We start from the raw sequence: 115,343 nt of genomic DNA on the forward strand, positions 1-115,343 counted from the left end.
TAGAGCAAATGTTGCTGAACAGCTTAAATCTGCCATTATTAACGGTGATCTCGCTCCAGGTACAAAATTAGTCGAATCACAACTTTCTGATCTACTTGGTGTAAGTCGTGGACCATTGAGAGAAGCAATTCGTCAACTGGTTGATCAGGGGCTGATTGAGAGCATTCCTTACACAGGAACTTATGTAGCAGGTGTAACCGTTAAGGCAATTCAAGAACTTTATTCTTTTCGAACTGAGTTAGAGCAGTTTGCTTTCAAGCTTATCTGGGACCGCCGTGACGAAAATTTCAAGAATGAGATAAAAAGCCAATTGGCTAAACTTACACAAGCCATTCAAAACAATGATTGCGAAGGGACTATTTTTGAAGAGTTAGAGCTCCATAACCTAGCCTACAAATACAGCGACCACGAAATACTACAAGACTCTTGGTTACGTTTACGTGGCCGCCTGCATTTATATTTCTCACTTCATCAAAAAGCCCATAATCGAGCTGGCCCTAAAATAGATGCTCATGATAAATACGTAACGCTAGCATTAGGTGATGACTTACAAGCCATGCTTGATCATATTGTTGAACATATGCAACAAGGGTATAAACGGGTTGAGATGCTAGTTTCAGACATCGAAAATAATACTTTAACTTAAAGGCCTGCATTTAGTGTTACGAACAAACACTCGTTAGTTGATGGAAACACTCTCAATATCGCCCCCATGGACTACGAAAAAGTATGAGAGAAAATATATATTGTTAAAGCCAGTTATGAGCATGTAACTGACCACATTAAGAATACTTACATACGAGCAGGGTACGAGGCCATGTTATTGAAAATGCCAAACCTAGTTCAGCGATTGAAATAACTCTGCTAACGAGTATTGACTGTTTCTTCATATCTCCCTCAACTCACTTCCTTATTTTGTGCACATTGAAACAAAGTAAGCCTAAGTATAATGCGCGACATAAACGGGATCCGATTTTGCTCGGCATCCTTCACAAGGCTCATTCTAGTTTGGATATCATATGGAAAATGCTCACAACGACACGACTTCTTCTGGAATATCACCGACTGAGTTCACTATCCTAGTCGCATCACTAATGTCGATTGTTGCGATTTCGATTGATGCGCTTCTGCCAGCTTTAGGTATCATTGGTTCTGACCTGAATGCCGCAACAGCAAATCAGCCGCAGCTGCTCATTAGTATGCTGTTTCTTGGCATGGCATTAGGGCAATTAATTTGTGGGCCATTATCTGACGCATTAGGACGACGTCCAATATTATTTGGTGGTTTTGCTCTGTATATTGTTGGCACCGTCATTTGCTACAAAGCAAACTCCTTGGAAGTCTTAATGTTTGGCCGTTTTATTCAAGGGTTAGGCGTCGCAGGTCCTTATATTTCCGCTATTTCATTAGTTCGAGACTTATTTCATGGCGCTCAAATGGCGCGCATCATGTCGTTAGTTATGATGATATTTGTCCTCGTACCGGCTTTTGCACCGACCATTGGCCAAGGTATTTTATTCATTGCTGACTGGCGCAGTATTTTTGAATTCTACATGCTTTATGCCATTTTGATTGTTGTCTGGGTTGCCTTCCGATTAAAAGAAACCTTGCCTAAATCAAACCGAATTCCTTTTTCCAAAAAAGGCTTTTTAGATGGTTTTAAAGAAGTTCTAACCAATCGAATCACCGCCAGCTACACCGTTTGCATGGGCTTATTCTTTGGTAGCTTTATTGGCTATTTGAACTCTTCACAGCAAATCTTTCAGGTGCAATTTAAAACTGGCAATATGTTCTCCGTCTACTTTGGTTTATTAGCTTTAGTACTCGGCTTTTCCTCTTTAATGAACTCAAGAATTGTTGAAAAACATGGGGCGAAAATCATCGCTTTCAAAGCCATGACGGTCACTGTTTTAGCGTCTCTGGCTTTCTTAATTCTGCATGCTTTTGTAGACATCAACTTATGGATGTTCTTGATTTATGCGGCGGTGATTTTTTTCTGCTTTGGCCTGCTGTTCGGCAATGTAAACTCATTAGCCATGGAACCAATGGGACACGTTGCAGGCATTGCTTCTGCAGTTATCGGTTCTATATCTTCTCTTATGTCTATGGGCATAGGCACGCTTGTTGGTCAAATGTACAACAACACATTAGTCCCCATTTCAGGAAACTTTGTTCTGATGGGAGGCATTGCGCTAGGCATAATGTACTGGGCTGAAAAAGGACGCTTAAATGAAAGTTCTGACGGAACGTCTCATGAAACCCCAGCAACATAAGTAAATAAAAATGGCGAAGCAGGCACACAACTGCTTCGCCATTTTTATTTCACAGAAGTCTCATCTTAGGTAATTGTCATTCAACATATGGAATCAAACGTCCAAAGACAATCACAGCAACCCAAAGAACAAGCGAGAACCCCGCAGCGAATTTCATATCTACTGAGAACTTTTCAGTGTCGCTTCGCTTCTTCATTCGCCATAAAAAATACAAGGCTAATAGAATACACAGTATTAAACAAAAAAAGCGCACTTTTATAAACAAACTGGTTCATATCTATCCCTTTAAACACCGGAGGTTAACGTGGTCAGAATTTTATAGGAGAGGAAAAGTAAGCAATAAGAAAACAGAGGGTAAAGCTAGGTAAAATAAATGTGTGCAGAATATGGATGAATGAAAATAACAAAGCGTCAAACCTCATTCTCTTACTGGCAAATCAAAGTCCGCAATATTTCGCTCTAACCTATTGTAATAAAACCTGATATATTCCCAAACGAATTATGCATTTATCATTAGCTAATCATCTGATTATGGATGCTTTTTCTGAGTTCAACACCCCAAACTTTAATGTAATAGGAGTTCTATAATGCTTCACTCTAGTTTACGTACTTTGGCTTTATCTGCTGTATTTCTAGCTGGTAGTTTTTCGTTATCGGTACAGGCTCATGATGCCGAGTATTCTCAGAAAGACTTAAATGAGCAGTCTGTGTTGGCGGCAACTTGGATGCAATCATCTGGCGAATTTAAAGCCTTGTCATACCAAGCGTTTAACCTTGCAAAAATGCAATTCGACACCTTCTCTGATTCTTACACTGGCAGCAAAAAAATTGCCGTTGTGGTTGACGCTGATGAAGCCGTTATCGACAACAGCGCTTACCAAACTTGGCTAATCGGTAAAGACTTCGGCTATTCAAGCAAAACATGGGCGAAGTGGATGGAAGCCAGCGAAGCCAAAGCCATGCCGGGCGCAAAAGATTTCCTAAATTACGTAGCAAAAAACGGTGCTGAAGTTTTCTATGTAACGAACCGCAAGATTGTTGGTTTAGAGGGCACGCGCAAAAATCTAATTGAACTTGGTTTTCCGAATGTTGACGACGCACATTTGATGCTAAGAACCTCTACAAGTAACAAAGAACCTCGTCGTGAAATCATTGCGGAGAACTACGACATCGCACTTTTCATGGGTGACAACCTAAACGACTTCTCAAGCGACTTCCGTGTAGAAACAATCGAAGAAAGCCACGCAGCTGTTGAGAAAAACAAAGACTTGTTTGGTACAAAATTCATCGTACTACCAAACCCATCTTACGGTGATTGGGAAGGCAAAGTATACAAAGGCAACTGGGGCGCATCACCAGCTGAGAAATCTCAAATGCGTAAAGATGCCTTGAATACTTGGGAACCAAAAAATTAATAGAAATAACGATTTATTACTTGAAAGTATATCCTCAGATACCTAGGATTCACTCATCTCATCTGCCATGCGTAGAAGGAGTTACGACACCGTCCTCTTCAGAGGGCGAGGTCTGCCTTTCTTTGTTACTGTTTTTTTAAGATATATGACCATAGGTAAAGGTTATTGAAGACTCGACTGTCTAGGATGCCTAAGTCGTAGTTATTCAGCTTCCAATACAAAAAATGGCCTAAGTATCTAGGTTAATGCTTGACTCATTACTGGTACCAACTTTAGTATTGATCTCAATACGGCCCCTGCCTCTTGTCTCTTTGAGATTACGCGGGGGTTTTTATTGCTTGCTTTCCCCCACATCAGACCACCAAACACTCCAACCCTCAACAACACCAATATCAGCAATGGTTCGCTTATTGTCTGACTGTATTATTGGAAAATCATCTAAAAGCAAGGCTAATCGCTGATGCCACTGAGTATTTGGGCAAATTTCTCGTACAATATGACGCAATATAGCAAACAGAAGAAAAGGCTTAGCAATTAAGTCTGGCTTACCGATAAAATCATCACACCACCTTATCTCGCCCAATTCGGGTAACTTTGGTTGATCAACGATATTACGATTCCATAAACGACTGTGATGTGCCGCTATATTACGTAAATGGTTCAATGAGCGAAGCCAGCTAGCAAAAACCTTAAAATCCTTTACCCCATACTTAGCAGCAATCTTCTCCTGATCTGGCACCTTCATCATCGCAAACAACTGAGACAGTGCACCAAAATCCCATACTTCTATGGCCACCCAAATGGGTAAATTTTCGCCATGGGTACTGAGGTAATGTTTTACAAAATCCTCTTTCTTTTTTGAGCGATTAACCAACCCTAAATATTTTGTTTGCCACGCTACAAATGCAGGCTCACCATTGAACTTTCGATTGGAAAATTTTGGGTGGAATTCGCTTTGATCTAGATAAGCAAATGTGTTTCGTTTTCCCAATAGGTAAGCAATATCAACACGCAATGCCACCTCCACTCTTTCTAAGGCATCCAATACAAGCAAGCGCAGTTTTTTATCGAATAAATACAGTTCAACCGCATCAGAAAAATGCGTATTCAAATGAAACTGGTCGCTGACATTAGTCTGCAAGACTTTGGTTTTCGGGTCTTGATGAATGGAGAACTGTCGAAAAGGGTACCAATAACCACTGAGTCGATAATAGCCAACACGTTCTAAATAGTTTTTAGCGGCGACTTCATCTGTAACGGACATGCCTCGTTGTTTGAGCAAGCTAAGTTGCTCATCAAACGACTTCCATGGGCGATCATAAGCCATAATTCACCATCCTTGGCTATGTTGTTTACAACACTTGTTCGACTAACGCATCAGCCAGTTCTGAGTTGGCTCATGATGTGCAATTCTGTTCCTGAAATCATGCCTCTCTCGTACGGTCTTCTGAAATGCTTTACAGGTTGGACTCTTAGCATTAAATAATAATGTTCTCATTTTGGTTTGCCAGAAACGGCGATCGTACTCAGGTCGAAATAAGTTAGATCAAAAATCAAAGGTTACGGTCTCTGTGGTTGATATCAACCAAGCATCACCAACAATCTACACAGAGCCCCGAGACAGATTGTTTTACATCCCTCTCGAGGGGTTATTTTATAGTAGATAATAAAATATCTGCCTCTAAACTACTCCAAAAAGGTTCAAATGGATTACTTTACTTACAATCCTAATAATTTAATAATTTAATAAATATTATTAAATATTATTAAATATAATTAAATAAGTTTTGACCTAATCATAGCTAAGAAAACAACCAAATTTACTGAAAGTTTTACTATTCAACTCTTAGCTTTTCTTTATATCATCTTCACTTAATACTGATTTATGGATTACCTTTATGCAGGATTTAGACATTATTCAACAACGCATGCGTGAGTTTGCCAAGGCTCGCGATTGGGATCAGTTCCACTCCCCTAAAAATCTATCTATGGCATTAAGCGTCGAAGCCAGTGAATTGTTGGAGTGCTTTCAGTGGCTTACTGAAGAAGAATCGTCTTCGCTCAATGAAGATCAACTTGCTGCGGTAATCGATGAGATTGCTGATGTCCAACTTTATCTTGTTCGCCTAGCCGATAAAGTTGGCATAAATATCCAAGATGCTGTTGAGCAGAAAATGAAAAAGAACGAAATGAAATATCCTGCTGATAAAGTACGAGGCAGTGCGAAAAAATACAATAAATACGAATAAGGAAAATACCAGTGATTGTATATTCAGCGACAAAGAGAGAATTTATTGATGATGTTCGTTCCAATCAAATTGCTGAAATTATAGAAAATGAAGTATTGAGAAAGCTAAACCGCAATTCTCCTCGCAGTGAAACCTTATCTTGGGAAAACTCATTACAATATATGTCTCAGGTGCTTTGGGATGAGGACATTCCAGCATCGGCGGGTGTCTCCATAGAATACAATCTTCCAATGACAAATCGACGGGTAGATTTTATCCTGACAGGTAAAGATCATAATCGTAATGATTCAGCCGTTATTATTGAGCTGAAACAATGGCAAGAAGCGAAGAAAACCGATAAAGATGCCATTGTAAAAACTCGATTTCAACACGGTGAAAAAGAAACCAATCACCCATCATATCAAGCTTGGTCTTATTCAGCTTTAATCGAAGATTACAACGAAACCGTACGCAAGGAATCCATACGACTACAACCCTGCGCCTATCTTCATAATATGAAATCTGGTGATGTACTAAATGACCCTTTTTATTCTCACCACACAGGAAAAGCACCTGTTTTCATCTCGCAAGATGCATTAAAGCTTTCTGAGTTCTTGAAGCGTCACGTCAAGTTTGGTGACAGCGATAATATTATGTATCGCATCGAGCATGGGGTGATTAAACCTTCCAAAAATTTAGCGGATGCCTTGGCTTCCATGCTAAATGGTAATTCAGAATTCTTAATGATTGATGAGCAAAAACTCGTTTATGAAACGGCAATTAGCCTCGCTCATATCGCTCAGAAAGGAAAGAAACAAACTTTGATTGTTAAAGGTGGTCCGGGAACAGGAAAATCAGTAGTAGCCATTAACCTGCTCTCAGAGCTCACCAAGCGTGACATGCTAGTGCAGTATGTTTCTAAAAATGCCGCCCCTCGCGAAGTGTTTAAAAAGAAGCTCACTGGCAGTAAGAAGAAAACTCATATCGACCAAATGTTTAAAGGTTCAGGGGCTTATACAGAAGTGGAAGCCAATCAATTTGGCGCTTTGCTTATCGATGAAGCTCATCGGCTCAATGAAAAATCCAGTTTATACGGTAACTTAGGCGAAAACCAAATCAAAGAGCTTATTTTGGGTTCAAGATTTAATGTCTTTTTTATTGATGAAGCTCAACGCGTTACGCTGCAAGACATAGGCAATGTAGAGACAATTAAAAGCTGGGCCCAGGAATTAGAGTCCGAAGTCACCGAGTTAAGTCTGGTGTCACAATTTCGCTGTAATGGTTCGGATGGTTATCTATCTTGGGTCGATAATTGTCTGCAAATCAGAGAAACCGCCAATCCAACCTTGGATGACATTGATTATGATGTGCAAGTCTTTGATGACCCGAACGTGCTTCGTGCAGCCATCGTTGATAAAAATCGTCTTACAAATAAGGCTCGACTCGTCGCAGGTTATTGCTGGGATTGGAATAGCAAAAAGGATAAATCAGCTTCAGATATTGTTATCCCTGAATATAGTTTCGAAGCACAATGGAATTTAACCGAGGACGGCAGTTTATGGATGATTGCAGAAAAATCAGTTGAGCAAGTTGGCTGCATTCACACCTGCCAAGGATTAGAGCTTGATTATATTGGTGTCATCATAGGAGACGATTTCGTCATTCGAGATGGAATCGCTGTTACAAACGCAAACAACAGATCGTCTAATGACCGCTCTATTCGAGGTTTTAAAAAGCTTTTAAAAGAAGCACCAGAGAAAGCAAGAAAAGTAACAGACGAAATCATAAAAAATACATACCGAACCCTCATGACTCGTGGACAAAAAGGCTGCTATCTATTTTGTACAGACCCTGAGACACGAAACTATTTCCTACAATTAGCCGCAAGAAAAGAAGAAACTGAAACTACCTCAGAACCCTATCAGGACTTAGAATTACCTATCGCCTCATTCGATAACGCCATGCCGTACAAAACACACGTTCCCATTTATGATTTATACGCCGCTGCTGGAGGCTTTAGCGAGCAGCAGAACCTAGAAGAGTGTTCTTGGATTGAACTCCCTGATCATATAAATATCAAAGATGACATGTTTGTTATGCGTGTGGTGGGTGAATCTATGAATCGTCGAATCGCCAATGGTTCTTGGTGTCTATTTAGAGCAAACCCCGCTGGCACTCGAAACGGAAAAATAGTACTGGTTCAACATCGTGAAATAGAAGACCCAGATCACGGCGGGAGCTATACCATTAAACTTTACCACAGTGAAAAAACAGCGATCGATAGTGAACAAATCAACACCCGAATAACCCTAAAGCCCGATACCAATGCCTTTGGCTATTCGCCAATAATCTTAGACAACCCCGAAGAAGATTTAACAGTTATTGGTGAATATTTAGGTGTTATTGGATAAATTTAATAAGTAAATGAGCCACATAAAAGTGGCTTGGAATCTTTCACCTCTACCCTAATCAAAGAAAACTATTTCCCCCTTCTATCACACCTATCTTCATTTAAAAGCATGATGAAAAGCGAGAATAGTTTCTATTGTTAGTACAGCATTAGCTTGATAAAAAATCTATTCGAATAAATACCGCTTGAAACAATAAAACACTCACTTTTGCTGAAATTATCGCTCAAGTCGGTGAAGTAGCATGCAGGTGCAAATCAAAAACACAGAAGAAATCGAATTAATGCGAGAGTCTGGAAAGCTTTTAGCACAGGTTTTTCATATGCTTGACGATTTCGTTAAAGAAGGCGTCTCCACCTTAGAAATCAACGATAAAGTAGAAGGTTACACTCGAAATACACTGCATTCTCGCCCTGCGAGTTTAGGTCAATATGGTTATGAGTTTGCGCTGAATGCTTCGATCAATGATGTGGTGTGCCATGGCATACCAAAGGCGACTCAGGTTCTCAAGGCAAAAGACATCGTCAGAGAATATTGTGGCCATGGCGTTGGCCGCGAAATGCACGAAGAACCACAAGTCCTTCATTATGGTAAAGCGGGAACGGGTCTCGTTTTAGTAGAAGGCATGACCTTTGCCATTGAGCCGATGATCAACCAAGAAAAGGCCAAAACAAAAACCCAAAAAGACGGTTGGACTGTGGTTACCGCGGATAAAAAGTTATCAGCACAATGGGAACACACGATTCTGGTCACACAAACTGGCTACGAAGTGCTGACTCTAAGACAAGAAGAGCAAGCTACCGAGCATGCCAACGCGCCATCATAAAATCAATAAACACGCGCAGTTTATTGGGCATAAAACGCATGGCGGGAAATTGCATGTAAACGCCGCCTTGGAAATCACTTTTCAGTTGCCAGTCTTTTAATACTTCAATCACTTCGCCTGTTTCCAGCGCTTCGTTTACGACAAAGTCTGGAAACAAGGCGATACCAAAACCTTGTTTCACGCCTTTTAAGCGCATATCGGCATCGTTAATAATGTAGCGTCCGTCTACGGTTATTTGAGTTTTTTTGTCTCCTTGAGTAAAGCTCCAAACATTATCACCATCGAAAAAACCAAGCGGTAAACAGTCATGTGTCACTAAGTCGTCAGGTGATTTTGGCGTACCACGCCCTGCTAAATACTCGGCGCTGGCACATAAAATAGAGCGGACTTTTCCTAAGCGCTTACAGACCAAATGTTCATGGGGCTGTTCGGCAATATGAAAGACCAAATCGACATTTTGATACGCTGGATCAAGGCGTAAATCCGTTACTTGAACATGCAAGGATATAGCGGGATAAAGCGTCATAAATTCTAATAACAAAGGCTCCAAAACTTGTTTGGCAAACGCATCTGGCACAGCAATACGTAAACGCCCTTTGGCTTCTGTCGTATTACTTTCAGAGGCCACAACCGCTTCTTTAGCACTATCAAGCATATTACGACACTGTTCGTACACCGCCATACCTACGGCCGTAATGGTTTGTCGTCGTGTGGTGCGTTCTACCAATACCGCTGATAACACACTTTCCATACGAGACACTTGTCGGCTTACACCCGATGGCGTAATGCCTAATTGCTGTGCGGCTTTGGTGAAGCTCCCCGTCTCAACAACTGAAACAAATGCCGCCATATCGGGTAGCAATGCAATAAGTTTATTTGTGTCCATGAGTCATAAGTCTTTTTCTATTTGATCGTATTATCACAACTTAAAACACAAGTTAGCATACAACCTTTCTTAACTCCTAAACGAATTTTTTATTCATCTATCAATCTATACGCCATTATTTAAAATGTGAGGAAACATGAATACCCAAACATTAACTTCTCCTTCTCTGTTCAGTCGTCTACCGATTGCAGAACTTTCCTTATTGCTCACAGCCATCTTTTGGGGAACCAGTTATGGCATAACAAAAGAAGCATTAGTCTATACCAGCGTGTTGGCTTTCATCGTGATTCGCTTTGGATTGACGTCCTTGTTATTGATGCCAAATTATTGGCGAGACACTCGTAAAGGGTTAACAAAAGATTGGAAACACGCGCTTCCAACGGGTGTTGTTTTGCTTTCTATTTTCCTTGCAGAAACCTATGGAATATTTCACACCACGGCTTCGAAAGCGGCATTTCTGATTAGCCTTTGTGTTTTGATGACTCCTTTTGTAGAAGCGATTTTTAATAAACAATGGCCTCACAAGAGTGTGTTTGGGTTTGCTTTGTTATCTGTGGTTGGCGTGCTGTTGTTAACTCAGAATGAACTTGGCTGGGAATCTCTTACTCTTAATATTGGGGATTATTGTATTTTACTGGCGGCCTTATTACGCGCTTGTATGGTGGTTTCTACACAGGTGCTGTTAAAGAACAAACGTCTTTCAGCGTTAAACATTACCAGCATTCAAGCCAATGTTGTGACGGTAGGTGCTTTGATTGTTTTTTTCATGAGCGATAACGCCATGACACATTTAGTACCAATCGAAGGAAATTTTTGGTTTTTAGCTTTTTACTTAGTTATCTTTTGTACTATTTTCGCTTTGTTCGCACAAAACTATGGCGTCAAACACACAACGCCTTCAAGAGTCGCTTTACTGACTGGCTCGGAACCCGCATTTGGTGCATTGTTCGCTTTTATTTGGCTAGGTGAAAGCTTTTCCACTATGCAATTAATCGGTGGTGCTTGTATTTTAGCGGCTACGTTAATGGCCACGTTACAAGGAAAAATGGCGTCTTCTCGATGAAGTCGCCATTTGGCTTGATAAATTTGGTGCATTAAGCAGGACGGAAAACCAAAGAGACACCGTTCAAACAATGACGCTTGCCCGTCGGCTGTGGGCCATCATTAAAAATATGGCCTAAATGACTACCACAACGACGACAGTGCACTTCCGTTCGGCTCATAAAAAAGCTGTTATCGGCTTTTGTTTCCACGGCGTTTGGTAGGCTTTGATAAAAGCTTGGCCAACCTGTTCGGCTGTCGTATTTAGTGCTTGAATCATAAAGTGGTAAATCACAGCCTTTGCAATCATAAACACCCACTCGTTTTTCATCCAGTAAATCACTGCTGCCCGGACGCTCCGTGCCTTCTTCTCGCATAACTTTGTATTCGAAATTGGTTAGTTTGGCTTGCCATTCTTCTTTGGTATAAACCACCTCAAATGTTGAACCTGCTTCTTGAGCAATCAATGATGGAGAAAAGTATTTTGCAGCGGCTGCGGCGCAAGCTGCGGTCACAAGGAAATGTCGACGATTCATAATATTCACCCTACTTTATATTCTGTAATTTGCTTTTCGTGGCAAAACAATGGCCACTTAAGGAAGGTACGAATAAGTCCACTGGCTTCAGCGTGTGGATAAACCTTTATTATTCGAGGCAAGCTTCGCAGTCCAATATGAACATATTGGCAAGAAGCTTAACAAAGAATAAAAAGTGTTTAGCCCACGCCCTTCGGGTCTTTCAGAGAAACGACCTCTCTGCGTTAAGAGTGATTGAAAGGTATTAACATTCCTGCTCACTCTTGCCTTGATAGACCGTTTCTCTGATAAGATTGAAGTTCAGAAGACTTATTCGCACCTTCCTTAAGTTCTCTTCTCCTTTTTTGAAGGCAAAAAAAAGAGTAAGTTCCAAAGGAACTTACTCTTTCTTAATATATGCTTACTTACGAATTAGATCGCAGTAATACTTTCCGCTTGAGGGCCTTTTTGGCCGTCAGTTACAACGAATTCTACTTGTTGGCCTTCAGCCAAAGTTTTGAATCCATCGCTTACAATAGCGCTGAAGTGTGCAAAAACATCTGGACCGTTCTCTTGTTCGATGAAACCGAAACCTTTAGTTTCGTTGAACCATTTAACAGTACCTTTAACTTTATTAGACATAAATAATCACCTGATTTTTAAATATAAGTAGCCTTAAAAAGGCTGAAAATGCAAAAAAATAGACTGGTAGTTAGAAACTTCAGAACGAAGATTTATGAATAAAACAACGTATTACAGAGTTTTTAATTTAGAGACTTCTTTCTAGCTTGCGACTGCATAATATAGCCATTTAGACTATATAGATAGCTTTATTTAGATTTGTCTCTTTTTCTACCAACTTTTTAAAGCAACCTGAGACACCTTATTATTCTTTAATACATTTTTAAACAGGTAATCTTTAGATGACTTCTCATTTAACTATTAAATACAGTTTTCTCATCATCAGTTGCTTCGCAATGAGTTTAGCCCATGGCAACAATTTAATTCACTTTGGAAACCAGTGTTTGGTGCAGGAAGCACAGCTTAACAAGGCGAAGCTGAGATTAGACCAGCTTGCACAAACCAAGAACCTGAACCGCATCAAAGCCAATCAAGCACAAGAAAATCTGGGCTATTATCAGGATAAAAAAGCACACTTAGAAATGGCCATAACAGAATGTGCAGAGACCACACCGAACAGCGCTTATTGCCATCAAACACGCAGACAATACAATGAATTAAATAGGCTTATAAAAGAGCAAGATAATACAACCGACATTGCACTAAACAGAGATAAATCCAATCTCACGTATGAAATCAATCAAGCCAACTTCCATACAAGACAAGCGAACTTTCTTGCTCTTTGCCGAGACTCCGACACTCACTATGCTTTCATTCAGAATTCCGAAGCATACAGCGCTGTGTGTCTCAAAGGAGAAAACAAGGAAACCATCACTTGTTCTCTTTTTTAAATGATGACATCGTCAGTGGTTATATAAGATTTACGTGTTGTCCTGATCTACAAGGACAAGCTTATCCATGTGAAACCCCAAAGACTCCGCTTTGTTGAGCAATCGATTCCTTATGGACTCTGGCATCGTTGGTGTTCTTGATAATAACCAGAAAAACTCGCGACTTGGGCCGACTACCATGGCGTATTGGTAATTCTCTTTATCCAACTCAAAGATCACATAAGCCCCATAAAAAGGCCCAAAGAAAGACACTTTTAAATGCCCAATATCAGATGAGTTAACAAAATAGGCTCTGCCTTTTGCCTCACGCCATTCTTTATCTTCGGCAGAATAGCCTCGGTTTAAAACCATTATTCCACCATCATCCTGTTTTGAATATGTCGCCGTCACATTCGACAAACCTTCTTCAAAAGCATGATCTTGACGAACAATCTCATACCAAGTTCCTAAATAGCGTTCCACCTGAAACTCAGTCACTGGAGCGATATCTTTAGGTGCGCTGGTACAACCAATCAGCAACACCGACATAAGCAAAACTATGTATTTCATACGAATACCTTCCATTGTTTAAGTTCAATCTAGTCTAACCACTTTAGAAAAGCGACAAGAAGCTGCAACACCAATGTCACATTTATGATGCAAGCTTTTAATACCTTTAACTTGAGAATACGCGCCTTGTTTAGTTATAGATTAGTCCGACCGTGGAATAGAAGAAACCAACAAAGACAACATAAAACGGTTTCCATTAGCCTAAACAAGGCTTCTCCTATTGCAAAAGTCGATGCTCGGTTCCTTTCCTTCTCCATTGATATTTCCGTGTTGGCTGGCGGTTTTTGGTGGGAAGGCAGCAAAGGGACTCAGCACGGATTAGGTACGCAACGAGTTAAACCGTTAGACCTCAGTCAGCCAGCATTAGATAATCTCGTCAATGCTCTTGGCCCTGCTTATGTGCGTGTTGGCGGCTCGGAAGCCGACAAAATTCATTACTTTACCAGTGCAGCACCTGCATCAGCGGATAGCTTAGAGCTCACACAAGACATGTGGAATCAGCTTCACAGCTTTTGCCAGCGGAATGATTTAGCATTAATGTTCACCATGAAATACGGCCTCTTTGAGCGTCGTAAACAAGGTGGTTGGCAAACCAATGAAGTCGAATCCTTATTACAATATTGCCAAGATAATCAGCAAAAAATCGACATTTTTGAGCTCGGAAATGAACTCAACGCCTATTGGGCTTTCCACGGTTTTACCTCACAGCCCAGCGCTAAAAATCTCGCAAAAGATTACGACACTTTCATTCGTTGCGTCCGCCGATACAGTCCAAACAGTTTAGTTGCAGGCCCTGGCAGTGCTTTCTGGCCAAGAATTGGAGAAGCCGTTAAGCCTATTAGTAATATTTCTGCACCTTTCTTGGAGCACTTAACAGAAGAAATCGACATTATTGATTGGCATTATTATCCTTTTCAAAGTAGCCGCTCTCCTGTTCGCACCCGTGCGGCGACACTCAACAATATCCTTTCACCAAACTCTCTCAAATCTTATGAGAAATACGCCTTGCAACTTAGAAAACTACGCGACCAACATCAGCCCAAAGCTCAGCTCTGGACAGGCGAAACAGGCTCTGCACAATGCGGAGGGCAAGCCAAACTCTCAGATCGATTCGTTTCCTGCTTTTGGTGGGCAGATCAATTAGGGCGAGGGGCAAAATCTGGTCAAAAAGTCATGGTGAGACAAAGCCTTATTGGCGGAGATTACGCACTCATTAATCGACAAACACTCAAACCGAATCCAGATTATTGGGTCAGCTGGTTGTGGGGGAAATTAATGGGAGAAAACGTATTCGAAGTTCAAAGCAATGATCCATTCGTACAAACCTATTGCCACAGCGCGAAGAAAGAAGGCAAATGTACTTTATTAATTATCAACATGTCCTCCAGCCCTAAAATCATAAATTGTCAGGAGTTTGGTCTAAAGAAAAGGCGTTTTGAAATCACTGCAGATTCCCTCACTTCTAAGAAGATCCGAATCAACAGTGTTCGCCCCAAACTCAAACAGGGAAAAGTAAAACTAAAAGACTTCCCCAAACTTTCAAAACTCAACATTGTGAGCCCATACAGCATCAACTTCTGGTGCTTTGAAATATAAATACATCCTCCAATTAAATGAAAACAATTATCAAGAGTATAAAACAACTCATCTCCTATATATAATAGTGCGCTCATTTATTTGTATTTAAGGTCTTCAATATGATCCGCCGTTACGCCTATTTTGGTCGAGTCTTCCTAATTTTTATGGCTGTACTCGCCTTAGCAAGCTGTGACAAAGCGCCAGAAGAGACTCAACCTCCGACGGACAATACCTCTTCAAATAACATTCTGGCCATCGATCAAGTCGAAAAAGCCTCTGAAGGTTGGCCAAGAAGCATCATGACAAGCCAAGGCTTATTAACGCTTGAACAAGCCCCAAGCCGAATTGTTTCCACCAGCGTGACACTTTCTGGCACTTTACTCGCAATCGACGCGCCATTAGTCGCTTCCGGCGCCACTATGCCAAATACAAGCGTGGCATCAGGACAAGGCTTTATGCGCCAATGGGCTTCCATCGCGGAAGCGCGAGGCGTCATTCCGCTTTACCAAACCGAACCAAACGCCGAAGCAATTATTAAAGCCAACCCAGAATTGATCATTATTTCTGCGACAGGCGGCGATTCTGCCATGAAGCTGTACGATCAACTAAAAGACATCGCACCAACCTTGGTAATAGGCTATGACAACAAAAGTTGGATGCAATTAGCTCAAATCTTTGGGGATTTATTGGGCTTAGAAAAACAAGCAAAAAGCGTGATTCAAGACTTTGAGCAAAAAGTCGCAGATACGAAAAGTAAGATTACTCTGCCACCTCAACCGACCACAGCCATGGTTTATTATCGAGACGATACAGGCGGGAATATTTGGACAGCCAAATCGGCTCAAGGCCGCTTATTAAAAGAGCTCGGATTCACTCTGGCTGAAGTGCCAGAATCAATAAAAGGCAACATCAGCATGGGATTACGTGACGATATTATTATCGCTACAGGTGAACGCTTCCCAGACGCAGTGAATGGCAACTCAGTTTTACTCTTCTCGGCTTCTCAGGAAAGAGAGCAAGCACTCAAAAACAATAACTATTTACAGTCATCAAGCGCGATTCAAAACAACCAAGTTTTTGCCGTGGGTAACGATACATTCCGACTAGATTATTACAGCGCTAGTAATTTACTAACACGATTACAGAATCTCTTTGGACGCTCCGAAAATGGCCAATAGCGAATACGCTTCTGCTAAAAAAAAATACATCTGGCTATTGGTTTCTATTAGTCTGCTATTACTGATCATGATCGCCAGTTTATGCATTGGCGCAAAACCACTGTCAACTCAAGTTCTGTGGAATGTGCTGATAGGCAAAGAGCATGGTCTGGCGGAAACCATCATTCTTGAAGGTCGCCTGCCTCGAACCTTAAATGGTTTATTTGTTGGAATGGCATTGGGAACCTCTGGCGCTCTTATTCAAGCTATTACTCGAAATCCTCTTGCGGACCCTGGAATATTAGGTGTGAATTTGGGTGCCAGCTTAGCGGTCTCTATTGCGATTGTATTTTTAGGTGCGACACAACTTTCTGAATTTTTCGTTTATGCCGTGTTCGGCGCCCTGCTCGCTAGTTTATTAGTTTACTTTGTTGGCAGCATTGGCGGAGGAAAAACCGACCCGCTGAAACTTACACTGGCAGGAATTGCCATTGGCGCAGTCTTCGGCGGTTTAAGCTCGGCCATTACTTTGTTTAACCCTAACGCCTTTGATCAAATCCGTTTTTGGGTGGTTGGCAGCTTAGACATTCGAACATTATCCGTCCCATTATTCATTGCTCCTGTCGTGCTTTTTGGTTCTTTATTAGCTGTCGCCATCACACCGGCATTGAACGCATTTAGCTTGGGAGATTCCTTAGCGTCTGCGCTTGGCAGTAATCCTGCTCGCGTACAGTTACTGGGATTATTGGCAATTACCCTACTGTGTGGCGCCGCCACCGCAGCGGCTGGCCCCATTGCTTTTGTCAGTTTAATGATGCCGCACATTGCCCGCTGGATGGTAGGCCCAGACCAACGCTGGATCATTCCATTTAGTTTTATTCTCACTCCTTGTCTTTTGCTGGTTGCCGATATTATCGGGCGAGTTGTGATTGCCGGAGAACTCCGAGTCTCCATTGTGACTGCTTTTATTGGCGCACCTATCTTGATTTATCTCGTGCGTAGGAAAGGGGCCACCAGCTTATGAAAAACACACTTCCCCATGCGCCTATCAAGCACCAGGCAGTCAAAAACACGATTATCAAACCATCTAAAATCATCCTGTTATTGCTAACTTTGTTATTGGTTTTCGCCACACTTTTCATTGATGGCCACCTTTTTAAAAATCAGCAAGATATATGGCTTTTACTGACGGGCGAAGCTGATCGCTATCAATCTATTGTAGTGTGGCAATGGCGGGCCTCTCGCTTATTTGCGGCGTTAATCATTGGCGCTGGGCTTGGTGTGAGCGGTGCGGTTTTTCAATCCTTAGTTCGTAATCCATTAGGTAGCCCAGATATCACTGGCTTTAATGTAGGCGCTTTTACGGGCGTTCTCATATCAATCGCGGTTTTTGGCAACCTATATTGGATGAGTGTTTTGGGAGCAATTTTAGGTGGGCTTTTTTCTGCCATTCTTGTGTATATTTTCGCGTACCGAGATAGTCATTCTGGCTTCCGTCTTATCATAGTTGGCATTGCTATCAGCGCGACTTTGACTGCATTCAATCAGTGGTTGTCTCTCACTGTTTCATTGGAAACTGCCATGACGGCTGCTTTATGGAGTGCGGGGACGTTAAACGGTATGACTTGGTCTCGCGTGTTGCCCGCAGCGGCCTTAATCAGTGCTTTTATAGTCTGTGCTTTTCTCATGAACACACGAATGAGATTACTCGAAATGGGCGATGATACAGCCGCCGCATTGGGTGTATCAGTCAATCGATCTCGCCTTGTGTTGATGTTTGTCGGTGTCGCTTTAACCGCAGTCGCAACGGCCGTAACAGGTCCAATCGCTTTTATCTCTTTGGCTGCACCACAAATTGCTCGCCGATTAGAAAAGAGCGCCAATGTTTCTTTGGGTTCTTCCGCACTTGTCGGTGCTCTCTTATTGCTCTGTGCAGACTTTATCGCACAACATGGCTGGGAAGGTTCCACTTTGCCTGTCGGCTTAGTCACCATCAGTTTAGGTGGCATTTATTTGGTTTATTTAATTATGCGAGAAGGTAAGTTATGACATCAAAATCGGCCATTTCACTCGCCACAGAATCCGTCACTCTAAGTTATGATCAAAATGTCATCGCCAAAGATCTTTCCGTTCAAATTCCTGAAGGAAAATTTAGTGTCATTGTTGGCCCAAATGGTTGTGGTAAGTCGACTTTATTGCGTGCTATGAGCCGACTGCTTGCACCTCAATCTGGTCGAGTATTACTAAACGGAGAAGACATTCATGATCTCGCCACTCGTGAGGTTGCCAAAAAATTAGGACTTCTACCTCAAAGCGCCATTGCACCCGATGGCATTAAAGTGGTCGACTTGGTTTCTCGTGGTCGCTTCCCTCACCAAAAATGGTTTCAACCTTGGCGAGAAGAAGATCAAAATGCTGTGAATGCCGCGATGAAATCCACAAACGTAGAAGAGTTCGCTTTCCATAATGTTGATCAGCTTTCAGGTGGACAAAGACAACGAGTTTGGGTGGCGATGGCACTTGCTCAGAAAACACCGTTACTCTTGTTAGATGAGCCAACAACTTATTTAGACATCGCTCACCAAATTGAATTATTGGACTTATTTCAAGATTTGAACCGCCAACAAGGTCACACGCTCGTCGCGGTACTTCACGACTTGAACCATGCTTGCCGTTATGCTGACAACCTAATTGTCATGAAAGCAGGACAAATTATTGCCACAGGCACACCAAATGACATCGTAAATGAGGAACTCATCGAAAGCGTATTTGGCTTACCTTGCTTGATTATAAATGACCCTATTTCCAACACACCTTTAATTATCCCTAAAGGGAGAAAGTAAGGTTACTTGATTGCATTTACCATCAGAACGGTTTGGATATCGACTTAAAAAGTCGAACTTTAGTTTTTATTTGATTCAATCTTTGCTGAACAAATACTCGTGTCCGTTAGGCTCGCTTTTCTGAGAGTCCTTGCTGCTTTGCTGATGAGTAAACTGGTTGCAGCACAACCTAAACCAAGTGTGACCAAGCCTAATACAGGTGACAACACTTTAACGATTAGGCCGATACCAAGTGCTCCAGCGGTGTCACCCACTACACTTTGTGCTGTCCAGAAGCTCCCCATACGCCCTAACATATTGTCTGGCGTATGGCCTTGCACAATCGAATACTGCAACAAACCGCCGATAGAACCAAAGTAGCCAAATACAGCTAGGGCAAACAGCATAATAAATAAATGGCCTATTACACCTAGTGCAGCGACGCACAAGAAAGACATAAAGGCGGTTATCAGCATCATCATACCAGGGCGTTCTAGCTGACGAATCCAACCACTGGTCAAGGCGCCAATAACAGAACCAACAGGCACCGCTGCATACATCAAACCCACTTCAAAAGCACCGCCACCAAACGCCGTTGCCGCCAAAGCTGGGAATAAGATACGAATCGATTTAGTCATGGCTTCCAAGGTACCAAGCGCCACTACCGCTCGGATCACCTTATGAGTAAACACAAACGAAAAGCCATCAAATAAAGATCTCAAAGGGCGTTCTTCTGGGCCACTGCCTTGAGGTTTCATATTTGGCAAGGTTACTAACGTGATAAGCGTACAAAGGGTACCAATGGCCGCTAAGGTGTAGTTCCATGTCACGCCATAGGCCACAATAATGACACCCGCTACCGCTGGAGAAATAACAGAACCGATTCGTACAATCAGCATGCTTAATGCGCCTGCTGTTGGTAGGTTTTCTCGTCCAACTAAATTCGGAATAGACGCCATGAGTGCCGTCATACCAATAGCACTAAAGAATCCATCCCATAGGGAAATAGCGTAGACCGCAAAAAGGCTCGGTTCAGACAGGTACGTATTGCCTGCCAATAACACAAAGCCAACACCACAGATGAATCGTGAAAATAAGATCAGATACTTACGGTCCATGCGATCGGCCAGTATTCCGCCTAACATAAGACCAATGAACATTCCTATGCCATCAAGCGCTACCGCATAGCCGACTTGTAAACTCGACCCCGTTAATTCATAAATTTGTACAGGCACCGCCACATTCAACATACCAATGCCCAAAACAGACATTAAGCGTGCAATGAAAATAGCGCGAAAGTGAGTGTTGGTTTTTAATAAAGTAAAATCCAACAGGATATTTTTTTTAGACATATGATAGTTGGATTATTTTTTAGGAAGTAAGTGCATCAGGCCATTCATCAAACCAGATCGCCATGAAAGCCAATCATGCCCACCATAAACAATATCAAGCGATACTTTTCCACCTTGCCGTTTTATTGCTTCATAGGTCATCCGATTGTACAAACACATGTCTTGCTCACCATGACCAACCGTTAGAAAAGCTTCTAGATGTTTAACCGAAGACTTACCTGTTTGAATCAGCTCTGCCAAACTGTTCTCTGGAGGAGCTAGAGAAGAGAAGGAATCCAACTCTTGTTCGGCTTTAGGGGAAAGCATTCGACTCTTCTCTGGCCACCAAAAAGAACCCGAAAGACTGATAATTTTAGAAAAATATTCAGGAAACTGAAGCCCTGCATACAGAGAAGAAAGCCCACCTAAACTCTGACCAGCAACAATATAATCAGAAATGCTAGAGCCTACTTTTGCTAATTCAGATTCTACATCTGGCAAAAACTCATCAACCAACGCTTGCCAAAAAGGCTTATGACAACTCAGCTCTTTCCAACGGGTTTGACCATCAATGGAAGGCACTAAAAGATAATGAGCTGGTGCGATAAGTTTCTGTTCTGTTAAATATTGCAATACGGCTAAAGCGCCACTTTCTTCCCCCCATTTTTGACCGTCAAGTAAAATAACTAATGGTGCATCCCCCTTAGCTATTGAGAAAAGCTGACAATCACGTTGATTACCAAGAATCTGACTTTTCCATTTAATGGATAAGATTTTATCCGTCGAAACAGTAGCAAGCTGCCCTTTATCTCTCTCCTCCCAACCAAGTTCTGCTGGCGCGTTTGGTAAATGGAGTGGCGAACTCCGTCCCCAACCCGTTAACTGCACTGGCAAAGGATTAAGCGCATCATGCACTTGCTGTTGAGCAACATCGACCCACCAAGATCGTTGGGCTTCTCGTGAGCCGTCGTTTTGCTCTTTTATGATTTCTGGAAGCTGATGAGCCTGAAGAGGAATAAAAGAATAACTACCGCGCCACTTTGAATTTACGGTTAACTGACCAAACCAGACATCTGTGCCAACCACTCGATTTAAACATTCAGGCTCCCAGCTGTGATGATCTGTTATTGAATTTACATCAAGCAAAACACTGCCAGTTGTGGATGTGTTTTCATTTCCTTCTGGATCTTGCCAAATCAATGTAACCAAACACTGGTTCGCATCTTGATGCTGAATAATCGGCATCCCTATGGAATAAAGCTCTTTCCACCAAATCTGACTACCAACATCATGCTGTATTCCAATGTTTAAAAGCATTTTACTGGCCAAAATTCACTCTCATCTCTTTATCTGCACTATCAATCAATTGCAGAAAATATAAATAGATCAACCTAAAAAAGGGGCTCGAAAGCCCCAAAATATAAAAGGAAATATTTAACTCTACATACGGTAAGTTGCGCTCACACCGATTGTGCGGCTTTGACCAATCGCTACACGTGAACCACCGTTTACAAGGTAAGTTACATCTTCACCTGTTAAGTTTTTGATATAACCACTAATTAGAAAGTCTCCTACTTCATAGTCGACATTAGCATCGACTATAGCGTAATTACCCGCTTTGTAATCATCTGTATTATCTAAGTCTGAGTAATACTCACCAACATAAGTAAGGTCTGCACCAAAATTCAAACTGTCGCCAATATATTGAGTGAAGCCAAGAGAGAGGTTAAGTTCAGGGGCATTTGATAGCTCATTCCCTTCGTAACTACTATTTTCATCAATTTTAGAGGTCAGGTAACCAACTGATTGTCGGGTCTCTAGGTTGTCTGTTAACCACTGCGTAACTTCAATCTCGACGCCTGCAGTATGAGCTTCTGTTACATTTCTAATTCTATTATCCGAAGCGGCCTGATACCCATCGTATGCGTTATAGAATAATGCAGCATTTATAGTTGAGCCATTATGGAACTTAGTTTTAGAGCTGAACTCATATCCGTATACTGTTTCTGAGTCATATGAATAAGCTTCTGCTGTTTTGTTTTCTGCTACAGAGTAACCATCGTCATACCCGATGCCTCCAGAGTTATAGCCTTTACGAACAGATAGACCCACGGTTGTTGATTCTGTGGCCGCATAAGTCACTGCAAGCTGAGGTAATAAATTTGTTTCAGTAATAGAGTTGTCAATTAATGCTGCATCGCTTTTTTCATAGTAGCGATCTTGTTCTTCTCTCTGCAATCTGCCACCAAAGATAAGCGTCATTTTATCCGTTACTTGATAATCTGCAGAGCCAAATAGACCAATTCGCGTTTCATCAATCTCACCAATAGTCGACCCACTATCAATATCATATGAGCCTTCTCTATCAGCAAGCATAACACCTACAAAGCCATTTACAGGGGAATTCGATGGAGCAAATGATAGTCTGCTTTCAACTGTGTTAGTGGCATCTTTGAATTCATAGTATTCAAGGTCTGGATAAGATGCGAACTGGTTCGTTTGGCTACTCGATGAAAGTATAGTGGTACTTTTCATACCATTACTGAATAGGTAGTTAACCTCTGCAGATAGGTTATTTACCTGTGAATCATGAATACGAACGTTATTACGATCAGCTGTACTCAGCGTATAAGTTTCATCTTCATACCCTGTACCATCGCTCCAGTTAGCCCAGTTTAGATAGTTACCATCCGCTTCTCTACGATTACCTGTTAGCTTAATAGTGAAATCATCGCTTGACGTGGGCTTCCATAACAATTTACCGCGAAAGTTAAGGTTTGTAGATTCTTCTGGATCGACAGGGACACTGTCTGTTTCACCGTCATAGGTCATAAAACCTTTGCCATCTGCGCCATCAGCAGCAATTCTATAGGCTAAATCATCCGTGATTGCACCAGATGACATGATGGCTAAGTTTTTCATCACATTGCCATTTTCATAAGTTTCCAAACCAAGTCGGACAGCAGCTTCAGGGGTGAAGGTCGGGTCATTTGTATTAATCGTAATCGCTCCACCAATGGAGTTTTCTCCCTGAGCTGTGGACTGTGAGCCTCGGAAGATCTCAATTTGATCAACATCCCATACACCTGAAGGGCTAAAGTTATACCCTGTGTATGCATCGGCAACACCATCAATAGACGTATTGATACGCTGTCTACTACCACTATGGGTTGCATACCAACCAGTTGTTGCCCCACTGCCATTGATGCCTCGAATATTGATGGTACCAAAGCCTGCACTGATGACATTGGGTGCTGACGTTGCGACATCATTTACCTTTTGTGCAGCACCATTAGAAAAGTCTTCTCCACTAATAACAGTAACCGCTGCTGTCGTATCTTTAATGTCTTTATTTACTTTCTCACCCGTGACAATCAAGACTTCCAACTGAGCTGAGCCATTATTCGAAGCACTACTGGTACGAGGTACTAAGCTATATGTACCGTTTGCATTCGCAACCATCATGAGATCAGTCGATGACAAAAGCTGTGCTATTAGCTCCATGGGAGACATATTCCCTGATACTGCAGGGTTTTTGACACCTTGAGTCAAAGCAGGGTCAAATGAGAGAGCGATATTATGTTGAGCCGTGAAAGTAATTAATGATTTTCCAAGGTCTCCTGCTTCAATACTTAGTACCTGAGTAGCTTCTTGCGCTAAGCTCTCTTGAGCCATAGCAGAAGAATGGAAACTTGATAGCATCAGCAAACTACTGCACGTTAATGTAGTTGCCATTACTTGTTGTAAGCGATTTTTTAAAAACACATTATTTCGGGTAGACACAGCCACTTCCTTTCGATGAGTTATCAGAGTTATCTAACTAATAAGCCACTTGAGAAGAAAAAAAGTGTCAAAAAAATAAAAATATTTTCATTTAGTTTTTAATGACACAAATTAGGTGAGGAACTTAAACCGCCTCTAGGGTGACCCAATAACGGCTTAGGTTCTGTTTGATATTAATTGGATAGGTGTTGGAAAGCATATTGAATACAATATTGATGTCTTTAACAGGGAAAGCCCCTGAGACTTCGATATTTTGAATATCAGGGGATACCCTAAATAAACCAGTATGGTAACGGGAGAGTTCTTCGATAAAGGTATTGAGCGGCATATTATGAACAGCCAGCATATTAGCCAGCCATGAAGTTGTCCCCGCTAGTAACGGCTTCTTTGATAAAACACCATCGTTTGATACATCTACCTGCAACCCTGCTTCCAACCTACTATCGCTAACATTATTAGTGACTATAGGACTAATCAAAGCCTGACCTTCAATGACGCCTACACGTGTAAAATCACGATATTTCCGAACGGTAAGGTTTGTATCGAGCAGTGATAAAACCGCTTCTTTTGTCTTCACAGTAAATGACGCAACACCGTTATAATGAGTAGATGGCGCATTCACTTCTATTTCACCTTCCCGTAGCGATAATAAACGCCTATTTTGATCGAAAGAAGCATCAAACGCTGTCGCCGTATTAAGGGTTACTATGGTTCCATCCGGTAGAGTAACCTGCTTTTTTTGGCCTTTCGCTGTACGGTAATCTGCACTCCAATGCTGACTTTCTACTACTTTGTAACTTCCCCACAAGAACGGCCCTGACACTAAAAGTAATGCCAATTTCCTCATATGAAAACGTCTAGACTCATCATCTGGGCGATTTAAAACAGCACCTGCAATATCCTTAGGCAAACTGTCCACTCGACTTATAAAAGATTGTGCGCGTTGCCAAGCCAATCGATTACTATCACAAGAGTGTTGCCAGAGTTCAAATTCCCTTCCCTCAGCTTTTGTCAGCTCCTTTTCTTGTTGCCTAACAAGCCAGTCCGCAGCCTCATGCATGCTTTTTTTAGATACTTTACTCAAAGAGATCACTCTCCATTAACATAAGACACTGCACATAAGCTTGCTTCATATATCGTTTAACTGTAGCCAATGATATGCCGACTTCATCTGCTATTTGTTGATATTTTTTGCCATCTATTTGCGACATTAGGAATACACTTTTAATGTTCTTGGGCATCTCATTTAACAGTGCATCAATCTCTTCTAATGTTTGTAATATGATCAGCTGGCTTTCTGCAGAAGAAGTAACAAACTCAGGCTGTTTTTCTAAGTACTCGTAATAGGATTCTTCAAGCGATTTCCGCCTGTAAAAATGACTGACCAGACCTTTAGCAACCACAGCCAAATAAGCACGTGGCTCCTCAATCTTATCAACATCGTTTCTGGAGTGAATTCGCAAAAAAGTATCTTGCGCTAAATCTGCGGCATCAAATTGATTATCTAAGCGTTTTCGAATCCATGAATATAACCAGCTATGGTTGTCTTTGTATAAAGAATGCATCGCGTCCTGCTGCATTTTTAGGGTTGAACTATGAGACATGCAATAACTTCTTCATGGCAAAACAAAGATGAGAATAAGTATCATTAGACGTCTGTTTTACTTTTCTGTCAACACAAAGTATCTGGAGTTACTAGTGAGCTGACTTAGGAGCCCTAGACAAATGGCGGCAGTATAAGAAATGCATGCATTCCTTATAAAGACAAAAACCACCTACAAGAGTTATTTATACAAGTGTAACTTATACGGTCAACTAAAAAGGTGTTTAGCGAACTAGTTGCGATTCACTCCTTAACTTATAACGACACTGGGCATCATCAATTCGAAACAGCCGTCCCTTCTATTTCCAGTACTGTTTTAGCGTCTGTACGTTCCATGATTTTCACTAACGCAGATTGAATTACTTCGTCTTCACGTACATTTTCTTGGCTAGAAAATCGCTGCTCTTGTGGTTCTGCACCTTCCTCTAAAACAAATGTCACAACCACTTCTGTCGCTTTCTCTGTGGTTTCACCAAAGTAAGAAAATGTTACTTGTGGATAGCCTTTGAAACCCATTTTTACTTTCTTTGCGATACGCTTTTTAGATTTATCTAAATTCATGCTGTTTGCCTTAATAGAGGTGATATCACGAAAAATATGATGAGATTAAAGCACAAAACGGGTCAGTTTAAGTCGATAACATGTCAGTAAATTTGAGCGATTTTTCCATATATCTCTTCTATAAAGAAAAGTAATCTTTTTACGTCAAGATAAGAAGGAAGAACCATGCTAAACATTATTCAAATCAAAGTCCGAGGCTATCATTTAGATGTCTTTCAACACATTAACAATGCTTGCTATTTAGAGTTTTTAGAAGAATGTCATTAGGTATTTTTTGATAAATTTAGTGCTGGTACAGATTTGATGAAGCAAGATTTAGCTTGAGCAGCCGTCAATATAAATATCAACTTCAAGACAGAAGGCTATTTTGCTGTTGTTCTCGAAGTGCACACTCAATTTGGAAGATTGAGGAATCGCAGCATCAATATGAAGCAACGAACTCTAAATACGATGTGTTTGTTTTTCAAAAGAGAAAAAGACCGCTATTCCTCTGCATGAAGAGTACAAAATAAAAAATCAAGCCGCTCTTGCAGAATCGTCTTAAACACGAGCCACAGTTACTTTTTTGACACGCTTTAAAACACGAAATAAATACCCAGCAATAACCAGGTTTATCAACAATGCCGACACGCTAAAAACATTAAGATCTTGATAGATGGCATACAACTCAAAAGGTATATAAAGTGACGCGGTAATAAAAGCGAACCATTCAATCCAAATGAGCTGATTCCAAAGCCCATACGCCAATATAAAACGGAAAATGCCATAGGTAAGCGCCACGACAGTGACAAGAATCAAACTATTACTAGACACTTTCTCTGCCATCATCAAAATGATTTTAGAGTAATGATTTGCAGGAGAAATCCCCCACTCATTCATCAGTTCCAAAACAAGTTGATTAAGGTCTTCTCCAACGAGTGCGTTCACACTAACCGCAACAAACAGCGCCAGTATCCCTTTGAAACCTTCTAGCAATGCAATAGCATTTAATCCTTGAAACTTCATAATTCCAGCTTTTCTTAAAACGTTTAGAGCGCGCAGATAAGGTACAAGCTCATTTCATTTGAATGATTAATAGTCACCTTTCGAGTTCAGATGACGCATTTTTCTCACTTCCTATAAGCTTAAATCATCCTAAAACAATTACTTGTCATAATTTGTAAGTGATACTTTCTTATTCTTAAAAAATACTATAATTATGTGCTTGCTAAATATGATTTAAATACCAAAGAATAAGTATTAAGGGTATTATTTATCTTTGTATTTTGGAGTATTCCTTATGTTTCGTTCACTAAAAGCTCAAATATACATGTTTGCTTTCGCCCCATTTCTCTTAGTAGCAACAGTGGGTGTATTTATGCAAATAAAGACATTAGATGGCATTCAACAAGATGTCTCAAATATTTCAGAAGAATCCATTATTGAAGTAGAAAAACGCCGACTTGTAACCGTTATAGATTCATCTTTAAGCATTGTAAAGCCTTACATAGACATGCCAGGCAAAGAAGGCATGAAAGCAGGCTTAGACCTTTTGCACCGTTACAGTTATGACAACGGTATTGGTTACATATTTGCTTATGATGAAGAAGGCACCCTTGTGATGAGTGGTTCTAACAAAGGAATCGGTCAAAACTTCATCAACAACAAAGATAAAGCTGGCAATTATTTAGTTCAAAATATTATAGCCGCGGCAAAATCTGGCGAAGGTTTTACCACGTATTTCTTCCCTAAGAAAGGCGAAACGGAAGCATCTGAAAAATACAGTTATGCTGTTTGGGTTCCTAAATGGGGAGTGGCTATTGCGACAGGCTTTTTCATTGATGGTACAGAAGTTGTACTCGATAAGATCGATACATCATTAAGCCAATCCAAGCAAAATGGCCTAATGCAAAACTTCCTCGTAATATTAGTTTTATCCGCTCTTGTTGCAGGCGTCGTCTATTTCTCTATTCGAGCCATGTTAAAAGCATTGCATTCTTTACGTAACGCAGTAGAAGACTTAGCAGATGGTGAAGGTGATTTAACGACGAAACTACCAAACAGTTCATTAGACATCTTAGATGATATCTCTCAGAACTTTAATCGCTTCATTGGCTCTATGGCTAACGATATCATTCTCTTAAAAAGTGCTTGTGATCAACTTAATGAGGTGGCGAAAGTATCTCGTGAACAACATGAGATACTTGCTGTGTCATCCGATAAACAAGTGCAAGAAACCACTAGTACCGCAGCCGCCATTGAAGAAATGTCAACGACAGCAATGGAAATTGCTGACAACGCAGAAAAAACACGAACCTCTGCCGAAAATACCGATGCTGAAGTGCAGAATGTACTTAAACAAGTACAAGTGTCTGGTAATGAGCTAAATGCCTTAAACAGCGTTTTAGGTGAAGTAGAAACTTCTATTCAAGAACTTGGCGGCAATGTTGAGGAAATCAACTCCGTTCTAGGCGTTATCCAAGGCATTTCAGAGCAAACGAACTTACTTGCGTTGAATGCTGCTATTGAAGCCGCGCGTGCTGGTGAACTTGGTCGTGGTTTTGCAGTGGTTGCAGACGAGGTACGCAACCTTGCTCAGCGTAGCCAAGAAAGTACAGTTCAAATTCAAACCATATTAGACAAGCTGCAAACCAGTGCGGAAAAGACCATTCAGGATATGGCAAATACAACAGAGCAAAGAAGCACTGTTATTGAAGCAATGGACGCAATCACGGAGATTATTCATTCAAGCTCCGAGTCAATTAAGCATCTGACCAATATGAATATTGATGTATCTACTGCAGCAAACCAGCAATCTACTGTCGTTAATGATATGGCAAAAAATATTAGCGGTATTGCGGACATCGCAGAATCCATTGGACGTAGCTCTGAAGAAACCAATCAACAATTCACTCGTTTGGAAGAGCAATCAAAACTGATTCAAGACGTAACAAATAAGTTCAAAACCTAGAATAGTAAAAAGCTTTCATCGGGGTACCAAGACCACAGCTTGAATGAGCTGTGGTTTTTTTATGGGTATTGAAAACGGCTTTATACATTAAAAGGTAATAAAAAGCCCCACAACCTTTGCAGCTGTGAGGCTTTAGAGTTGTTGGCAACTCTAGGAGATTAAGCTAGATCGAAACGATCCAACTCCATTACTTTCGTCCATACTGCAACAAAATCTTGCACAAAACGATCTTGCGAGTCATTACAAGCATACACTTCAGCAATAGCGCGAAGCTGTGAGTTTGATCCGAAAATCAAGTCTGCGCGAGTGGCTGTCCATCTCACTTCACCCGTTTTACGGTCTCGGCCTTCAAACTCTTCCTCTTCTTCAGATACAGCTGCCCATTTGGTCGCCATATCCAGTAAGTTAACAAAGAAATCATTTGTTAATGTCTCAGGTGTTTGTGTGAAAACACCGTGAGCAGATTGCTCTGTATTCGCACCTAATACACGTAAACCACCAACCAATACTGTCATTTCAGGAGCAGACAAAGTTAACAACTGCGCCTTATCTAACAGCAATTCTTCTGTGGATACTGTGTATTTATTTTTTTGGTAATTACGGAAGCCATCCGCAATTGGCTCAAGCACAGAAAATGACTCTACATCTGTTTGTTCTTGAGAAGCATCAGTACGACCTGGTGTGAAAGGCACAGTAATGTCTTTACCTGCTGCTTTCGCCGCTTTTTCAACACCGACAGAACCCGCTAGAACAATTAAATCAGCAAGCGAAATCTGTTTAGCAGAATTATCTCGGTAAAATTCAGCTCGAACCGCTTCAAGCGTTTTCAATACCGTCGCCAATTTCTCTGGCTGATTCACTTCCCAATCTTTTTGTGGAGCAAGACGGATACGAGCACCATTTGCACCACCACGCTTGTCTGAACCACGGAATGTAGAAGCAGATGCCCAAGCTGTTGATACCAAGTCAGATACAGATAAACCAGAAGCCAATATTTTCACTTTAAGATCCGCAACATCTACTTCATCAACTAACTCATGAGTAACTGCAGGAACTGGGTCTTGCCAGACAAGCTCTTCTTTTGGCACCAAAGGCCCAAGGTGACAAGCAACTGGTCCCATATCACGGTGTGTTAATTTATACCAAGCACGGGCGAATGCATCTGCGAACTCTTCTGGATTTTTATGAAAACGACGAGAAATTTTGCCGTATTCAGGGTCCATACGTAACGCTAAATCACTTGTAAACATAATTGGTAGATGCTTCTTACTGCCATCATGAGCATCAGGAACATTGGCCGCTGACTCATCAGTAGGCACCCATTGAATAGCACCAGATGGACTTCTTACAATATCCCAATCATAACCAAGAAGAATATCAAAGAATGAGTTATCCCATTGAGTTGGCGTATTCGTCCAAGCACCTTCAAGGCCACTACTAATAGTGTCAGCACCGTTACCGGTACCTTGTGAGTTGCTCCAACCAAAACCCTGCTCTGTAATGCCTGCCCCTTCTGGATCATCACCCACTTGTGCGGCATCACCTGCACCGTGAGCTTTACCAAATGTATGACCACCAGCAATAAGAGCGACGGTTTCTTCATCGTTCATGGCCATGCGGCCAAATGTATCACGAATATCACGAGCTGATGCTAGCACGCTTGGCTCACCATTCGGGCCTTCTGGGTTAACATAAATAAGACCCATTTGAACCGCTGCTAAAGGTTTTTCTAGGTTACGATCTTCTGCGTAACGTCCTTCTTCAAGCCATTCTTTTTCAGAACCCCAATATACGTCTTCTTCTGGTTGCCAAATATCAACTCGACCACCAGAAAAACCAAAGGTTTTTAATCCCATTGACTCTAAGGCACAGTTGCCTGCAAGAATCATCAGATCGGCCCAAGAGATTTTACGTCCATATTTTTGCTTGATTGGCCAGACCAAACGACGTGCTTTGTCTAAGTTAACATTATCAGGCCAACTGTTTAATGGTGCAAAACGTTGAGTGCCTGACGCTGAGCCACCGCGCCCATCAGAGGTACGGTAAGTTCCTGCACTATGCCAGGCCATACGAATAAAAAATGGCCCATAGTGCCCGTAATCTGCCGGCCACCAGTCTTGTGAATCTTTCATTAACGCATATAAATCTTGACGTACAGCTTCAAGATCTAATGTTTTAAACTCTTCTGCATAATCAAAGTCTTCACCCATTGGGTTAGATTTTTGAGAGTGCTGGTGTAAAAGGTTTACATTCAATTGGTTTGGCCACCAATCTTTATTTGATGTACCGCGAGCGGCAGACTGAGGTGCTGGTGCAGTGGCACCATGATTAAATGGACACTTGCCTTCATTAGACATAAGGGACTCTCCTGCTTGCTTTAGTTATTTGTTTCATTTGACTGCATATAGTTATAACCTTTAGCAACCCATCTAACTAATAAATAAAAACTAACATTCCGATAGCCTGAATAACTCCTCACAGATTACGGCCATTCATTACTGCTTACTTAGTGCCACTTATTAGCGCACGCTATCAATACAAAATATCCCTATAGCGAATCATTAAAACTCCATTCTTGTATAAAGCGCCTAATCATTTCCAATATTGTTTCGTTATCTCGCCACAAAAGATTTTGCTCCCCTTATGTGACATAAAATTGGTTCATTAGTTGCTTACAAGTACGGGGAAGTACAAATCCGCATTTTACACACCTAACCTAAAGGCTATGTTGGCCTATTTATTATAGGAGATGAGCATGACGCAATCCGATTATCCATTAACTGAGGTACCGCAAAACAAACGCAGTGGTTTATTACCAATGGCGTTCATTTTGCTCGGCTTTACCTTTTTCACTGCCACCATGTGGGCGGGTGGAACATTAGGCACAGCTTTTTCTTTTTCTGAGTTACTCCTAGTAATTTTTGTTGGTAATTTATTACTAGGCACTTATGCTGCTGCTTTAGCTTTTATAGCTTATAAAAGTGGTTTGAACAGCGTTTTGATGGGACGTTTTTGCTTTGGTGAGATCGGCAGCAAGTTATCCGACTTTGTGCTTGGTTTCACTCAAATTGGTTGGTACGCATGGGGAACCGCAACACTTGCCATTGTCTTGGTCAAAATCACCAGCATTCCAGAAGCATGGCAAACACCTTTAATGATTTTATTCGGTATGGCTTTCTGTGTTACAGCGATGATCGGTATTAAAGGCATGGACATCCTATCTCGTATTGCTGTTCCACTGATGTTGATTTTTATTTTGATTAGCCTATACACAGGTCTAGTTGATATAGGCGGCATGTCTGCTTTATTAAGTATTGAGCCCATAGAAAGCTTAAGCTTCACGGCCGCTGTTACTATTGTGATTGGTACATTTATCAGTGGTGGTACACAAGCAACCAACTGGAGCCGTTTTGCCAGCAGCGGCAAAGTCGCTGTTTGGGCAACTCTAGCAGCGTTCTTCATCGGCAATGGCCTTATGGTTTTTACCGGCGCATTGGGCACACTCATCTATCAACAAGCAGACATTGTTGATGTTATGTTGGCACAAGGTTTCTTAGTGTTGGCGGTTCTAATGTTGTTTATGAATATTTGGACAACACAAGACAATACGATCTACAACTTCGCGGTAGCAGGTTGCAACCTAATTCGTACTGACAAACGAAGAACAGTCACTGTGATTGGTGCTGCCATTGGTACGATTATGGCTGTATTTGGTATGTATAATTTCTTAATTCCTTTCCTGATTTTATTAGGTACTTTTATTCCTCCAATCGGTGGCGTTATCATGGCGGACTTTTGGTTACGTCATAAAGGCCAGTACCCATTATTGAGCGAGTCAAAATTACCCAACTTTAATTGGCTGGGTCTTGGATCTTACGCAGTAGCTTCTTCAGCAGCTTACTTTTCGCCTGTTGTTCCTCCAATTGTGGGTGTGTTTGTTGCGATTATTGTCTACGGTGTTTTAACCTCTGTATTCCAATCTAAAACAGAAGCAGTATTAGGAAGTTAATGAGCATTTGCTGTGCAGATATCCCACGTTTACCGGGTCTTGAAAGCATTCGTTTTCGGGCCGGCTTAACTGGAGGGCAGCGTATTGTGCGTTGGCCTTACGTGGCAGAGAACGATACGATCCAACCTTGGGTGAGCGGCGGTGAGTTGGTGTTTGTTACTGGCATTAATCATCGACGCACGGAACGAAATCTTTGCCAACTGGTGGAAGAAGCTATACACAGCAACGTTGCAGGACTGGTCATTTTGACTGGTCCTGAATTTATACAACAAATTCCCAACAGCGTTCTAGAATTGGCAAATAAACACAAACTGCCTTTATTAGAGCAACCTTACAGCTTAAAAATGGTTCTCGTCACTGAAGTGATCAGTAACGCTATTGTACAAAGTAATTTATTAGGCAAATCTGTTCGCCTTTTTTTGACCAAACTGATTAATGGCTTTGATCAAGCACCTGAATTGATCCATTTACGAGCCGGTGATCTAGGTATTAGCGATACGAATCCCTTCTCCGTATTAGCACTTAGAATAAACCCTATCGACTCGGAAACAGTCACTACGCAACACCAGTTACTCCATGTGCGCCAAGAACTAGAAGAATACCTAGGTAGCATTCTCAAACGCAGAAACATAGATTGGCCAGTACTGAACTATGAAAAAGACCTGTTAGCCATTTGGCCAATTACAGACATAGGCTCAGACACAACAGAGCTTTATGACGAGCTCGCTCAAGTGCTCACCCTGTTGCAAAAGTGCTTTCCGCAATTGGTGTTATGTATCGGTGTCAGTGAACGAAAAACAGGCTTAGACAAACTAGCAGACGCAACTGAACAAGCGCGCCAAGCTTTGCAATTTGCTGTGAAGCACCAACATCAACGCATCTTCTTTTATGAACAACTGGGCATAGCCCGTTTGTACGCAGCCATTCCAAACCGTGGTTTATTGGCCGATTTCTGCAAACAACATTTAGGTTCTCTTTGCTTTGCTCGTGACAACGCAACTTTAGAAATGAAAGCCACTCTTGGCCATTACTTCAACCATTTTGGTCATCAACAACATACTGCGGATGCCATGGGTGTTCACAGAAATACCCTAAGCTACCGTCTTGGCAAAATAGAACAGCGTTTAGGGTACTCGCTGCAAGATCCTTTTTTACGGCTCAACTTGCAGAACGCTTTACTGATTGAACAAATATTATTCCATCATCACGATATTGCAGAACACACAGATCAACTTGATGATGACAAAGATTGAGGTTTCCTATGAAGATTATTAACGCCCGTTTACGCCAGCAACCAGAACTGTTTACCTTACATATTGAGAACGGCTGCTTTAGCAAAATAGAGAAACAAGATACATCCCTCCCTTCTGGTTCAGAACGAATAGCAGAAATAATAGACGCACAAAACAACCTCGTCTGCGCGCCTTTTGTGGAACCTCATATTCATCTTGATGCCGCACTAACCGCTGGCGAACCCGAATGGAACCACAGCGGTACGCTCTTTGAGGGAATTGAACGCTGGAGCCAGCGTAAGCCAATGTTGAACGAAGCGGATATTCGTCAACGCGCCCTTTCTACTATCGAGCTGTTGGTACAAAACGGTGTGCAAGCCATTCGTACTCATGCAGACACGACAGACCCAACTTTGGTTGGGGTTCGCACCTTGTGCGCACTGCGGGATGAGCTAAAAGACAAAATTGATTTACAAGTTGTGGCCTTCCCTCAAGATGGCATGCTGTCTTATCCAAACGGCTTAAAACTCATGGAAGAAGCGCTAGAAATAGGCGCGGATGTGGTCGGTGGCATTCCTCATTTTGAATACACGCGAGAACTAGGCGAAAAATCCGTCAAAAAGATCATTGAACTGGCTAAAAAATACGACCGACTAATTGATGTTCATTGTGACGAAATTGACGACCCAAACTCTCGCTTTCTAGAGTTTCTTGCTTGCGAAGCTTTGTTTCATGAAATGGGTCACAAAGTCACCGCGAGCCACACAACGGCCATGCATTCTTACGACAACGCCTATTGCTCGAAGCTTTTCCGCTTGCTAAAAAACTCAGGGATTAACTTCATTTCCTGCCCAACAGAAAGCATCCATCTTCAAGGCCGATTTGATACCTATCCTAAACGCCGTGGCGTGACACGAGTCAAAGAACTACGTGGCGCCAATATCAATGTGTGCCTAGGGCAGGACTCCATCTTTGACCCTTGGTATTCGCTAGGCAATGGCAAACTGCTGCGCACCTTAGACTTTGCCATGCACATCTGCCAAATGATGGGCTATAAAGACTACGAAAGCGCCCTTGATATGATCACCGATAACAGCGCAAAAACGTTATGTTTAGAAAACTACGGCATCAAAGTGGGCCATCCAGCTAACTTCATACTGTTGGAAGGATTTGACGATTACAGCGTACTGCGCAAACAAGGGGAAGTTCTATTGTCAGTACGTCATGGCGAGATCATCATGCAACGAAAGCCAGCTCAAGTGGTGAGCAAACCTTGGATTACAGCGATTTAGATTACAGCCGTTTCGTCTTCTCTTGCGGATAGCTTAATGTGCACCGCAAGCAGAGGATGGTCACCTATTAGCTCCGCGGTGTGACCATGAATGTCATCGTCAAAGATTTCATTGTCTTGCAGATAGTCTTGAGCAATAAACATGTCGCCAGCGGCAAAATCTCGATAATCGCCATTACGTAATGTGATTCGTAATGTGCCTGAACGAACAATAATCAAGGTAGGATCGCCCGCCACATGCCATGAACTGAAATAGCCGGGCTGGCTCATACGGTGACGAAAGTTCAGTGCATTTATTCTGTCTGTAATAAACAAGCCATTGTAGTCTTCTAAGGAATATCCTTTGTCAGTAAAAACAGAAGCGCCTGTTTTCGCGGTTTTTCCATCGAGGGGTGAAGATAAAACAGGCAAATGAATTTGATCATGAGCAACAGATGTTGGATTAGACGACATTCAGTTCATTCCTTTAAAGGTCGAATACAAGGTTTTGAGGCTCACCTTTAGCGAAAGCGACGACATTCTCAAAGGCGATATTAAAGTAAAGTTCATAACTGCTTTTCTCTACGTAACCAATATGTGGTGTACAAACTACATTTGGCAAAGACAATAAAGGCTCGTTTTGCGTATTGGCAGGCTCTGTTTCAAATACATCAACAGCAGCCTGTTTAGATGGATTCGCCGACATCACTCGGTACAAGGCGCCACTTTCCACTAACTCAGCACGGCTGCTATTAACAAACAAAGCGCCTTCTTTCATTTGCTCTAAATCCTCTTCCGTAACACAAGCTTTTGTGGCGTCGTTGAGTCTTAAATGCAGGGAAATGACATCGGCGGATTGGAAGAACTCGGCTTTAGATGAAGCGACTAAAAAGCCATGTTCCTGCGCTAACTGTCTGGACGCTTCTCTTCCCCAAACCGTCACCTTCATCCCAAAAGCTTTAGCATATTGAGCAATACGTTGACCGATTTTTCCATATCCCCAAACCCCAAGTACAGAACCGTTTAATACTCGACCTAAGCCAAGTGAGCCTGCTTGCTGCCATTGATTTTGTGTGAAATGGGAAACGTAAGAAGGAATATGTCTGCTGGCTGACATAATAAGCCCCCAGCAAAGTTCAGATGGCGCAACAGGCGAACCAACACCTTCAGCAACCGCCACGCCGTATTCTTTACAAAGCTTGGCATCAATATGATTGCTGACCTTTCCTGTTTGGCTAATCAGCTTTAAATTCGGTAAGCGAGATAATAATTCTGCGGTGATCACAGTACGTTCACGAATCAAGACAAGCACATCAAAACCCACAAGATGATCAACCAAATCATCCACAGTCAAAAAAGTTTCATTGAAAATGTGCACATCGTGATCTTTTAAACGCTCAAAGCACGACAAGTCTTTTACAGCATTTTGATAGTCATCCAGAATCGCCACTCTCATCTTATATCTCTCTCATTATTTTTCTTAGATGCGACAATAATCCATCAAGATAAAAGGAAATTCCACCTTAAACTGCTTGCCACCAAACAAAAAAGCCCCGCACTAATAAAGTACGAGGCTTTGCTTAACTATGGGATTTCTAGCGATTAAACCCGCTCAAATACCGTTGCGATACCTTGCCCCATACCAATACACATGGTCGCAAGTCCTAATGTGGCGCCTTTTTCTTGCATGATGTTCAACAAGGTCGTTGAAATACGCGTACCAGAACAACCTAACGGATGGCCAAGGGCTATCGCACCACCGTTTAAATTTACTTTCTGATCCACTAAATCAAGCAGTTTTAAGTCTTTCAATACTGGAATAGATTGCGCAGCAAAGGCTTCGTTCAACTCAACAATATCCATATCATCAATGGTTAAGCCTGCACGCTTTAGCGCTTTCTTCGTTGCAGGAACAGGTCCATAACCCATAATCGCTGGATCACAACCCGCCACGCCCATGCTGCGAACTTTCGCAATCGGCGTTAAGCCAAGATCTTGCGCTTTTTGTGCTGACATCATCAACATAGCAGACGCGCCATCGGACAAGGCAGACGATGTACCCGCTGTCACGGTTCCAACTTTTGGCATAAAGACAGGTTTCAAACCAGCAAGAGATTCCATAGATGTTTCTGGACGAATGACTTCATCCACTTCTACCAAAATCTTATTGCCTTCAGCATCATGACCTTCAAGAGCGACTATTTCATTATTGAAACGGCCTTGAATCGTTGCTTCATAGGCAAGACGATGGGAACGTACTGCAAACTCATCTTGTACTTCACGGCTTACACCGTGCATTTTACCGAGCATTTCAGCCGTTACGCCCATCATCATGGAAGCTTTTGCCATGTGCTTAGACAAAGCTGGATTCACATCTACGCCATGCATCATGCCAACGTGTCCCATGTGCTCAACACCACCCACAACAAACACATCGCCTTGGCCTGTCATAATGGCTTGCGCTGCCGTATGAATCGCAGACATAGACGAACCACATAAACGGTTCACCGTTTGGGCTCCACAAGTAAGAGGCAAGCCACCTAACAAGGACACCGCACGGGCCATATTAAAACCTTGCTCTAGGGTTTGGTTAACACAGCCCCAGATCAAATCTTCTACGTCTTTTGGGTCTACATTCGGGTTACGCTTAAACAAGGCTTTCACCAAGCCTGCAGATAAATTCTCTGCACGTACATTGCGAAATACACCGTTTTTCGTTTTACCCATCGGTGAGCGAATTGCATCGATAATCACGACATCATTTGGATTCAATTTCATGGTCATTCTCCTCTAGCCTATGGGAAATTATGCGCCGTAATAAGTTTCGTTGTTTTTCGCCATATCTCGCATTTTCGCGGTTGGCTCATACAACTTACCTAAGTGGCTGTATTTGTCTGCAAGGTCACAAAACGCCTGCAGTCCCATTTGGTCTAAGTAATGCAAAGCACCACCAAGGTATGGAGGGAAACCAATACCGTAGATCAATCCCATGTCCGCTTCGGCTGCTGATGCCACAATGTTTTCTTCCACACAACGAACCGTTTCGATACAAAGTGGAATCATCATACGAGAAATAATGTCTTCTTCTGTTAACTCAGATTGAGACAAAACAACAGGAGCAAGTAGATCGTTAATTTCATCATTGAAGATTTTCTTCGGCTTGCCTTTACGATCTGGCTCATAGGTATAAAAACCTTTGCCATTTTTCTGACCAAAACGCTCTAGCTCAAACAGACGATCTACAGCGTTTTTGCCTTCATGTTTCATTCGATCAGGGAAACCTTCTGCCATAACCTGGTCCGCATGAAAAGCCGTATCAACACCAACCACATCCAACAAATAAGCAGGACCCATTGGCCAACCGAATTTCTCCATGGTTTTATCAACCACTTGGAAGTCCGCCCCTTCCTGCATCATCAAGGAGAATCCAGCGAAGTAAGGGAACAATACACGGTTAACCAAGAAACCAGGGCAATCATTCACCACAACAGGTGTTTTCCCCATGGCTTGTGCATAGGCGACGGTTTTTGCAATCGCCGCATCGCTGGATTTTTCACCTCGGATAACTTCAACCAAAGGCATACGATGCACTGGATTAAAGAAATGCATACCACAGAAATTTTCTGGGCGTTTTAGGTTTTTTGCCAATTCTGTAATGGAAATAGTCGAGGTATTTGATGTCAAAATTGCATCATCTGCGATTTTCCCTTCCACTTCAGCAAGCACAAATTTTTTGATTTTGACGTTCTCAACAACCGCTTCAACAACAAGATCAACATGTTCAAACTCGCCATAGCTTAATGCTGGAACAATGCCATTCATTGCTTTAAAGGCTTTATCTGCGGTTAAACGACCACGTTCAACTTGACCATTAAAGAGCTTATTCGCTTCACTCAAACCAAGCTCTAAGGCTTCTGGTCGAATGTCTTTCATGATGATTGGCGTGCCTTTAGAGGCCGACTGATAAGCCACACCGCCTCCCATAATGCCCGCACCCAATACAGCCGCTTGTTTTACAGGCGTTGCGTTTTTCGCGTATTTGCTCGCAGTTTTCTTAATCTGCTGATCGCTTAGGAATAGATTAACCAAAGACTTGGCAACAGGCCCTTTGGCCAATTTAATAAACCCTTTGATTTCAGTATCGAGAGCTTTTTCCATATCTTGGCTGATGCCTTTCTCGATCGTTTTAATCGCCATCATTGGTGCAGGATAATGTTTACCCGCCTTTGCACCAACCACACCACGAACCGATTCAAATATCATCATTTTTTCGATTGGAGAAAACACCATTGGCGCACGCAGCTCTTCACGGCGAGCATGATAATCTAGCTTACCATCAAGCACTTGTTGAATAAGGTGACGAGCCGAATCATTCACTTTCGCAGCAGGAACAACCGCATCGACTGCACCATCTTTAAACGCATCTGCGCTGCGCTTTTGAGCACCGCCACAAATCCACTCACAGGCATTATCAGGGCCGATTAAACGAGGTAAACGTACACTGCCGCCCCAACCTGGATAAATACCAAGCTGTGTTTCAGGCAAGCCAATTTTCGCTGAATCTGCCATGACTCGATAATCACAAGCCAAGCACAATTCCATGCCACCACCCAAGGCGATGCCGTTAATAGCGGTAACCGTTGGGTAAGGCAAATCAGAAATCGTGTTAAAAATGACGTGTGCGTCTCGGAGCTTATCGGCAAGCTCTTCATCATCGAGCTTAAACCAAGTAGTAAATTCCGTAATGTCAGCACCTACAACAAAAACGTCTTTGGCGCTCGCAAAAATCACACCTTGAATGTCTGCCGTATGTTTAAGCGCATCAATGGCTTCGGCCAGCTCTTTCAGTGTCAGGCTATTAAATTTATTAACCGATTCGCCAACCAAATCCAGAGTGACAGTTGCCACACTTGCATCATCGACTGCAACCTTGACTGCTTGTCCTTCGAATATCATGCTGGTCTCCAATTATTTTTATTATGACAATGACGGTCATGTTTTCCGCCATTGTCTGGTATTTGAAAATTCCATTGTCTATTAGAAAGCGGTCTAAAACCTAAAGACTATTTTCTAGCTCTGGAACGGCTTCGAATAAATCCGCTACCAAACCATAATCTGCCACTTGAAAAATCGGGGCTTCTTCATCTTTGTTAATAGCGACAATGATTTTGGAATCTTTCATGCCAGCCAAATGCTGAATCGCACCGGAAATACCGACTGCGATATACAGATCAGGAGCAACCGTTTTACCTGTCTGGCCAACTTGTAAATCATTAGGCACAAAGCCTGCATCAACGGCTGCTCGGGAAGCACCAATCGCAGCACCAAGTTTATCTGCCACACCTTCCAATAATTTAAAGTTGTCGCCATTCCCCATACCGCGACCACCAGAAATAATAACGCCTGCAGCGGTTAATTCAGGTCGATCTGATTCAGCCAGTTGCTCTTTTACAAATCGACTACGGTCAGAAGCAATCACTTGAGAAAGCACTTCACGCTCTGCATTGCCACCTTGTGCAGACGAGGCATCAAACCCTGTTGCACGAATCGTCATGACTTTCACTGTGTCCGTGCTTTTCACTGTCGCAATAGCATTGCCCGCATAAATAGGTCGAACAAAAGTGTCTGGTGATTCCACTTTGATCACATCTGACAATTGAGCGACATCCAACAAAGCAGCCACGCGTGGTAAGGTATTCTTACCTGTTGTGGTTGCAGGCGCCAAAATGTGACCGTAATCACTGGCAATTTCGACCACTAATTTAGAAACGTTTTCTGCCAATTGGTGTTCATAGACGGCATTGTCAGCCACCATAACTTTCATGACACCTGACACCTGCGCAGCTTGTTCTACAACGGTTTGACATTCAAACCCTGCTACCAACAAATGCACTTCCGAATCAATTTTTGTTGCAGCCGTCACGACATTTAATGTCGCAGGCTTCAAAGACTTATTATCATGTTCTGCAATAATTAATACGCTCATGACACCACCTTCGCTTCATTTTTTAGTTTGTCCACTAACTCAGCAACCGAGCCTACTTTGATACCACCAATTCGCTGCGGCGGAGGCGTAACAGAAACTATGCTGACGTTAGAACCAATTTCGACACCAAGACCCGCAGGCGTTTTCACATCCAATGGCTTTTTCTTGGCTTTCATAATGTTTGGTAGAGACGCAAAGCGTGGCTCGTTTAAGCGTAAATCGGTTGTGACAACCGCAGGAAGAGTGATCGACAAGGTTTGTAGTCCACCATCGATTTCTCGGGTAACTTGCGCTTCACCATTTTCGATAACGACTTCGGAAGCAAAAGTGGCTTGTGGGTAATCCAACAAGGCTGCCACCATTTGACCGGTTTGATTATTGTCTGAATCAATTGCTTGTTTGCCCATAATGATCAAATCAGCCGATTCTTCTTGAGCTACTTTTGCTAGGAGTTTAGCGACAGAAAGAGAGTCTAAACCGTCTTCTGCATCCACTTGAATGGCACGGTCAGCTCCTAAAGCCAATGCTGTTCGTAATGTTTCATGGCATGTTTTAGAACCAACAGAAACCACAACCACTTCCGATGCCACGCCTTTTTCTTTTAGACGAATAGCTTCTTCTACTGCGATTTCACAAAAAGGGTTCATGGACATTTTTACGTTAGTAAGATCGACCGCTGTATGGTCTGCTTTGACACGAACCTTAACGTTGTAGTCAATGACTCGTTTTACGGATACTAGAATTTTCATAAGCCCCTCGTTTTTTATTATTTTCATACTATCTATAGTAGTTTGGGAATGATTTTCATCAATAACAAAAAAGCGCCAGTTAACTGACAAAAATATTCAACCTTTCATCAGAACAAACAAAAAACGGCTCCATTATTTAAATGGAGCCGTTCTGTGTTGTATCAATTTAAATAGATTATTTATTACGAGATAAGAAACCAGAAAAAGCCTGATGAGCTTCTGGCGAGCGTAAACGGTCTTTAAATATTCGCCCTTCACGCCTTAGCGTCATCTGCACATTATCTTGATCATGAAACTTCAATAAATCTTTGCTGAGAGCCACCGCCTCTGGAGGCAAAGCCGCTACTTTTTCCGCGTATAAAAAGGCCAGTTTATACGCTTCCCCTTCTTCACAAAGGTGGTTAATCAGTGACATTTCGTAGGCTTCTTGAGCATCAAACGTTTCCCCTAAAACCAAAAACTCAAAGGCTTTTTGATGGCCTACAAGTTTTGGCAAAAAGTAACTCGATGCAGCTTCAGGCACTAAGCCCAATTGCACAAAAGGAAATTGGAAACGCGCTTCACGGGAAGATAATACCAAATCACAGTGCAACAGCATGGTGGCGCCAACCCCAACGGCTCGACCTTCGACCGCAGCAATAAGCGGTTTTTTATAGGTTGCTATCGCCTGTAAAAAAGCCATAGCCGCTTCCATCTTCTCAGGTTTCTGGGCAATTTCGACAAACTCATTAATGTCATTGCCCGCAGAAAAGTGGTCTCCAGCACCTCTTATCAAAGTCGCTTTGATATCAGGATTTCTTTCTGCACTATGCAGTAAATCAGCCAAGGTTTGATACATATCTAACGTTATGGCGTTCCGTTTTTCTACTCTGTCAAAACATAGAAGCTGAATACCAGACTCAATATTTTCAGTAATAAACCGACTCATCCTTGCCTCCTGTGAAAATAACTAGGTTATCTCTCATGTAATGGTGATTCAGCTATTGTAATAGGCTGCAATAGCTTGCTCATTCACCTTATCCCTTACTTAGTCTGTTCTTCTTCCCTTAAGGCTCGACGTAGAACTTTACCTACATTGGTTTTCGGCAAGTCTGTTCTCACTTCAATATATTTAGGCACTTTATAAGCGGCTAAATTCTCTTTGCAATAAGCACGCAAAGTTTGAACATCTAACGTTTCTACGTCTCCTTTTAACACCAAAAACACTTTTACCGCTTCACCGGTTTTATCATCAGGAACACCAATCGCAGCAGATTCCAGTACATCAGGGTGCGACGACACACAATCTTCCACTTCTGTTGGGTACACATTAAAGCCAGAGACAATAATCATATCTTTAGAGCGATCAACGATTTGTAAATAACCATCCTCGTGCTGTACCGCAATGTCACCCGTGATTAAGAATCCGTCTTCCGTCATCACATCACGAGTCGCTGCTTCCTGTTTCCAATAACCTTTCATGACTTGAGGACCACACACGCACAACATGCCAGATTCACCTTGTGGCAAGGTTTGACCATCGCGATCTTGTATCTTTATCTCGGTTTCATCAACAGGCACACCGATCGTACCAATCTGTTCTTTACCGATTGGGTTAAATGCCACAACAGGCGATGTCTCAGTTAAGCCGTAACCTTCCACCACTTGGCAGCCGGTCACTTTTTTCCATTCATCAGCGGCAAAATGCGTCAATGGCATACCGCCAGAACAAGTTAGCTTAAGATGTGAGAAACCTAACTCACGAAACTCTGGATTATTACAAAGACCAACAAATAAGGTGTTTAGTCCCACAAAACCAGTGAAATCCCAATTCTTAAGCTCTTTAACAAAACCAGGTAAATCTCTTGGATTAGGGATCAAAACACTGTGGCCGCCCTGCTCTAAAAGGGTTAAGCCGTGAATCAAGAAGGCGTAAATATGATAAAGCGGTAAAGGCGCAATATAAGTTTCAGTACCTTCTTCTAGTATGCTGCGCAAACGGGAGCTCAACTGATTCATATTGGCAATCAAGTTGGCGTGAGTAAGCATCGCGCCTTTTGCTACACCCGTTGTACCACCTGTGTATTGCAATACAGCAATGCTTTCAGGTTTTGCTTCATAAACAGACACTTTCTTATCAGCACCTTTCGCCAGCACACTGTTCAAACTGACAGCATTAGGAAGGTTATAAGAAGGAACCATTTTCTTCACATACTTAACAACTGAGTTAATTAAGAGACGTTTGAATGGCGCATGAAAGTCTGCAATTTCAGTAACAATAACGTGCTTGATTGAGGTCTTAGCAATGATCTTTTCAACATTGCTGGCCATATTGGCGAATACAACCAGAGCCTTTACGTTTGCATCATTAAACTGATGCTCTAGCTCTTTTGGTGTGTATAAAGGATTTGTATTAACGACAATAAGCCCTGCTTTCATCGCGCCAAAAAGCACAACAGGGTATTGAATAACATTCGGTAATTGAATGGCGATTCGATCACCAGGAACCAAATCTGTTTCGTGCTGAAGATAGGCGGCAAACTGATTGGATTTTTCATTTAGTTCACGATACGTCAGTGTTCTTCCCACACTGGTAAAAGCTGGGAGATCTGCAAACCTGTCCGTTGCTACCGCAAAAATATCTGTCAGAGAACGGTAACTACGTGGATTTAACGAATCGGGTAAATAGCTGCCGGGCTCTGGTCTAGCGTCTAAACCATTATGAGGTGAAGTATCCACATTCATATAAAGCTCCATTTGTTGTTTTTATTGAGGAGAGCAAAACAAGTGCAAAAGCTCAGCCAAATATACCTTTGCTGAGCTTTTGCACTTGATCAAATTTCATTCACGAACCTATGAAGGGAAAATTTGCGTCAGTTTTGTCGCTAACATGATGTCTCCGTCTGCACGAATTTTACCTTGCATGAAAGCAGTCATGCCATCTAATTCTCCACTCATTACGTCTTTTAATGTATCTAAGTCCATACTTAACGTTACGGTTGGGTCGTCATGATCCCCTTCACCCATCTCACATTTCCCATCATTGATACTTAAGTGGTAGCTGTCAGCGTCGTCTAAGTCAAATTGGAACACTGCTTCCATATCATCCGCTTCATCCGCATCAAAACGACCAAACATAGATTCAAATACTGATTTTGCTTCGCTCATAATAGTTACCTCTTCAACCTTTTTAGAATTATTTTTATAAACAGTTAAAACATTAAGCATTCAAAAATAGAAAGTTTTCTTCATCCATTGCTAATAGGTTATCAACGCCTGACAACATAGCTTCGGCATGTGCTTTCGTGCGAGGCAACAGGCGCTCGTAATAGAAAGTGGCTGTTTGCAATTTCGCAGTATAGAAACCGACTTCATCTGTGCCCTCTTCTAGCTTTGTTTTGGCAACCACAGCCATACGAGCCCAGAAGTAAGCTAATACGACATAACCTGAGAACATAAGGTAATCAACTGACGCCGCGCCCACTTCGTCTTTATTACGCATGGCTTTCATGCCAACTTTCATGGTCAAATCGCCCCACTCGCCATTTAGCTTATCTAATGCACTAATGTAGGATTTGAAGCGTTTATCGCCTTTATGTTCCTTACAGAATTTATGAATAATTTTGGTGAAACGACGTAACGTCGCGCCTTGTGTCATTAGGACTTTACGACCCAATAAATCCAAAGCTTGAATCCCTGTTGTGCCTTCATACAACATGGAAATACGACAATCTCGTACGTTTTGTTCCATACCCCATTCTGCAATAAAGCCATGACCACCAAACACTTGTAGACCCTGGTTAGCCGCTTCAAAACCTGTTTCGGTTAAAAAGGCTTTTGCAATTGGCGTCAATAAAGACATCAATTCATCGGCTTCGGCTTTTTCGTCTTCTGTGCCATGCTTCGTGGTATCCACCAGCATTGAACAATAGTGAATAAGCGCTCGACCACCTTCAGAAAAGGCTTTCTGAGTCAGTAGCATACGGCGAACATCTGGGTGAACAATAATAGGATCCGCAGCTTTTTCTGGCACTTTCGGGCCAGACAAAGAACGCATTTGCAGGCGATCTTTGGCATAAGCCACTGAGTTTTGCAAAGCCCATTCAGCATGAGCAAGACCTTGCAAGGCTGTACCAATACGTGCCGTATTCATAAAGGTGAACATGCAGTTTAAGCCGCGATTCGGAAGCCCAATCAAAAAGCCTTTGGCTCCATCAAAGTTCATCACACAAGTGGCATTCCCATGAATCCCCATCTTGTGTTCAATCGAGCCACATGACACTTGGTTGCGGTCAGCTTTTTCACCTGACGCATCTACGCTGAATTTCGGCACAATAAAGAGCGAAATCCCTTTTGTTCCGGCAGGCGCATCGGGGAGTCGCGCTAACACGATATGAACAATGTTTTCAGCCATGTCATGCTCACCAGCTGAAATAAAGATTTTCGTGCCTGTAATGGCATAACTGCCGTCTTCCTGAGGTTCAGCTTTGGTTTTCAACATACCCAAATCTGTACCGCAATGAGGCTCAGTCAAACACATGGTGCCTGTCCATTCGCCAGAAACAAGTTTGGTTAAATAAATGTCTTTTTGCTCATCCGTACCATGAATTTCAATAGTATTCATCGCACCATGACTCAAGCCTGGGTACATGCCCCAGGACCAATTGGAAGTCGCAATCATCTCTGTCACCATCATCCCAAGGGAATCTGGTAAGCCTTGTCCACCAACACTTTCAGGATGAGATAACGACGGCCAGCCACCTTCAACGTATTGTTGATAAGCTTCTTTGAATCCGTCTGGCGTTGTTACAACGCCGTCTTTGAATTGACAACCCTGTTGATCACCAACACGGTTTAGAGGAGAAAGAACACGCTCAGCAAATTTAGCGCCTTCTTCAAGAATAGCAGATACCATATCTGGTGTGGCGTCTTCTGCACCTGGTAACTTCGCATAGTGCTCATTGAATTTAAGCACTTCTTCGGTAACAAATTTTATATCTCGTAATGGCGCTTTATATTCAGGCATAGCCTCAGACCTCTTTTTGTTATTGTTTTATGAGCCCAAAGAAGAACTCTTTCTATAGTAGAAAGCTTCCTCTATAAGCGTCATTCTCTCAATAACAAAAGGTGCCAAAGTTAATGACAAAATAAATCAATATAGCTTTTTAATTTTACAATCTAAGTCAGAAAATTGAATGTAAACCAGCTCTCAAAAACTCAACTAAAGAAAAAAGCCTTCCCTTCTTTCACCTTAACAGGCCAATTACTCTCTAGGTTTCCAATCACTTCCATTCGGCTTGTTTCCTGCCATGGGGTTTTAGTAAAACTCACTTCCCCACGGGAAACATTCACTAATAATGCTTCTGTTGAGTCAATTGAAAAAACACCTTTGATTCGGTAAACCCCTTCCAATATCGACATATCTTCAATCGTAGACTGTAAAGCCTTTTCATTAAAGCGCTGCTCTATCGGCCAACGCCAACCCAAAACCTGCATTGCATCCTGATGCTTTTGATAATGCCAAGGTGAGTTCAGTAAACAATCTTCGGAAGCGACGTGATGCTCATGTGAATGCGAGTGGGCATGAGAATACTCAGACGCTTTCTCCTCAACTAATACATCTTTTAGCCCGACATCTAAATCCGCAAGATCCAGCTTCATAGGATTAGACATAAAAAGCGCAGGTTGCGCTTTAGATTCATCACCGAAGTAACGATTTAAAAAGCTTATGTCAGCGTTTTTATATTTGTCAGAGTGACTCAAGACGATGCCATTAGCCGACTCAATTTGATCATTAAAAATTTCATGTTGGGTATAACGCTCATCTTGTAAATTACGAGCATCTAAAACGCAGAAAACGCCTGTGAGCAATAAAACATCTTGATACAAATCGCTGCGTAACTTTTGGACAATTTGTTTTGGATGACCAAGACCTGAAGGCTCAATGAGAATTCGATCCGGATTGTATTGTCGAATGAGTTGATTCAAGCCTTGCTGAAAAGCGGCCGAGGTGGTGCAACAAACGCAACCACCTGGTACTTCTTTAATGGCAACACCCGATTCAGAATAAAACGCGCTATCTAGCCCAATATCACCAAATTCATTTACCAGAACAGCCCATTTTTCATTTGCAGGGGCTTTTTCCAGTAACTGACGGATCAAAGTTGTTTTGCCTGCTCCTAAAAATCCGGTGATTAAAGTCACTTTTATTCCTTGATAACGCATAACCAAAATCTCAACTATTTCAATTAAAATGCACAGGCCAATGACACACTCGCCACTGTATCCGTGTTCTCTTTTGTACTCAGAAAGAGGTGTTTTCTGTATTACCTGACGTAGCGATAACTCCTAGCTCTAATTCAGCTTTGAATGGCTCTAGCTTTTTCGGTGGTTTTTCTACGTAAAGTCGGAATCGTTAAAGTCAAACCAGTGAACATCAATAACTTGAGTATTTTCATGAGAGGATCTTCGTTTTTTCTGTTTAAAAAAACGAAAAAGATATTCTTTCATTGATCTCTTTTTATCTCAGCCAACATAGAGTTAACTATTTGAAAAATAATCAATAAAACAAAGAAAGAGCTTGATTAAGAACGCACTTTTACATTGTTATTTACATCTTTACTCTGCTTAATCCAGTCATCTCCCGCATCGGCTCTAGCGGATTTTGCCAAACGATCATACAGCAGCACATTCACCGAAGCCGCCAAGTTCATACAACCAACCGTTGGAACAAACACTACATGATCGGCTCGATCGACAATCTTTTGAGAAATCGTGCCATCTTCTGGTCCAAAAATATATAACGCCTTTTCTGGGTGCTGAAAGCTCGGTAACGGAGTCGCACCTTGTATTAAATCAACACATATTATTTGAGTGTCAGGCTCAACAGCATCGATTAGAGTTTCAGCACTTAGGGTTTCTATATTGATTAAAGGAATAGTAGAACTGGCGTTTTTGGTATCTGTCGTCATTTTTGCTGCACGATCATAACGCTGACCAGAATACAAAACCTGATCTACTTGATAACACCCCGCCGCTCTCATTACTGAACCTACATTCTCAACCCCTTTAGGGTTTGTAAGACCAATAGAAACATATTCTTTTTTCATCGATAGACACTACACTGGCATTGAAAACGGCGGAGATAGTACCACTATTTAAAGAAACAGTGGCGACATCACCTATTCCAACAAACAAGTTTTATTCGAGGCAGACATGCATTTCTTAAAAAAAGTTGGCTTGACTCTTCTCGCCGCTGCCACACTTCAAACGCAAGCGGCTTCCGTCTGGAAGGTCTCATCAGAGACAAACACAGTTTACATTGGCGGCACTATTCATCTTTTAACACCGCAAGATTATCCTTTACCTAAAGCCTACGACATTGCTTACCAAGCATCCTCGAAGGTCATTTTTGAAACCAACATGGACACCATTAGCTCTGCTGCTTTTCAAAAAAATCTTCGAGATAAAATGCTTTATACCGACGGAATGACACTGGATAAGATACTGCCATCTGACACTTATCAATCCCTTGTCGATTATCTGAACAGCCGAAACATTCCCATCAATGCGGTACAAAACCTGAAACCAAGTGGTTTGGCAATGTCCTTGAATATGATTGAACTAAAACATCTGGGCTACACCAGTGAAGGTGTAGATATGTTTTATTCACGCAAAGCCACACAGGAAAACAAGCCAAAAGGTTGGCTAGAAGAACCAGAAGAACAAATCTCTGCTCTCAGTAGCTTTAATCAGGAAAACGAAAAGCAGATCATAGAATACGCTCTAGACGACATTAAAGAGATGCCGAGCACAATGGATAAGCTTCGCAACAGCTGGCGTCGTGGCGACATGGAAACCATGGCAAGTTTAGAAATTGTAGATCTAAAAAGAGACTACCCAGACGTGTACGATTCGCTTCTAATAAAGCGCAACAACCTATGGATGCCTCAAATCGAAACCATGCTAAATGACTCACAAGTTGAGTTTATTATGGTCGGTGCTATGCATCTCGCAGGACCAGACAGCATTTTGAAAAAACTTAAAAACAAAGGTTACGAGGTGAAACAACTGTAAAAACACCTAAATGGGCTCGAAAAAAGCCCACTTCCTTAAAATAGACAAACTCTTTTCCTAAACCTCAGCCTATTTTTTATACCAGCCACCTTTCATGTTGAGGCTGACTAAACGATCAACTTTAACGTTCCCTCACTAAAGGCAAAAAAGGCAATTTTCATGTTCGAACGTGCTGTCCAACTTAAAGTGCATAATACATCCATACGCAACGAGGCTGTTGGCGGTATTACAACTTTCCTAGCCATGGAATACATCATCTTTTTATGGCCCCAGTTTTCACGAGCTAAGTCACACTAATGGCAAGGTCACTTCAACTAACAAACCGCCCATTTTACTACGAGATGCAGACACAGAACCATTATGTTGGCGAATCGCACTTTCTGTAATGGCCAAACCTAAACCTGTTCCGCCACTATGACGGTCACGAGCCGTTGACACTCGATAAAAAGGTCTAAAGATAGACTCTAACTCTTCATCAGGAACTCCTTCACCGTTGTCCTCAATACGGATATGTAGCGCTTTCGGTTCCTCTCTCATATCAACACGGATTTCATCTTTACCATAAGAAATAGCATTACGAACAATATTCTCCAGCGCACTCATTAAAAGCTGCGGATAACAAACAATAGAGCGATTTGGAATCGCTGGCACGTGGAGTACTTTGCCCATATGTTCGGCTTCAAACTGACAATCTGTCAGTAGCTCTTCCCATAAACTAGAAAGAGGCTGTGCTTCTCTGTTTGTATGGTTGTCCACCTGCATGCTCGATAACTCAAGCAACTTGCCTATCATCTGCTCAAGTCGGTGCGCTTCCGTATCAATCCGAGTCAGTTCCGTACTTTCACCCTGCTTTCTTGTGGCCAACGCCTGCGCCATTCTCAATCGAGTTAATGGCGAACGTAATTCATGAGAAATATCCGACAACAATCGCTGTTGCCGACAAATCATGTTGTTCACCGCTTCCACCATTTGGTTGAAGCTTTCACCTGCTTGGCGAAATTCAGAGGTGCCTTTTTCCAAACTAGGGTCCGTTTCAAACACGCCTTGCGCCACTCTTTGCGCTGCTTTTTCCAATCGGCGAGCAGGTTGACTTAACGCCCAAGCAAGCCATAAAAGTAAAGGCGTACTCACCAACATAACCGCTAAAAGTAGACGAAATGGTTGATCAAAGAGTTGCAATAGGAAACTTGGAGGCTCACTCTTTTTTATTCCGATATAAAGAAGACGATCTTCATCACCAAGCTTAATCGGGAAGGGCCCTGACAACATGACTCTGCCATATAACTTTTGTTGAGGCTTAAGGGGGTCTTCTACTCGAGTGACGAAGTTTCGTAACATTCTCAATGTGAAATCAGACCGACGAGACCAAACCTGAATCTCACCATCAAGGTCCGTAATATACAAACGCAGTTTGCTGTCTTCATCGCCACGCTTCGAGCGACGCTCTATTTCATCTATGACGGAATAAAGCTGTTTGTGTTTGACAAACTCTTGCTCAACTCTGTCTCTCACTTGAAGCATGTCACTATAATGAGGAGGTGAAATATCTTTCGTTAATCGAGGATCTAAGCGCGGTAAAGCCAGTACAGCCAGAATCACTAAGAACATGGTGAACCAGAAAATAGCGAAAATGCGACCATATAAACTGGTAATTTTGGGTAACTTCATTATTCTCCCTCAGCCAATAAGTAGCCTCGGCCACGCAATGTTTTGACTCTCGGTTTGCCATTAGGCCAATCTGGTAATTTCTTCCTTAAGTTAGATACATGCATATCTACCGCTCGATCAAATGCTGCCAAGCGTTTTCCTAAAACCTCTAAGCTCAAGACTTCTTTCGTGAGTATTTGCCCAGGGTTAAGTAGGAAGTAATGCAATAAAGCAAACTCCGTACTGGTTAAATCCAAAAGATCGCCATTGCAATAAGCCTCTAATCGACCAGGATAAAGTTTAATGTCCCGATACATGACATAGTCATTTTGTGTTCCAGCCTTGGTGACTTGAGTTCTTCGTAATATGGCACGTATTCTTGCTAGCAATTCACGCTCACTAAATGGCTTAGGTAAATAGTCATCTGCGCCGAGTTCAAGCCCAACAACGCGGTCTATTTCATCACCTTTCGCGGTTAGCATTAACACTGGAACATCCCATTTTTCTCGCAACTGCTTTAAGGTTTCAAAGCCGTTTAGTTTAGGCATCATTACATCAAGTAAAACCAAATCCACACTTTCATCCATTGCATCTAATCCTTCCAACCCATCATAGGCGGTAGAGACTGCACAATTTTCAAATAACAACACCTCTTTAAGTAAATCACTTAACTCAATATCGTCATCAATGATTAATATATGTGGCATGTGCTTTTCCTGAAAAATGATTAAAGAGACAAGTCATTAAGTATATTTTACGTTGAAATAACAACAATGATCAGGCCTTTACGATACTTTACCTTAGCAATACGCCACTTTACCTAGCAAACTCTATTCTATCCCTATTCGCTGAACACGCAGCGCAATAACGAATACCACCCTACAATATAGAAGGAAATGAATATGAAAATGGCAAAAAAAATCATCTTAGCATCTGTTGTTCTTCCATTCGCATTAAGTGCTGGTAGCGCGTTGGCTTTTGGCGGAAAAGACCATAAAGGCGGAGACGGACAATGCTTCCCGGGTCTAGACCGCGGTATCTTGAAAAAATTAGAACTAACTGATGCCCAAAAAGACCAATTAAAAGAACTGCGCAAAGCGGGCAAAGAAGACCACAAAGCAGATAGAGAAAAGCGTAAAGAAAACGGCGTTTCCGAAAAGCGCAAAGAAGCTCAAGAACAAAAGCTTGAACAACTAAACGGCTTACTATTAGCAGACAAATTTGATCCAGCTGAAGCGACTAAAATCGCACAAGAAATGGCTCAAAAACACATCAAACGCCAAGTGAGTATGCTAAGCAAGCAATACCAAATGATCAGCATTTTGACACCTGAGCAAAAAGAAAAATTCGTTAAGCTTCAGGAAGAACGTTTAGACAATTGCGCTGAAAAAATGCACAAGGGTAAAGACCGTAAATAACTTCTCTAAATAGCCCAAACGCTTCCCCTAGTTAGCAAAAAGGCGACTCACTTTAAAAGTGAGTCGCCTTTTTTATATTTCTTTTTAAGCTATCGATTATATCAATGGCGCTTCCAAATCCTGGCAACAGCCTGATCACTGCCTAATAACCCAACAACTTCACATACGATGCCCGTTATACCAAAAACAGCAATTGGAATGACTCCTGCGAACTCACCTGTTTTCAATGTAAACACCAAGGATACCGTGGCAATAACAAAACACAGCAAACCTAATACCAGCAAAATCGTACGGTGAGATTTTTTATAATCGTATTCCCCTTCCCCAGACTCAAACATATTCAAAATCGGAAAGCAGAGTTTTTTCATGACACTTCTCATATAAACAAACCTTCATACACCTTAAGTACTTTTTTATACCATTAAACACTCACATCATGGCAATTTTTTAATACTAAATTAAAGTTTTCTAGCCTATTGCCGTTGAATATAAAGTAGGTAAAAACTAACCATATCACCCAACTTTTAAAATCAGTATTTAACGGAGTAAAGAATGAAAAAACTTATCCAAACAGGTTTAGCTGTCGCTATTACAGCGGCTTCCATCGGTGTAAATGCAGAACCTACGGTATCATATGTAGAATATGCAATAGGTGACATAGACTATGATTCTGGTGGTAGTGCTGACTATTCCTCTCTCGCCCTTACTTTTGAAACACCAATAGTGCCATTGCTTTCATTAGAATTGGCTGAGTATGGATCTCTTGAAGTTTCAAGAATAGGTGTGGGCGATTATATCGAAGTAGGCAGTGCAAGCTATCTTTATGGTCTTGTTCATTTTAATGATTATAATCTTGACCATATCGACTCAGATTTTAGCTTAACCGCTGGTGTTAATGCACAATTAACGGAACGCTTAGAACTTAGATTATCTCTATCTGAATTCACAGGTGATGATACTGACAGCCTAAGTAACACTAAAGTTGGCTTGGCTTATTACTTAGCAGAGAACGCTTCACTTTCTGCAAACTATGCCAGTCATGACGTCTTCAATGTTGTATCGTTTTCTGCAAGATTGAACTTCTAACAGAAGTAAAACAGGAAACTTAAAAGGGCTGAAATCTAATTTATTTCAGCCCTTTTAAGATCAACCAAATCATTTAAAAAAAATAAATCAGATTACTTTTGTCAACCAACTATGAGTATCTTCTGACTTACCCCACTGAATATCATTCAATGTCTGGCGAAGTTTATCGGCGATTGGTCCAGGTTCACCAGAGCCAACTTTGTATTCTTTCCCATTATGAATAAACGTACCTACAGAAGTTAATACCGCTGCTGTACCAGACAATACAGCTTCTACTTCTGGTTTCGCGGCACGCTCTAGTAATTCCGCAACAGTCAAATCACGTTCTGTTACCGTCATTCCCAAATCTGCTGCTAGCGTCAAAATAGAAGAGCGAGTCACACCGTGTAGGAAAGACGTGTCCAAGCCTTTGGTGATAATTTCGTTGCCGTCAATCAACAAGAAGTTCGCGGCTCCGGTTTCTTGTACATCACCATTTGGACAGAACAAAATCTGGTCCGCTTTTACTTCTTCATTGGCTTTCCTCATCGGACCTAATGCACTGGCGTAATTACCGCCACTTTTGATCATGCCCATATGAGGTGCGCAACGCATACCGGTTTCGTCCAACAAAAGGCGCAATGCTTTTGCGCCACCTGTGAAGTAATCTCCTACTGGAGACAATAGCACGTACAACATAGAAGCTGCTGTTGCCCCTGCTGCTTTGCCTACGTTTGCTTCTGTGCCTATGTGTGTTGGGCGAATATACATAGACTCTGGAGACTCAGGTACTTCACTCGCGAATTCAGCAACAACATCCAAAATCATTTTAGTCACTTGTGCTTCGTCAATTTCTGGCAAAGACAACAAACGGCTACTTTGCGCTAAGCGCTTAATGTTTTGATCCATACGAAACACATGGACACTACCATCAGCGTGGCGAAAAGCCTTCAACCCTTCAAAGCAGGTACTTGAGTAATGCAATACATGCGCGCCAGGATGCAATTGAATGCTATCTGAAGAGACTAGGTTTGCTTCACTCCATTGATTGTTTTCAAATGTTGCTAATGCCATTTTAGGCATAAACACGCTACCAAAAGCCGCCATTTTTGTTTCCTATATAAATAAATGATTACGAGTAACAGTAAATTCAAACCAAAGAAAGTAAGGCTCTAAAATTCCAAGTTACGACCCAATGACAAGATATTAAAGGGGAAAACAGATTGAGGAAAGTAAATCGTTTCATGCAGCCAGATAAAATCACACCTTTTTACATCTTAGGCGCGCTTTTTCATTCGTAACATCAGCAGCCTAAGCATTAGAGCCATAAAAACACTCTAAGACCAGCTTCTATAGATCAAGATAAAAAGCATCGAAATAAGAACATTGGCAACAAGAGTCAACCAAAACACCATTTGAAAACGGCGCTTTTTGGTTTTATGGCGGAACACACTTTGACCAAACATAGCGCCAAACCATCCACCCAAAAACGATAAAGTATGTAAGGTGCGTTCACTGACACGCTGACGGCCTCTTTTTGCGGCGTATTTATCAATACCGTAAATCAAAAAAGTCAGCACACTTAAAAAAGCAAAATAATAAACTAAAAATATCATCTAAAAACTTCTATCTAATTCCTATAAAATCTATCGCTCATCTACAGTCGAATAAAAACTCATCTCAAGTGTAAAGGCGGCTTTTGATATGTAAGAAAGGCTATACAAAGGCAAATGTTCTATTGTATACCTAAACAATCATTTTTATGTTGGTGATAAAAACAGGCAATGAAAGACCACTTAACCATTTCCATTTCTTCAGTTTATGGAAGCAAGCACTTTCGTTTTGGAAGGAGTTTTCGCCATACATTTAAAATCATTAGTTACGCCATCATTATTGCTCTAGTCGTCATGGCTAGCGTGATTTATTACCTAGTTAATGAAGCCGAATTTGCCAAGATCAAACAAAATGAGCTGGAAACAAGATCGTCTTCTTTAAGCCGTGAACTCACCGCCTTAACTGAGCTCAAAACCAATTTAGAAAGCGATCTACTAGAACGGGAAGAAAAGATGCAATTGGTCTCTGACCGGTTGGGCGATTTAGAAAACCTGTTGGGCATGGAAAACGATGCGACTGGCGAACTTAAATCACGCTTAGACACGGCCGCTATTAATTCGTCAGTACGCATTACCATGCTTACTCAGATTCCCAGTGGCGCTCCTGTAAAAAACGCAAGAACGTCTTCTGGTTACGGTGAACGAATACACCCTGTTACAGGTATCAAGAGATTTCACCGAGGACAGGATTTCGCAGTAAATACAGGGACTCCAGTATATGCGCCCGCTGATGGTATAATTGAAGTGACCCGACCAAGCAATGAAGGTTCTGGAAACTACCTGCGCATATTTCATTCTCATGGTTTTTCCAGTTCTTACTCTCATTTAAGTAAGTTCGCCGCTAATAAAGGCGACTTTGTAAAAAAAGGCGATCTCATTGCTTATTCAGGAAATAGTGGTTTATCTTCTGGGCCACACCTTCATTATGAAGTAAGGTTTATTGGGAGAGCGCTTAATCCAAAACCCTTTTTGGATTGGGATGTTGATAATTTTGATTCAATTTTCAAAAACGTAAGAGGAATAGGATGGGAATCTTTAGTGGGAACAATCGAGTTAAGAGTCAGTCATCAACTACAACTCTCATCGCAGAAGGTTGCTCAATCAACGGACACATTAAAGTAGAAAACCAAATGCAAATTGATGGCTACGTTGAAGGGAAAATTGAAGTAAACAACCTACTTAGAATCAGTGAAACAGGTAATGTGGTAGGAGAAATCCTTACCGAGCGCCTCATCATTAACGGCGCATTTGAAGGTGTTTGCCGAGCAACTTACATTGAAGTACTCAGCTCTGGCCGAGTCACAGGTACGGTTTACAGCGACAACCTGAGCATTGAAACTGGCGGCAAGTTTATGGGGGTTACCAAACCACCAGAAGAGCAAGCAAATGAACAAAACATCATTGAACACAATGAAGATGAGTACGAAACTAAAGACCTAAGTTATAGTCAAGCTACCTAAGAATATGAGAGAAAACACTTGATTAGACAAAAAATACTAACAATTCATCGAGTGTTTTCGTTTCTCTCTTGCTGGCAAATCTTCAGTTCAATCCATTTTTAACTTGTTATTAAAAAGCCTACATTCAGAATAAAAGCAATACATATCAATAGTAACCCCTTAATTTCAAAGAAGTTTGATGCCAATTAAAGCATCCCTAGACAAAACTCTCTACAGCTTTTTTACAACCGAAAGCAAGAGCAAGTATCAACATTGAAAATGAATACCAAGAAGCTGTATTAATTCATCCGCCCCACCTTGAACGATTGTTCACTTTATTTACTCACTCCCCTAGCCCAATACGTTTTATATTAATGTTATCTAGACTGTTTGAATCGTGAGTGGGTTTTATTATGAGTAAAGTAAAAATAGACATTGTGTCCGATGTGGTTTGTCCTTGGTGCATTATTGGTTACCGTAACTTGGAAAAAGCCATTGAAGAACTTGGTGTTCAGGATCAAGTTGAGATTGAATGGCAACCGTTTGAACTGAATCCAGACATGCCAGCAGAAGGCGAAGTATTAAGCGCACATTCCGCTCGTAAATATGGCTCAACCCCCGAAAGCAGCGCACAATTTCGCGTAGAGATGACAGCTCGTGGCAAAGAAGTTGGTTTCGACTTTGACTATTTCCCAGAGATGAAGATTGTAAACACTCGCGATGCGCATGTTTTGTTGGAATACGCGAAAGAGTGCGACTTACAAACAGAAATGAAATTACGCTTTTTCTCGGCCTTTTTCACCGAGCATAAAGACGTGTCAGATCGTGACGTTTTACTCAAAGAAGCCGAAGCCATTGGTTTAGATGTGAATGAAGCAAAAGCGCGACTCGAAAACACAAGCTCCGCTCGTCACATTCAACAAATCGAATCACAATGGCAACAAATGGGCATTTCATCCGTGCCAACTGTGGTTGTGAATCGCAGAAATGCCATTGCTGGCGCGCATCCAGTAGAATCATTTAAACAACTGTTAGAATCTGCATTGACGAGTTAAATGCCATTTATCTAGCAAGTTTGGCGTACGCAGAGCTAATAATAAGCATACGCCAATTCACTCGTTATCAGAGCAAGATCCTACTGACTTTAAGGCTGATAAGGCAATGAAGATTGGTGTAAGACAATACGCACTTTACCGTCATCACACTCTTTGAAAACAAAGCTTTTATTCACAAAAATGTGGCTATCGTCATCACCGATAAAGTGCACATTACATTGCACAATCGCTAAGTCGTTATGCAATATAAAGTCTTCCTTACTGTACCAAACTTTCATCCAAGGCTTGAGCTTAAAGCCTCTGTCATCTGGGTAGTCACTGTTGCCACCAACAAAATAAGACAACGCGCCTTCCTTCGTTGGGCGAAAGGTTTGCTGCCCAAATGTCTGAGTCGGTTTAAACAGAACCTTCCCATTATCGTAATCATAATTATCTGATAAAACTTGAAGAGAGAAGGCCTGTGTATCGCCCCCTTCCGTATGAACCTGACCAACTTTTACAACGTTGTCGCACCATGTTTGCAGTGCGGTATGAACCATTTCATTGGTAAACATAAAATGTATTTAACTCCTTGGTAGGTTTCATGGAACGGGCTCTGGCACACAAGAGCCACACTATAGAGCGGTTTTTATTGCGGGGATAAATGATAAGCAACTCTGCCCTGCGATGACACCAATAACAGAACGTAGAATTAGATTAAATTATGGAAGTATAAGAAGAAAACCTTTCACGAACCAAAAAGCGGTAAATGTTTACGCTGCTAGTAAGTTAAAGCTGCCTATTAGTAGTGATATCGACAAGAGAGAATCGTAATCGTCGTGTCTTCTACAGCGTAAACTAAACGATTGGTATCATTGATTCTACGAGACCAGAAACCTGATAGATTTTCCTTTAAGGCTTCTGGCTTTCCAATTCCTTCAAACGGAGAACGCTGAACATCTGTAATCAGTTTATTAATACGCTTTAAGGTTTTCTTATCTTGAGTCTGCCAATAAACGTAGCTACCCCAAGCTTCATCAGTCCATGATAAAAGTCTGTTACTCATTAATAAGCTCTCGCTGAGACGTTTTTCCAGCTTTAAACTGTTCAATAGAACGATTTAAATGCTCCGCATTGGCAGGCGAACGAAGTAAATGGACAGTTTCCATAAGGCTATTATAGTAATCCAATGACATGACCACAGCGTCGTCAGAATCACGGCGAGTAATCACAGTAGTATCTGCATCGTTTATAACGCCGTCTAAAACCGTTTTAAGACCATTTCGAGCTTCTGTAAAAGAGACAATTTTCATCTACAACCTCACTTGTACATTATATAGGACAAGTGTAGATAAAAAGCACAGACTTGTACAGGATGTTGTGCATAAGCTTCAGGGGTGATTAATGAACATATAACACGAAGCGAAACGAAAGCATACAGACCTTCGTCCCGCCAGCAGCTTCACTGCATACGAACAACAACCGTCTTGCCAATCAAATCATGAAGCGCTCGTCGTTTGTCATTAAACAACATGGTAACAAACTCGGAAATACCCCAAATTGACGATAGAACAGAAAAAATCAAAACAATATAAAGTAGGTTATAAGCACTCCCTAGTATTGGGATTTCTAGCACGAACAAAAGAAGAATGAATAGCCAAAAAATATTTAATGTTAAATTGACAGATTCCCTTCTCAGAGCTTGTTTAAGATTTATCCTAGTTTCAGTGCCATGATCTAACACTTTCACCTTCATTATCCTCTTCCCAAGAGTTTGACCAAAATAACCATGCATAAAAATGACATAGATAGAAAACTGAATGGCATTAAAAGTTTGAATAAATTGATTATGTACATTGAACTCAACACCCAACACAAAACATTCGATGTATAAGATGATCGCGAATAGTATCCCGTCGATTGTTGCAGCCCAAAAACGAGGCCAAAATGTTGAATATTTCAGATCTCGCTTTTTCTCTTTAGCTATTTTTTTCTCTTTTTCAAGCATGGCTTGAATCTCAGGCGCTTCCATTCTTTTAGCAAGAGCCGATGCTATCTCTTCAGCCTTTTCGGGATACTTCTCTTCATTAATATTTTTTCTCATATCCGAAAGTTGTTCGATAGTGTATTTACTGTAATCATGAGAAAAAGTCATTTTATTGAGTTTCCTTTAAGAGAATGGATCCTACTAAGATGGTGAACTGGATAATTGAGGCAAGAGTAAAGTTTCGGCATAGACTAAATTAGAGCCTTCCACAAATTCATTTTACGGTATGATTTGATTTCACTCTGCCCCTAATGATTACAGTTATAACGCCCAAAGCAGCGGCGGCGAAGCCGTCCAGCCCGCAGGGCGATGCTGCCTTTGCTTGTTATAGGGTTTTTATATCCAATCATGGGAAATAGCCATTGCACCTACAAACCAAATCATTACACCAGATAAACACGTACCCAAGTGTGACAAATGAACCCAGCGCTTGCCTGGAAATTCACGGATAGAATACACCGCAGAAGCCAGCGCCAAAAGTAACAAAATATTGAGCGGCCAATAGTACTCGGCCGATATTCCATAATCTGTGTGGCCGCTAACAATTGCCGCATATAAAAATGCCGCAATTATTAACATTCCATGTAAAGAGGCCAGAATGCTTTTGCTGGCATAGAAATAAGCGATTGAAATAAGTAATGCGAAGATTAGAAAAATTCTCACGTCATCAAGAAACAGAACACTTAGTTGGTATTCGCTCAGCATTTCCTTGCCCTATAACACTTTATTAATGCGCATGCGCGTTTACACATTTTAAAAACTATCTAAATATCTCTACAACTAACTGAATTTTCAGTGTTTTACAAAGCTATTCACAAAATTAAAAAGTAACAAAACGAGCGTGCGCGTTATTCCATCTTTTTATCAGGAATGCACAGCGCGTTATCTCAACACTCCGAATTATTAATCATTGATATTATGACGGTTTTTTATTTTCTGCCAGTGTAAACGCGCATCACTGAGTTATTTAAAATGTATAAATGAGCAAGGTATAGGAAATTTAAAAAATAATCCGTTGGTTAATATGGTTTTTCTATGATGATTCGTATGTGAGATACGGAAAGTGAAAACTGCGTGTTCATTGTCCGGTTGCGGTCGTGCTTCCCTTATCGTGACCTCCGAGGTGAGACGTTTGAAAAATGACATTCCGCTGAGGTAGGCGCCTCTTTAAGAAAGGAAAGTTTCGAGGAGGAATGCTATTTTCAAATATCCGAACGGTAGATAAGTCGGGTCAAAGCCCTTTTCAATTAGTTCTTTATTCCTTAAAGGTTTTGCGGATAGAAAAGGGGTTCGACCCTTGGCTATGTTTGTCGCACTGAAGTGCGACCTACTGAAGCGTTCCCACACTGGGGCGTGGGAACGCATATGATGATGAAGGGTTTATTCTCCGATGTGCCAGCCATTGGTAATTGGGTAACGTCGATCGCGGCCAAAGCCTCGGGCAGTGATGCGCACGCCGGTTGGTGCTTGGCGGCGTTTGTATTCGTTTAGGTCGACAAGGCGAAGGACGCGATACACGGTTTCTCGGTCGAATTTCTCCGTGGCGAGTATGGCTTCTGCGCTTTGGTCTTCTTCTATGTACATACGCAAGATTTCATCGAGGATGTCGTAGCTTGGCAAGGAGTCTTCATCTTTCTGATCTGGCGCTAGTTCAGCAGATGGCGGGCGAGTAATCACTCGCTCAGGGATCACGTAGCCAAGCGTATTGCGGTATCGGCACAGTCTGAATACGAGCATTTTGAACACGTCTTTTAGGACGGAATAACCGCCGACCATGTCGCCGTACAATGTGGCGTAACCCACGGCCATTTCACTCTTGTTGCCTGTGGTAAGCACCATGTAGCCTTTTTTGTTGGAGATCGCCATTAAGGTCACGCCGCGAGTTCGAGCTTGTAGATTTTCTTCTGTGGTGTCCTTTCCTAAGCCTTCAAACTCTGGTGCGAGCACGTCAGTAAACGCCGACACCATGGATTCAATCGGCAATACGCTGTATTTCACGCCAAGCAATTTTGCTTCTTCTTCCGCGTCGTGCAAGCTGATGGAAGAAGTATAAGTGTAAGGCATCATCACGGCTTGTACGCGATCTGCGCCAATGGCGTCTACTGCCACAGCAAGTGACAAAGCCGAGTCGATGCCGCCACTTAACCCTAACACGATGCCTTTAAAACGGTTCTTTTCAATGTAATCACGCAAGCCTAACACCATGGCTTGGTAAACGCTGGCTTCTTCACTGAGTGCTGGCGCAATATTGCCAGCAACAGGCTCAACTTTGTTCGGTTGATCGTCGTCGATGATAATGTCGACGCAATACAAGCCCGCTTCAAACCAAGGCGCTTGCATGACTTTATCGCCTTTGGCGTTCACTACAAACGAGCCACCTTCGTAGACCAATTCGTCTTGCGCGCCCATATTATTCACATAGACAATCGGCAAGCTGGTTTCCGCCGCACGTTGGTGTAAATGCTGTTCACGCTTGCCCATTTGTTCAATATGATAAGGCGACGCGCTGATATTAATGATCAATTCAGCGCCTGCGGCTTTGGCTTGCGCAATCGGCTCTGGATGCCAGATGTCTTCACAGACACTCAAGCCCACTTTCGCGCCTTTAATGTCAACAACAACAGCTTCTTGGCCTTCACGAAAATAGCGTTTGTCGTCAAAGACGAGGAAGTTTGGCAATTTCTGTTTGGCGTATTCGCCCAGTATTTTGCCTTGGTAAATCACGCCAGCGCAGTTGAAAAGCTCGCCATCAATACGGCGTGGATAGCCCACCACCAAATAAATGTCTTTTACTTCTTTTAATAAAGTGTCTAGCGCGGCTTCGATACGCGTATCTAAACTGGGTCTGAGCAGTAAATCTTCTGGTGGATAGCCTGTTAAAGTCAGTTCAGGAAAAACCACCACATCGGCTTTATCTTCGTCACGGGCTTTGTTTGCCGCTTCAATAACCGATTGAGTGTTTTTCGTAATGTCGCCGACCAGCATGTCTAGCTGGGCCATTGCAATTCGTAATGTCATACAGTTGCTATCTCGTTAACTCTGTTAGATTATGCTGCTTATTGTCTGGAATTACACAACTTAGGTAAAGTATATGATCGTACGTTTGATCGTTTTTATTGCGATTTTTTTCATCGCTTGGTGGTTGTACCGTAAATTTATCACGTTTAAAGGTGGGCAATCCCCTACCAAATCAGAAAAAGCCAAATCTTCCAAAAAAGAAGAGACACAAGAAAGCATGGTTCGTTGTACAGAATGCCAAACTTTCACACCTCGCTCCCATGCCATTCATGACCAAGAAGTACGTCCATTTTGCTCCGCAGAGCATTTAAAAGACTTCAATAAAAAGTCTGATTAATTCACGGCAACCCAACCGCTCGAAAGCAGTTTTCCGTCTCGCCACCACCAGCATAAATAGGCTTGCTGGTTTTGTGTGGCGCAAAGTCGGTAAGACGTTTGGGTGACTGATGTTGTTTCGGTTCCGCCTTCACTCTCTTCGTCATCTTCACTCAGATCATACCGAGACCATTGATACTGCAGTGTTTGCTCGCCTTTGCTCCAAGTGCTTTCTTCATCACTGCTTTGTTGTTCAGCCAGATCACAAAAGCCAACGCAGTCGCTTAGCGTCGCCAAATAAAAAGACGGAGAAGCGACATAGTCGTCTATAAAGTCTCGCCATATTTGCTGATCTTCTTCTAAATCGCTCAGCTGACCACGCCATTGATAAGACGCAATCATGGTGTTTTGAAAATGAGTCGACAAGCTGGATATCGCCAATAACAGCGCAATAATGGGCAATGAAACCCAACCTCTTTGAGTGTTTATAAAAGAACTTAAAAAAGAATTGGAAGAAGAAATAGACATCAAATACCTCCTTTTAAGACGATTATTTGATTGCCAATATTCTGACAGGGGGAAGTGTAAGTCCAAGTCTCGCCTCGCATTGAAAGGTAGCTTTGTTCTAACTGAGCGCCTCTTTCAGACTGACAATCATCCAAAGCATATTGATACTCTATCCATAATCCTCGCAGCGTTTTTAAGCTAAAATCGCCATAGTTTTTGACCAAGGTATCAACAGAGCCGTCGTTGTTTTCATCCAACAAAGGGAAAATTGCTAAGCGCTCTATTCCGTTTAATAACTCCAGTGAATTACCACTGTCTTCTGGCGTTCGCCAAAAAGCGGTTCCGCCATTTTTACCGGGCGATAAATACCAATAGAAACCGTCTTGGCTTTCAAGAACACCTGATTGCCCAATAGCCGTATCATCTATGAGTTTCATTTGAGCCTGAGTGCTGGTGACTGACAATACTTGTCCATGATACTGCGTAGCACAATTGGAAAAAGTAATGCTGTCTCCAGCTTGCCAATGACAATCGAACATCGTTGAAAATGGATTCTCTGATATTGTTAGCGTGCTCCTGCACGAACCATAGTCCACACCTTTTAACCAGTCCGAAGTGGTCATAACCACACGAGAAGACAGGCGATCAGGCTTTGTACTACCTGAACCTATGGTTAAAAACACATCGGTGCCATCGTAACAATTCGCCGGCACCAAGCGCGTCCATTGGGCGTTAAAATGAGCATCTATAGCCGCTTTGAATTTGTGCTGATCTTGATAAATTTGCGCTAAAAAATGCCGCTCTTCCAAGCGCCCTAACGCAGTGACTAAAAAGGGTAGGAACAGGGAAATAAGCAAACACACCACCAGCAATTCCAATAGCAAACTGCCTTTCAATTGTGATTTCATTCTTCACCCTCCAAGCCCATTTCAGACAGATAAGTTTCAGGCAAGTCATGTTGCGAGGCATAAAACCAACGCTCTAATTGGCTGCCAGTACATTCCTGACATTCGGGGTAAGAATCACTGTCTTGGCTGTCATCCTCCGCAGACCAACTTCGCTCTACTACCAGCATTTCCATCAATGCCTGCTTTTGTTGGTTTTCTTCAAGCTTTCTTTGGTTTTCTGCTAACTGAATGGATTGCCACTGGGTTTGGCTTTGGACTTGAGCAAGGTGCAACACAAACGCCAGCAAGGCGAGACACAAAGTGACTTCTAGCATTATCCAGCCTTGCTGTGCTTTACGAGAAATCCCTCCAGAAAAAAAGCGAGGCTTCATAAGCAATCACCTTCACCTTTTTCTTGAATATCCGTTCTGTAAAATCGACCACTTTGATTAAGAACCAGCGTTGCTTGCCAACTTCCTAGACAAAGTTCAAAGGTGCCATTTTGATAGCCAGATAAACCATTGCTGTGAAATTCAATTTGCTGTTTGTTCACAGGAAAGCCAGCCCAAGACACAGATAACAATTCATTAAAGGTAATGGAACGATACAAAATATAGTCTGAACTTGATTCATCACCTTGATACAAATCAAAGCCAGAAGACCAATTTCCGTCACACGCTAAACCACCACAAACGAAACTGGGCGAACCACTGACAACCGCCAACTGACGGGCTTGCAGCAAGGCATCGGATAATTCGTTAATGGCATTATTAAGAAGAGTTTGATCTTGCGTATCTTGATTGGCGATTAGGAATTGCGCCGAGCCCGCATAAGCAAGAACACTGAGAATGGCTAGAACGCAGAGCATTTCTAGCAGAGAAAAGCCTTTTTGTTGCAGCATTGAAAACCTCCTTGTTTTCGATCATTTCGAGCATCCTTGCTCTAATGAAAATTGCGATTCGCTGTCTTTTAGCTACTCATAGCAAACCATTTATTGATGTGATTAGCAATTTGCCTTGGTTTTTGGAACGGTAAGGAATGATCACAGGCACTCATGACCTTGTGCTCCCATTCTGCTTTGTTCTGGTTCAGCAATTCATAATGCTGCTTTAGCGCTTCATGACTTAGCTCGCCAGAGAAAAGAAACACCTGATCCGATGCATCGATTAGTGCTTCTCTTAAGCTTGGTTCTTGGCTCATTATTTCAACATGGTTTGTTACTGCATCCAGCGCATATGCAAAACCAAAAGGACGATGAGCAAGACGAGATTGCGTAGTTGCTTCCGCCACTGGGTGTTTTCGACGGTTCGGTGAAACGCCGTCCATAAACTGCGCCACGCCCAATTCCACATCGCCTGTTTCACGAATCAATTTTGACGCATGACGATACTTCAAACGTACTTCCATCAAATTCGATAAGTCTTCTCGATCCAAAGAAGCGGGCTCTAATAAGGCCATTTTGGCTTTTAGTTTGCCTTGTTGCTGGCGGCGATAATTCAAATTCAAAGCAACTAATCCACCCAAAGAATACGCCACCACATTGAAATCATCCCATTTGAGATGTGCCAATAAAGCTTCTATCTCATCGGTTAATTCATCGATCGTCACCGCCTCTTCTTCACCGTGATGATGAAAGGATTCTCCCATGCCTTTTAAATCTGGCACCACCATCCAACGCCATTGTGTGAGATAAGGCAACATAGGTGAATAGGTAATTTCCCCCGCGACACCTGCGCCATGCAACAACAAACAGGTTCGATCTGTTTGAGCATTGGGATTTTCATAAAGACGATACGCTAGACGCGCACCGGGTAAAGTAAGAAAAAAAGTCTCGGACACTTGTAATTAACCTGTGAGGAACCAATTTAAAAGAATACAATATTTACTATTAAAAACATGACTACATATTACTAGGTATTGATAAAAAATGTCAGAAATCAAACGGGTTAATCTCCCTTACCAGACATCCTTACTGTCTTTCTTTTCTGCCGTAAGAGATTTGCCTTACCCTGCTTTACTCGACAGTAATCACGAGCATTTCTCCGATACCCAATACGACATTTTAGTCGCAAATCCTTTGGCTCGCATTCGCCCGTCACAAGATACCCCTTCAAGCGACCTAATCACATGGCGCGACACACCAATTTATGAGTTACAAAGCACTCGTAATCCAATGAATTTGTTAAACGAATTGATGACGTTAATTTGCCAAGAGCCTTGGGCGAAATCTGCCCCTAAAGAACTGCCCTTTACTGGCGGGTTATTAGGCTATTACGGTTATGAAAGCGGTCATTTTGTCGAAAAGCTACCTGACACAGTCGAACATGACATTCAGTTAGCCTCGTTAGATATGGGGCTTTATGCCTGGGCAGTGATTAGCTCTCATCAGAGAAAAACCACTCAATTGGTTCTGACACCTTGGTGTTCTAATGAAGAAACAGAAGGTCTAGTCAAACGCTTTACCTCTGCTAAGCCTGACAACTTAAAAGACTTCACTCTGAAAATGCCTTTTACCTCCAATATGACAGAAGGCGAATACTCAGAAAAATTTGCAGCGGTACAAAAGTACATTCAGTCCGGTGATTGCTATCAAGTGAATTTAGCTCAACGCTTTTCCAGCACTTACCAAGGAGACACCTTTACCGCTTACCAAGCATTGCGTGATGTTTGTCCGACGCCTTTTTCCGCTTATCTTGAAGTGTCGCCAAAGCAAAGCTTGCTAAGCCATTCCCCTGAACGCTTTTTATTGTGCGATAAAGGCCGCGTTGAATCCAAACCAATCAAAGGCACCATTGCTCGCGGCGCCACACCAGAAGAAGACAAAGCCAATGCCGATTGGCTCATTGCATCGGAAAAAAATCGCTCCGAGAATTTAATGATTGTCGATTTGCTGCGTAATGACCTTGGTCGCACTTGTTTAACCGGTAGCATCAAGGTGCCGAAACTGTTTGCCTTAGAAAGCTATGCCAATGTACATCATCTGGTGTCTACCGTAGAAGGTGCAATAGATCAAGCTGACCAAGCCATTCGAGTGTTCCACCAAAGCTTCCCCGGCGGCTCTATTACTGGCGCTCCGAAAATTCGATCTATGGAAATCATCGACGAATTAGAACCTCATCAGCGTTCTGCGTATTGTGGCTCCATTGCTTACTTTAGCTCCAATGGACAAATGGACTCCAGTATTAGTATTCGAACATTGGTTGCCGAGCATGGAAATTTGCACTGTTGGGCAGGCGGTGGATTGGTTGCCGACTCTAAATGCCAAGAAGAATACCAAGAAACCTTTACCAAAGTAGGTAAATTGACCCATACTCTAGAACACGTCTTTTTGAAGTAGGCTGTATAATGAGTGACATAGAGCAGTTTTTAAATGCTCCTCCTATCGATCTGAGTTTAGAGGAAATTCGCGCCGCGCTAGACAGAGCGCCTTATGCGCAACAGATTCATAACCCAGATAGAGAGCTCTTTCCAGATGGATATGACTTAGACTATCGATCAGCTGCAGTACTGATTCCAATCTGGCGCAAGCCAGAAGATGGTGAGCTCTACGTGCTTTTAACTCAGCGCGCGTTACACATGCGAAACCACCCTGGGCAAATCGCTTTCCCAGGCGGTAAACACGACCCCGACGACGCCAGCATTCAATACACAGCTCTACGAGAAACCTTAGAAGAAGTAGGATTAGCGCCAGATTGTTTCGATTTATTAGGCGAACTGGGAGAGTATTGCACCATTTCAGGCTATTGCATCAAGCCCATCATTGCAGAAATGACTCGACGAAGTGAATTGAGCCTTTGTGAAGACGAGGTGAAATCTGTTCATTGGGTGCCATTACGCCACTTGCTCACACCGCAGAATTACCGTTTTAAAAAGAAAAAGCTCGATGCGACATCCCGTGGTTATTTTGAAGTTGAATACCAAGATATTCGAATTTGGGGTGTCACCGCAGGCATTCTATTTGGGCTTTATCAAACTCTAGCGGAGCACATTCGTTAGTCGTTATTCTTTCTCGATTTTCTAAAAAACTTTCCAGATTGCTTGCCGCCTTGTCAACCAGAACAAAATTAGGCTTCAACTGGCTCTACAGCATTGAATTCCGACCTCAGACTTTCTGTCATGAGATGCATTTGCCATCTTGTATCAAAACGCTCGTAACACTCTTCCAGCGCTTGAATGTGCTCAAGTAAAATACTGCCCGCCGGAGTAATTTCAGTTGTGCGGCCATGTCGAGTTAATAACGGTGTCCCCAACTTGCCTTCCAATTTTTGAATGTGCTGGCTCACGGCTGGCTGAGTTAACCCCAATTGTTTTGCCGTTTGAGTAAAACTCCCCGTCTCAACCAACACTTTAAATGTTATGAGATGCTGTGTGTTGAACATAAAGATTCCTTATAGTTTATTTCATTATGCCCAAGCCTTTTCATAGGAACATTGACCTATATCGTGTTTTCGTGAAAGATTGATGGTAACTAACCCGAGTGGATGACAATAATGACAAAACCGCAAGATGACCTACAACCTTGGTACGAAAGGCAATCTGGTCACAAAACATCCCGCGACAACGATTATCGAACACCTTATCAAAGAGATCGCGCCCGCATAATTCACAGCGCAGCGTTTCGTCGTTTGCAGTCTAAAACTCAAATCCTTGCCATTCGCCAAAACGATTACAGCCGCACCCGCCTTACTCACTCTTTAGAAGTGGCGCAAATTGGTAGTGGTATTGTTCATCAATTGAAACATAGCTCTCCTGCTGAGGCTGACTTCCAAAAGTGGCTCGCTGACGATTCGCTCATCGAAACCATTTGTTTAAGCCATGACATTGGCCACCCACCTTTTGGTCACGGCGGTGAGATTGCATTGAATTACATGATGCAGTCCCACGGCGGCTTTGAGGGCAACGCTCAATCTCTGCGCATACTAGGAAAGCGAGGTTCTTACTCGCAAGATTTTGGTATGGATGTGACTCGACGCACTCTATTGGGCATTCTGAAATACCCTGTTTTATACCAAAACGTAGTTGGAACTTACCCGGAAAAGCATACCAATTTCCGACAATTTAAAGCCTCCCAATGGGCACCGCCTAAGTGCGTTTATCAAGACGAAGAAGATCTATTAAACTGGATTCTCCAACCCTTCAGCGAAGACGATAAAACAGCCCTGCAAACAGTTAGAAGAGCAGAAAACGATCACGCGAAAGCAACTCATTCGGGCTTTGACACCAGCATAATGGATCTCGCAGACGACATTGCTTACGGTGTACACGATTTAGAAGATGCCATTGTACTTGGTATGGTAACCAAAGATATGTGGTTAGAGCATTTGGAACCTAAGCTTTCAGCGCTTGCTTCACCTTATCTTGCAAAAAACTTAAACAACATTCGCACGCAACTGTTCAGCCGCCAGAGTCATCTACGCAAAGAAGCCATTGGCGATCTTGTCAGCTGGTTTATCACTTCGTGCCAAGTGATTGAAAATACAAACTTTGAACACCCATTACTGCGCTTCCAAGTTGGCTTGCCAGAAGGTCAGCGCCAAGCGCTTTCCTTGCTAAAGCAGTTTGAAATGCACCACATAATTCAACGACCAGAAGTACAAATGCTCGTCTATAAAGGCCAGCAAATGCTTTTAGAAATGTTTGAAGCTTACACCGCAGACCCAAATCGACTGTTGCCAAGAGAGATAGCAACAGAATGGCGTAAAAGCCAAGAACAAGGTGAGAACGGACTTAGAATAATTTGCGATTACATGGCATCCATGACGGACGATTATGCGAGCCGTATGTACAACAAGTTATTCGTGCCGAGTTTAGGTTCTGTATTTGAGCCGATGTAGCGCAACTCAATAGTCTTGTTACTTTATTTCATAAGAGTATATGAAATGCAAAAAAAAGCCCTAAGCTCAAAATATGTATTTGAGTCTGGGGCTTTTCTATTTTGCTATATTCTACTGATTAAAGCTGAGTGTGCAGACCACATTCGCGGTTAGACAAACCTTTTGTTGGATCAAAGTAGTTTTCAACGTTTGGTAAGTCGTGCTCTTTCAAGTAAGCCAACATATCCGCTTCTTTCCAATGTAAGAAAGGTGCAACCTTGATAACACCATCCGCGCCTTGGCTAATCACTTCCATATTTTGACGGAAGGCTGTTTGCTCTGAACGCACACCGGTGATCCAAACATCTGGAGCAACTTCTTTCATAGCTCTTGTAAAAGGTTCCAGCTTGAAATTTTGAGTAAAAGCATCGTGACTTTCTTCGCCCACATCTGGCACACCGCCAAAGGCGTTATCCCAACGAGCGGCTGTAATTTTTGGCGTGTAAACTTCTACTTCCAGCTCAAGAGAAGCAATGAGTTTTTCAGCCACAAGGTATGTGTCACGAGTGTTATAGCCAGAATCAGCCCAAACCACAGTAATGTCTTTTTTAGCCTGTACTGCGGTATGAAGAACCACGGCTTCCATTGGTCCAAAATGCGTAGAAACAATCGGCTTTTTACCTTGCTCAACAGCCCATTTAATAATGTCTAATGGCGTTGCAGCGCTCAATTCTTTATTCGCTTTAGCTATATCAATCATACAAAACCCTATAAATAAATTATAAAAATGCAATTTCGCTAGAATGCCATTAATTAAAAAAATTATCTACGGTAATTTATAGGCAATAACGCCTACAAATTAAGCGCCATCCCACTTTCTGGTATAGGCAAAGCCGTTTTATATCGCACCTGTTTTAACGCACAACTGGAACGGATATTTTCCACGCCTTGGATTTTGGTTAATCGCGTGAGTATCAAGGTTTCTAATGTCTGAATATCTGGCACCAAGACTCGCAAGAAGTAATCTTCCTCCCCTGTCATCAAACAACACTCCATCATCTCTGGGTATTCAGAGATGGCGCTTTCACAGACTTCTAGTGCCTCTTCATCTTGCTTTTTTAGCCGTATGTGAATAAAGACGTTTACATACAAAGAGCCACCAGCCAATGAAACCATATGGCAACGCTGCCATAACACCTTTCAATATTTTTGATCATCGCCTTTCCTCTCCTGCTGATATTAAGACTGAGAATAGGCTTCTATGAATCGCTCGCACCATAAATTTTGCCGTATAAATAGACGTCTTCTCTTTCATTTTGCTGCTGCGCGATATTAGGAAGACTTCCCCATTGTTGGAACATCTGCTTTTCAAAGAAGGTCTGACTTTTGGTATTGCTGGCGTAGATATAGGCGACGAGATGAGTAAAGCCAATACTGGCTTGCTGCATCTCTACATATTGAATGAGTTTTTTTCCAATGCCTTTAGCCTGCCATTGAGGTGAAACATACAGGCTAATTTCAGATGCGGTGTCGAAAGCGGGTAACCCGTAGAAAGGTTCAATTGAGCACCATGCAATGATGCTCTCTGCCTCTTCAAACACCAGCATTGGGTGTTTTTCTGTAGCGTTTTCCAGCCAGTCCATAACATCAATCAGGCTGATATTAAGGCTTCGCTGAGTACTCTTTGCGAAAGGATCACAGAGTTGAAAAATAGACAAAATATAGGGAGCATCGTCTAATTCTGCTGTCCGAATCTTCCCCATATCAATACCTTTATAAAATCCGTCTTGCTTCTATTTAGTCGCTTAGCCTTGCTCAAGCAAAGTACGCAAATCGATAATGGCAGTGTTGGCCCTAGAAATATAAGATGCCATGACCAAAGAGTGATTGGCTAATACCCCAAAACCACTGCCGTTTAGAATCATAGGAGACCAAATACTGGTTTGTGTTGCTTCCAACTCACGAATAATCTGACGCAAACTGACTAAGGCGTTTTTGTCTTGCAAGGTAAAGAAAAAATCTACTTCCACTGCACGCAGCATATGAATCAGCGCCCAACTTGCTCCTCGTGCTTCATAAAATACATCGTCCACCTTGCTCCAAGGTGTTTTCACATATTGGTAAGTGCCAGTATCACTGGTTTGGCGAGCATTCTTGTCTCCTGCTAAATCTGTGTTCTCACGAACATTCGCCACACTAGCAGAAAGGCGCTGAGAAAGGCTTCCCAAACGAGTACTTACATCAGATAACCAGTCCGATAAATTATCGGCACGAGCATAAAACTGTGCGTCGTTTTTACTAGTATCAGCAAGACGATCAAGGTATTCCATCAACTCGTTATTACCACGTCGATATTCACTTTCACTAGAAGGCAACGCCCAACTTTTGGTGTCAAAGTTGAATTGTGGCTCGGCAATTTTTAAGTTCACATCTTCGGTTGATTGAGACTGAGAACGGCTGAACTCTTTACGCAAGGCTCTTGCTAAATCTCGTGACTGAACCAAGGCGCCAAATTCCCATGCAGGCATGTTATCCATGAAAAGCCCTGGTGGCGTGACATCATTAGTAATAAAGCCACCTGGCTTGTCTAATAAAGTACCAATAATGGTGTGCAAGGTGCTGGCAGTTGTGTAGCCAACTACTAACTTTTTACTGTTATTCAAGTAGCCTTTCGCTTCTGCTTTCTCTTTTGCTGTGGCAACCACATCAAAAGAATCCGGCTCGCTACTCCAGTACATACCTAGAAAACTTAGGAGTACACAAATAACTGCCACAACCGCAATGATCACTTTCCAAATTCCTGAAAAGTCTACTCGCGCACTTAAACCTTTAAATTTATCAACTAACCACGACATTATTGCCCTACCTTAATCTTGTTGTAATTCTACTGTGTGATCCGCTTGACGAAATGTCATTGCGCGCACACGAAACTCTGGAATACGACTGTTAATTATCTGATAAATCAGACGCGCTTCTTTATCATTCGGCCAATAAATGGCAATTGACTGCTCCGTTTTAGCAACTTCATCTATAATAGGCTGAACTTTGTTAATAATCTCTTCATCACTCAAACTAAAGAGCGTTTCAGGCAAGGTGTAAACACCTTTTTGAACGGACTCTTCTTCATTTTGCCCAGCTGTTTTGTCATTGCTGTTTGCGGTTGTCGCTTGTCGTACTCGGTATTGTGCTTCTTCTGTTCGTCTTGTTTTCAAGTCTCTGATTTGAACTGTCATTTCTTCAATCAGAGGATCTTCTGGGTTTACTGAGCGAGCAAGACCTAAATAGCGATCGGCTTGTTTATAATCTCTTCCTACGGCAGATGCCCAAGCCCAACTTGTGTAGACTTCCACTATGTTCGCGATACCTTGTGTGGCACGAAAGTTCCTCGGATCTCGACCCAGCGCCGCTTGAAAATATAAGTTGGCGTTGTCTTCTTCTGGTGTCAAAAGTCGCTGTGCGGACAAAGCTTGTTCGCCTCTTTCAATGAGGTTTAAAGTCAGTTTTTCAAACGCTGTCAGCTCTTTTTCAACGGCGATAGCTTCAACTTGGTTCTGAACAAGCGTTGCTGATTCAAATTGATCATTCGTTACTTCTGATTCTGCTATGGGAGCTGAATCACTTGAAGGCGCGACATTCTGCTGACAACCAATAATAAAAAGCACAAAAAATGGCAAAGAAATTAGATTTTTATTCAATTTATCCTCTTGCGATTGGCAACTTTAAGATGGATTGATAGTCTACATCCTCTATCCTAGAGCGATGGATTTGGATTTTCCATTTAAACCGCGCTTTCACCCTAATTGAAGATGTTTATGCGCTTATTTTTTTGTTTATTTTTACTGACGATTCACACGGCTTCTCAAGCTTTCACCTTTGCCCCAACTTCGAAGCTTTCTGAACCTGACTTTTTACCTGTCGATCAAGCTTTTCAGCTATCCATTTCAGCAACAGAAGATGGCAAAATCATTGCTTCTTGGCAAATCCATGATGGTTACTATTTATATCAAGAACAATTTGGTTTGTCTGGAAAAGACGCAGATAAACTGCACTTTTCCCCATTTACTCCCGGAGAAAAAAAACAAGACGCTTATTACGGTGAAGTTACCGTTTATCGAAACCAGTTTACCTTACCTATTTATTACGACATTAACCTTCCAGCAGGCACTCAGTTAAGCGCCATACTGTCTTACCAAGGCTGTGCCGATAAAGGTTTGTGTTACGCGCCGCAAAAAGTGCCTTTAGACTTCACTGTTCCAGTGTTATCTTCACCTAACTTAGTTAATGTTAATAATACTTCTGACTCTTACCAAGCGTCTACGACAGGCTCTAATCGCACGTTGCCAGCAACAGATGTTACCTTGTCTAGCTCTCAATCTATCAGCCAATTATTGCAATCCGGTGATGTGTTGAGCACATTGCTTGTGCTGTTCGGTTTGGGCTTGTTGTTGTCGCTTACACCTTGCGTTCTTCCTATGGTGCCTATTGTCAGTGCGATTGTGGTTGGTGCACGCCGTTCTACTGCTCGCGCCTTTTATTACAGTGTCGTTTATGTTTTGGCCATGGCTCTGACTTATGCAGCCATTGGCGGATTGGTTGGCTTATTTGGCACCCAATTAAATCTACAAGCACAATTACAAAACCCCATTTTATTGGCCATAAGTGCGATTATTTTCGTGTTATTGGCGTTGGCTATGTTTGGTGTTTATGAACTTAAACTGCCCGCATCTTGGCAGCAGAAACTTCAAACTTCGACTCATCACTCAGGTTCTAGTTGGCGTACAAGCGGCAGTATATTTCTAGCTGGCGTGTTATCTACTTTAATTGTCTCTCCTTGTGTATCCGCCCCTTTAGCTGGCACTTTGCTGTATATCAGCGGCCAAGGTAATGCTTGGTATGGTGCTTTGGCTCTGTTTGTTATGGCTTTAGGTATGGGGGTACCGCTTTTACTGGTTGGGTTATTTGGCCCTAAAGCATTACCAAAAAATGGCGAATGGTTAGAAGACATCAAGATACTCATGGGATTTGGATTGTTAGCTGTCGCCATTTGGCTAGTAACTCGCTGGCTTCCTTTTGATAGCCATTTGTATTTATGGAGTGTGCTTGCCATTGGTATCGGCAGCTATTTTTTCCATCGGGCCTATCAGACCAAATCTCACCCTGTGCGTTGGTTTTTGGCCTTCACATGTTTATTAATAGGAACCATTGAATTTTTAGGTGGCGCAATGGGCAATACGACACCTTTCCAACCACTAAAAACGACCGCTTTTCAGCCTCAAACCGCTCCTAAAGAAAGTGATATTTTTGATGACCATATTGGCAGCTTAGAAGAACTTAACAACATAGTGAATAATCAAGACTCGCGGCCTATCTTGTTGGATTTATATGCCGATTGGTGTATCAGCTGCAAAGAAGTAGAAGCGATGTTTATTTCTCCTGACGTGTCTCCTCTATTAGAAACTGTGCAATTGATCAGGGTTGATGTAACCGAGAACTCAGATCAGAACAAAGCTCTAATGGAAAAATTCAATTTATTTGGCCCTCCATCCTTGGTTTTCCTAGACTCTCAAGGTCAGGAGCAAAAAGCGCTAACCCTAATGGGTGAGCCGACTAAAGCCGAAATAATCGAACGCTTACGCTTTGTAGCCGAGTAATAGACCTAAAAAAGTTTACAAGAGGGTGAAAAATAAACAGAGATGACATTTTTTTGTTTTTTTCCCGAAGAACTGGACAATTTCTAGCTTTTTACCGATAATTTCCATCCTTGTTAGCATTTACACTTCCATATCTGTAAATGCTTTGCTCTTAAATGAGCTAAAGTTCAAAAAAGAATTACCAACCGCCAGTGAAAGTTATTATCACTGAGTCAAAAATGCAGATAAAAGAGAGTAAGCATGGACATTCGTAAAATTAAAAAATTAATCGAGCTTTTAGAAGAATCTAACGTCTACGAGATTGAAATCAAAGAAGGCGAAGAAGCAGTTCGTATTAGTCGTGGTGGTGCCCCTGTTATGGCGCCAATGGCCGCTCCAGTTGTTTCCGCAGCACCAGTCGCTGCTCCAGTTGCCGCATCTACTGCTGCTCCAGAGGCACCTGCTGCTGTTTCTGGCCACACTGTTAACTCTCCAATGGTAGGTACTTATTACAAATCTTCTGCTCCAGGTGCTAAGCCTTTCATCGAAGTAGGTCAAACAGTTAACGCTGGCGATACTATTTGTATCGTTGAAGCAATGAAAATGATGAACCAAATCGAAGCTGACAAGTCCGGTACAATTGGCGCTATCTTAGTTGAAGACGGCGAGCCGGTTGAATTTGATCAACCACTTGTTACTATCATTTAATCCAAAGCAATAGGTTTCATCATGCTCGATAAGGTATTGATTGCTAACCGAGGCGAAATCGCGCTACGTATTTTACGTGCGTGTAAAGAACTCGGTATCAAAACCGTTGCGGTTCACTCTAAAATTGACCGCGACTTACTACATGTGCGCCTTGCAGACGAATCTATCTGCATAGGTCCAAACCCTTCAGCGCAAAGTTACTTGAACATTCCTGCAATCATTAGTGCTGCAGAATTGACAGATACCTCTGCTATCCACCCAGGATATGGTTTTCTTGCAGAAAATGCAGACTTTGCAGAACAAGTTGAAAACTCCGGCTTCGCTTTCATCGGCCCTAAAGCAGAAACGATTCGTCTAATGGGCGATAAAGTATCTGCGATCAAAGCAATGAAAGAAGCAGGCGTTCCGACAGTTCCTGGCTCTAACGGCCCAGTACCAACAGATCCAGATGAATGTCTACGTGTTGCTCGCGAAATCGGTTTCCCGGTTATCGTTAAAGCAGCTGCAGGTGGCGGTGGCCGTGGTATGCGCGTTGTTCACAACGAAGGCAGCCTATTAAAGTCCATCAGCATCACACAATCTGAAGCCGGTTCTTATTTCGGTGACAGCACGGTTTACATGGAAAAATTCCTACAAAACCCTCGTCACGTTGAAGTTCAGGTTCTTGCAGACGGCCAAGGCAATGCAGTTCACTTATACGATCGCGATTGCTCTTTGCAACGTCGCCACCAAAAAGTATTAGAAGAAGCACCAGCACCTATGTTGGATGAAGAATCTCGCCAAGCTTGTTTAAAAGCCTGTGTTGATGCTTGCATCAAGATCAACTACCGCGGTGCAGGTACATTTGAATTCTTATACGAAGATGGCGGTTTCTATTTCATCGAAATGAACACTCGTGTTCAAGTAGAACACCCAGTGACTGAAATGGTAACAGGCGTTGACATCGTTAAAGAACAACTACGTATTGCAAGCGGTTTGCCTTTGTCTTTGAAACAGGAAGACATCAAGCTAAACGGTCACGCTGTTGAGGCACGTATCAATGCGGAAGACTCCAAAACCTTCATGCCTTGCCCAGGTAAAGTGGAATACTTCCATGCACCAGGTGGTATGGGTGTTCGTGTCGACTCTCATTTATACAGCGGCTACTCTGTTCCACCAACGTATGACTCCATGATTGCTAAGATCATTTGTCATGCTCCAGACAGAACAGCAGCGCTAAAACGCCTCTCTGGCGCTCTCGATGAAACCTTCATCGATGGTATTAAAACCAACATAGAGCTACAAAAAGAACTAGCAAATGATACTAACTTCATTACTGGTGGCGTTAACATCCATTATCTGGAGAAAAAACTCGGTTTATAAGAACTGCCGTTTCGTCCCTAGTGATTACATAAATCACTAGGGACTATCATTTTCCTCTCGCCTCTCGCACCAAGCTTCGTTATTCTATTCCTGTTTTATTCATTGTTGGACTCCATTTTATGCCTTGGCTTCAGATTTGTATCCATACCACACCCGATCACGTGCCTGCTTTTGAAGACACTCTATTAGAATGTGGCGCTATGGTCGTTACCTTTGAGGATGTGCACGATGACCCTGTGTATGAACCAGACTTAAACACCACGCCATTGTGGAAAAACACTAAAGTCACTGGACTATTTGAAGCAGACACCGATGTCGAAGCCGTCCGCCCTGTGGTTGAACACAAAGCAGCCTCTTTGGGTGAAACTGATGTAGATTTAAAAATAGAAATTCTCGAAGACAAAGATTGGGAAAGAGAGTGGATGGACAGCTACCACCCCATCCAATTTGGCGAGCGCCTTTGGGTTTGCCCAAGCTGGCGCGAAGTACCAGACCCTAACGCTGTCACATTAATGCTTGATCCTGGACTCGCCTTTGGCACAGGCACACACCCAACCACAGCGCTTTGTTTGCAGTGGCTAGATAGCATTGATTGCCAAGATAAAACCATCATTGATTACGGTTGTGGCTCCGGTATTCTCGGCATTGCAGGATTACTCCTTGGTGCAAATAATATGGTCGGCATCGACATTGACCCTCAAGCAGTTCAAGCAACAGAAGCCAATGCTGAGCGCAATAAAATTAAACCAAGCCGTATTGAAGTCAAACTGCCACCTTATGAATCAGATTTGCAAGCCGACATTGTTGTTGCAAACATTCTCGCCGGACCTCTAGCACATCTTGCACCAACTATTTCGGCTCTCGTAAAAACTGGCGGCCAACTTGCTTTATCAGGCATTCTTGCCAATCAAGCAGAAGAAGTTATTCAAGCGTACCAAGAATGGTTTACTATTGAATCCATCACAGAAAGAGAAGAATGGGTTCGTATTGTTGGTACAAAAAACTCATAATTAACAATTATTTAGTACAGATTAAAAAAAGGAAGAAAGACGCTCATGGCCAATAGCTTAATTACACGTTGCCCAAAATGTTCAACTGCATTTCGTGTTAACGATGAAGTATTAAGCATGGCCAAAGGCAAAGTCAGATGCGGACAATGTTTCCATATCTTTGATGCACATGCCTCCAAGCCAACACTACCTGAAACTACAGAAAAACCTGAAGCCACGAAAAAGCCTGAGATTCAGACAAAAAAACAAGCACTCGCTCAAAAAGCTGACACTCCCGAAAAAAAGGCAACACCAAAACCGTCACCAAAAGAACCTGACATCAGCACAACAGAATCATCCAATGTGCTAATCAGCGAGCAAGGAATCATCACTGAAGATGATATTCTCAATCTGTTCAATGAAAGTGATTTGACACCACTTAGTGGAGAAGATTTGGAGGCGAGTAAAAAAGTTCTGAAAGAGCGAAAAGCAAAAGAGGCCAAAGCAAATACTACCGCCCAGAAAGAAAAAGAGCCTGCTAAGCAATATCAAGAAAGAGCAAAATCAGCTCGTGGCGAAACCACCCCCCTCTCCCATGCGGACAGAAATGATTCCCCCGCACCATGGGAAGTTGAATTAGCAGAAGTGGAAGCAGCGTTAAGCGCTCAACCAAGAACACCAAAAGTCAAAAAAGAAGTCGTTAATAAAACAAAAGAAGAAGCCAAGGCTACTACACCAACGCCTTTCATTGAAAGCAAACCATCACCTAAAACAGAGACCGTTAGTGAGCCAGATTATATGGCTGCGTTACAGTCTTTGGCTCAAACTGCGTCTGAACAAACTTGCCCTTCTGATGCAAAAAATCAACACACGATTCTTGAGCAATTATCAGCTCAAGAAAGCCTTGCTCCGCTTTTGGAAGAAAACCCAAAAGACATCAGAGTCAAAAGCAAACACCGCTTCTTGTGGCTCTTCGCCTCATTGCTTGGTTTGGCTTTATTAGCAGGACAAGCGTCGATGCATTTCTTTGAAGAAGGAAGTCGATCTTCTAACTTCCGATCTTTCTATCAAATGATCTGCTCTTATTCAGGCTGTACTCTTCCAGGATTTGAAGACATCGATGCCATTAGCATCCAACATGTACGAATCCAGAGTCACCCTTCTATCCCAAATTCGCTTCTCGTGAATGCGATTATTACTAACGTCAGCTCGTTTTCTCAGCCTATGCCGAAAATCGCTTTAGAGTTCTCAGATTTAAATGGCTCACCTGTGGCCGCTCGCTTATTTTCTCCGAGTGACTATCTACACAAAGACTTCTTAGATATCACTTATATGCCACCAAGTACTCCGATTCATGTTGTCATTCCGATACAAGATCCGGGTGCTCGTGCTGTTACACACCAATTGAAAACCTTCCCTTCGAAGACTCGCTCTTACTAGAACGAGTGTTATTTCCTACTTAGCTAAGAAAAGAACAAAAAATAATCAATTTTTAGTCTGTCAAGACTTCAAAAATAACAATTGCCTAGGTATTATGCACGCCCGATCGACACTGTCGGCGATCTTTAACATTCAATCCAGTATTCAGGAAAAGCATGGCATTTGCTATTGGCCCTTATCGCGTTGATAAACCTGTTATCCTTGCCCCTATGGCAGGAGTAACCGATTTACCTTTTCGCCGCCTATGCCATGACCAAGGCGCAGGTTTAGTTGTATCTGAAATGGTTACTTCTGATGTTCGTCTTTGGAACTCGACAAAAAGCCGTCACCGATTAGTTCATGACGCAGAGGTTTCGCCTAGGTCGGTTCAAATTGCTGGCGGTGACCCAAAAATGATGGCAGAAGCAGCTCAACAAAATGTCGAGCTAGGTGCGCAAATCATTGATATCAACATGGGTTGCCCCGCCAAGAAAGTCTGTAATAAAGCCGCTGGTTCGGCATTACTTAAAGACGAAGCACTTGTTCGAGAAATACTGGAGTCGGTTGTAAATAGTGTTTCTGTTCCCGTCACCCTAAAAATCCGTACAGGATGGAGTCAGGATCAGAAAAATGGACTTATCATTGCAAAGATGGCTCAAGATATTGGTATTCAAGCCTTAGCAATTCATGGACGTACCCGAGAATGTAAATTTCAAGGGCAAGTCGAATACGATACGATCGCAGAGATCAAACAGCATTTGACGATTCCTATTTTTGCTAATGGTGATATCAAAGATTCTGAAACAGCCAAATTTGTGAAAGATTACACAAAGGCAGATGGCATTATGATTGGTCGCGCCGCTCAAGGTAGACCGTGGATTTTTCGTGAAATCAATCACTACTTACAAACTAATGAATTGTTAGCACCGCCGTCTTTGTCTGAGGTGAGACAACTGGTCATCAACCATGTTAACGCCCTCCACCAGTTTTATGGTGACTATTTGGGTATGCGTATTGCTCGCAAACATGTTGGTTGGTACTTGCAAACGTTAGCGGACAAAACTCAATTTCGAAGCCTGTTTAACCGTATTGACAATACGCAAGAGCAGCTTGATAAATTAGAAGAGTTCTTTGTTTGTCAGTAGGCAAACAAACCTCATACTTAATGTATTGAATCCTAATTTACATTAATAAATGGTTAGCTTTAAAAATAGAAGGTCATTCTGTGGTAGAACAAACTCATACATATACATTTCAAGCCGCTTCTTCAGAACAGTCACAAACACTACGTGACAACGTTGAAAAAGCACTACAAAACTACTTTGCTCATCTTGATGGACAGCCAGTTACCGATTTATATCAATTGGTTTTAGCTGAGGTTGAGGCACCTTTGTTGGAGTCAGTGATGAGCTACACCAAAGATAACCAAACAAAAGCATCGACTCTGCTTGGTTTAAACCGAGGTACGCTGCGCAAAAAATTGAAGCAGTACGGCATGCTATAGAACACAAGAAAAAAGGGCGAATTCGCCCTTTTTTCATTTAACCTTCCCCTTGTTTATTTAGTGTTAAATTATTGCGAGAACCATGATGGCAAATCAAAAAACAGTTACTCCAATCAAACGAGCTTTAATCAGCGTTTCCGACAAAACAGGCATTGTCGAATTCGCCCGTGAATTAACCGCTCAAGGCGTTGAAATTCTTTCTACTGGCGGCACTTACAAGTTGCTGCTTGAAAATAAAGTCCCTGCGACAGAAGTATCCGACTACACAGGTTTCCCTGAAATGATGGATGGTCGAGTGAAGACACTTCACCCTAAAGTTCATGGCGGTATTCTTGGCCGTCGTGACATTGATGGCGCGATCATGAAAGAGCACGGCATCGACGAAATTGATATGGTTGTCGTGAATCTTTACCCATTCGAAGCAACGATTGAACGCCCAGATTGTGATTTGCCAATGGCTATCGAAAACATCGATATCGGTGGACCAACTATGGTTCGTTCAGCGGCGAAAAACCACAAAGACGTGGCAATTGTCGTTTCACCTGCTAGCTATGACAGCCTATTAGCATCACTAAAAGCGGATGGCGGTTTAACGTACGACCAACGTTTTGACCTTGCTGTACAAGCTTTTGAACATACCTCTCATTATGATGGCGCCATTGCGAACTTCTTAGGCAAGAAAGTAGAAGGCGGCAGCGAAGATTTCGCTCGTACTTTTAACTTACAATTCAATAAACAAGAAGAAATGCGCTACGGTGAAAACCCTCACCAAAAAGCCGCTTTCTACGTTGAAGCCAATCCTAAAGAAGCGTCTATTAGCACGGCAAAACAGATCCAAGGTAAAGCGCTTTCCTATAACAACATTGCAGACACAGATGCGGCACTTGAGTGTGTGAAAAGCTTTGACAAGCCAGCTTGTGTCATTGTTAAGCATGCCAACCCTTGTGGTGTTGCAACGGCGGCATCACAACTTGAAGCCTATGACCTTGCTTTCCAAACGGATCCTACTTCTGCTTTTGGCGGCATCATTGCTTTTAACCAAGAGTTGGACGCAAAAACGGCACAAGCGATCGTTGACCGTCAATTCGTTGAAGTCATCATCGCACCGAGCGTGAGTAAAGAAGCGGTTGAGATTGTTGCGGCTAAGCAAAATGTACGTTTACTTGAATGCGGCCAATGGTCACAAGATAAACCAGCCGCACTGGATTACAAACGTGTTAACGGTGGTTTGTTAGTACAAGACCGCGATGACGGCGCTATCACTCTAGACGATTTAAAAGTCGTTTCTAAGCGCCAGCCAAGCGAAAAAGAATTAAGTGACCTACTATTTGCTTGGAAAGTGGCTAAATTCGTGAAATCCAATGCTATTGTTTACGCAAAAGCAGAACAAACCATCGGTGTTGGTGCAGGCCAAATGAGCCGTGTTTACAGTGCGAAAATAGCTGGAATTAAAGCAGCTGACGAGAATCTAGAAGTTGTTGGTTCCGTTATGGCATCCGATGCTTTCTTCCCATTCCGTGATGGTATCGATGCGGCGGCTCAAGCGGGTATTACAGCGGTAATCCAACCAGGCGGCTCAATGCGTGATGATGAAGTCATTGCTGCAGCAGACGAAGCTGGCATGGCAATGGTCTTTACTGGCATGCGCCATTTCCGTCACTAATCATTAAAAGGATTAAGATAAAATGAAAGTTCTTATTATTGGTAATGGCGGCCGTGAGCACGCTTTAGCATGGAAAACAGCCGAATCAAATGACGTGAATAAGGTTTTTGTTGCTCCAGGTAATGCTGGCACATCAACAGAAAACAAAGTTGAAAACGTTAACATTGGCGTAACCGATATTGATGCACTTGTTGCTTTCGCCAAGAATGAAAGTATCGACTTAACTATTGTTGGCCCAGAAGCGCCTTTAGTCATTGGTGTTGTGGATGCTTTCGAAAAAGAAGGCCTAGCCATTTTTGGCCCAAGCGCGGCAGCCGCACAACTTGAAGGCTCTAAAGCTTTCACGAAAGATTTTTTGGCACGCCACAACATTCCTACAGCAAGCTACGGTAACTTCACTGACATTCCTGCTGCGGTTGAATACATTAAACAACAAGGCGCTCCCATTGTTGTCAAAGCCGATGGCCTTGCAGCGGGTAAAGGCGTTATTTTGGCGCAAACCGAAGCAGAAGCCATTGCAGCCGTAGAAGATATGCTACAAGGCAATGCTTTTGGCGACGCAGGCAGCCGTGTTGTTATTGAAGAGTTTTTAACCGGTGAAGAAGCCAGCTTCATTTGCATGGTAGATGGCGAAACTGTATTGCCAATGGCAACTAGCCAAGACCATAAAGCACGTGATAATGGCGACCTTGGGCCAAACACTGGCGGCATGGGCGCATACTCCCCTGCTCCTGTTGTGACACCAGAAATTCATGATCGCATTATGAATGAAGTAATTATGCCAACAGTAAAAGGCATGAATGCAGAAGGGAATCGTTACCGTGGATTCTTATACGCAGGTGTGATGATTGCAGCCGATGGCACACCAAAAACACTAGAATACAATTGTCGTTTTGGTGACCCTGAAACACAACCTATCATGATGCGTTTACGCTCTGATTTAGCTCAGATGTGTTTAGCCGCAGTAAATGGCAAGCTGGACACAGTGAAAGCGGATTGGGATCCAAGAGCAAGCTTAGGTGTTGTTTTAGCCGCTGGCGGTTATCCTGCGAATTACCCTAAAGGTGATGTCATTTCTGGTCTAGATAGCAGTCTTCCAACCCATCAAAAGGTTTTCCAAGCAGGTACAGCGTTGAAAGACGGCCAAGTCGTAACAAATGGCGGTCGTGTGCTTTGTGCTGTTTCCCTTGGTGATACCGTGGCTGATGCACAAACTGGTGCCTACGATGTGGTGAATAAGTTATCTTGGGATAAAGTGTATTTCCGTACTGACATTGGCCATCGTGCCATTGCTCGTGAGCAGAAATAACCTCTTCCCTTATTTATTGCCCCCAAAAACTAAAAAGCAGTCTCTATATCTAGAGACTGCTTTTTATATAAATCTTTAAAAATAAAGCTACAATTTAATGAAACCCTATACTTTAAAGAACTCCATTTCATCTTTTTGAGTTTGCGCCAAACGTGCTAACTCAGTTGATGCTTGTAAAGTTTCATTGATTGCCGAAGCATTTTTTTGAACTAAATCAAAAGCTTGAGTGATATTTTTAGAAATATCTTCTGTTACACCTGTTTGTTCAACAGATGCAGTTGCCACAAGCGCATTAATCTCAGAGATTGCATTAATAGCTTGAGAAGTTTCTTCAAAAGCCAATTTCACCTGGTCTGCCAATGCCACAGAGCCATCAATCAATTCAACATTTTGCGTCATGTTGCTGCTTGCTTCTTCTGACTTCTCCTGCAGTTTCAAAATGATCTCTTGAATACTGACTGTAGATTGTTGCGTTTTCGAAGCCAATGTTCGAACTTCATCTGCAACTACGGCAAAACCTCTCCCAGCTTCACCTGCACGAGCTGCTTCAATAGCTGCGTTTAAGGCCAGTAGATTGGTTTGCTCAGAAATGCCATTGATTACATCAATAACAGTACCGATCTCAATAGAGAAGTTCTTCAATTCATTAACTATTGTTGCTGTATCGGTTACTGAGTTGTTTATATCACGGGTAAAAGCAATATTTTTTTCTAATGTAACTTTTCCGTTCTCTATTGTTTTCAAGCTAACCTTAGTTTCTTCTTCGGCTTCTAACGCCTTACTACTCACTTCTTGCGACGTTCTAGATAACTCATAAATAGCGGTAGAGATTTGTTCAACCTGCAACTTCTCATTTTCCATATTCTTTAAAGTGTCGTTCATTACTACACTTAGCTCTTGGGAAGAAGAAGACACACTGTCTGAAATATTTAATGAATTACTCACCAAACTAGAAAGTTGATTAGAGAGTGTCACAAGCGATCGATAAATACCTGTGTCTTTACTAGACGGAATTAATTTGACTGTTAAGTCACCTGCCGCCATTTTCTCAATTAATTTAGCGATATCTTCCGGCGCACCACCCACAGGTTTTAGAACAAGACGATTCATCACCACCAACAAAATAGCACACGCTATGGCAAAACATACCAAACCTATGATGAGGGAATATATAAGCTGGCTATTTGCATGTCGATGTATCTGCTCAGTTTTGGTTACACTGACATATTCCCAGCCATTAATATCCATTCGCCCCCAGAAGGCAGTAAAGTCAACATTGCCACCATTATCACCCACACCAGGAGCAGTATAAGATAGTTCAGGGTTTTCTGGACTAAATTGCTCATATCTTGGACGTACATCTAGAATTTTTTTACCAATAAAGTCTTCGTAAGGCGCAATAATTATTGTGCCATTATCTGCATAAACCAATAAATCTTTTCGTTCTTGAAGATCAACTAGAAAGGTATCCAACTGGATTGTTGTCATTAATGCCATATCATCATTTACTCGATAAGCAATAGCAACAAAACGAAGACCTTTTGACATATAAGGAGAGGATACATAAAACTTTTCATTTCTATCAAAAAGCGCTTTATAGTAGCTGCGCGATTTATAATCTCGCCCGGTATTACTCCCATCCCTTCGATAAGAAGCTCCCGTTTTATCAAAAAGATAAACGCCATTACTTCTTTCTTTTAAAATACTATATACAGAAGTTAAACTCGCAGCATTATATTCAGACAAATGCTTCTCACCTAACGAATGTTCTTTCAAGGAGATAGAAGCCAATATAAGTCGGTAGCTTTCGAATTTTTCTGTTACTCCAGCTGTAAGCGTCTCATTTTTCTCTCGTAACAATTGTTTATTCAAATCCATGCTTTCGGACCTAAATGCCAAAAAATCCAATAGAGCAATGATTAATATAATTGCAGCTATAATAGCACCAAGAGCAAATATGACTTGTAACTTAAATTTTTTCATACCTGAAAAACCTATACACCTTCTTTTTAAAAAGTTTAGAGAAAAATTAAGAGTAATCAAAACGAACCCGCCTTAATTATCTTTAGCTTATATTGATAATATTAACATTATTTATGTGCATACTATGCATAAAGTAATAAAAACAGCTTCCATAGTATGAAGGCTGCTTGCTGTAAAAAAACTCAATAATAAAAATTCACTAAGTAGTTACAACTGAATTTAAGTCGAAGTGCGGCACTTTTCATTTCAAGCAGCCAAACACATCTGTTTAAAGATGATAATTCAGTGTTCGTGCAATATTTTCCACTGATATTTCTTGCCTTAAAAGAGTCGAAATCTGGTATTTTTATACCTTCAGTCAACTACTAATAACTCATATTAGTACTGCTTAATTTTGTGGTGAAAAGAAATGCACCAACTTCAGTAATCGGCTTCTTCTACACCTGATTAGCAGAAGAAGCACTTATTACATCTGAATTTAGAAATATTAGTGATGATGACCACCTTCGCCGTGCACATGACCATGTTCTAATTCTTCTGTAGAAGCTTCTCGAACATCAACAATTTCAACATCAAAGTTCAATGTTTTACCGGCCAATGGGTGATTACCATCTAACATGATACCGTCTTCTTCCACACCAATAACGGTAACAGGTTGCTCACCACCTGGAGTTTGCGCCATGAACTGCATACCGACTTGGATATCATCAACGCCTTGGAAATTTTCTGCAGGAACCTTTTGAATCAATTCTTGATGAACCACGCCGTAGCCATCTTCTGGAGTAACTGATACAGCTAGTTTCTCACCTGCTGCTTTACCTTGTAGCGCTTTATCCAAACCATCAATGATGTTTTGAGCGCCGCTCAAAAATACTAGAGGGTCTTGTCCAACTGAAGAGTCCAGCTCTTGGCCTTGTTCGTCAGTCAACGTGTAGTGCATGCTAACAACAGTGTTTTCAGTAATTTGCATTGTATTCTCCTAATAAAAAAACATAGATGATGAGGGAACGAGTGCTTGATACAAGCAAATCTTACATTTCAATAATAAGCGATCACACCGCCACAACACGAGCCCAAACGATAATTTATAAACTTATGATAACGCCCCATACGCTTAATAACTACCGTATAACCAGAAAGTTTGGTTCGTTCGACAATTTTTTTAAAGAGAGTGAAGTAATATAAAATTCAATTTCTGTCTATTTGGTCAAAAATATCAAACCAACCCAGAAATATGGCTTTCTTAATTACTTTCTATATTTGAGAGTGATTAGAATTATCATCCTTTATTATTGCTCTCGACTTAAGTTGTAGAGGATTATAAGTTCCACTGTGTTAAATTAAATTCTAAATAATAAAAACCATATTCAGGTAATTCATACATGACTGTTTTCTGGATTCTATTAGCCATTTTTTATGTTTTAGGCTTATTCTGGATTGCCATTTGGGGCGACAAAGAAAGCACCACAGCGAAGAAACTCACTCGTCATCCTTTGGTCTACAGTTTATCTCTTGCGATATATTGCACCGCTTGGACATTTTACGGCTCGATTGGAGAGGCCTCTCGCTCAGGCTGGAGCTACCTTCCCATTCTTTTAGGGCCTATTCTCTTATATTTGTTCGCCTTCCCTGTGCTCAGGAAAGTGATCACGGTAAGCCGCAAGCAGAACATTACCTCCATCGCAGACTTCATCTCTTCTCGTTATGGAAAACGCCCCATTACCGCGCCTTTAGTCATACTTATCAGTATGCTTGCAGTCATTCCTTATATTGCTTTGCAGCTTAAGGCAATTGGTTCCAATTTCGCATTATTTGTTAATCAAGATGAATCTTCGACCAGCTTAGTGGTGTTAATTGCGACCATTTTGATTGGCGTCTTCGCTATGCTGTTTGGCACCAGAAAGGTAGAAGTCACAGAATATCGTTCTGGAATGATGCTCGCAATTGGCGCTGAATCCCTCTTTAAACTTATCGCCATTGTTGCCGTTGGCCTTGTCGCTATCATCATGACGCAAGACTTTAAAGTGGATGAACTTGGACACAACCTCGATATGTCCGTCTGGTCATCTGAACAAATGCTGTCGTTTCCTTTTTTGATGCAAACATTCATGTCTGCCGCAGCGGTTATTTGTTTGCCACGCCAATTCCACGTCACCGTGGTGGATCATCAGACAAACAAACAATCTAATATGGCCCGCTGGCTATTCCCTTTATATTTGTTGATTTTTGCCGTCATCATCCCGCCGATTGCAATTGCTGGTCAAAGCTTATTTTCGGCCGACATAAACCCAGACACTTATGTTATCCAGTTCGCTTTGGTTTCAGACAACTTACCTTTGCAAATGCTGATTTTCTTAGGTGGCATGTCTGCGACAACCGCCATGATCATTATTGCTACGTTTGCCCTAAGTATCATGATCAGCAACGATGTCATCCTGCCAATCATGCTTGCACGTGCGAGTTCACAACAACAAGCTCTGCCTTTATATAGGCGACGAATACTAACCATTCGACGATTAGCCATGACTGGCATTTTGATACTGTCTTTTCTGTACTATCAAAAAATGGCCAATAATGAATCCTTAGCCGGAACTGGCGTACTGGCCTTCTCTCTTGTATTACAACTCATGCCAGCTGTACTGGGCGGTCTATATTGGAAACGGGCTCACGCTTACGGCGTTTATACAGGATTAACACTAGGCTTTTTATGCTGGGTGTTACTTATGATGCTGCCATTAACGGGTTCGATCGATTGGGGCCTAGACAACACTCAATCTCGTTCAGAATTGATTAGCTATGGCGCCTTCATCAGCTTATTGGCTAATATTTTTGGTTATGTCGTAGGCTCTTTATTATCCAATGAAAGATTAATCGATCGTATTCAAGCTACGGCCTTTGTTAGCCCAACCACTGAACTCGAAAAAGGCTTTTTCAAACCCAAAAGCAAAGCAACAAATAGCGATTTCTTCGTCCTGCTAGAAACCTTTCTAGGTAAACAAAAAAGCCGGCAAGTACTGCTTAATTTCAAACGAGACTACAGCCAAAATATTCCATCAAATGCCTCACCTAACCGCTTATTCGTCGATTATTGTGAGCGTATTTTAGGCGGAGTTTTAGGTGGTTCATCAGCTCGAACCATCATCAATTCCATCTTGGTTGATAAACAAATCAAAGTTGAAGAAATGGTGACTTATCTGGATGAAACCACTCAAGCCATTCAGTTCAGCCAGAGCCTTTTGTTTGTTTCCATGGACAACCTAGATCAGGGCATCAGCGTAGTAGATAAAGACCTGCGCATCGTCGCATGGAACAAAACCTATTTATCACTTTACCCTTATCCGGAAGGTATGCTGACCGTTGGCTTACCAGTTGAAGAGCTCATTCGCTACAATGCAATTCGCGGCGAATGCGGCGTGGGCGATATAGAAGAGCTTGTTAGCAAACGCCTAGATCATCTTAGAAAAGGCACCGGACACCGATTCTTACGTCGCAGAGCCAGCGGACGAGTTATTGAAATGGTCGGTAATCCATTACCGGCTGGCGGCTTTGTCACCAGTTTTACTGACGTCACCGAACACATCGAAAGCCAACAGGCTTTAAAGGAAGCCAATATCGATTTGGAGAAACGGGTTGAAGCGCGCACTGAGGAAGTTCAAGGCGTCAACAACGAACTTATGCAAGAAATCGAGCGACGTAATCAAGCGGAAAAAGCGTTAATAAGCGCCAAAGCAGAAGCTGAACAAGCTAATGCCTCTAAAACAGAATTCCTAGCATTAGCAAGCCACGATATTTTACAACCTCTCAATGCCGCTAAACTTTACATGGGGATTTTGCAATACACCCAACTTCCCGAAGGCACAGACCAAGTCGTCGCAAAACTGTTTGACTCATTGGAATCTACTGAAGCTCTAATCTCAACCTTGCTCGAAATTGCACGATTAGATCAAGGTGCGATACAGCCAAAACTGGTGGACTGCAGCCTACAAGATATTCTCACACCAATTATTTCTGAGTTTGATGTGATTGCAGAAAACAAAAACATACGGCTCACCACTCACATTAGAGCTTTAAGAGTTCACACAGACCCAATTTACTTACGTCGAATCATTCAAAACTTCGTCTCGAACGCCGTCAAATACACAGAAAAAGGTCGTGTTTTAGTCGGCGTGAGACTGCGTAATGACTTCGCCTATTTACAAGTCTGGGACACAGGCGTTGGCATTCCAAAAGCGGAACAGAAAAAAGTCTTCGATGACTTCTATCGCTGGGAAAACACCCAAGAAACCGGCATGGGATTAGGTCTTGGCTTAGTGCGTCGCATGCAAAAACAACTAGGGCTGGTTACACACATACATTCAATTCTAGGCAAAGGAAGCTGCTTCAGCATTGGTATACCACTCGCTCAAAGTGATGTCATTGTAGAGCTCCCAATGAAGGAAGCAGCGAAAGAAGCAAAAGACAAAACAGCCCATTGTTATGTCTGGTGTATCGACGACGAACAAAACAACCTAACAGCAATGAATACACTCTTAACACACTGGCAATGCGACTGTCGTACCTTCAATCGTTACGAAGAAGCATTAGAAGCGGAGGGAGAAGCAGAGTTACTCTTGGTGGATTATCACTTAGATGACAACAAAGATGGTGTGTCCCTAATAAAAGCGCTTAGAAAACGAGTCCAAAAAGAGATTCCCGCGGTACTGATTACCGCCCTACGCGATCCAGAACTGGCTGAAGAGTGCAAAAATCTGAACATTACTTATATGGCGAAACCAGCAAAGCCCGCAAAATTACGGGCTTTGGTTCAGCATATTCACCAATTAAGGGAAAACGAAGAGCAATAAAAAAGCAATCTATGATTTGGGTGGAAGCCTCAGGCCACAGCCGCCCAAAATAATGCTGCTGATTGTATCGCCTACGCGAAGTAAATCTTCCTCGGTTAAAGACTTTGCCCCATTTAACGCCAAAATTTGCGCTTCAAAGTCAGCATAATGTTGAGTCGTCGACCAAATCATATAGATCAAACTTGCAGGATCTCGTTGCTGCATTTTGCCTGCATCCATCCAACCTTGGAGCAAAGCAACACGAGACATAAACCAAGGTCTCAGCTCTTCTTTCAAAAAGTCGCCAATATGATTAGCACCGCCAATCACTTCCATAGCAAATAAGCGTGACGCCACGCCTTTCTCAAAGCTCTGCTTCAATTTAACGCGAATAAAGCTGTCTAACACCTCAGCAGGATCATCATCTAACGTGGCACGATCAAAAAGGTCATTCCATCCCATTAATGTCTGATCAAGCACGCGTTTATACAAATTGGCTTTAGACTGAAAATAATAAATGATGTTTGGCTTTGGCAAACCAGCACGCTCTGCAATATGTTGTAAACTAGCGCCGTTATAGCCTTTCAAACCAAATTCAATTTCTGCCGCGTCTAGAATTTTAACAAACACTTCTTCACGGTTATTTTGACGTTTACTCATGGGGAGTTAAGTCCTTATTTATTTCCCGAACACAATGATCAACCTTTCGACACTTGGTTACGCAAACAATTCTGCCAACTCAGCCGCGGTTGACAACTTACCTTCATCCTCAATATTCGGAAAAACAGCAACGGTAATATTATCCAGTGTCAAACTTGGTAACCATTCGCCTTTAAACGTATCAAGTGAGATAGAAACTGGTTCGCAATCGTCCCATTCATCAATTGCCCACTGGCTCGCAAATTCAGCATCTGGCCAAACCATAACACAATCACCATCATCTGTTTCAACCATCACAAAGCCTTCTTCGTTGCTTAAGCTCCAAACAAGTTCTGTGGCTTTTGCTTGCTCCACAAAATACGCCAAACGCTCGCTATCAGGGGAAACCAATAACTGAACACGTTCGTCCATAGATAACTCTTTCATTATAGAGACCTCTTTATCATTCACGCTAAGATCAAAAGTACGCAACTTCTGTTTCAGTTAATTGACGGAACTCGCCAGCTTGAAGATCGGCATCCAAAGTTAACAAGCCAATTTGATCTCTGTGCAGCAACTCCACTTTATTCCCAACAGCAGCTAACATGCGCTTCACCTGATGATATTTGCCTTCTTGAATCGTCAGATAAATTTCGTTTTCACAGATTCGCTCAGCAACCGCAGGTAAGGTAAGAGAAGATTCACCGTTCAATAAAACGCCTTCTTCTAACTGTTTTAAATTATCATCACTGATTGGGCTCACCAACGTCATGCGATAGCGCTTACCGCAAGCATTTCGTGGTGATGTAATGCGATGCAACCATTGTCCGTCTGTCGTCAATAGCAATAAGCCCGTTGTATCTTTATCCAATCGCCCGACAATATTTAATGACTGCCCTAAATGAGAAGGCAATAAATCCAATACCACAGGATGATCAGAATCTTGATTAGCACACACGTAACCAGCTGGTTTATGCATCAAGTAATAACCTTCAGAAGGCCAAGCCAAAGGCATATCATCTAGGCAGATAACATCCCCTTCTTTTACGGTGTAATTCGCTTTTTTAATAACATCGCCGTTCACCGTAACACGGCCTTTTGATGCGGCAATTTTCGCTGCTTTTCGAGCCAACTCTGTTACATGGGATAAATAAAAATCAAGTCTCAAGGGTATCGCCTATTACTATATTTAGGTTAAGAAAACACTTCGTGGGTAGTTTCAATTTCTTTATAAAAAAACGTCGAATTGTGCAGCATTCCATTCGCGCTGCGTGTATAGCCAGGCACTTCACCAAACGGAATATAGCCCATATTCACGTACATATCATGGGCGATATCGTCACTGCGAACTTCAAGAATAAGCAGCTGTCGTTGCATTGCCGCGGCGACACGTTCAACACCTTGCATCAAGGTGCCACCCAAACCGTTTTCACGGGCTTGCGTATGAACCATGAGTTTTTCAACATCACAACGATGTAAGGCATTAGCCTTCGGAGACATGGCAATTTGCACACTGCCAACGACTTTATCGTCTTCACGAACCAATAAAACTTGGCGGGCATTTTCTTGTAGATCGTCATTCACAGACAACCAATAGGCTTTTGCTTCAGGCTCGCTCATCGGCGGTAAAAAACCAATCGGAGCACCGGAATCCACAGCGTCACATAATAACTCGATAAGGTCATCTAGGTAGGGATTAAGATTGTCTACTTTCAGTAACTCCAAACTCATTTCCTCAGTCTTTTGATTGGCGTAATCATACAGGAGAGGCGAAAACTTAGGAAACGGATCTTTAGTCACAAAGTTGTTTGTCGGAATTTATGCGACAAACCTAACCCGCTGCCATTCAGTTACTTTGCAGTACATTAGAAGTGTTCAGAGAGTTGTTTAAGCTTAATATCCGCAATGTCGTATTTTTATCGAAGTATTCGGCGACAGGAGGAACGACAACTGTTCTCATATTTGCGTTGATCGCTGCCATGATGCCAAAAACAGAGTATTCAACTGCTATGCATGCTGAAGGTTCAACATTAAGCTTCTTAACGGTCGATAAATATACCGCAGGGTCAGATTTTCCCTGTATTTCATGCTCTGAAGAAGAAACTGCATGAAAGTAATGAGCTATATCGAGTTGTTCCCAAACGACAGGTATTAATCTAGCTGGAGCATTTGTCGCCAAACCTATTTTAAGCGCTTTGTTTTGAAAAAATCGAGCGCCGTTTTAACACCTTCCATTGCTATGCCTTCGGCATGCGACATGATCAACCACATCAGTCTCAACTTATTCTGAACTTCACCTCGACCAAGAGGATAAGTTATACCAAAACCCGGCCACTTCTCGCATCGTCATCGAAGCAGTTTGAAAGGAAAGCTCGTCTGTCACGTCAACCCAAAAAGATGAAAAAACGAACCTCTCAGCCTCTTTCCACATAGGCTCTGAATCGATCAAAATCCCATCCATATCAAATATTACGGCTTCTATCATATTGGGCTTGTTTAACTTTCTCTATAAAACGGCGCAAGATATATCTAGTGATCTATCGACAGATTTTTGACTTCAATAAACCACTTAGGCTGCATGTCATCAAAATCGATTCGCACATTCGATGGTAAATAACTTGCTGAGTCCAAAACAAAACCTTGCCCATCAACACGCTTAAAAACCACCCAATGCCAAAAAGCTTTCCCTCCTTCGTAATGATGTTTAATGGATAAAAGCGCAAGATCAGGCAGTTTTTCCCATGCCTCAAATGGAACCTCTACAGAAGAAGTCGACACCTCAAATTTAGCCAGCATGTTTCGTACATATTGTGTGTCAGACCAGAGCGATTCGTCTTCTGCAAATATACCTATGTCATTGGCAATCGCCTTCATTTCTGAATAAGTCTTACCAAGTATATTGGCGACTGATGCGATACCACATCCTGTTTTTTCTTCTTGGATAACAGCTTTCAATTAAGTTCTCTCTAAATTTATGACGCCACGCCTACTGAAACATGAATCAACTTGATTGCGTTTGTTCGGGGGAGATTTGTTATGAATCTTACAAATCACCCACCTTCACATGTCCCTTAACACTTTGATGTACAACTCGTAAAAGTGGAGGCGAGGCCAAAGCGCTTACAAGTCCTAAGCCTTGTCTTGTTATACCTTTAACAACCTTCTAATACCTTCGATTGTAAGAGCTGAGACCAATGCCCATTCTAGGCTACTAGATAGGTAGTAAACTACAAAATCGACGGATAAATTGAACACTAACCAAGAGAAGTCATAAACTCTGCGTAGAGCCATTAATTGGGAAAAGACCTCTTTTCTGGCTCTAAATCTTGTTCTCGTGCAGTGTTATATCGTTTATAAATGGCTCACCGACAGGGCTAAGTAGAAGATACTGGTAATAATATTTGCAATACAACGGTTCAATAATTTGAGGTCGCAAAAAATTAGTAATTAGACCCGAAGGTATATGCAAAGATAGATGTAACTCACTACCATATTTATCACTATCTTCTTTTTGATATTTACCAGATGGTGGGACAGATGCTGTAGTAACAATACTTTCAATTAACTCGAACCCCACCACTAGCTCTATTAAAGTAAGCCACAACCATTTAATCAAAGATATATGATTTTTTAGCCTGTCATTTCTTCGAAAGACTGCACCAATATAGCTTTTTTTCGTATGCGCTGGTCTTGTCTATTACTCGATAATCAGTCATAGGTATAACACCTTTAATAGGCCACATTTACATTCACACATTTCCTAGACCTTCCTCTCCCCTATAAACCTCTGATTTTAAATCAGCGGATAAAGTCGCCAGAAAAGACTAAATTTATATAAATAAACATACGTATTATTCGTTTTATTCACAGTTTACTATTTATGCTGCGTGTTCTATTACTGTTTGATACTAAAACGCTTTTTTCTTTTCTACCAATGCAAGTCGTATTTTTCGGGCTAAAGCCCAGACCTACAAACAAAAAAGCGACTCAATTGAGTCGCTTTTAAAGAACCGTTGGAATGTTTACACGTTACCCATGTAACGTCCCGGTTTATGGTTAACCGCAATGATCATATTTAGCGCAACAGCGCCAACAATAGAGATAGCGATTAAGGTGTAATCAACAACGAAAATAGACAATAGAACAATAATACAGTCGACTACCATCTGAAATTTCCCCATTGAAACGCCGTATTTTTCTGCAACATAACGGGCAAGAATATTGATGCCACCCAAGCTTGCGTTATGACGAAACAACATCAAAAAGCCAACGCCAATTAAAGAACCACCAACAATACTGGCATAAATTGGGTTCACACTTTCAAAGGAAATCATCATGGCGGTTAAATCGGAAAATGCCGATAAACAAAACACGGCAAAGAATGTTTTCAGCGTGAATTCCCAACCAAAGTGAATAATGGCTAGTGCGTAGAAAGGTAAGTTAATAAGGAAAAACGCCTGACCAAAACTAATCGTTGTGGAATATTGAATTAGAAAGGCCAAACCTGCCGATCCACCAGATAGCAAGCCCGTTTGAATGAAAAGGTTTACACCTAACGAAATAATTAACGTCCCAAGAATCATAGCTTGGGCATCTTCAAGGCGAGTATGTTTTTGTGATTTCTTTGCATCTACTGTCGACATGAATATCTCTTTGGCTTAAATAAAAGATGAGGAATTATGATGGCGTGGATTCTAGAGAAAAAGCCACGCCAGACCAATATCTAACCAAAAAGCATTTTTTCATTGTTTCTTTAAAAGTGTCTTATTTTCTATACACTTTTGGTGAGCAAATGCAGAAGATGACTTTGCCAATAACCCGTCGAGCCGACACCCAGCCAATTCGTTCTGATTGCATACTTTTATCATTCTCACCACCTAACCAAAGCTGGCCATCTGGTGCGATATGTAAGACTTTTTTGACGATAAAGCCATAAAGCGCATGATCGACCACCACAAGGTGACCGACCTTAAGCTTTTTGTACCAGCGACTGGTAAAAACAAAATCACCATCCTGTAATCTAGGAGACATACTCTCCCCTTGTACTTTAATTAGATTCAGCATTTTGCCTCCTTTCTTATCAGTGTCATTTGTTTAAACCAACCACAACCTAATCTTTCAGATCAGGGTAAACCACTGTTAATAATGGCGGATAAGGGCAAGTCGCACGGTATGTCGCTACGCCTTTCGTTAACCAGAAAGCATCGGCAAATTGGTTAACAAGTTCAACTAGCTTTTCACCTTCTTCACGATCAATGCCTTGCTTACATTTTGAAGCTTGCAACATGATAGAGTGAGTTAAGTCATGGATTGTTGGCACTTGCTCAAATTGTGGCGCTTTAAAGTAATCACCCCAAATGATTCGCACGGCTTCTTTTACTTCTGTGCAAGCCGCTTCTTTTTCGGTTACTAGACGAGAAATCTGTGCGAAACCTGCAACATCAAGCGGCCCTTTGTCTTCTACTTCTTTGATCAAGTCCAATAGACGCACACAGCTTAATGCTGCTAGTTGCGCTGTGGATGGGTCGTACATTTTACAAGGAATATCACAATGAGCTTGCGCGGTTTTAAAACCAATTACCTTGTCTAGAGCCTTAACAAAACTGTGCATCATAACTTAGTCCTCTTTGTTCGAGCCTTTACGGCGTGTATGTTGTTGAAAAGCGACAACAGCACCAAGAATGACACTCCCAACGGCTAAAATAGTCATTAAGTGGATAAATCCACTCATCCAATGGGAGTGATCATGGCCTGGATGAGCTTGCGCAATCTGGCTAACTGCAAGGCAGAAAGTAACAAATAAGCTAGTAACAATAGATTTCATATAAGTATCCTTATGAGTTTTACGAAATGGGCTAAATCGAATTTGACTAGTTAGTGTTGAACCATACCTTTTGCGCTGGAAACAGCATGAGACAAAGCACGCATGAGTGTTTTGCTTTGCGCTGAAACACTTTTTCCGTGACTCTGAGCAAACAACTCCCACTCAAAACGTATGTGTGTTGCTGTTCTCATAATCAGATGTCTTTGCTCATCATCCATGTCTGGACGCACCATGATGGCTTGTAAAAAATTAACGGCGTTTTCAAACTGTGTATTCGCTGAAATGAAGTCACCTAACGCGGTATAAGATTCAGCAATATTCAAGAAACTCACGGCAGCGGCAGCAACCGCAGACTCTGCATCACGATGGAAGTCATCATCAAAACTCTTCTCCGCTTGCATCAATGCTTCTCGATTTAACTCTACGGCATCAGAAAAAGCATGATTTGAATAAGCTCGATTTGCTTGCCTTGTTAAACGCTCCCAGTTCTGCATAACGCTCTCCTCGAATATGATGAATATCACTTTTTAAATCTAATGAGAATCATTATTATATAAAGAAAGGATAAAATCCAGCTATTTGAGAATAAATCTCATTAAAATATAGATAAATCAAAAAGCAACACAGAAACAAAAATGGCCGCACTAATGCGACCATACTGTAGAAAGAGTTAGAGATATCAGAAGCCGATTAAAAAACGGTAAGTATTACCATTCGATGCCGACTTGAGCTTTCACACCATTAGCAAAAGCATGACGCTCATTGCCAATTTTGCTGTGTGTATCAACGCTGTCTAACAATACTCTAGGCGCTGTACGGCCCGTCATCATGACATTCTGATGTTTAGGACGAGCCGCTAAAGCCGCCACTAAATCATCTTCATTCAGATAACCGTATTTGTACATGTAGGTTATTTCATCTAACAAAATGAAATGAATACTTGAGTCAGATAACATTCTCTTTGCTAAACCCCAAGCTTGCTCTGCGGCTTCTTTTTCCAATTCTGGATTACGAGTTTCCCAAGTAAAACCGTGCCCCATAACGTGAAAATCTACTAAAGGGTGTTCACCAAAAAACAATTGTTCACCCGTTGCTTTTCGACCTTTGATAAACTGAATCACACCACATTTTTGTCCATGACCCAAAGCTCGCGCCATAGTGCCGAAACCACTTGAGCTTTTACCTTTACCATTTCCTGTCAACAAAATCGTCACGCCACGCTCTTCCTTCGCGGCAGCAATACGTTGATCCACAACGGCCTTTTTCTTTAACAAACGGGCTTCGTTTTTATCCAAAGCGTCTTGATCAGTGTTTGAGGTTGTTGCTTTCGTCATCTGTTCTTTGCTCATGATGTATCTCTTTTTTATAGAGTAACCAACTTGGGTAATACAAATCTTTATGTATAGCGAATACCCTCAGTATAAAGATTAAAGACACCGCGTAAATGGAGTTAAATTCATGTGAAGGTATGTTTTTTTGAAGTAGGACATACAGAAAAGCCCCCAAAAAAGCCGGTGTTGCATAAAACTCTCGACCTAATACCAAAGGCGGACGATGACTTAAAACATCACGAATGATACCACCAGCAACACCAGTGATGATTCCCATGGTGATAGCAATCGGAGAAGCAAAACCAAGCATCAACACCTTTTCTGTTGCCACAACTGTAAAGAGAGCAAGACCAAAAGAGTCCGCGTAGTGAAAAACCTTTTGGCGATCATTCATAAAGCGCACGCCAAAAAAGGCCAAAACAGAAGACGCAAACGCGATCCATAAATACGAGGTATCCGCGACCCAATAAACAGTCTCGACAGATAAAATCGTGTCTCGAATGGTTCCACCGCCAAGCGACGCCACCATTCCAAGAAACACCACACTGATAATATCCATGTCTTTTTTACCAGACGAAATAACACCCGTGATTGCAAAAGCGGCAATACCAAACATACCCAAAAGATATAGTAACATTCTGTATTTTGTCTCAATAAAACCAAAGATAACTTGGCGAGTGCCAAACCTTATACTGTCACCCAATCGCCAGCGCCAAGACGCTTTAAGGTGACATAATTCCCTTGCACCATAAATTCCGTCAGGCTGGTAAAGCCAACATCAATACGGTGAGCTTGAGCAAGAGGCCACTGGCACAATAAACTCACTAACACCTTAATCACACCGGAATGAGCAACTAATACACAGTTTTGCATTGGCTCATCTTTAATCGACAACCACCAACACCAAACGCGATCAGCAACAACTTGAAGCGACTCACCATTATAAGGCGCGCCGTTAACAATATCTTTCATCCAGGCGTCTATTTCTTGTTTGGAAATATCTTGCCAGCAACGCCCTTCCCAATCACCAAAGTCCAACTCTTTCAGAGCAGACACTGGCTGAGAATAGCCACCACTAACATACTCCCCCAATTGAGCCGCTCGACTCAATGGACTGTGATAGCAAACATTTGAAGTATCCGAGAAATCCAATGAAAGAGATTTTACTAAAGCATCTGCGCCGTCTTCCCAACCTGCAGCCAATGGCACATCCATATCGCCATAACACAGACCTTTTTCCACATCTGGCTTTGGGTGACGGATTAAAAACAGTTTCACGAATAAGATACCAGCAAACAAATGATGACTAAAATCTCACCAATCTGCTCACTTGCTCCTAAGGTGTCACCATTAAAACCTTCTATTTTCTTCTGCAAATACATGCGCAAGAAAACTATCACACCTACAGTAATAAGCAGGGTTGTAAGCAGAGCAACCACATTGAACGCCAACAAACCAATCACCAAGCAAGGTACTAAGGCAATCGTCCAATGAATCGGGCTGAGTTTCGCAATCATTCCAGATGCTTTACTCTTGCCCTGCGTTACATAATCCAGCGTACTCATTAACATTAACGGCATAATCCGCGCTAAAACATGCACGATGCACCAAGCGCTTAAAGTATAAATAAAACCTAAGAAGGATTTAGGAATAACGTCCAGAAGCTCGCTCAACAGTAACCATTTAATCGTGAGAGAAAACCAGATAGATAAAGCAGCGTAACTGCCAATCCGCGAATCTTTCATAATGGTCAGACGTTTTTCTTTGTCCCAACCGCCAATCAAGCCATCACAAGCATCCATCAAACCATCTTCATGAAATCCACCTGTCAGCAGCACGGCAGTCAGCAGCATTAAAATTGCTTGCAAAGAAGAAGACCAATCAAACCAAAGCGGCCAAGCACTGATTAAAGCTACAACGATACCAATCCATGGTAAAAAGCACACAGGTGAAATGTGCTTTATATCATTACTCCAATCCACTTTAAGAGGGATTCGAGTATAAGTAACAAGACTGCGTTTAAAGCCTTGCCAATAAGGATTCAACATAGTTATTTTCATCTTATACTTTCTCCTATTGATCTATCAGAGTCTGGGGAAACAATGCGTCAATAGGCTATTTTGAATCGCTTACACCAGCACTTTCAAAACTCGCCATTTTATTCAAAAACACACAAGCACTCTGAATCAAAGGGTAAGCCAAGATAGCACCAGAACCTTCACCTAGACGTAAGTTCAAGGACAAAACAGGCAAAGCATCAAAATGCTCAAGCAAAGAACGGTGAGCCTGTTCGTTTGATTGATGGGCAAAAACGGCAAAATCACGCACGTTCGGTGCAACCTTTTGAGCGAACAATAAAGCAACCGTACAGATAAAACCGTCAACAACAAAGGCCGTTTGACGCTCAGCTGAACGCAACATAGCACCCGCCATCGCCAATATTTCAAAGCCGCCAACTTGCTCCGCTAACGTCTGCGCACTCCAATCCTCCATAGACTGACCCGTCGCTTGCTCCGCGCGTTTCAAAGATTGCTCAATAATAGAAGCTTTATGAGACACGCCCGCTGAATCTAAACCTGTTCCGCGCCCAGTACTTTCCGAAGCACTCATGCCGACCAAAGCCGCCATCATGCAAGACGATACACAAGTATTGCCGATGCCCATCTCGCCAAACATTAGCAAGTTCACGCCGTTATCAAGCGCAAGATCCGCTTCGTCCACACCCGCTTGAATCGCCTGAGCTGCTTCTTCCAATGTCATCGCCGCTTCTTGGCTGAAGTCTTTGGAAGCCATAGCCACTTTGCGCGCGCCCAATAAAGGATGCTCGTCTAACTTGGCGTTAACACCCACATCGACAACACGTAAAGGTACATTATGTTGATCACAAAATACGCTAACCGCAGCGCCGCCCATTAAGAAGTTCATCACCATTTGTGGTGTTACTTCTTGAGGAAATAAGCTAATGCCTTGTGCGACAACACCGTGGTCTGCTGCAAAGACAATCATTTTTGCTTTAGAAACATCTGGCGTTAGACTGTTCTGAATTTTACCTAATTGAAAAGCCAGATTTTCTAATTCACCCAACGCACCTAACGGTTTGGTTTTGGTATCGATTTTTTGCTGTAACTCAACTTCAATGGAAGACGAAGGTGATTGAATCGTAAAACTTGGAAACACGAAAACTCCTTATCCTTGTGCTTTCGAAGCACGTTGACGCACTACTTCATAAAGACAAACGCCCGTTGCAACAGAAACGTTCAGGCTTGAAACAACACCCGCCATTGGTAACTTAACAAGATAATCACATTGTTCTCTGGTTAAACGACGCATACCTTCGCCTTCTGCTCCCATGACGATCGCAGTACCAATAGTGAAATCTTGTTCATAAACCGTTTGCGTTGCTTCACCCGCCGTACCAAAAATCCAAACCCCTTGGTCTTGGAGTTTTTTCATCGTGCGAGCTAAGTTTGTGACAGAGAAAACAGGCATGCTTTCCGCTGCACCGCAGGCAACTTTACTTACTGTCGCATTCAATGGCGCGGAATTGTCTTTTGGCATAACAACCGCATGAGCGCCTGCTGCATCAGCACTTCGTAAACAAGCACCTAAATTATGCGGATCGGTAACGCCGTCTAGAATAATAATCAGAGGGTTTTCTTCTAAACCCGCAACCAAGGTATGCAAATCTGCTTCGTTACCGGCTTTTGTCATTGTGGTAAAAGCCACAACACCTTGGTGTACAACGCGGTCTTTATTCTTAGTGAACAACTGGTCGATATCACGACGTGGAACAATGCTGTAACGCACTTTATTGGTTTTACAAAGCTGCACCAAACGCTGATTTTTCTTATCATCTCGGCCTTCTTGAAAACGCACTTCTTTCACGCGTTCAGGCTGTTGAGTTAACGCATTTTCCACGGCATGAATGCCGTATATCCATTCTAAATCTGACATTATTTACTCTATTCTTTTATGTATCGTATTTGGTACAGCTAATTAATCTTTCGCTTTTGACTTAGCGTTGCTCTTTTTTGGCTTCTTCGACTTCTTCGCTTTTTTAGCTGTAGAAGAAGCAGGTTTGCTCGAGGAGGAAGCCGATGCGGATTTCTTCTGACGAATACGCTTACCTTTAGAAACAGGAGGGCGGCGCTTTTTCTTCGCTTTGCCGTTCGACTCTTTAGAATCTTTATCTGATTCAGCTTTCGCATCAGCACCTTTTACAGAGCTTTTCGGCTTAGAACGGCCGCCCAACTCAATAGGAGGCAATTGGGCCAATTGCATTTCCAACTCGGTTTGGTCGTTACGCTCAACCTTCTTACGAGCTCTTGGTGCTGTGTCATCTAGGCTCAAATCGATCTTACGCTGTTCCAAATTCACACTCGAAACACGTACTTTCAACGAATCACCAAGACGGAAAACACGCCCTGTACGCTCGCCGACAATCGCTTGATGCTCAATATCATGAACAAAATAATCTTGCCCAAGACCAGAAATATGCACCAAACCATCAACGAATAGGCCTTGTAACTCAACAAACAAACCGAACGAAGTCACCGCAGTCACAACACCATCAAAAGGTTCGCCAAGATGTTGTTCAACGTACTGACATTTCAACCATGCTTCCACGTCACGAGTCGCTTCATCGGCACGACGTTCGGTAACAGAACAAGAGTCACCGAAGCCGTCCATATCCGCATGTTCGTAGCCGTATATTTTACGTTTTTTAAGCTCTGGGCTGCCTTTTACTCGATGAACCTGACGCACAACAGGACGACCTTCACCACGAATTAAATAACGAATCGCACGATGTACTAACAAGTCAGGATAACGACGAATAGGCGAAGTAAAGTGTGTGTAGGCTTCATAATTCAAGCCAAAATGCCCCATGTTATCTGCTTGATAAACGGCCTGAGACATAGACCGAAGCATCATAGTTTGAATACTACGAGCATCCGGACGATCTTTAATCGCTTCGGACAACATAGCGTAATCGGCTGGTGTCGGCTTAGCGCCACCAGTTAATTCCAAACCAAGCAAGCCAAGATAAGTACGCAAGGTTAGCAAGCGATCATCTTTTGGCCCTTCGTGAACTCGGAATAACGCAGGCAAATCAGACTTAATCAAAAGCTCCGCCGTTGCTACATTGGCACACAACATACATTCTTCAATCAGCTTATGAGCGTCATTGCGTTCTACTGGAACAATGTGTTCGATCTTAGAGTTTTCATCAAACACCATGCGAGTTTCGACAGTGTCGAACTCCATTGCACCACGCTCATCACGAGCGCCTTTTAATGTGTGGTATAGACCATTTAAGTCGTCGATGTGAGAAATAATCGACTTGTAGCGTTCGCGCAACTCTAAACCTTGTTCTTCTGGTTCAGCAGCGATCATTTTAGCGACTTTAGAATAGGTCAAACGAGCGTGTGAACGGATCAAACCTTCATAGAATTTGAAGCCGCGCATCTTGCCCCTGGAAGTCAAAGAGATTTCCGCGACCATCGCCAAACGGTCAACGTCTGGGTTCAATGAACACAAACCGTTCGACAAGACTTCTGGCAACATTGGAATAACGCGTCCAGGAAAGTAAACCGAGTTACCACGAACAATCGCTTCTTCATCCAATGGCGAATCTTTTTTCACATAATGCGAAACATCGGCAATGGCAACAAACAGCTTCCAACCGCCCGGTGTTTTTTCACAATACACCGCATCGTCAAAATCACGCGCGTCTTCGCCATCAATCGTGACAAATGGCGTATCGCGTAAATCCACTCGATTCGCTTTGTCTTCTTCTGCCACTTCCGCAACAAAGTTTTTAATCTGCTTTTCAACCGCTGCAGGCCACTCATTCGGAATTTCGTAGCGGTGCATAGCAACTTCGATCTCAACGCCAGGCGCCATAAAGTCGCCTAAGATCTTTTTCACAAGACCTTGAGCAGGTTTACCACGCTCTGCATAAGAGACAATCTCAGCTAAAACATATTGGCCGTGAGTTGGCGCCAAACCAGAATCTGTGGTGATTTGAATGTCTTGGGCGATACGTGGATTTTCTGGTGTAACAAAAGCCGTACCGCTTTCCAAATAGTAACGACCAACCATTTGAGTGTGTTTACGTTCTAACACCTCAACCACAACACCATCTAAACGACCTTTTACGCTACGACCAGAAAGGCGCACTTTGACCTTGTCGCCGTCCATCACATTTTGCATTTGACGGGCAGACAAGAAAATATCATCGTCACTTGGACGCAATAAGAAACCGTGGCCTTCTTTGTTTCCTTGCACGTAACCTTCGATCAGCTCACTTTCTAAAAGTGGCTTATATTCGTCGTTACGATTGCTGGTTAACTGGTTATCACGACACATGGCGATCAAGCGGCGGCGAAGGGCTTCTATTTCGTCTTCACCGGTAAGTGCGAATTTTTCACATAGATCAAGGTGCCCAATGCTTGTATTTTGGCTGGCTAGAAACTCTAGAATAAATTCGCGGCTTGGTACTGGGTTGTCGTACTTAGACGCTTCTCGTTGCATGTGTGGGTCGTTAATTTTTTTATTACTCAATGTATAGTTATCCTTGGTTTCTCGATAAGACGTCTCTCTTTTATACAATTCAAATATGAACATCTTATTATTTAGAACATCTGCCTCATTTGGTGATCTCTTACCCCAAACCTCTGACACGTTCAATTAGTCAACATTATAGAGCATTCTGATTAAATACTCTCCAAGTTAGCAAAGCACTTAGCCTTATCTTCATCTTTTATGATGAGTTATTTTGTAATTACACAACAAAAAGATCGATTTGCCCGATATTTCAGGCTTTTTTGACCTGATGCCTTAACCTCTTGTCTTGATAAATTGACTTTTACACAAGTCTTTTGCGGTATTTTTCACCCAAAACAGGCCATTAATCGAATTATTCGATAGATCAGCTACCCATAATTATTGCCTGTGACGCACTAAATTCATCTCCGCCATGACTTTGGTGGAAATTTCCTCCACAGAAAGCTTCGTTGAGTTTAAAAATGGAACCCGTTCTTGCCGATAAATAGATTCCACCTCATCCACTTCATAACGACATTGTCGAGCGGAAGCGTATTTGCTCGACGCCATTCTTCCGGTGCGGATTTCATGTAAGCGTTGAGCATCGATCGTCAAACCAAACAGTTTTTTCTTGTGCGATTTTAAAACTTTAGGCAAGCCAGAAGAAGAAAAGTCATCTTCAGTGATCGGATAGTTCGCTGCCTTAATTCCATATTGCATCGCCAAATACAAACTGGTTGGCGTTTTTCCAGAACGAGATACTCCAAGCAGAATAATATCGGCTTCTTGGAAATTCTTAACAGACACGCCGTCATCATTCGCCAAAGCATAATTAATGGCATCTATACGGCCATCGTAAACGCCCTCTTTCATACTATGGGCTTTTTGCGCCGTGGGCTGTGCTTTTACACCCAGCGCCTGCTCAATCGGTGACAACAAATCACCAAATAAGTTGTAGCAATGACAGTTGCAAGATTGAATAATCTCACGAATTTCCACATCAGAAATAGTATAAAAAACCAACAAAGCCAAGCCTTGCTCAACTTCCAAATCTATCTGTTGCTTCAAACCATTTGCCTGATCTTCTGTCACTAAAAACGGCACACTTTGGGTTTCCACAGCCACATCAAAAAACGACAACATCGCCGAGCCAAACACCTCAGCAGTAATCGCTGTTCCATCTGAAACAAAATACACTTTCATCCGTTTTTACCTGTTTTGTTGTTATCTAACGACATTTATTTTTTCGATTGAAATAAAACAACATCGAATAATCGATTTTATTCAAAGCAACGCCTCTACATACAATGACCCCAGACATAGCGTTTTGACAAGTATCAATATTGCCTAGAAATGCGATCCAACATCTAGGCTATTAACTTCTAGTAATGAGCGCTTAATGTCTCGTTGGCAAACCAGCCAAATAAAACAAACTTATAACAACGACCGGAGTCCTTTGTGAGCAAATTTGTTAAGTGGTTTAAAGATCTTCGTTTAGAAGATGTCGGTGAAGTTGGTGGTAAAAACGCCTCTTTGGGAGAAATGATTTCTAACCTGACAGACCTTGGTATTCAAGTACCTAATGGTTTCGCGACCACTTCCTATGCATATCAAAGCTTCTTAGCAGAAAGCGGCCTAAACGATAAAATCCACGATACACTCAATACACTTGATGTGGACGACGTACAGGCACTTGCCAAAACAGGCCAGCAAATTCGAACATGGATTGAAGAAGCTCATTTTTCGGCTGAATTCGACCAAGAAATTGAAGCCGCCTTCGCCCTATTGTGTGATGACAACATCAGCGACACATCTTTCGCGGTACGCTCATCTGCGACGGCGGAAGATTTACCAGACGCTTCCTTTGCTGGCCAACAAGAAACCTACTTAAATGTCGTTGGCCTAGATGATATCAAGGCATCCATCAAGCGTGTGTTTGCGTCTTTGTTTAATGATCGTGCGATTTCATACCGCGTTCACCAAGGCTTTGAGCATCAGGGCGTGTCATTGTCTGCTGGCATCCAAAAAATGGTACGCAGTGACATTGGTGCATCTGGCGTTTTATTTACCCTAGACACAGAATCTGGCTTTGATGAAGTGGTCTTCATTACAGCCGCTTACGGCTTGGGCGAAATGGTCGTGCAAGGCACGGTAAACCCAGACGAATACTATGTTCACAAACCAACCCTTGCGGCAAATCGCCCGTCGGTTGTGCGCAAGAGCCTTGGCAGTAAAGCCCAAAAAATGGAATACGCCGAGGTTGGCAGCGATGACGAATTTGTCAAAATCGTTCCCGTTGCGTTGAATGACCAAAATCGCTTTGCACTTACCAACGACGAAATCCAAAACCTTGCTCGACAAGCTTGCATCATCGAAGACCATTACAAACGTCCGATGGACATTGAATGGGCGAAAGATGGCATCGACGGAAAAATTTACATCGTTCAAGCACGACCAGAAACGGTTCGTAGCCAAGGCAATACCCAAAGCATGGAGCGTTACAACCTGAAAACAACTTCTCAAGTACTGATGACTGGCCGCGCTATTGGTCACAAAATCGGCACAGGTGAAGTGAAAGTTCTGTCTTCGATTGCAGAGATGGATCGCATCCAACCGGGCGATATATTAGTTACTGACATTACCGATCCAGATTGGGAGCCTATCATGAAACGTGCATCTGCGATTGTCACGAATCGTGGTGGGCGAACTTGTCATGCGGCCATCATTGCTCGTGAACTTGGTATTCCAGCGGTGGTTGGCTGTGGCGATGCCACTGAGGTTTTAAAAAACGGACAAAAAGTCACCGTATCTTGTGCTCAAGGTGACATGGGCTTTGTTTACCAAGGTGAATTGCCATTCGATGTCATCACATCGGAAGTGGGCAATATGCCAGAACTGCCAGTTAAAGTCATGATGAACGTAGGTAATCCAAACCGCGCCTTCGATTTCGCCATGCTACCAAACGCAGGCATTGGTTTAGCTCGCTTAGAGTTCATCATCAATCGCATGATCGGCATTCATCCGAAAGCATTGCTTAACTACGCAGATATGACGCCAGCACTCAAAGAAGAAATTGATCACAGAATCGTTGGCTACACAGGTCCAATCGAGTTTTACGTCGACAAACTGGTTGAAGGCGTTGCTACATTGGCTTGCTCTTTCTCGCAAAAGCCCGTCATCGTGCGCTTATCTGACTTTAAATCGAACGAATACCATAACCTTGTTGGCGGCCCTTTGTTCGAGCCAGACGAAGAAAATCCAATGCTTGGTTTTCGTGGTGCGGCTCGTTACATCGACGATTCTTTCCGCGATTGTTTCGCCCTAGAATGTGAAGCCATTCGCCGAGTTCGAAATGAAATGGGATTAACCAACGTGCAAATCATGATTCCATTTGTACGTACATTAGAAGAAGCACAACAGGTAACCGATCTGCTTGCTGAACAAGGTTTAGCTCGTGGCGAGAATGACTTGAAAGTCATCATGATGTGCGAGTTGCCATCGAATGCATTATTAGCGGATGAGTTCCTCCAATACTTCGACGGTTTCTCAATCGGTTCAAACGACTTAACCCAATTAACCCTCGGACTTGACCGCGATTCAGGTTTAATCGCAGACAAATTCGATGAACGAAATCTAGCAGTGAAAAAACTGCTAACGATGGCGATACAAGCTTGCCGTGAACAAGGAAAATACGTGGGAATCTGTGGGCAAGGCCCATCTGACCACGCCGACTTCGCAGATTGGCTTGTGGCTCAGGGCATTGAGAGCATGTCTCTTAATCCTGACACCGTTGTCGAAACCTGGCTGCATCTTGATGAAGTATTGAAATCGACTTCATTAGATCAGAATGCTGTGTAGCAACAGCGCGTGGCTTCCTTAGCTACTCTCTAGTTTATGGCCCTGCACTTGCGGGGCTTTTTTTTACCTAAAACACCTTTCAAAAATGCATTTTTTTGCTCTCAATACCATAAGAATTTGACCTAAATCAAACCACAATGAGTTAAACAGACAATCCCATCAACACGACTTGAGTTGAATCAATGGTCAGGTAAACTGCGCGTTTTTTTCGTCGATCAGTGAGTGCTATGTTTACGCCAGAATTATTGTCTCCAGCCGGTTCATTAAAAAATATGCGTTATGCTTTTGCATACGGCGCCGATGCTGTTTATGCAGGGCAACCGCGCTATTCTCTTCGTGTGCGCAATAATGAATTTGACTTGGAAAAACTGGAAATAGGCATTAACGAAGCTCATAATTTAGGCAAAAAGCTTTATGTGGTGAGTAACATTGCACCCCATAACGCCAAATTAAAAACCTATATTCAAGATTTAGAGCCTGTCATCAAACTCAATCCAAACGCGCTGATCATGTCAGATCCAGGATTGATCATGATGGTTCGAGAAGCTTTTCCAGATCAACAAATTCATCTGTCGGTACAAGCCAATGCGGTGAATTGGGCAACGGTGAAATTTTGGCAGCAACAAGGTATTTCCCGCGTCATCTTATCTCGTGAATTGTCTTTAGATGAAATCGAAGAAATCCGTCTGAAAGTGCCTGATATGGAGCTCGAAGTCTTTGTACATGGGGCTTTGTGTATGGCGTATTCTGGCCGTTGCCTGCTATCTGGTTATATGAACAAACGCGACCCTAACCAAGGCGCTTGTACTAATGCTTGCCGTTGGCAATATAATGCTCACGACGCTAAACAAGACGAGGTCGGACAGATTATCGCCAGCAGCGATTCTTCTACACACTCTCAAACTCAAACCTCTGCAGTACAAATTCAAGAGCCAACGGATCAGCTCTACTTGCTACAAGAGCGTGGTCGCCCCGATGAATACATGCCCGCTTTTGAAGACGAACACGGCACTTACATCATGAATTCAAAAGATTTACGCGCTATTCAACACGTTGATCGTTTAGTGAAAATGGGCATTCATTCGTTAAAAATCGAAGGCCGCACTAAGTCTTTTTACTACTGCGCCAGAACTGCGCAAGTCTATCGTCAAGCAATCAACGATGCTGTTGTAGGAAAAGGCTTCGACAATCAATTGATGAACACTTTGGAAAACCTAGCTCACCGAGGTTATACAGACGGCTTTTTACAACGCCATCGTCATGTGGAAATGCAAAACTATGACACAGGCAACTCCATCAGCGAGCACCAACAATTCGTTGGTGAAGTGATCTCAACTAACAACAACGCTCTCACCCTAGAAGTGAAAAACCGTTTTAGTGTCGGCGACTCATTAGAGCTTATGACACCGAAAGGTAATGTAAATTTTCATTTGGCGGAACTAAACGATAAACAAGGACGAGCCATCGACGTTGCCAAGGGCAGTGGTCACATCGTTAGTATTCCTTGCCCTCAAGGTATCGATGCATCCATGGGAATCTTACTGAGAAACCTCTCGGAAGGGCAAACCACTCGCCAGCCTCATGCAAGCAAAACAGCATAGAGACAAACAATGGCATTATTAATCAATGATCGTTGTATCAACTGCGACATGTGCGAACCAGAATGTCCCAACGAAGCCATTACCATGGGTGCCAAGATTTACCTTATCGATCCAGATAAATGCACAGAGTGTGTTGGTCATTATGACCAACCCACCTGTGTAGCCGTCTGCCCTATCGACTGTGTGAAACCAGACCCAAACAGACGAGAAACCGAAGAAGCCCTATACGAGAAATTCGTTGAGTTACACTTTGATGTTTAATATTCGGACGAAATATTAAACGCTACACAGTACCATTAGGTAGTAGGTAAATTCTGAGCAAGCCATTGTTTGAATTGCGCTTTTGGCAACGCGCCAGACAGACGTGCTACTTCTTTCCCATGGTGAAAGATCATAAGCGTAGGAATCGAACGGATATTATAACCACCAGCAGTCGTTTGATTCTTCTCAGAGTCTAACGTCACAAAACAGGCTTGCGTGGACATTTCTCCTGCTACTTGTTCGAAAATAGGCGCAAACTGTTGACATGGCCCACACCATGAAGCCCAAAAATCCACCACCACAGGCAAAGCATTCTCTGTAATATAACGCCTGAAAATAGCGTCACTTCCCACAATAGAGCGAGTTGCGAGTACAAGGTTACCGCACTTCCCGCATAGCGGCTTATCACTCAATTTCTCTTTTGGCAGACGATTTTTTGTATGGCAACTTTGACAAATTATTTGAATGGGAGAACTTGTCATCTTAAACCTCAGATGCAAAATATTAATGAGTGATATAAAGCACCTGTTAAATTACAACAGGCAGTATCATAGGATGGTGCTCTTTAGACCTGAATTCAAGCCACTTTCCAAACCAACAACATGTTATTTGCTGGCATAGAAATGGTTTCAACAAGCACCATTTTCTCTGCCCATTCAGTTAATTCTGCAATATCACACATTCCACCGTAACCGCCTGCTTTCAAACTTTGGTCAAATTCACGATTGCCTTCACTGGTATATTCACCGTTTACATTCATTGGTCCATACTGACAAAACACGCCACCGGAAGGTAAATTCTCCCCCACTGTTTTCATCATCAACTTTGCTTGATCACGCTGCATGATGTGAGTGGTATTCGCCGTAAATATGCCATCTAAAGGAAGATCCGGCCAATCATTTTTACCAAAGTGAAATTCAAAAGGCGCTATCAGATTGCTTAAACTCGCTTCTTTAATCCATGCATTAATGCTGCCATGGTTTTCCAACATATCACTGGTATTCCAGATTAAATGAGGCAAATGTTTGGCAAAGAACACCGCATGTTGACCTGTGCCAGAGCCTATTTCGAGTACTTGCCGACAATTCTGAAAATGCACAACAAGCTGATCTAAAATAGATTGTTGGTTTCGATCACATGAAGGAGCAAAGTTTTTAGTCATAATAAAAATACCGAGAGAAGATAAGAATCACTTGGAAAATGAGCATCTGAAAAAGTTCCAACAGATACTTGAAAGAAAATAGGATGGCATTAAGCCACCCTATTTATGAGGATTATACTGAAAAAGAAAACAAGCTTAAGCTCTTGTCACTGTTGCTAAAAGTCCGCTTGCCATAACAAAAATGCTACCCATACCACGATTCAGGTTTTTCATGCCTTTTGGGCTTCGAATCAATCGACGGATTTGTTTACCACTCATGGCATACACATACGCAGCGATAAATTCCGTCACGCAAAAAGTTAATCCCATCCAAAAAAACTGCATGACAACAGGCTGATTAAGATCGAGCATTTGAGGGAAAATCGCGGTAAACAATAGAATAGCTTTTGGATTACCAATCGCCACTAAGAACTCCTGACGCATACGAGCAAAATTTCCTCGCTTCGCCTTTGTTCCTTCTTCACTTTCATGTTCTTCAAGCACAATGGCTGCACTGCGCCATGTTTTGATACCCACATAAAATAAGTAAGCAACACCACACAATTTAATCACACTGAACCAAAAAGCAGAAGCCACAATAATTGCTCCTAGCCCCAAAGCGGATACCAGCATCAAAATACTGAAGGCTAAATTTCTCCCAACAACCGCTGTCACCGCCTTTTCTGCTCCGACTTGAATGCCATTATGCATCGCCAAAAAGTTATTCGGACCAGGCCCCAACGAAAGCAACATTAATAAAGGCGCAACCGCCAACCAAACACTGAAAGTCATATTGATTTGATCTCACAAAACAGGAAGCAAAGATGGCTAGAACAACCATAAAAACAGCGCAACTTTACCGCTTAATAAAAAACCTGTCAGCTTATTTTTTTATACGATTCAAAGACGTTGAATGCGAAGATTTTCTTATCTTCAAGATTTGAAAAATTTACGACCTATTTAGCCAATAATTTCAGAATGACGCTCAACATTTTCCGTCATTTTTCCCCAATAGGAGACTTTCACTCTGTTCTGATGATGACCAAAAGCCGCTTTATTTTTGAACTCTTCATACACATCAAAACGAAGAGAACTTATCGGGCTTTCAGTAACGCGAAAATGAATGCATCCAGACTCTTCGAGAGTCAAACGCTTATAGTTAACCAGCTCTGCTTTTACTATTTCAAACTCCGACTCTGAAACGAGAACGAAGCCTTTTAGCGTTACCTTTGACATGAACCCTCTTGAAT

113 protein-coding genes are annotated in these 115,343 nt (G+C 42.2%); 41 read left to right on the forward strand and 72 right to left on the reverse strand.

The genetic code is table 11. From position 1 onward, the window contains the following. The 3 genes from ABFY09_RS02950 to ABFY09_RS02960 form a co-directional block, all read left to right on the forward strand. On the forward strand, nt 1-646 hold a 646-nt coding region (locus ABFY09_RS02950; RefSeq protein WP_347982802.1), incomplete at its 5' end, for a GntR family transcriptional regulator. Between the two features lie 373 nt (nt 647-1,019). Next, nucleotides 1,020-2,273: a multidrug effflux MFS transporter gene (locus ABFY09_RS02955; protein ID WP_347982803.1), complete on the forward strand. Its 1,254-nt coding sequence runs from the start codon at nt 1,020-1,022 to the stop codon at nt 2,271-2,273. Between the two features lie 587 nt (nt 2,274-2,860). After that, nucleotides 2,861-3,688: a 5'-nucleotidase, lipoprotein e(P4) family gene (locus tag ABFY09_RS02960; protein WP_347982804.1), complete on the forward strand. Its 828-nt coding sequence runs from the start codon at nt 2,861-2,863 to the stop codon at nt 3,686-3,688. Between the two features lie 331 nt (nt 3,689-4,019). Here the strand turns inward: ABFY09_RS02960 and ABFY09_RS02965 are convergent, their stop codons facing one another. Then, nucleotides 4,020-5,015 carry an Abi family protein gene (locus ABFY09_RS02965; RefSeq protein WP_347982805.1) on the reverse strand — a complete coding sequence of 332 codons (996 nt, stop codon included), beginning with the start codon at nt 5,013-5,015 and terminating at the stop codon, nt 4,020-4,022. A 571-nt stretch (nt 5,016-5,586) separates the two neighbouring features. Here ABFY09_RS02965 and ABFY09_RS02970 point away from each other — a divergent pair. The 3 genes from ABFY09_RS02970 (at nt 5,587) to ABFY09_RS02980 (ending at nt 9,150) form a co-directional block, all read left to right on the forward strand. After that, entirely contained in the window at nt 5,587-5,937 is a 351-nt protein-coding gene (locus tag ABFY09_RS02970; protein ID WP_347982806.1) for a nucleotide pyrophosphohydrolase, read from the forward strand. An 11-nt stretch (nt 5,938-5,948) separates the two neighbouring features. Continuing rightward, a complete protein-coding gene (locus ABFY09_RS02975) occupies nt 5,949-8,327 on the forward strand; it encodes a DNA/RNA helicase domain-containing protein (protein ID WP_347982807.1) in 2,379 nt (792 codons plus the stop codon). Between the two features lie 241 nt (nt 8,328-8,568). After that, nucleotides 8,569-9,150, forward strand: a complete 582-nt coding sequence (locus ABFY09_RS02980; protein ID WP_347982808.1) for a M24 family metallopeptidase — start codon at nt 8,569-8,571, stop codon at nt 9,148-9,150. On the opposite strand, the gene ABFY09_RS02985 is transcribed toward ABFY09_RS02980, so the two are convergent. Beyond that, on the reverse strand, nt 9,122-10,036 hold the full coding sequence (locus ABFY09_RS02985; protein ID WP_347982809.1) for a LysR family transcriptional regulator: 915 nt from the start codon (nt 10,034-10,036) through the stop codon (nt 9,122-9,124). The genes ABFY09_RS02980 and ABFY09_RS02985 overlap by 29 nt on opposite strands. A 136-nt stretch (nt 10,037-10,172) precedes the next feature. On the opposite strand from ABFY09_RS02985, the gene ABFY09_RS02990 reads away from it, so the two are divergent. Next, nucleotides 10,173-11,099, forward strand: a complete 927-nt coding sequence (locus tag ABFY09_RS02990; protein ID WP_347982810.1) for a DMT family transporter — start codon at nt 10,173-10,175, stop codon at nt 11,097-11,099. 31 nt (nt 11,100-11,130) lie between these two features. Here the strand turns inward: ABFY09_RS02990 and msrB are convergent, their stop codons facing one another. Then, on the reverse strand, nt 11,131-11,613 hold the full coding sequence (gene msrB, locus ABFY09_RS02995) for a peptide-methionine (R)-S-oxide reductase MsrB (protein ID WP_347982811.1): 483 nt from the start codon (nt 11,611-11,613) through the stop codon (nt 11,131-11,133). Between the two features lie 411 nt (nt 11,614-12,024). After that, complete coding sequence (locus tag ABFY09_RS03000; RefSeq protein ID WP_347982812.1) at nt 12,025-12,234, reverse strand: cold-shock protein; 210 nt, start codon at nt 12,232-12,234, stop codon at nt 12,025-12,027. A gap of 281 nt (nt 12,235-12,515) precedes the next feature. On the opposite strand from ABFY09_RS03000, the gene ABFY09_RS03005 reads away from it, so the two are divergent. Then, nucleotides 12,516-13,064, forward strand: coding sequence for a hypothetical protein (locus ABFY09_RS03005; RefSeq protein ID WP_347982813.1), 549 nt, complete (start codon nt 12,516-12,518; stop codon nt 13,062-13,064). Nucleotides 13,065-13,094: 30 nt separating this feature from the next. Here the strand turns inward: ABFY09_RS03005 and ABFY09_RS03010 are convergent, their stop codons facing one another. Further along, nucleotides 13,095-13,613, reverse strand: coding sequence for a lipocalin family protein (locus ABFY09_RS03010; protein WP_347982814.1), 519 nt, complete (start codon nt 13,611-13,613; stop codon nt 13,095-13,097). 84 nt (nt 13,614-13,697) lie between these two features. Between ABFY09_RS03010 and ABFY09_RS03015 the strand changes: the two genes are divergently transcribed. The 5 genes from ABFY09_RS03015 (at nt 13,698) to ABFY09_RS03035 (ending at nt 19,191) form a co-directional block, all read left to right on the forward strand. Further along, the gene (locus ABFY09_RS03015; RefSeq protein WP_347982815.1) at nt 13,698-15,209 is read left to right on the forward strand and encodes a glycoside hydrolase; all 1,512 of its coding nucleotides are present in this window, start codon (nt 13,698-13,700) and stop codon (nt 15,207-15,209) included. 101 nt (nt 15,210-15,310) lie between these two features. Beyond that, nucleotides 15,311-16,369 (forward strand): Fe2+-enterobactin ABC transporter substrate-binding protein, encoded by a 1,059-nt coding sequence (gene fepB, locus ABFY09_RS03020; protein ID WP_347982816.1) that lies wholly within the window; start codon nt 15,311-15,313, stop codon nt 16,367-16,369. Next, nucleotides 16,359-17,372, forward strand: a complete 1,014-nt coding sequence (gene fepD, locus ABFY09_RS03025; RefSeq protein ID WP_347982817.1) for a Fe(3+)-siderophore ABC transporter permease — start codon at nt 16,359-16,361, stop codon at nt 17,370-17,372. Before fepB ends, fepD begins: the two co-directional genes overlap by 11 nt. Next, nucleotides 17,369-18,397, forward strand: a complete 1,029-nt coding sequence (locus tag ABFY09_RS03030; protein ID WP_347982818.1) for an iron chelate uptake ABC transporter family permease subunit — start codon at nt 17,369-17,371, stop codon at nt 18,395-18,397. Before fepD ends, ABFY09_RS03030 begins: the two co-directional genes overlap by 4 nt. Next, nucleotides 18,394-19,191: an ABC transporter ATP-binding protein gene (locus tag ABFY09_RS03035; RefSeq protein WP_347982819.1), complete on the forward strand. Its 798-nt coding sequence runs from the start codon at nt 18,394-18,396 to the stop codon at nt 19,189-19,191. Before ABFY09_RS03030 ends, ABFY09_RS03035 begins: the two co-directional genes overlap by 4 nt. Before the next feature lie 59 nt (nt 19,192-19,250). Here ABFY09_RS03035 and entS read toward each other — a convergent pair whose 3' ends face one another. The 6 genes from entS to ABFY09_RS03065 all read right to left on the reverse strand — a co-directional run bounded on the left by entS (nt 19,251) and on the right by ABFY09_RS03065 (nt 26,448). Continuing rightward, nucleotides 19,251-20,522, reverse strand: coding sequence for an enterobactin transporter EntS (gene entS, locus ABFY09_RS03040; protein WP_347982820.1), 1,272 nt, complete (start codon nt 20,520-20,522; stop codon nt 19,251-19,253). Nucleotides 20,523-20,534: 12 nt separating this feature from the next. Beyond that, nucleotides 20,535-21,818 (reverse strand): enterochelin esterase, encoded by a 1,284-nt coding sequence (fes, locus tag ABFY09_RS03045; protein WP_347982821.1) that lies wholly within the window; start codon nt 21,816-21,818, stop codon nt 20,535-20,537. A gap of 123 nt (nt 21,819-21,941) precedes the next feature. Beyond that, nucleotides 21,942-24,284, reverse strand: a complete 2,343-nt coding sequence (locus tag ABFY09_RS03050) for a TonB-dependent receptor (RefSeq protein WP_347982822.1) — start codon at nt 24,282-24,284, stop codon at nt 21,942-21,944. Nucleotides 24,285-24,408: 124 nt separating this feature from the next. Further along, nucleotides 24,409-25,368 carry a FecR domain-containing protein gene (locus tag ABFY09_RS03055; protein ID WP_347982823.1) on the reverse strand — a complete coding sequence of 320 codons (960 nt, stop codon included), beginning with the start codon at nt 25,366-25,368 and terminating at the stop codon, nt 24,409-24,411. Further along, a complete protein-coding gene (locus ABFY09_RS03060) occupies nt 25,361-25,888 on the reverse strand; it encodes a sigma-70 family RNA polymerase sigma factor (RefSeq protein WP_347982824.1) in 528 nt (175 codons plus the stop codon). The genes ABFY09_RS03055 and ABFY09_RS03060 overlap by 8 nt, the downstream gene beginning before the upstream one ends. A 275-nt stretch (nt 25,889-26,163) precedes the next feature. After that, the gene (locus ABFY09_RS03065) at nt 26,164-26,448 is read right to left on the reverse strand and encodes a hypothetical protein (protein WP_347982825.1); all 285 of its coding nucleotides are present in this window, start codon (nt 26,446-26,448) and stop codon (nt 26,164-26,166) included. A 165-nt stretch (nt 26,449-26,613) separates the two neighbouring features. Here ABFY09_RS03065 and ABFY09_RS03070 point away from each other — a divergent pair, with 165 nt between their 5' ends. Beyond that, nucleotides 26,614-26,715, forward strand: coding sequence for a hypothetical protein (locus ABFY09_RS03070; RefSeq protein WP_347982826.1), 102 nt, complete (start codon nt 26,614-26,616; stop codon nt 26,713-26,715). 273 nt (nt 26,716-26,988) lie between these two features. On the opposite strand, the gene ABFY09_RS03075 is transcribed toward ABFY09_RS03070, so the two are convergent. Next, entirely contained in the window at nt 26,989-27,453 is a 465-nt protein-coding gene (locus tag ABFY09_RS03075) for a DUF2127 domain-containing protein (RefSeq protein WP_347982827.1), read from the reverse strand. A gap of 274 nt (nt 27,454-27,727) precedes the next feature. On the opposite strand from ABFY09_RS03075, the gene ABFY09_RS03080 reads away from it, so the two are divergent. Beyond that, a complete protein-coding gene (locus ABFY09_RS03080; protein ID WP_347982828.1) occupies nt 27,728-29,398 on the forward strand; it encodes a methyl-accepting chemotaxis protein in 1,671 nt (556 codons plus the stop codon). Between the two features lie 158 nt (nt 29,399-29,556). On the opposite strand, the gene katG is transcribed toward ABFY09_RS03080, so the two are convergent. Then, nucleotides 29,557-31,755, reverse strand: a complete 2,199-nt coding sequence (gene katG / locus ABFY09_RS03085; RefSeq protein ID WP_347982829.1) for a catalase/peroxidase HPI — start codon at nt 31,753-31,755, stop codon at nt 29,557-29,559. Between the two features lie 398 nt (nt 31,756-32,153). On the opposite strand from katG, the gene codB reads away from it, so the two are divergent. Genes codB through codA form a run of 3 tightly spaced genes read left to right on the forward strand, consistent with a single transcriptional unit; the run spans nt 32,154 to nt 35,931 of the window. Then, nucleotides 32,154-33,407: a cytosine permease gene (codB, locus tag ABFY09_RS03090; protein WP_347982830.1), complete on the forward strand. Its 1,254-nt coding sequence runs from the start codon at nt 32,154-32,156 to the stop codon at nt 33,405-33,407. Next, entirely contained in the window at nt 33,407-34,660 is a 1,254-nt protein-coding gene (locus ABFY09_RS03095; protein ID WP_347982831.1) for a PucR family transcriptional regulator ligand-binding domain-containing protein, read from the forward strand. The genes codB and ABFY09_RS03095 overlap by 1 nt, the downstream gene beginning before the upstream one ends. Nucleotides 34,661-34,668: 8 nt before the next feature. Next, nucleotides 34,669-35,931 (forward strand): cytosine deaminase, encoded by a 1,263-nt coding sequence (gene codA / locus ABFY09_RS03100; protein ID WP_347982832.1) that lies wholly within the window; start codon nt 34,669-34,671, stop codon nt 35,929-35,931. On the opposite strand, the gene ABFY09_RS03105 is transcribed toward codA, so the two are convergent. From ABFY09_RS03105 to ABFY09_RS03160, 12 genes are all read right to left on the reverse strand, one after another. Continuing rightward, nucleotides 35,928-36,383: a hypothetical protein gene (locus tag ABFY09_RS03105; RefSeq protein ID WP_347982833.1), complete on the reverse strand. Its 456-nt coding sequence runs from the start codon at nt 36,381-36,383 to the stop codon at nt 35,928-35,930. The two genes, codA and ABFY09_RS03105, sit on opposite strands and share 4 nt — an antisense overlap. A 13-nt stretch (nt 36,384-36,396) precedes the next feature. Next, nucleotides 36,397-37,365: a D-2-hydroxyacid dehydrogenase family protein gene (locus tag ABFY09_RS03110; RefSeq protein ID WP_347982834.1), complete on the reverse strand. Its 969-nt coding sequence runs from the start codon at nt 37,363-37,365 to the stop codon at nt 36,397-36,399. Between the two features lie 146 nt (nt 37,366-37,511). Beyond that, entirely contained in the window at nt 37,512-38,687 is a 1,176-nt protein-coding gene (gene fadA, locus ABFY09_RS03115) for an acetyl-CoA C-acyltransferase FadA (RefSeq protein WP_347982835.1), read from the reverse strand. Between the two features lie 27 nt (nt 38,688-38,714). Then, the gene (fadB, locus tag ABFY09_RS03120; protein WP_347982836.1) at nt 38,715-40,865 is read right to left on the reverse strand and encodes a fatty acid oxidation complex subunit alpha FadB; all 2,151 of its coding nucleotides are present in this window, start codon (nt 40,863-40,865) and stop codon (nt 38,715-38,717) included. A gap of 100 nt (nt 40,866-40,965) precedes the next feature. Further along, on the reverse strand, nt 40,966-41,895 hold the full coding sequence (locus ABFY09_RS03125) for an FAD-binding protein (protein WP_347982837.1): 930 nt from the start codon (nt 41,893-41,895) through the stop codon (nt 40,966-40,968). Further along, on the reverse strand, nt 41,892-42,644 hold the full coding sequence (locus tag ABFY09_RS03130) for an electron transfer flavoprotein subunit beta/FixA family protein (protein WP_347982838.1): 753 nt from the start codon (nt 42,642-42,644) through the stop codon (nt 41,892-41,894). Before ABFY09_RS03130 ends, ABFY09_RS03125 begins: the two co-directional genes overlap by 4 nt. 175 nt (nt 42,645-42,819) lie before the next feature. After that, nucleotides 42,820-43,572 carry an enoyl-CoA hydratase-related protein gene (locus ABFY09_RS03135; RefSeq protein WP_347982839.1) on the reverse strand — a complete coding sequence of 251 codons (753 nt, stop codon included), beginning with the start codon at nt 43,570-43,572 and terminating at the stop codon, nt 42,820-42,822. Between the two features lie 95 nt (nt 43,573-43,667). Continuing rightward, entirely contained in the window at nt 43,668-45,368 is a 1,701-nt protein-coding gene (locus ABFY09_RS03140; RefSeq protein ID WP_347982840.1) for an AMP-binding protein, read from the reverse strand. A gap of 108 nt (nt 45,369-45,476) precedes the next feature. After that, nucleotides 45,477-45,791, reverse strand: coding sequence for an SCP2 sterol-binding domain-containing protein (locus ABFY09_RS03145; RefSeq protein WP_347982841.1), 315 nt, complete (start codon nt 45,789-45,791; stop codon nt 45,477-45,479). A 52-nt stretch (nt 45,792-45,843) separates the two neighbouring features. Beyond that, complete coding sequence (locus ABFY09_RS03150) at nt 45,844-47,649, reverse strand: acyl-CoA dehydrogenase C-terminal domain-containing protein (RefSeq protein WP_347982842.1); 1,806 nt, start codon at nt 47,647-47,649, stop codon at nt 45,844-45,846. 191 nt (nt 47,650-47,840) lie between these two features. Continuing rightward, the gene (locus tag ABFY09_RS03155; RefSeq protein WP_347982843.1) at nt 47,841-48,827 is read right to left on the reverse strand and encodes a CobW family GTP-binding protein; all 987 of its coding nucleotides are present in this window, start codon (nt 48,825-48,827) and stop codon (nt 47,841-47,843) included. A 380-nt stretch (nt 48,828-49,207) separates the two neighbouring features. Continuing rightward, complete coding sequence (locus ABFY09_RS03160) at nt 49,208-49,732, reverse strand: RNA methyltransferase (protein ID WP_347982844.1); 525 nt, start codon at nt 49,730-49,732, stop codon at nt 49,208-49,210. 106 nt (nt 49,733-49,838) lie between these two features. On the opposite strand from ABFY09_RS03160, the gene ABFY09_RS03165 reads away from it, so the two are divergent. Next, a complete protein-coding gene (locus ABFY09_RS03165) occupies nt 49,839-50,699 on the forward strand; it encodes a TraB/GumN family protein (RefSeq protein WP_347982845.1) in 861 nt (286 codons plus the stop codon). A gap of 288 nt (nt 50,700-50,987) precedes the next feature. On the opposite strand, the gene cpxA is transcribed toward ABFY09_RS03165, so the two are convergent. Together cpxA and ABFY09_RS03175 are read right to left on the reverse strand one after the other, a co-directional pair. Continuing rightward, nucleotides 50,988-52,367 (reverse strand): envelope stress sensor histidine kinase CpxA, encoded by a 1,380-nt coding sequence (gene cpxA, locus ABFY09_RS03170; protein WP_347982846.1) that lies wholly within the window; start codon nt 52,365-52,367, stop codon nt 50,988-50,990. Continuing rightward, a complete protein-coding gene (locus ABFY09_RS03175; RefSeq protein WP_347982847.1) occupies nt 52,367-53,053 on the reverse strand; it encodes a response regulator in 687 nt (228 codons plus the stop codon). Before ABFY09_RS03175 ends, cpxA begins: the two co-directional genes overlap by 1 nt. Nucleotides 53,054-53,248: 195 nt before the next feature. On the opposite strand from ABFY09_RS03175, the gene ABFY09_RS03180 reads away from it, so the two are divergent. Beyond that, nucleotides 53,249-53,764: a CpxP family protein gene (locus ABFY09_RS03180; RefSeq protein ID WP_347982848.1), complete on the forward strand. Its 516-nt coding sequence runs from the start codon at nt 53,249-53,251 to the stop codon at nt 53,762-53,764. A gap of 101 nt (nt 53,765-53,865) precedes the next feature. Here the strand turns inward: ABFY09_RS03180 and ABFY09_RS03185 are convergent, their stop codons facing one another. Further along, nucleotides 53,866-54,132, reverse strand: coding sequence for a hypothetical protein (locus ABFY09_RS03185; protein ID WP_347982849.1), 267 nt, complete (start codon nt 54,130-54,132; stop codon nt 53,866-53,868). A 184-nt stretch (nt 54,133-54,316) separates the two neighbouring features. Here ABFY09_RS03185 and ABFY09_RS03190 point away from each other — a divergent pair, with 184 nt between their 5' ends. Beyond that, complete coding sequence (locus ABFY09_RS03190; protein WP_347982850.1) at nt 54,317-54,850, forward strand: hypothetical protein; 534 nt, start codon at nt 54,317-54,319, stop codon at nt 54,848-54,850. A gap of 87 nt (nt 54,851-54,937) precedes the next feature. Here the strand turns inward: ABFY09_RS03190 and ABFY09_RS03195 are convergent, their stop codons facing one another. Both ABFY09_RS03195 and ABFY09_RS03200 read right to left on the reverse strand, forming a co-directional pair. Continuing rightward, nucleotides 54,938-55,936 (reverse strand): branched-chain amino acid aminotransferase, encoded by a 999-nt coding sequence (locus ABFY09_RS03195; RefSeq protein WP_347982851.1) that lies wholly within the window; start codon nt 55,934-55,936, stop codon nt 54,938-54,940. A gap of 230 nt (nt 55,937-56,166) precedes the next feature. Further along, the gene (locus ABFY09_RS03200; protein ID WP_347982852.1) at nt 56,167-56,445 is read right to left on the reverse strand and encodes a DUF1294 domain-containing protein; all 279 of its coding nucleotides are present in this window, start codon (nt 56,443-56,445) and stop codon (nt 56,167-56,169) included. A 168-nt stretch (nt 56,446-56,613) separates the two neighbouring features. Between ABFY09_RS03200 and ABFY09_RS03205 the strand changes: the two genes are divergently transcribed. From ABFY09_RS03205 to ABFY09_RS03215, 3 genes are all read left to right on the forward strand, one after another. Further along, nucleotides 56,614-57,564, forward strand: coding sequence for a peptidoglycan DD-metalloendopeptidase family protein (locus tag ABFY09_RS03205; RefSeq protein ID WP_347982853.1), 951 nt, complete (start codon nt 56,614-56,616; stop codon nt 57,562-57,564). Between the two features lie 8 nt (nt 57,565-57,572). Then, on the forward strand, nt 57,573-57,902 hold the full coding sequence (locus ABFY09_RS03210) for a polymer-forming cytoskeletal protein (protein WP_347982854.1): 330 nt from the start codon (nt 57,573-57,575) through the stop codon (nt 57,900-57,902). A gap of 392 nt (nt 57,903-58,294) precedes the next feature. Beyond that, on the forward strand, nt 58,295-58,936 hold the full coding sequence (locus tag ABFY09_RS03215; RefSeq protein WP_347982855.1) for a DsbA family oxidoreductase: 642 nt from the start codon (nt 58,295-58,297) through the stop codon (nt 58,934-58,936). A gap of 89 nt (nt 58,937-59,025) precedes the next feature. Here the strand turns inward: ABFY09_RS03215 and ABFY09_RS03220 are convergent, their stop codons facing one another. The 6 genes from ABFY09_RS03220 to ABFY09_RS03245 form a co-directional block, all read right to left on the reverse strand. Then, on the reverse strand, nt 59,026-59,490 hold the full coding sequence (locus ABFY09_RS03220; RefSeq protein ID WP_347982856.1) for a phosphoribosyl-AMP cyclohydrolase: 465 nt from the start codon (nt 59,488-59,490) through the stop codon (nt 59,026-59,028). Nucleotides 59,491-59,717: 227 nt separating this feature from the next. After that, nucleotides 59,718-59,981, reverse strand: a complete 264-nt coding sequence (locus tag ABFY09_RS03225) for a Txe/YoeB family addiction module toxin (protein ID WP_347982857.1) — start codon at nt 59,979-59,981, stop codon at nt 59,718-59,720. Beyond that, nucleotides 59,974-60,228: a type II toxin-antitoxin system prevent-host-death family antitoxin gene (locus ABFY09_RS03230; protein WP_347982858.1), complete on the reverse strand. Its 255-nt coding sequence runs from the start codon at nt 60,226-60,228 to the stop codon at nt 59,974-59,976. The genes ABFY09_RS03225 and ABFY09_RS03230 overlap by 8 nt, the downstream gene beginning before the upstream one ends. 149 nt (nt 60,229-60,377) lie before the next feature. Further along, on the reverse strand, nt 60,378-61,070 hold the full coding sequence (locus ABFY09_RS03235; RefSeq protein WP_347982859.1) for an RDD family protein: 693 nt from the start codon (nt 61,068-61,070) through the stop codon (nt 60,378-60,380). Nucleotides 61,071-61,298: 228 nt separating this feature from the next. Further along, a complete protein-coding gene (locus ABFY09_RS03240; RefSeq protein ID WP_347982860.1) occupies nt 61,299-61,667 on the reverse strand; it encodes a hypothetical protein in 369 nt (122 codons plus the stop codon). Nucleotides 61,668-62,342: 675 nt separating this feature from the next. Further along, nucleotides 62,343-63,980: an NAD+ synthase gene (locus tag ABFY09_RS03245; protein ID WP_347982861.1), complete on the reverse strand. Its 1,638-nt coding sequence runs from the start codon at nt 63,978-63,980 to the stop codon at nt 62,343-62,345. 73 nt (nt 63,981-64,053) lie between these two features. Between ABFY09_RS03245 and ABFY09_RS03250 the strand changes: the two genes are divergently transcribed. Then, nucleotides 64,054-64,317 (forward strand): PP0621 family protein, encoded by a 264-nt coding sequence (locus ABFY09_RS03250; protein WP_347982862.1) that lies wholly within the window; start codon nt 64,054-64,056, stop codon nt 64,315-64,317. On the opposite strand, the gene ABFY09_RS03255 is transcribed toward ABFY09_RS03250, so the two are convergent. From ABFY09_RS03255 to ABFY09_RS03275, 5 genes are all read right to left on the reverse strand, one after another. Next, nucleotides 64,314-64,823, reverse strand: a complete 510-nt coding sequence (locus tag ABFY09_RS03255) for a hypothetical protein (protein WP_347982863.1) — start codon at nt 64,821-64,823, stop codon at nt 64,314-64,316. The genes ABFY09_RS03250 and ABFY09_RS03255 overlap by 4 nt on opposite strands. Beyond that, on the reverse strand, nt 64,823-65,710 hold the full coding sequence (locus tag ABFY09_RS03260; RefSeq protein WP_347982864.1) for a hypothetical protein: 888 nt from the start codon (nt 65,708-65,710) through the stop codon (nt 64,823-64,825). Before ABFY09_RS03260 ends, ABFY09_RS03255 begins: the two co-directional genes overlap by 1 nt. Continuing rightward, the gene (locus ABFY09_RS03265; protein ID WP_347982865.1) at nt 65,707-66,081 is read right to left on the reverse strand and encodes a hypothetical protein; all 375 of its coding nucleotides are present in this window, start codon (nt 66,079-66,081) and stop codon (nt 65,707-65,709) included. Before ABFY09_RS03265 ends, ABFY09_RS03260 begins: the two co-directional genes overlap by 4 nt. Continuing rightward, entirely contained in the window at nt 66,078-66,590 is a 513-nt protein-coding gene (locus ABFY09_RS03270; protein WP_347982866.1) for a GspH/FimT family pseudopilin, read from the reverse strand. Before ABFY09_RS03270 ends, ABFY09_RS03265 begins: the two co-directional genes overlap by 4 nt. 68 nt (nt 66,591-66,658) lie before the next feature. Then, nucleotides 66,659-67,528, reverse strand: coding sequence for an alpha/beta hydrolase (locus tag ABFY09_RS03275; protein WP_347982867.1), 870 nt, complete (start codon nt 67,526-67,528; stop codon nt 66,659-66,661). Nucleotides 67,529-67,616: 88 nt separating this feature from the next. On the opposite strand from ABFY09_RS03275, the gene pabB reads away from it, so the two are divergent. Beyond that, the gene (pabB, locus tag ABFY09_RS03280) at nt 67,617-69,026 is read left to right on the forward strand and encodes an aminodeoxychorismate synthase component I (RefSeq protein ID WP_347982868.1); all 1,410 of its coding nucleotides are present in this window, start codon (nt 67,617-67,619) and stop codon (nt 69,024-69,026) included. 8 nt (nt 69,027-69,034) lie between these two features. Then, nucleotides 69,035-69,685: a CoA pyrophosphatase gene (locus tag ABFY09_RS03285; RefSeq protein ID WP_347982869.1), complete on the forward strand. Its 651-nt coding sequence runs from the start codon at nt 69,035-69,037 to the stop codon at nt 69,683-69,685. Nucleotides 69,686-69,753: 68 nt separating this feature from the next. Here ABFY09_RS03285 and ABFY09_RS03290 read toward each other — a convergent pair whose 3' ends face one another. Continuing rightward, the gene (locus ABFY09_RS03290) at nt 69,754-70,068 is read right to left on the reverse strand and encodes a LysR family transcriptional regulator (RefSeq protein WP_347982870.1); all 315 of its coding nucleotides are present in this window, start codon (nt 70,066-70,068) and stop codon (nt 69,754-69,756) included. A gap of 111 nt (nt 70,069-70,179) precedes the next feature. Between ABFY09_RS03290 and ABFY09_RS03295 the strand changes: the two genes are divergently transcribed. Continuing rightward, nucleotides 70,180-71,523 (forward strand): anti-phage deoxyguanosine triphosphatase, encoded by a 1,344-nt coding sequence (locus ABFY09_RS03295; protein WP_347982871.1) that lies wholly within the window; start codon nt 70,180-70,182, stop codon nt 71,521-71,523. Nucleotides 71,524-71,641: 118 nt separating this feature from the next. On the opposite strand, the gene ABFY09_RS03300 is transcribed toward ABFY09_RS03295, so the two are convergent. The 5 genes from ABFY09_RS03300 to ABFY09_RS03320 all read right to left on the reverse strand — a co-directional run bounded on the left by ABFY09_RS03300 (nt 71,642) and on the right by ABFY09_RS03320 (nt 75,197). After that, nucleotides 71,642-72,262, reverse strand: a complete 621-nt coding sequence (locus ABFY09_RS03300; RefSeq protein ID WP_347982872.1) for a phosphoadenosine phosphosulfate reductase family protein — start codon at nt 72,260-72,262, stop codon at nt 71,642-71,644. A 92-nt stretch (nt 72,263-72,354) separates the two neighbouring features. Next, a complete protein-coding gene (locus ABFY09_RS03305) occupies nt 72,355-72,678 on the reverse strand; it encodes an Lrp/AsnC ligand binding domain-containing protein (RefSeq protein ID WP_347982873.1) in 324 nt (107 codons plus the stop codon). Nucleotides 72,679-72,761: 83 nt separating this feature from the next. Then, entirely contained in the window at nt 72,762-73,265 is a 504-nt protein-coding gene (locus ABFY09_RS03310; protein WP_347982874.1) for a GNAT family N-acetyltransferase, read from the reverse strand. 42 nt (nt 73,266-73,307) lie between these two features. Continuing rightward, the gene (locus ABFY09_RS03315) at nt 73,308-74,357 is read right to left on the reverse strand and encodes a DUF2333 family protein (RefSeq protein WP_347982875.1); all 1,050 of its coding nucleotides are present in this window, start codon (nt 74,355-74,357) and stop codon (nt 73,308-73,310) included. Nucleotides 74,358-74,369: 12 nt separating this feature from the next. Continuing rightward, the gene (locus tag ABFY09_RS03320) at nt 74,370-75,197 is read right to left on the reverse strand and encodes a hypothetical protein (RefSeq protein WP_347982876.1); all 828 of its coding nucleotides are present in this window, start codon (nt 75,195-75,197) and stop codon (nt 74,370-74,372) included. A gap of 117 nt (nt 75,198-75,314) precedes the next feature. Here ABFY09_RS03320 and dsbD point away from each other — a divergent pair, with 117 nt between their 5' ends. The 9 genes from dsbD (at nt 75,315) to purD (ending at nt 86,086) form a co-directional block, all read left to right on the forward strand. Beyond that, nucleotides 75,315-77,153, forward strand: a complete 1,839-nt coding sequence (gene dsbD, locus ABFY09_RS03325) for a protein-disulfide reductase DsbD (protein WP_347982877.1) — start codon at nt 75,315-75,317, stop codon at nt 77,151-77,153. A 240-nt stretch (nt 77,154-77,393) separates the two neighbouring features. Beyond that, on the forward strand, nt 77,394-77,840 hold the full coding sequence (accB, locus tag ABFY09_RS03330) for an acetyl-CoA carboxylase biotin carboxyl carrier protein (protein WP_347982878.1): 447 nt from the start codon (nt 77,394-77,396) through the stop codon (nt 77,838-77,840). Nucleotides 77,841-77,861: 21 nt separating this feature from the next. Next, on the forward strand, nt 77,862-79,202 hold the full coding sequence (accC, locus tag ABFY09_RS03335; RefSeq protein WP_347982879.1) for an acetyl-CoA carboxylase biotin carboxylase subunit: 1,341 nt from the start codon (nt 77,862-77,864) through the stop codon (nt 79,200-79,202). 119 nt (nt 79,203-79,321) lie between these two features. Next, the gene (prmA, locus tag ABFY09_RS03340) at nt 79,322-80,212 is read left to right on the forward strand and encodes a 50S ribosomal protein L11 methyltransferase (RefSeq protein ID WP_347982880.1); all 891 of its coding nucleotides are present in this window, start codon (nt 79,322-79,324) and stop codon (nt 80,210-80,212) included. Between the two features lie 45 nt (nt 80,213-80,257). Continuing rightward, complete coding sequence (locus ABFY09_RS03345; RefSeq protein WP_347982881.1) at nt 80,258-81,631, forward strand: DUF3426 domain-containing protein; 1,374 nt, start codon at nt 80,258-80,260, stop codon at nt 81,629-81,631. A gap of 155 nt (nt 81,632-81,786) precedes the next feature. Further along, complete coding sequence (dusB, locus tag ABFY09_RS03350; RefSeq protein ID WP_347982882.1) at nt 81,787-82,755, forward strand: tRNA dihydrouridine synthase DusB; 969 nt, start codon at nt 81,787-81,789, stop codon at nt 82,753-82,755. Nucleotides 82,756-82,835: 80 nt separating this feature from the next. Continuing rightward, nucleotides 82,836-83,114 (forward strand): DNA-binding transcriptional regulator Fis, encoded by a 279-nt coding sequence (gene fis, locus ABFY09_RS03355; protein ID WP_317004590.1) that lies wholly within the window; start codon nt 82,836-82,838, stop codon nt 83,112-83,114. An 85-nt stretch (nt 83,115-83,199) separates the two neighbouring features. Continuing rightward, nucleotides 83,200-84,777, forward strand: coding sequence for a bifunctional phosphoribosylaminoimidazolecarboxamide formyltransferase/IMP cyclohydrolase (gene purH, locus ABFY09_RS03360; protein WP_347983062.1), 1,578 nt, complete (start codon nt 83,200-83,202; stop codon nt 84,775-84,777). A gap of 22 nt (nt 84,778-84,799) precedes the next feature. Continuing rightward, nucleotides 84,800-86,086: a phosphoribosylamine--glycine ligase gene (purD, locus tag ABFY09_RS03365; RefSeq protein WP_347982883.1), complete on the forward strand. Its 1,287-nt coding sequence runs from the start codon at nt 84,800-84,802 to the stop codon at nt 86,084-86,086. 105 nt (nt 86,087-86,191) lie between these two features. Here the strand turns inward: purD and ABFY09_RS03370 are convergent, their stop codons facing one another. Together ABFY09_RS03370 and ABFY09_RS03375 are read right to left on the reverse strand one after the other, a co-directional pair. Further along, nucleotides 86,192-88,129 (reverse strand): methyl-accepting chemotaxis protein, encoded by a 1,938-nt coding sequence (locus tag ABFY09_RS03370; protein WP_347982884.1) that lies wholly within the window; start codon nt 88,127-88,129, stop codon nt 86,192-86,194. 427 nt (nt 88,130-88,556) lie between these two features. After that, nucleotides 88,557-89,039 carry a peptidylprolyl isomerase gene (locus ABFY09_RS03375; protein WP_347982885.1) on the reverse strand — a complete coding sequence of 161 codons (483 nt, stop codon included), beginning with the start codon at nt 89,037-89,039 and terminating at the stop codon, nt 88,557-88,559. 412 nt (nt 89,040-89,451) lie between these two features. On the opposite strand from ABFY09_RS03375, the gene ABFY09_RS03380 reads away from it, so the two are divergent. Beyond that, complete coding sequence (locus ABFY09_RS03380; RefSeq protein WP_347982886.1) at nt 89,452-92,913, forward strand: PAS domain-containing hybrid sensor histidine kinase/response regulator; 3,462 nt, start codon at nt 89,452-89,454, stop codon at nt 92,911-92,913. Nucleotides 92,914-92,922: 9 nt separating this feature from the next. On the opposite strand, the gene ABFY09_RS03385 is transcribed toward ABFY09_RS03380, so the two are convergent. From ABFY09_RS03385 to ABFY09_RS03475, 19 genes are all read right to left on the reverse strand, one after another. Next, complete coding sequence (locus tag ABFY09_RS03385; protein ID WP_347982887.1) at nt 92,923-93,552, reverse strand: TetR/AcrR family transcriptional regulator; 630 nt, start codon at nt 93,550-93,552, stop codon at nt 92,923-92,925. Nucleotides 93,553-93,609: 57 nt separating this feature from the next. Next, complete coding sequence (locus ABFY09_RS03390; RefSeq protein ID WP_347982888.1) at nt 93,610-93,978, reverse strand: DUF2750 domain-containing protein; 369 nt, start codon at nt 93,976-93,978, stop codon at nt 93,610-93,612. 31 nt (nt 93,979-94,009) lie between these two features. Further along, nucleotides 94,010-94,699 (reverse strand): pseudouridine synthase, encoded by a 690-nt coding sequence (locus ABFY09_RS03395; RefSeq protein WP_347982889.1) that lies wholly within the window; start codon nt 94,697-94,699, stop codon nt 94,010-94,012. 26 nt (nt 94,700-94,725) lie between these two features. Then, a complete protein-coding gene (locus tag ABFY09_RS03400) occupies nt 94,726-95,262 on the reverse strand; it encodes a GNAT family N-acetyltransferase (protein WP_347982890.1) in 537 nt (178 codons plus the stop codon). A gap of 115 nt (nt 95,263-95,377) precedes the next feature. After that, on the reverse strand, nt 95,378-95,710 hold the full coding sequence (locus tag ABFY09_RS03405) for an HAD-IA family hydrolase (protein ID WP_347982891.1): 333 nt from the start codon (nt 95,708-95,710) through the stop codon (nt 95,378-95,380). 350 nt (nt 95,711-96,060) lie between these two features. Beyond that, a complete protein-coding gene (locus tag ABFY09_RS03410; protein ID WP_347982892.1) occupies nt 96,061-96,486 on the reverse strand; it encodes a hypothetical protein in 426 nt (141 codons plus the stop codon). A 1,067-nt stretch (nt 96,487-97,553) separates the two neighbouring features. Beyond that, complete coding sequence (locus tag ABFY09_RS03415) at nt 97,554-98,174, reverse strand: YitT family protein (RefSeq protein ID WP_347982893.1); 621 nt, start codon at nt 98,172-98,174, stop codon at nt 97,554-97,556. A gap of 121 nt (nt 98,175-98,295) precedes the next feature. Beyond that, complete coding sequence (locus tag ABFY09_RS03420) at nt 98,296-98,595, reverse strand: S24/S26 family peptidase (RefSeq protein ID WP_347982894.1); 300 nt, start codon at nt 98,593-98,595, stop codon at nt 98,296-98,298. A 46-nt stretch (nt 98,596-98,641) separates the two neighbouring features. Continuing rightward, on the reverse strand, nt 98,642-99,145 hold the full coding sequence (gene sodN, locus ABFY09_RS03425) for a superoxide dismutase, Ni (RefSeq protein ID WP_317004720.1): 504 nt from the start codon (nt 99,143-99,145) through the stop codon (nt 98,642-98,644). Between the two features lie 3 nt (nt 99,146-99,148). Then, complete coding sequence (locus ABFY09_RS03430; RefSeq protein ID WP_347982895.1) at nt 99,149-99,355, reverse strand: hypothetical protein; 207 nt, start codon at nt 99,353-99,355, stop codon at nt 99,149-99,151. Nucleotides 99,356-99,405: 50 nt separating this feature from the next. Continuing rightward, nucleotides 99,406-99,849, reverse strand: a complete 444-nt coding sequence (locus ABFY09_RS03435) for a tetratricopeptide repeat protein (RefSeq protein WP_317004722.1) — start codon at nt 99,847-99,849, stop codon at nt 99,406-99,408. Between the two features lie 213 nt (nt 99,850-100,062). Then, on the reverse strand, nt 100,063-100,689 hold the full coding sequence (cobO, locus tag ABFY09_RS03440; protein ID WP_347983063.1) for a cob(I)yrinic acid a,c-diamide adenosyltransferase: 627 nt from the start codon (nt 100,687-100,689) through the stop codon (nt 100,063-100,065). Further along, entirely contained in the window at nt 100,661-101,323 is a 663-nt protein-coding gene (locus ABFY09_RS03445) for a trimeric intracellular cation channel family protein (RefSeq protein WP_347982896.1), read from the reverse strand. Before ABFY09_RS03445 ends, cobO begins: the two co-directional genes overlap by 29 nt. Before the next feature lie 50 nt (nt 101,324-101,373). Continuing rightward, entirely contained in the window at nt 101,374-101,964 is a 591-nt protein-coding gene (locus ABFY09_RS03450; protein WP_347982897.1) for a histidine phosphatase family protein, read from the reverse strand. Continuing rightward, nucleotides 101,961-102,746, reverse strand: a complete 786-nt coding sequence (cobS, locus tag ABFY09_RS03455; RefSeq protein WP_347982898.1) for an adenosylcobinamide-GDP ribazoletransferase — start codon at nt 102,744-102,746, stop codon at nt 101,961-101,963. Before cobS ends, ABFY09_RS03450 begins: the two co-directional genes overlap by 4 nt. 55 nt (nt 102,747-102,801) lie before the next feature. After that, on the reverse strand, nt 102,802-103,863 hold the full coding sequence (cobT, locus tag ABFY09_RS03460; RefSeq protein ID WP_347982899.1) for a nicotinate-nucleotide--dimethylbenzimidazole phosphoribosyltransferase: 1,062 nt from the start codon (nt 103,861-103,863) through the stop codon (nt 102,802-102,804). Between the two features lie 9 nt (nt 103,864-103,872). After that, complete coding sequence (rlmB, locus tag ABFY09_RS03465) at nt 103,873-104,640, reverse strand: 23S rRNA (guanosine(2251)-2'-O)-methyltransferase RlmB (RefSeq protein ID WP_347982900.1); 768 nt, start codon at nt 104,638-104,640, stop codon at nt 103,873-103,875. A 42-nt stretch (nt 104,641-104,682) separates the two neighbouring features. Next, entirely contained in the window at nt 104,683-107,250 is a 2,568-nt protein-coding gene (gene rnr / locus ABFY09_RS03470) for a ribonuclease R (protein WP_347982901.1), read from the reverse strand. 381 nt (nt 107,251-107,631) lie between these two features. Beyond that, entirely contained in the window at nt 107,632-108,435 is an 804-nt protein-coding gene (locus ABFY09_RS03475; RefSeq protein ID WP_347982902.1) for a pyruvate, water dikinase regulatory protein, read from the reverse strand. Between the two features lie 255 nt (nt 108,436-108,690). On the opposite strand from ABFY09_RS03475, the gene ppsA reads away from it, so the two are divergent. The 3 genes from ppsA (at nt 108,691) to ABFY09_RS03490 (ending at nt 112,952) form a co-directional block, all read left to right on the forward strand. Then, nucleotides 108,691-111,090 carry a phosphoenolpyruvate synthase gene (gene ppsA / locus ABFY09_RS03480; RefSeq protein WP_347982903.1) on the forward strand — a complete coding sequence of 800 codons (2,400 nt, stop codon included), beginning with the start codon at nt 108,691-108,693 and terminating at the stop codon, nt 111,088-111,090. 227 nt (nt 111,091-111,317) lie between these two features. Further along, complete coding sequence (gene yegQ / locus ABFY09_RS03485; protein ID WP_347982904.1) at nt 111,318-112,691, forward strand: tRNA 5-hydroxyuridine modification protein YegQ; 1,374 nt, start codon at nt 111,318-111,320, stop codon at nt 112,689-112,691. Nucleotides 112,692-112,700: 9 nt separating this feature from the next. Next, nucleotides 112,701-112,952, forward strand: a complete 252-nt coding sequence (locus tag ABFY09_RS03490; RefSeq protein WP_347982905.1) for a YfhL family 4Fe-4S dicluster ferredoxin — start codon at nt 112,701-112,703, stop codon at nt 112,950-112,952. A gap of 35 nt (nt 112,953-112,987) precedes the next feature. Here ABFY09_RS03490 and trxC read toward each other — a convergent pair whose 3' ends face one another. From trxC to ABFY09_RS03510, 4 genes are all read right to left on the reverse strand, one after another. Continuing rightward, nucleotides 112,988-113,434: a thioredoxin TrxC gene (gene trxC / locus ABFY09_RS03495; RefSeq protein ID WP_347982906.1), complete on the reverse strand. Its 447-nt coding sequence runs from the start codon at nt 113,432-113,434 to the stop codon at nt 112,988-112,990. A 95-nt stretch (nt 113,435-113,529) separates the two neighbouring features. After that, complete coding sequence (locus tag ABFY09_RS03500; protein ID WP_347982907.1) at nt 113,530-114,114, reverse strand: DUF938 domain-containing protein; 585 nt, start codon at nt 114,112-114,114, stop codon at nt 113,530-113,532. A gap of 135 nt (nt 114,115-114,249) precedes the next feature. Then, a complete protein-coding gene (locus tag ABFY09_RS03505; protein ID WP_347982908.1) occupies nt 114,250-114,885 on the reverse strand; it encodes a LysE family translocator in 636 nt (211 codons plus the stop codon). 168 nt (nt 114,886-115,053) lie between these two features. Further along, nucleotides 115,054-115,329 (reverse strand): antibiotic biosynthesis monooxygenase, encoded by a 276-nt coding sequence (locus ABFY09_RS03510; protein WP_347982909.1) that lies wholly within the window; start codon nt 115,327-115,329, stop codon nt 115,054-115,056. Nucleotides 115,330-115,343 lie beyond the last annotated feature (14 nt).

This window comes from Marinomonas sp. 5E14-1 (genome assembly GCF_039939215.1).
Classification (GTDB): Bacteria; Pseudomonadota; Gammaproteobacteria; order Pseudomonadales; family Marinomonadaceae; genus Marinomonas.

What these genes read in the sequence shown, in the direction of transcription:
- ABFY09_RS02955 (WP_347982803.1), top strand. Translation starts at nt 1,020, where the DNA reads ATGGAAAATGCTCACAACGACACGACTTCTTCTGGAATATCACCGACT.
- ABFY09_RS02960 (WP_347982804.1), top strand. Translation starts at nt 2,861, where the DNA reads ATGCTTCACTCTAGTTTACGTACTTTGGCTTTATCTGCTGTATTTCTA.
- ABFY09_RS02965 (WP_347982805.1), bottom strand. Translation starts at nt 5,015, where the DNA reads ATGGCTTATGATCGCCCATGGAAGTCGTTTGATGAGCAACTTAGCTTG.
- ABFY09_RS02970 (WP_347982806.1), top strand. Translation starts at nt 5,587, where the DNA reads ATGCAGGATTTAGACATTATTCAACAACGCATGCGTGAGTTTGCCAAG.
- ABFY09_RS02980 (WP_347982808.1), top strand. Translation starts at nt 8,569, where the DNA reads ATGCAGGTGCAAATCAAAAACACAGAAGAAATCGAATTAATGCGAGAG.
- ABFY09_RS02985 (WP_347982809.1), bottom strand. Translation starts at nt 10,036, where the DNA reads ATGGACACAAATAAACTTATTGCATTGCTACCCGATATGGCGGCATTT.
- ABFY09_RS02990 (WP_347982810.1), top strand. Translation starts at nt 10,173, where the DNA reads ATGAATACCCAAACATTAACTTCTCCTTCTCTGTTCAGTCGTCTACCG.
- msrB (WP_347982811.1), bottom strand. Translation starts at nt 11,613, where the DNA reads ATGAATCGTCGACATTTCCTTGTGACCGCAGCTTGCGCCGCAGCCGCT.
- ABFY09_RS03000 (WP_347982812.1), bottom strand. Translation starts at nt 12,234, where the DNA reads ATGTCTAATAAAGTTAAAGGTACTGTTAAATGGTTCAACGAAACTAAA.
- ABFY09_RS03005 (WP_347982813.1), top strand. Translation starts at nt 12,516, where the DNA reads ATGACTTCTCATTTAACTATTAAATACAGTTTTCTCATCATCAGTTGC.
- ABFY09_RS03010 (WP_347982814.1), bottom strand. Translation starts at nt 13,613, where the DNA reads ATGAAATACATAGTTTTGCTTATGTCGGTGTTGCTGATTGGTTGTACC.
- ABFY09_RS03015 (WP_347982815.1), top strand. Translation starts at nt 13,698, where the DNA reads ATGATGCAAGCTTTTAATACCTTTAACTTGAGAATACGCGCCTTGTTT.
- fepB (WP_347982816.1), top strand. Translation starts at nt 15,311, where the DNA reads ATGATCCGCCGTTACGCCTATTTTGGTCGAGTCTTCCTAATTTTTATG.
- fepD (WP_347982817.1), top strand. Translation starts at nt 16,359, where the DNA reads ATGGCCAATAGCGAATACGCTTCTGCTAAAAAAAAATACATCTGGCTA.
- ABFY09_RS03030 (WP_347982818.1), top strand. Translation starts at nt 17,369, where the DNA reads ATGAAAAACACACTTCCCCATGCGCCTATCAAGCACCAGGCAGTCAAA.
- ABFY09_RS03035 (WP_347982819.1), top strand. Translation starts at nt 18,394, where the DNA reads ATGACATCAAAATCGGCCATTTCACTCGCCACAGAATCCGTCACTCTA.
- entS (WP_347982820.1), bottom strand. Translation starts at nt 20,522, where the DNA reads ATGTCTAAAAAAAATATCCTGTTGGATTTTACTTTATTAAAAACCAAC.
- fes (WP_347982821.1), bottom strand. Translation starts at nt 21,818, where the DNA reads ATGCTTTTAAACATTGGAATACAGCATGATGTTGGTAGTCAGATTTGG.
- ABFY09_RS03060 (WP_347982824.1), bottom strand. Translation starts at nt 25,888, where the DNA reads ATGTCTCATAGTTCAACCCTAAAAATGCAGCAGGACGCGATGCATTCT.
- ABFY09_RS03065 (WP_347982825.1), bottom strand. Translation starts at nt 26,448, where the DNA reads ATGAATTTAGATAAATCTAAAAAGCGTATCGCAAAGAAAGTAAAAATG.
- ABFY09_RS03070 (WP_347982826.1), top strand. Translation starts at nt 26,614, where the DNA reads ATGCTAAACATTATTCAAATCAAAGTCCGAGGCTATCATTTAGATGTC.
- ABFY09_RS03075 (WP_347982827.1), bottom strand. Translation starts at nt 27,453, where the DNA reads ATGAAGTTTCAAGGATTAAATGCTATTGCATTGCTAGAAGGTTTCAAA.
- ABFY09_RS03080 (WP_347982828.1), top strand. Translation starts at nt 27,728, where the DNA reads ATGTTTCGTTCACTAAAAGCTCAAATATACATGTTTGCTTTCGCCCCA.
- katG (WP_347982829.1), bottom strand. Translation starts at nt 31,755, where the DNA reads ATGTCTAATGAAGGCAAGTGTCCATTTAATCATGGTGCCACTGCACCA.
- codB (WP_347982830.1), top strand. Translation starts at nt 32,154, where the DNA reads ATGACGCAATCCGATTATCCATTAACTGAGGTACCGCAAAACAAACGC.
- ABFY09_RS03095 (WP_347982831.1), top strand. Translation starts at nt 33,407, where the DNA reads ATGAGCATTTGCTGTGCAGATATCCCACGTTTACCGGGTCTTGAAAGC.
- codA (WP_347982832.1), top strand. Translation starts at nt 34,669, where the DNA reads ATGAAGATTATTAACGCCCGTTTACGCCAGCAACCAGAACTGTTTACC.
- ABFY09_RS03105 (WP_347982833.1), bottom strand. Translation starts at nt 36,383, where the DNA reads ATGTCGTCTAATCCAACATCTGTTGCTCATGATCAAATTCATTTGCCT.
- ABFY09_RS03110 (WP_347982834.1), bottom strand. Translation starts at nt 37,365, where the DNA reads ATGAGAGTGGCGATTCTGGATGACTATCAAAATGCTGTAAAAGACTTG.
- fadA (WP_347982835.1), bottom strand. Translation starts at nt 38,687, where the DNA reads ATGAAATTGAATCCAAATGATGTCGTGATTATCGATGCAATTCGCTCA.
- fadB (WP_347982836.1), bottom strand. Translation starts at nt 40,865, where the DNA reads ATGATATTCGAAGGACAAGCAGTCAAGGTTGCAGTCGATGATGCAAGT.
- ABFY09_RS03125 (WP_347982837.1), bottom strand. Translation starts at nt 41,895, where the DNA reads ATGAGCGTATTAATTATTGCAGAACATGATAATAAGTCTTTGAAGCCT.
- ABFY09_RS03130 (WP_347982838.1), bottom strand. Translation starts at nt 42,644, where the DNA reads ATGAAAATTCTAGTATCCGTAAAACGAGTCATTGACTACAACGTTAAG.
- ABFY09_RS03135 (WP_347982839.1), bottom strand. Translation starts at nt 43,572, where the DNA reads ATGAGTCGGTTTATTACTGAAAATATTGAGTCTGGTATTCAGCTTCTA.
- ABFY09_RS03140 (WP_347982840.1), bottom strand. Translation starts at nt 45,368, where the DNA reads ATGAATGTGGATACTTCACCTCATAATGGTTTAGACGCTAGACCAGAG.
- ABFY09_RS03145 (WP_347982841.1), bottom strand. Translation starts at nt 45,791, where the DNA reads ATGAGCGAAGCAAAATCAGTATTTGAATCTATGTTTGGTCGTTTTGAT.
- ABFY09_RS03150 (WP_347982842.1), bottom strand. Translation starts at nt 47,649, where the DNA reads ATGCCTGAATATAAAGCGCCATTACGAGATATAAAATTTGTTACCGAA.
- ABFY09_RS03160 (WP_347982844.1), bottom strand. Translation starts at nt 49,732, where the DNA reads ATGAAAAAAGAATATGTTTCTATTGGTCTTACAAACCCTAAAGGGGTT.
- ABFY09_RS03165 (WP_347982845.1), top strand. Translation starts at nt 49,839, where the DNA reads ATGCATTTCTTAAAAAAAGTTGGCTTGACTCTTCTCGCCGCTGCCACA.
- cpxA (WP_347982846.1), bottom strand. Translation starts at nt 52,367, where the DNA reads ATGAAGTTACCCAAAATTACCAGTTTATATGGTCGCATTTTCGCTATT.
- ABFY09_RS03175 (WP_347982847.1), bottom strand. Translation starts at nt 53,053, where the DNA reads ATGCCACATATATTAATCATTGATGACGATATTGAGTTAAGTGATTTA.
- ABFY09_RS03180 (WP_347982848.1), top strand. Translation starts at nt 53,249, where the DNA reads ATGAAAATGGCAAAAAAAATCATCTTAGCATCTGTTGTTCTTCCATTC.
- ABFY09_RS03185 (WP_347982849.1), bottom strand. Translation starts at nt 54,132, where the DNA reads ATGAAAAAACTCTGCTTTCCGATTTTGAATATGTTTGAGTCTGGGGAA.
- ABFY09_RS03190 (WP_347982850.1), top strand. Translation starts at nt 54,317, where the DNA reads ATGAAAAAACTTATCCAAACAGGTTTAGCTGTCGCTATTACAGCGGCT.
- ABFY09_RS03195 (WP_347982851.1), bottom strand. Translation starts at nt 55,936, where the DNA reads ATGGCGGCTTTTGGTAGCGTGTTTATGCCTAAAATGGCATTAGCAACA.
- ABFY09_RS03200 (WP_347982852.1), bottom strand. Translation starts at nt 56,445, where the DNA reads ATGATATTTTTAGTTTATTATTTTGCTTTTTTAAGTGTGCTGACTTTT.
- ABFY09_RS03205 (WP_347982853.1), top strand. Translation starts at nt 56,614, where the DNA reads ATGAAAGACCACTTAACCATTTCCATTTCTTCAGTTTATGGAAGCAAG.
- ABFY09_RS03210 (WP_347982854.1), top strand. Translation starts at nt 57,573, where the DNA reads ATGCAAATTGATGGCTACGTTGAAGGGAAAATTGAAGTAAACAACCTA.
- ABFY09_RS03215 (WP_347982855.1), top strand. Translation starts at nt 58,295, where the DNA reads ATGAGTAAAGTAAAAATAGACATTGTGTCCGATGTGGTTTGTCCTTGG.
- ABFY09_RS03220 (WP_347982856.1), bottom strand. Translation starts at nt 59,490, where the DNA reads ATGTTTACCAATGAAATGGTTCATACCGCACTGCAAACATGGTGCGAC.
- ABFY09_RS03225 (WP_347982857.1), bottom strand. Translation starts at nt 59,981, where the DNA reads ATGAGTAACAGACTTTTATCATGGACTGATGAAGCTTGGGGTAGCTAC.
- ABFY09_RS03230 (WP_347982858.1), bottom strand. Translation starts at nt 60,228, where the DNA reads ATGAAAATTGTCTCTTTTACAGAAGCTCGAAATGGTCTTAAAACGGTT.
- ABFY09_RS03235 (WP_347982859.1), bottom strand. Translation starts at nt 61,070, where the DNA reads ATGACTTTTTCTCATGATTACAGTAAATACACTATCGAACAACTTTCG.
- ABFY09_RS03240 (WP_347982860.1), bottom strand. Translation starts at nt 61,667, where the DNA reads ATGCTGAGCGAATACCAACTAAGTGTTCTGTTTCTTGATGACGTGAGA.
- ABFY09_RS03245 (WP_347982861.1), bottom strand. Translation starts at nt 63,980, where the DNA reads ATGACATTACGAATTGCAATGGCCCAGCTAGACATGCTGGTCGGCGAC.
- ABFY09_RS03250 (WP_347982862.1), top strand. Translation starts at nt 64,054, where the DNA reads ATGATCGTACGTTTGATCGTTTTTATTGCGATTTTTTTCATCGCTTGG.
- ABFY09_RS03255 (WP_347982863.1), bottom strand. Translation starts at nt 64,823, where the DNA reads ATGTCTATTTCTTCTTCCAATTCTTTTTTAAGTTCTTTTATAAACACT.
- ABFY09_RS03260 (WP_347982864.1), bottom strand. Translation starts at nt 65,710, where the DNA reads ATGAAATCACAATTGAAAGGCAGTTTGCTATTGGAATTGCTGGTGGTG.
- ABFY09_RS03265 (WP_347982865.1), bottom strand. Translation starts at nt 66,081, where the DNA reads ATGAAGCCTCGCTTTTTTTCTGGAGGGATTTCTCGTAAAGCACAGCAA.
- ABFY09_RS03270 (WP_347982866.1), bottom strand. Translation starts at nt 66,590, where the DNA reads ATGCTGCAACAAAAAGGCTTTTCTCTGCTAGAAATGCTCTGCGTTCTA.
- pabB (WP_347982868.1), top strand. Translation starts at nt 67,617, where the DNA reads ATGTCAGAAATCAAACGGGTTAATCTCCCTTACCAGACATCCTTACTG.
- ABFY09_RS03285 (WP_347982869.1), top strand. Translation starts at nt 69,035, where the DNA reads ATGAGTGACATAGAGCAGTTTTTAAATGCTCCTCCTATCGATCTGAGT.
- ABFY09_RS03290 (WP_347982870.1), bottom strand. Translation starts at nt 70,068, where the DNA reads ATGTTCAACACACAGCATCTCATAACATTTAAAGTGTTGGTTGAGACG.
- ABFY09_RS03295 (WP_347982871.1), top strand. Translation starts at nt 70,180, where the DNA reads ATGACAAAACCGCAAGATGACCTACAACCTTGGTACGAAAGGCAATCT.
- ABFY09_RS03300 (WP_347982872.1), bottom strand. Translation starts at nt 72,262, where the DNA reads ATGATTGATATAGCTAAAGCGAATAAAGAATTGAGCGCTGCAACGCCA.
- ABFY09_RS03305 (WP_347982873.1), bottom strand. Translation starts at nt 72,678, where the DNA reads ATGGTTTCATTGGCTGGTGGCTCTTTGTATGTAAACGTCTTTATTCAC.
- ABFY09_RS03310 (WP_347982874.1), bottom strand. Translation starts at nt 73,265, where the DNA reads ATGGGGAAGATTCGGACAGCAGAATTAGACGATGCTCCCTATATTTTG.
- ABFY09_RS03315 (WP_347982875.1), bottom strand. Translation starts at nt 74,357, where the DNA reads ATGTCGTGGTTAGTTGATAAATTTAAAGGTTTAAGTGCGCGAGTAGAC.
- dsbD (WP_347982877.1), top strand. Translation starts at nt 75,315, where the DNA reads ATGCGCTTATTTTTTTGTTTATTTTTACTGACGATTCACACGGCTTCT.
- accB (WP_347982878.1), top strand. Translation starts at nt 77,394, where the DNA reads ATGGACATTCGTAAAATTAAAAAATTAATCGAGCTTTTAGAAGAATCT.
- accC (WP_347982879.1), top strand. Translation starts at nt 77,862, where the DNA reads ATGCTCGATAAGGTATTGATTGCTAACCGAGGCGAAATCGCGCTACGT.
- prmA (WP_347982880.1), top strand. Translation starts at nt 79,322, where the DNA reads ATGCCTTGGCTTCAGATTTGTATCCATACCACACCCGATCACGTGCCT.
- ABFY09_RS03345 (WP_347982881.1), top strand. Translation starts at nt 80,258, where the DNA reads ATGGCCAATAGCTTAATTACACGTTGCCCAAAATGTTCAACTGCATTT.
- dusB (WP_347982882.1), top strand. Translation starts at nt 81,787, where the DNA reads ATGGCATTTGCTATTGGCCCTTATCGCGTTGATAAACCTGTTATCCTT.
- purH (WP_347983062.1), top strand. Translation starts at nt 83,200, where the DNA reads ATGGCAAATCAAAAAACAGTTACTCCAATCAAACGAGCTTTAATCAGC.
- purD (WP_347982883.1), top strand. Translation starts at nt 84,800, where the DNA reads ATGAAAGTTCTTATTATTGGTAATGGCGGCCGTGAGCACGCTTTAGCA.
- ABFY09_RS03375 (WP_347982885.1), bottom strand. Translation starts at nt 89,039, where the DNA reads ATGCAAATTACTGAAAACACTGTTGTTAGCATGCACTACACGTTGACT.
- ABFY09_RS03380 (WP_347982886.1), top strand. Translation starts at nt 89,452, where the DNA reads ATGACTGTTTTCTGGATTCTATTAGCCATTTTTTATGTTTTAGGCTTA.
- ABFY09_RS03385 (WP_347982887.1), bottom strand. Translation starts at nt 93,552, where the DNA reads ATGAGTAAACGTCAAAATAACCGTGAAGAAGTGTTTGTTAAAATTCTA.
- ABFY09_RS03390 (WP_347982888.1), bottom strand. Translation starts at nt 93,978, where the DNA reads ATGAAAGAGTTATCTATGGACGAACGTGTTCAGTTATTGGTTTCCCCT.
- ABFY09_RS03400 (WP_347982890.1), bottom strand. Translation starts at nt 95,262, where the DNA reads ATGAGTTTGGAGTTACTGAAAGTAGACAATCTTAATCCCTACCTAGAT.
- ABFY09_RS03415 (WP_347982893.1), bottom strand. Translation starts at nt 98,174, where the DNA reads ATGTCGACAGTAGATGCAAAGAAATCACAAAAACATACTCGCCTTGAA.
- ABFY09_RS03420 (WP_347982894.1), bottom strand. Translation starts at nt 98,595, where the DNA reads ATGCTGAATCTAATTAAAGTACAAGGGGAGAGTATGTCTCCTAGATTA.
- sodN (WP_317004720.1), bottom strand. Translation starts at nt 99,145, where the DNA reads ATGATGCACAGTTTTGTTAAGGCTCTAGACAAGGTAATTGGTTTTAAA.
- ABFY09_RS03430 (WP_347982895.1), bottom strand. Translation starts at nt 99,355, where the DNA reads ATGAAATCTATTGTTACTAGCTTATTTGTTACTTTCTGCCTTGCAGTT.
- ABFY09_RS03435 (WP_317004722.1), bottom strand. Translation starts at nt 99,849, where the DNA reads ATGCAGAACTGGGAGCGTTTAACAAGGCAAGCAAATCGAGCTTATTCA.
- cobO (WP_347983063.1), bottom strand. Translation starts at nt 100,689, where the DNA reads ATGACGAAAGCAACAACCTCAAACACTGATCAAGACGCTTTGGATAAA.
- ABFY09_RS03445 (WP_347982896.1), bottom strand. Translation starts at nt 101,323, where the DNA reads ATGTTACTATATCTTTTGGGTATGTTTGGTATTGCCGCTTTTGCAATC.
- cobS (WP_347982898.1), bottom strand. Translation starts at nt 102,746, where the DNA reads ATGAAAATAACTATGTTGAATCCTTATTGGCAAGGCTTTAAACGCAGT.
- rlmB (WP_347982900.1), bottom strand. Translation starts at nt 104,640, where the DNA reads ATGTCAGATTTAGAATGGATATACGGCATTCATGCCGTGGAAAATGCG.
- ABFY09_RS03475 (WP_347982902.1), bottom strand. Translation starts at nt 108,435, where the DNA reads ATGAAAGTGTATTTTGTTTCAGATGGAACAGCGATTACTGCTGAGGTG.
- yegQ (WP_347982904.1), top strand. Translation starts at nt 111,318, where the DNA reads ATGTTTACGCCAGAATTATTGTCTCCAGCCGGTTCATTAAAAAATATG.
- ABFY09_RS03490 (WP_347982905.1), top strand. Translation starts at nt 112,701, where the DNA reads ATGGCATTATTAATCAATGATCGTTGTATCAACTGCGACATGTGCGAA.
- trxC (WP_347982906.1), bottom strand. Translation starts at nt 113,434, where the DNA reads ATGACAAGTTCTCCCATTCAAATAATTTGTCAAAGTTGCCATACAAAA.
- ABFY09_RS03500 (WP_347982907.1), bottom strand. Translation starts at nt 114,114, where the DNA reads ATGACTAAAAACTTTGCTCCTTCATGTGATCGAAACCAACAATCTATT.
- ABFY09_RS03505 (WP_347982908.1), bottom strand. Translation starts at nt 114,885, where the DNA reads ATGACTTTCAGTGTTTGGTTGGCGGTTGCGCCTTTATTAATGTTGCTT.
- ABFY09_RS03510 (WP_347982909.1), bottom strand. Translation starts at nt 115,329, where the DNA reads ATGTCAAAGGTAACGCTAAAAGGCTTCGTTCTCGTTTCAGAGTCGGAG.